We start from the raw sequence: 110,322 nt of genomic DNA on the forward strand, positions 1-110,322 counted from the left end.
AGGAACACGCCGCTGAGCCCGATCAGGCCGCCAACCGCCTCTGCCACGGGGCCGCTGAGCACCAGCATGCCCGCCAGGATTGCGATAATGACTACAGCCAGAAGGGTGACCACCAGCATGGTGCCGCGCAGCTTGACGAACGGCCGCCCCTCATCCACCTCGTAGACGCGGTTCATGGCACGGCCGAAAGCACCAACGTAACCGGAAGCGGACCACAGCGCGGTAGCGAGGCCAAGGATCAGGGTCAGTCCCGCTGCCGGAGCGTTCGCCAGCTCCGATACGGTTCCGCTGACAGTGTTGACCGTCTCTGCAGGGGCAAAACCGCGCACGATCTGGAGCAGGGCATCGGTGGTTTTTTGGGGGTCCCCGAAGATTCCGATCAGTGAAACGAGTGCGAGTATGGCCGGGAACAGCGAGAGCACCGCATAATACGTCAGCGAGGCAGCCAGGTCCGGACACTGGTCCTTGCTGAACTCACGCAGCGTCTTCTTGGCGATGTATTTCCAGTTCGGCTTATCCAGGTCCTTTGGGCTGTCCGGTTTCCGGGGGCTATTTGGATCCGGGGCCTGGGCTGCTTTAGCTGTGCTGCTCTCGGATGCGTCATGAGTGGCCATGGGGTGTCCTCTCGATAAGGGGCGAAAACTGAGAAGCCGGCTCCGCGCGGTGGCGGGGCCGGCCTCTCAGGTGGTGCTGGTGCCTTTTGGTGCCGCGTTTAGTGGCGGGTCAGGTGTTTTGGACGTTGGTTTTGGCGTCGGTGGCGCGGTCCTTGACGTCGGTGGCGGCGCCTTGGCCCTCGGCTTTGACGTTTTGGGCGGCGTCAGCGGCGGTGGCCTTGACGTTTTCCATGGCTTCCTGGGCTGGTTCCTTCAGGTCCTGGACCATGTCCTTGGCGGCGCCGGTGACCTGGGTGGCGAGGGGCTCGGCGGCGGTTTTGAGCTGCTGGGCGGCTTCGCGTTCCTTCTGGCTGGCCGGGATCAGGGACGAGATGAGCATTCCGGCGCCGAATGCGATCAGGCCGGCGGCCAGGGGGTTGCCCTGGGCCTGGGCTTTGACCTGTGCCGGTGCGTGCGACATCGCGGTGCCGGCGTCAGAGAGTCTGGCGGCGGCGGTGTCCTTGGCCCCGTGGAGGGAGTCGCCGGTGCTGTGCAGGGCGTCCCCGGTGTGGCCGGTGCCGGAGTGGACCTTGTCCTGGACGGTGGAGGTTGCTGAGTCTGCTGCTCCCATGATTTTCTCCTTAACCCCGGTGACAGCGCCTTTTACCTTGTCGGTTTGGCGGTGGACGACGTTGGAGGGGGTGACTTTGTCGGCGACCGCGTCCACGTTGGTGCCCAGGCGTGCGCGGGTTTCTTCAATGTCCTGGCGGATTGCGTCCGGGTTATCGCTCATCGGTTTACCTCACCTGGTTTTAGGGTTGGGGGAATTTCAGAAAGTGTTTCGGCGGTCTGCGGGACGCCTTTGATCTGTTTGAGCTCCTTGCGGCCGATCGAGGCCAGGACCGCGGCGATGATGCCCCAGATTACGGCGACGATCACGGCGGCCCAGCCCAGCGGCATCAGCGCGCCCAGGGCGAACATGAGTGCCAGGGACAGGAACAGCAGGACGAAGTGACCGGCGACGCCGGCTCCGGCGAGCATCCCGCCGCCTTTGCCGGCCTTGGTGGCGGACTGCTTGGCTTCGGCCTTGGCCAGTTCGAGTTCCTGGCGCATCAGGGTGGACAGGTCCCGGGTGACATCACCCAGCAACTCACCCAGCGACGCGTTGTCCGCCTTCACGTGGGCGGCACTCGGAGCAGGCTCCGGAATAGGACCACTCATCAGAGCCCGCCTGACTGACCGCCGGCGCGGCGGTCCCGAGCGAGGGGGTCGTCATCCAGCGGATCAGCGGCAAGCCGGGGGTCACCAAGGGGGTCCTCAGCTGTCCGGTTTCCGGACCAGGGCTCCTCTTCCACCAGTTGGGGGCTGTCCAGGGGGCTGGCCGGACGCGTAGCGTCCGGGTAGCTGGTGCCCGGGGCGCCGCCGTCGTAACCCGCTGTGGTGGTGGCCGGGCCGGGAAGCTGGACCGGGGGAGGCGGAACGGTTCCGCCTGCCGGGCTGTATCCCTCGCTGTACTGGTCACCATACGGGCTGCCTGTGTACTGGCCGCCAAGTCCGGCAGTGGCTGCATTGCCGGAGGTGGATGAGGTTCCGGTGGCACCTGCCGTGAGGCCGCGGGTAAGCCTGCCTGCGAGGATCCCGGCGCCTGCGGCGAGCAGGAGGAACGTGCCCGGCTTGTTGCGCGCGAACCTCTGGACTTCGCCGAGCAGGTCGCCTGGCTGCTTGTTCTCAAGCCAGGAAGCGACCGATTCGCTGCGCTGGGCAGCCTGACGGACCAGGTCGCTGGCAATTCCCTGCTGATCCGGGGCTTCGGCCATGCTCTGCAGCTGGCTCGACATGGTCCGGATGCCTTCGGCAGCCTTCTGCTGCTGGGTGCCGGCCTGGCTCGAGAACCCGGACTTCGCCTGGGACAGCAGGTCCTGGGCGCTGGACTTGGCCTCTGAAGCGACGTGGGCTGCTTCTTCCTTTGCCGTCTGGGCTACATTCTGCGCGGAGCCCTTCGCGGTGCGTGCTACATCTGCTGCTTCTTCCTTCGCTGCTTCCTTTCGGGATGACCCGGAGGTATCACCAATCGGGGCTTCTCCATATGGTGGAGTGGCGGCGGACGGGAAAGTGGTGGCGCTTCGCTCGCCCGGAATTCCTGTAGAGGCCGGCGGAGCCGTGTAAGCGGGATCCTCGGGCCATTGGTTCTCTGTCATCTTCGCTCTCTCTTTCCAAGAAGGCCGGTTGTTGATCAAGAACCAGCGATACTGGCCCTAAAATAATAAGCATGATTACTAATGAAAGGTAAGTACGCTTGCTAAGCGAGTTATAAACGGTTCCAAAAATGTCAGCCGGAATGGCCCTGCCGGCCCGGTCACATCGAAGTGGAAGTGGTGAGTAATTTGGAAATAGCTCCGTGGGTTTGGGTGCTGGTTGCCGTAGTTGTGGTGGTGCTGATCGTGCTGCTGCTGCTCGCAACAGGAAGGCGCCGGAAGGCAATACAGCAAAAGCGGGATGACGCGCACCGCGAGAAGGCGGCGGAGATTCGCCGCGAGGCCGAGAACAAGGAACTTGACGCCCGGGAGCGCGAAGCAAAGGCGGCACGCGCCAGGGCGGATGCAGAACAGGCGCAGGTTGAAGCGGCGCGGCTGAGCCAGCACGCAGACCAGCAGGCCACAGAGGCCGGCTCCATCCGCGATGACGTAAATGAACGGACGCGGAAAGCGGACGAGCTCGACCCGGATGTCAAAGGGGACCGTGACACCGCACACCGCGGCGCCACAAAGTCCGCCAACGCGGCCCGCGACGATGCTGACACTGCCCGCGGCGCGGGAGCCCGTGACGGCGCCCGCGATGACCGCCGCAACGACGGTGCCAATGGTCAGGGCGGCTCGCACGTGGACCGTGAAAATCCGCGTTCCGGCATCTAGGCCGCAGGCGGGGCGGCATCCAGTCCAAGGGCAGAACGGCACCTAGCTCTTGAGTCGGTTGCCGTGCCTCGGTTTGAGAACGGGGGAGGGATTGACTCCTTCCCCCGTTCCTATGCCGTCGAGCACGTCAAGAACTGCCGCTACTGATGAAGTCTTTGCTTCCCACCCCAGGACCCGACGGGCCCGGCCGGTGTCCATAACCGGGACTCCCGCAGCCATATCTACCCAGCCGGAGTCGGTGGGTATGAGCCGGAGCCGCCAGGCAAGGCCCACTGCCTTGTGAAGCAGGCCCATGGGAAGGGGAAGGATTCTTCGGGCCTGAACGATCCGCGCAAGTTCCTGGGGTGTGAGTACCGGCTCGGCTGCAACATTGAAGGCTCCGGTAGCCCGCTGGTCAACCACCCGCCAGTAGGCCTCAGCCACATCGTCCGCGTGGACTGCCTGGAAAATCAGGTTGTCCGGAGCGGGCAGCAGCGGAAGCCAGGGCCTTTTGGGCAGGAGCCGGGGAATCACAGGTCCCAGGAAATACCTGCCGATCTCGCTTCCGGCGTCGCGCTGGAAGATCAGCCCGGGCCGGAGCCTTGCGACGGCAATACCTGGTTCCGCTGCCGCAAACTCGTCCAGGAGCTTTTCCTGCGCCGCCTTGTGCCGGCTGTAATGCGAACCCGCCATGCCCTGCGCCGGCCAGGACTCATCCGTGCGCCGGTCCTTGGCGCCCTTGCTGTAGGCGCCGATCGATGACGCGCAGACGACCTGTTTAACGCCAGCCTTCCGCGCGGCTTTGAGGACATTGGCAGTTCCGGTGACGTTGGTCCGGTACAGCTGGTCAAGGTCCCGGTTCGGTTGGATTTGCCAGGCAAGGTGAACAACCGAGTCCACTCCTGCCAAGGCTGATTCCAGCTTTGGGCGGTCACGTTCCAACCCAACATCAAGCGTGTGCCACTCAACGCCGGCGTAGGGCGCGCGTGAGGTGTCGGGCAGGCGCCTGCTGATCCCCGTCAGTTGCAGGCTTCCAGGCTTCCGGGACAGCTGGCCCTGCAGGTTCCGCAGCAGTGCTGTTCCTGCGTTTCCGCTGGCTCCGATAACGGCGATGTGCATGACAAAGACTCCTTGGCAGGGGGCGTGAGTTCGTCTTACACGCCGAGCCTATAACCCGCGAAAGATTGTTTTATAAGCAGCCTTATGATTTCCTACTTCTAAGTCTTGCCGCAGGCTTCGGAACCAGACCGAGGGAACCAACGACAATGCCCGAATTTTTTGCCGCGCTTGCCGTGGACGTTACGCCTGTCCAGGAGCAGTGCCTGGAAACCCCGAACGACAACCGCTCCGCCGCCAAGGCCGGGCGGCTGCGGGAGACCTTCGAAAACGACCTCGTCCTAAGCTATTTGGACCTTGCCGAGGCCCTGGCCGCCCGCTTCGAGGCCCGGGGCCGGGAACGGGCAGACCTGAATCAGGTGGCCTATCTCGGCCTGGTCAAGGCCGCCCGCGGTTTCGACCAGACCAAGGGGGAGAGCTTCCCCGCTTATGCGGCTCCAACCATTGCGGGGGAGTTGAAGCGATACCTGCGTGACCGGACGTGGGTGGTCCGACCGCCCCGGCACATCCAGGACCTCCGCACCAGGATGTTCCGGGTGGAACCGGAGTTGGTGCAGACCCTGGGCAGGAATCCCTCCGTGGCCGAACTGGCCACGGAGCTGGGGACGGATCCCGCAGAGGTCCAGGAAGCCATCTCGGCGTCGAGCAGCATGCACCCGGACTCTTTGGACGCGGCAAACCCCCACAGCGACGCTCCCTCAATCGGCGACCTGCTCGCCTGCCCTGAGACACCCTTGGAGCGGCTGGAGGACCTTGCCTGCCTGCGGGAAGCGATGCAGGACCTGGACCCCGCGGACAGGGAGCTCCTCTACCGCCGCTATTTCTGTGAGGAGACCCAGGTCCAGTTGGGAAAGCGGTTGGGGATGTCGCAGATGCAGGTTTCGCGGCGGCTGGCCCGGGTACTCGTTGAACTCCAGCGCAGGCTCCTAAGCAGCAGCCAGGGTGACGGCGTCCGTGAGGAGCAGGAGCGCGCGACGGGGTCCACGGCGTCTGTCCGGCCAGCCCGCCGCGCGGCCCGCCCCGGAGTTGCCGGCAACATTTCTGCCCGCCGGAGCAGCTCGCGGACCAGGAGCAGCTAAGCGTGCAACGCTTGTCCGCCGGCGCAGGAGCAGGCTCCCGATGGGCCGGGGGCAGCATCAGCAGCCCTATCTTGCCTGTTCAACCGCCCGTTCCGTCAGCAGGTGAAAGGTGAGAAAAGCAGCAGCCCCTGTTTAGGAGCAGCAGCAGTGGGGAACAGTGAGGGTATGGGAAGCTCCGTAACCTCCAAGCTCCGCGCTGTCCTGTTCGACCGGGACGGGACCCTGGTGGTCGATGTGCCCTACAACGGGGACCCCGGCCTGGTCACACCAATGCCCGGCGCCAAGGCAGTCCTGGATGCACTCCGCGCCGACGGGATAGCAACCGGAGTCATCAGCAACCAGTCGGGCATTGCCCGCGGCTTTATCACCGCGGACAACGTGGCGGCCGTGAACTCCAGGGTCGAGGAACTGCTCGGCCCCTTTGACGTGTGGGAGGTGTGCCCGCATTCCGAGCAGGACCGCTGCGCCTGCCGCAAGCCTGAACCCGGTATGGTGCACAGTGCCTGCCGCAAACTTGGGATCCAGGAAGCGGAGGCGGCGCTCATCGGCGATATTGGCGCTGACGTCCGTGCCGCCGAAGCAGCCGGAGCAACCGGTGTCCTGGTGCCAACGCCCGTGACCCGAGCCGAGGAAGTGGCCGACGCCCAACTGGTGGCCCGGAACCTGGCCGAGGCCGTCTCACTGCTGTCGGAGCGGCCCTGATGGGCCGCGTCCTGGTGGCACGCCTGGACAGCATGGGCGACGTTCTCCTGGCCGGACCCGCCGTACGGGCGGTGGCCAACGGCCGGTTTACCAACGGAAGCCGGCCGAACCATGTAGTGATGCTCTGCGGAAGGCAGGGCGAGGCAGCGGCGGGTATGCTGCCCGGTGCCGCGGAGGTTTACAGCTGGGACAGCCCGTGGATCATGAATCCCGCGCCCAAGATGACCGGCCCGCACGCTGACAGGCTCATCGAATACGTACGGAACTCGAGGATCACCGAAGCCGTCATCCTCACCTCCTTCCACCAGTCGCCCCTGCCGCTGGCTCTGCTCCTCCGGCTGGCCGGCGTCGAACGAATCACCGGTGCCTCCACTGATTACGCGGGTTCCCTGCTGGACGTCCGGCTCAAACCGGGCGAAGACTTCCCGGAGGACCAGCCCGAGGCGGAACGGGCGCTGGGCATTGCGGAGGCAGGAGGATTCCGCCTTCCGCAGGGCGACGACGGAAAACTCCGCCTCACGTCCGTGCCCGATGTCCGCGATTTGGTGGGTGATGACCCCTACGTGGTGGTCCACCCCGGAGCGGCCGTCCCTGCCAGGGCCTGGCCGCCGCTGCACCATGCGGCAGCCGTCGAACTTCTCCAGGGCGCAGGCCACCGTGTTGTGGTGACCGGCGGTCCCGGGGAGACTTCGCTGACCGCCACCGTCGCGGGGCCATCTGCCCTCGACCTGGGCGGGCGCACAGACCTCCACACCCTGGCTGGGGTTATGGCGGGGGCGGATGCTGTGGTCACCGGCAATACCGGGCCCGCACACCTCGCGGCAGCCGTGGGCACCCCCGTAGCGTGCCTTTTTTCGCCCGTGGTCCCGGCCATCCGCTGGGCACCGTACGGGGTATCACTGGAGCTGCTCGGCGACCAGAACGCCGCCTGCCGGATGACCCGGGCCCGTGTCTGCCCTGTTCCCGGCCACCCCTGCCTTGACTCCGTTTCGCCGGAGGAGGTGGTGGCGGCCGTAGAACGCCTGATCGGCGGAGTCAGCTCCTTCAGCACCCACGTCAGCACCCGTAGAAAGGCCCGCAACAGATGAGAATCCTGCTCTGGCACGTCCACGGTTCCTGGACGGACGCCTTCGTCCGCGGCCGTCATGAGTACCTCCTGCCCATCCTGCCCGAAGGCGGTGGCTGGGGGCTTGGCCGTGCCGGGAGGGACTGGCCCCAGTCAGTGCGGGAGGTGGACCTGGCAACGCTGGAGGCTGACGCCGTTGACGCCGTCGTCCTTCAACGCCCTGAGGAAATTGACGAAATTGCCCGGCTGCTGGGCAGGCGGCCAGGCGTTGACCTGCCCGCCGTGTACCTCGAACACAACACCCCCAAGACCGACTTTCCTTTCGCCCGGCACCCGCTCGCGGACCAGGACCGCATCCCCCTGGTGCACGTCACCCATTTCAACAAGCTCGCCTGGGATAACGGTTCAGCCCGCAGCCTGGTGATCGAACACGGGATTCCGGACCCGGGCCAGCTCTACACGGGGGAACTGCCGGAGCTGGGGGTGGTGGTGAACGAGCCCATCCGCCGCGGCCGCGTTACCGGTACCGATTTGCTGCCCGCCTTCGCGTCAGTGGCGCCGCTGCAGGTCTTCGGCATGAAGACTGACGGCCTGGCCGCCGCCGCGGGGATTGACGAGGCCCGGTTGACGGTTCGCGGAGACTTGAAGACCAAAGAGCTGCATCGTGAGTTGGCCCGCTGCCGCGTCTATGTGCACCCCATGCGGTGGACCTCGTTGGGATTGTCCCTGCTGGAGGCCATGCACTTGGGGATGCCGGTGGTTGTGCTGGCGGCAACCGAAGCGCCGCGGGCGGTGCCGCCGGAAGCCGGCGCCGTCTCCGCTGACGTTGATGAGCTGCTCCGCTGCGCCCGGCAGCTGGTCGCAAATCCGGAGGAAGCCCGACGGCGGGGCGTCGCTGCCCGTCAGGCGGCGCTGGACCGCTACGGCCTGGGCAAGTTCCAGGACCGCTGGGATGAGCTCCTGGCGGACCTGGCCGGCCGGCCCCGGCGCCCCGGCAACGAACGTTCGGACGAGAAGATCCTTGTGCCGGCGGGAGAGAGGAAGACCCCATGAAGATCTCGATGATTTCCGAGCACGCCAGTCCGCTGGCGGCATTGGGCGGGGTGGATGCCGGCGGGCAGAACGTGCACGTTGCCGCGCTGTCCGAAGCCCTGGCGAAGCGGGGCCACCACGTGACTGTTTATACGCGCAGGGATGCAACGGAGCTTCCAGCCAGGGTCCGCGTGGGAAGCCGCCTGGAAGTGGTCCACGTTGACGCCGGCCCGGCGCGCCATGTTCCCAAGGACGAACTGCTGCCCTACATGGGAGAACTTGCCGACGGCGTTGCCAAGGACTGGAGCCAGCGGCCGCCGGACGTGGTGCATGGGCATTTCTGGATGTCCGGCCTGGCCGCCCTGGACGCCGCCCGGCGGCCGGACCAGGGCTACCGGGTGCCCGTCATCCAGACCTTCCACGCGCTGGGCACGGTCAAGCGGCGGCACCAGGGCTCAGAGGACACCAGCCCGCTGGAACGGCGCTGGCTGGAGCCCGGTGTGGGACGTTCCGCGGACCGGATCGTCGCCACCTGCTCCGACGAGGTCTTCGAACTCAAGGCCATGGGAATCAACACAGGCAAGATTTCCATTGCCCCGTGCGGTGTTGACCTCGGATTTTTCTCCCACGAGGGTCCCGTCGCTGCCAGGAAGCGCACCCACCGCATCCTCTCTGTGGGCCGCTTGGTGCCGCGCAAGGGTGTGGACCTGGTGATCCGGGCGCTCCCGTACCTGCGCGAGGCGGGCTTCGACGACGTCGAACTCCTGATTGTGGGCGGCGGCGGAGACTCCGGTGCGCTCCATGCCGACCCCGAGGTGCGCCGCCTGATGGACCTGGCAGCGGAACTGGGCCTTTCGGACCAGGTGACCCTGCAGGGCCAGGTGTCCCGCGGCGAAATGCCCGGAATTTTCCGCAGCGCCGATGCGGTGGTGTGCGCACCCTGGTACGAACCTTTCGGCATCGTCCCGCTGGAGGCCATGGCCTGCGGCGTTCCGGTGGTTGCTGCCGCAGTGGGCGGACTGCGGGACACGGTGGTTGACCACGGAACCGGCCTGCACGTGCCGCCGCGGGACCCGGAAGCCATCGCATCAGCGCTCGCCCTGCTGCTGGAGAACCCAGCGCTGCGCGCCGAGCTCGGCAGCGCAGGCAAGAAACGTGCCCGGACAAGGTATTCCTGGGACCGGGTGGCGGCCGAAACCGAAAAGGCTTACCAGCTGGCGGTGGCCGGGGCTGCCGCCGGCGTGGTCCCGATGGAAGGAGCGGCACTATGACTGCAGAACCGTCCCTGCGTGAGGCTGGCCTGCAAACTTTGTCAGCACGTGAGGCATTGCCCGCAGTGCTGCCGGATGCCGCCATTGTGAATCCGGAGAGTGTGGATGCGGTCCGCGTCCATCTGGACAACGTGGTACCGGCGCTCGACTCGCTGCGGAGCCAGTCCGGCCGGCTCGCGGCCTGGGGTGTGGAGCTGGCCCAGCGCCTGCTCCGCGGCCAGCGCCTTCTCGCCGCCGGAAACGGCGGTTCAGCCGCCGAAGCCCAGCACCTCACCGCGGAGCTCGTGGGGAGGTTCGACGGCGAGCGGGTTCCGTTTTCTGCCATTTCCCTGCACGCGGAGTCCTCAGCCGTGACGGCCATCGCCAATGATTACGGCTACGACGACGTCTTCGCGCGCCAGGTCCGGGCGCACGGCCGGTCCGGCGACGTGCTGATACTGCTGTCCACGAGCGGCAAGAGCCCCAACCTGCTGAGGGCAGCCGAGGTTGCGGCACGCCTGAACGTCACCACGTGGGCGCTTACCGGCGCCGGCCCCAACCCACTGGCCGACGCTTGCGACCAGGCCGTGATGATCGATGCCCTTAACGCTAACGCGCAGGAAGGCCACCTCATCGCACTGCACGCGATCTGCCGCGCCTTTGACCTGGAAGTTGCCGGCCATAGTTCCACCGATGCCTGGACCCTGCAGAGTCAGGGCCTGCAGCAGCGGGGTGGCCGGGCATGAGGATCGTAGTGGTGGGCGATGTGATGCTGGACGTGGACCTCTCCGGTGAAGCCACACGCCTGAGCCCCGACGCGCCGGTGCCCGTGGTGGATGTGTCCGGCATCAAGCGCCGTGCCGGGGGAGCCGGGCTGGTGGCCCGGATGCTCGCCGAGGACAGCTGGCCTGTCACGCTGGTCACGGTCCTGGGTGATGACGACGCCGGCCGGCAGCTTGAAGCGCACCTCGCCGCGGTGCGGCTCGTGGCAGGTCCAAGCGGCCATCCTTCGCCGGTGAAGACCCGCGTGCGGGCCGGATCACATCCGGTGGTCCGGTTCGATCAGGGCTGCGAAAAGGCCCCAGTCCCCGAGGTCAGTCCCGCCATGCTCCGCGAGGTGGAGAAGGCAGGCGTGATTATTGTTGCCGACTACGGCCGCGGACTGGCGGCCAACCATCAGCTGCGGGAGCTCCTCACCCGGCTTGCCGGCCACGTGCCCATCGTGTGGGACCCGCATCCTGCCGGGCCGGATCCGGTGCCCGGTGTCGCCGTCGTAACGCCCAACCTGGCTGAGGCACAGAAGGCGGTGCAGTCGCGGGGTGGAAGAGGTGCTGGCCCGCGGAATGACGGCTCGCCGCAGGACCGGGCGCAGGACCGTACGTGGGCGGCCGCAGGGGATTCCGCTGGGAAGCCTGCCCCTGGGAATGCTGCAGCCGGGGATCCTGCCGCCGAAGTTGGCAGTGTCCTGCTGGAGGAATGGGGCAGCCAGGCTGTCCTGGTCACCAAGGGCGAACAGGGCGCCATCCTGTGCCGGCGGGACCAGAGCCCCCGGACCATTCCGGCGCCGCGGGTGGAAGCCGGTGATCCCTGCGGAGCCGGTGACCGGCTCGCAGCCAGCCTCGCCGTCCACCTTCTGGCGGGCCGGGACCTTGTCAAAGCTGCGGAACTTGCGGTCCATGACGCTGCCGACTTCCTCGCCAGCGGCGGGGTGTCTGCCCTTCCTGACACGGACGGGGAACCTGCGCAGCCAAAGCCGCGCGTCAACGACCCTCTGTTGCTGGCCCGCGCAGTGAGGGAGAACGGCGGCAAGGTCGTGGCCACCGGCGGGTGTTTCGACCTGCTGCACGCCGGGCACGTCCGGTCCCTGGCAGCGGCCCGCGAGCTGGGCGACTGCCTGATCGTCTGCCTCAACTCGGACGACTCCGTGCGGCGGCTGAAGGGTCCGGAGCGTCCCATTATCGGCCAGCACGACAGGGCCGAACTGCTCCTCGCCATGGAATGCGTGGACGCCGTGATGGTTTTCGATGAAGACACCCCCGAGGCAGCCCTCGAACGCCTTCGCCCTGACATTTGGGTCAAAGGCGGCGACTACAAAGGCGCCAGCCTGCCGGAAGCCAGCCTCGTGGAGAGCTGGGGCGGGCGCTGCCTCACCGTTCCGTACCATCCTGCCCGCTCCACCACGGGCCTGGCCGATGCCCTCGCCAAGGTCAGCTGACCGGCCAGCGAGCTGACCCTGGTGAGCTGGCCAGCCAGTGACTGACCGCACTACCTAAAGTTTTTGTATTTCCCATTGAAAGGAACATCATGACTGCAGATTCAAATTCACCCGGCCGCGTGCTCGTGACCGGAGGTGCCTCCGGACTGGGGGCCGCCGTCGTCGATGCCGTCCTGAAAGCGGGCGGCACCCCGGTGGTGCTGGACCGCGACATCAGTAGCGTGTCTGCCGTGAAGGCGTTTGAAGTGGATGTCTCGGACCGGCAGGCCGTGGAGGCCGCCGTAAAGGAAGCCGCGGAATCCCTCGGTGGACTCGAAGCAGTGGTCACAGCCGCCGGGATCGACCGCTGCGGCAAGCTCGCCGACGTCGAGGCAACGGAGTGGGAAAAGGTCATTGGCGTGAATCTGATGGGCACCGTATCCGTTGTCCGTGCAGCCCTGCCGTACCTCAAGTCCTCCCACGGCAGGGTGGTGACCATCGCCTCAACGCTGGGCAAGCGCGCCGTGGCTGATGCCACCGCCTACTGCGCCTCCAAGTTCGGCGTGGTGGGCTTCAGCCACGCGCTGGCGGCTGAAACCGGCGGCGAAATCGGCGTGACCACCATTATTCCGGGCGGAATGAAGACCCGCTTCTTCGACGACCGCACGGAGCAGTACAAGCCGCAGGACGATTCCCGGCTCAACGACCCCGCCAACACGGCACAGGCCATCCTGTTCGCCTTGAACCAGCCCACCGGGTGCGAGGTCCGCGAGATGTTGATCTGCCACGAGGAAGAGGGCTCCTGGCCCTAAAACCGCAATTAACCAGGCCGGAACCGACGGGAGGAACTTCATGACCACCATTGCCACAGAAACCACTGCACGTCCGGAAGCCGCCGACAGCAGCGGCATTACCATCCGGAACCCCCGAACCGGTGATGTCCTTTGGACTGTGCCGGAGGCCGAACCCGAGGCGGTGGCCCAAGCAGTAGAGGTGGCACGGAGCGCTGCGGCGGATTGGGCTTCTACTGCCCCGGCCGAGCGGGGCGCGGCAGTCCGTGCCGCGGCCAAAGCGCTCGCTGCGGCGGCCGGGGAACTGGCGGAATTGAACGCCAGCGAAACCGGGCGTCCCGTGGAGGAATCGCTCGCCGGCATCGGCGCGGCGGTTTCCACGCTGGAACAGTACGCGGAGCTGGCGCCTATCCACCGCGGCCACAGCCTGCGCGGCAACCGTCTCGCGTCCGATTACACCGTGGCTGAACCGCGCGGCGTAGCTGTCCTGCTTACCCCGTGGAATGATCCGGTTGCGGTGGCATGCGGCCTGATCGGGGCCGCGCTGGCCACCGGCAACACCGTCGTGCACAAGCCAAGCGAGCGTTGCCCGCGGCTGGGCGAGGCGCTCGGCGAAGTCCTGGCACCTGCGTTTCCGCCCGGTGTGTTCCAGACGGTTTCAGGCGGCGCCGGCGTCGGGGCACTTCTCGCCCAGTCCGAGGTGGACGTTATTGCCCACGTGGGCTCCAGCGCAGCCGGCGCCCGGATCGCCAGGGCCGGGGCTCTGACGGGTGCACATGTCATCCGGGAAAACGGCGGAAACGATCCGCTGCTGGTGGACCGCGACGTTGACCCCTCATGGGCGGCCGAGCAGGCGGCGATCGGTGCCTTCAGCAACAGCGGCCAGATCTGCGTGGCAGTTGAGCGGATCTATGTCCACGAGGACATTGCGGCCGAGTTCTGCAAGGCCCTCGAGGCTGAAGCGGCGCTCCGCAACAACAACGGGACAATGGCCCCGCTCGTGGACCTCCGGATGCGGGACGAGGTCCACGCGCAGGTCAGCGATGCGTTGAGCCAGGGGGCCGATGCCGTGGAGGGCGGCGTCCTCCCGGACGGGCCGGGCTCCTTCTACCCCGCCACCGTGCTGCTGGAATGCACGGACCGGATGCAGGTGATGACGGAGGAAACCTTTGGGCCGGTCGCCCCCGTGCAGGTGGTGAAATCGTTCGACGACGGCCTCCGCCTTGCGTGCAGCGGCAGGTATGGCCTGGCCGCTACCGTCCTCAGCGGCAACATCGCCCACATCCAGCAGGCGGTCGCCGCCCTCCCGGTGGGAACCGTCAAGATCAACGCGGTGTTCGGCGGCGCGCCCGGCGGCGCTGCCCAGCCACGCGGCGAAAGCGGCGCGGGCTTCGGCTACGGCCCGGAGCTCCTGGACGAGTTCAGCCGGGTCAAAGTGGTGCACATTGCGGCGCCGCCGGCTGTAGCTGCTGATACGGCTGGCGGGGAATCTGCGGCTGAACACTCCGATGTTGCACGCTCCGATGTTGCACACCGGGACGAGTCATGAGCCTGTCACCCGGCAACCTGCCTGCCGACCTGCCAGACAGCATGGCAAAAGAGCCTGGCGACGTTGACCTTTCGAGCCAGCGGGCACTGTCCGAGTGGCTGCCAGGGCGGTTGGCGGCGGAAGAGCCGGCGATCCTCGTGATCGGCGACCTGATGCTGGACGGCTGGTGGAGCGGCAGCATTGAACGGCTCTGCCGCGAAGCCCCGGCACCGGTGGTGGACGTGCAGGCCCGCGAGTCCGTTCCGGGCGGGGCCGCCAATACTGCCATGAACCTGGCCGCCCTTGGGGCCCGGGTGTCCGTGGCGGGCATCATCGGAACCGACGACGCCGGCGCGGACCTGCGCGCGCAGCTTGTGGCTGCAGGCATCGACACCAGACACCTGCACAGCCACCCGGACATGGTGACCACCACCAAGATCCGGATCAGCAGCGGCGGGCAGGTCATGCTCCGCATTGACGACTCCGCCAAGACGGTGCCGGCCGAGGCGCTGGCGGCACTGGCTGCTTCGGTGCGGGCCGCCGTCGAACAGCAGGACGCGGTGCTGGTCTGCGATTACGCCAACGGGGTGTTGGCGGACCCGGTTCGTGCCAGCCTGGTGGACGCGCTCGCCGGCCCCGCATCCGGCGCTTCGGACCGGCCGCTGCTGGTGGTGGACTCCCACGACCCCCGGCCCTGGGCGCCGCTCCGCCCGGACCTGGTGACGCCGAACGCGCAGGAAGCCGCGCGGATGCTGGACCTGCGGCTTCCCGACGGCCAGGACAGGGTGGAAGCGGTGAGCAAGCATGCCGATGCGCTGCTGGAAGCCACGGGGGCAGGGGCCGTGGTGGTCACTTTGGACCGTGATGGCACCGTGCTGTTGAGGCCCGACGGCGTGACGCACCGTACGTGGGCCCGCCCGGCTGCGGAAAAGCAGGCTTCCGGTGCGGGCGACACGTTCGTGGCGGCGCTGACGCTGGCGCGCTCAGCCGGGCTGCCCTTGACGGCGAGCCTGGACCTGGCGCAGTCGGCCGCAGATGTGGTGGTGCACCAGCCGGGCACGTCGGTCTGCAGTACTGGCCAGCTGAGCCGGTACCTCAAGGCCTTTGCTGACACGGCCCTGGGTGCCGATGAACTGCAACGGCAACTGGAGCTGCACCGGGTCCAGGGCCAGCGCATCGTGCTGACCAACGGCTGCTTCGACGTCCTGCACAGCGGCCACACCCGCTACCTCAACCAGGCAAAACAGCTGGGGGACGTGCTGGTGGTGGCGCTGAACAGCGACGACTCCGTGCGAAAGCTCAAGGGCGCCGGCCGGCCCATCAACGGGGTGGCGGACCGCGCCGCCGTGGTAGCGGCGTTGAGCTGCGTGGACTACGTCACCGTCTTTGACACTCCCACCGCCGCCCCGCTGATCACGCAGCTCCGTCCCGAGGTCTATGCCAAGGGCGGGGACTACTCTCCGGAGATGCTCGCCGAAACGCCCGCCGTGGAAGAGTACGGCGGTCGGGTGGCCATTTTGGACTATGTAGCGGAACGGTCCACCACTGCCGTGGTGAAGCGTATCCGTGAGGGCGACGGAGCTGTGCCCACCAACTGAGTGCGGAGCAATCAGGGCTGCTGAAACCAATTAGGGTTGAAGCATGACTGAAGCGTGGCACGGGTAATGGCAAAACGCGGAAGGTCAGGTGGCCGGAACGGACTGCGCGCCGTGGCGGGAGTGGTGGACGTCCCGGCAGGAGCCCGCCTCAGCGGGCCTGTTGAAGGGGTCTATTACATCGACACCGGCGACTGCGAGCTGATCTCGGACCAGGATAACTCCACCGGCTGGCTCCTGAAGATCAACGGCGTCATGAGTTCCCACATCGACCTCGCAGACCCGCTGTTCCTGGACTTCGAGTACATGCGCTGGATGGCTGCGCTCATCGAGTCGCGCTGGCCGGTGCAGGGCGCTGCAGGCACCAAGCCCAAGCTGCGTGGCCTGCACCTGGGCGGCGGCGCCTGCTCCCTTGCCCGCTACTTCCACGCTGTGTATCCCGACGCCCGGCAGGTAGTGGTGGAGCTGGATGGCAAGCTGGCCGAGTACGTGCGCGGTTGGTTCGACCTGCCTAAGGCGCCGCTGCTGCGCCTGCGGGTAGGGGAGGCCCGCGAGGTCACCGAAGCGCTGACCGCCGAGACCCGGGACTTTATCGTCCGGGATGTATTCGCCGGTTCCCTGACCCCGCGCCCGCTGACCACCGCGGAGTTCAACCAGCACGTCAAGCGCGTCCTGGCGCCTGGCGGCCTGTATGTGGTGAACTCCGGCGACGCACCTGATTTGAAGAACGCCCGCGAGGACGCCGCCACCATTGCGGCCGCCTTCAAGCACACCATGATCATCGCCGACCCTGCCATGCTCAAGGGCCGCCGCTACGGAAACATGGTGATGGCCGGCAGCGATGCCCCTTTCGGCGACGACCCGAAGCTCGCCCGCCGGCTCCTGGGCGGCGCTGTCCCGGCGCACTTGTGGGAGGACGCCCAAGTGCGCGCCTTCGCGGCAGGATCACCCGTGCGCCACGACCCGCCTGCGGTGTAGCTCAATCACCTCGACCCCGGCCCAGCAGCCACTCCCGGTGCTCGGCCATCAGCTCCCGCAGCGCATACACTACCGCCGCCACCGCAGGCCGCCGCAGGGAGTCCGGCCGCAGCACCATCCAATACGGCAGCAGTTCGGCGATCTCGGACGGCAACAGGCGGACCAGATCGTTGTGCAGGTCGCCCATGAAGCAGGGCAGGAAACCGATGCCGGCTCCGGCCCGGGTTGCCTCCACGTGGACAAACACGTTGGTGGAGGTGAGGCCGTCGCGCATGGCGGGCACCAGCCTTCGTGGAGCGTCCAGGTCGTCCACCTGCAGCATCGAATCCACGAAGTAGACCAGCGGATGCTCGTTGAGTTCGGTCACCGTGGCGGGGGTCCCATGCTCCTCAAGGTAGGCGCGGGAGGCGTACATCCCCAGCATGTACTCGCCCAGCCGCACGGCCTCGGCCCGGTGCACCTGCGGTTCGCCCACTACCACCTCGATGTCCAGGCCCGAGCGCTGCTGCAGCGCCCGCCGGGTCATGGTCACCACCTCCACACAGAGCCCCGGGTGGTCCCGGCGCAGCCGCGCCACGGCGGGCGCGGCGATGTAGGCGCTGAACCCGTCGGTCGCCGTCATGCGGACGACGCCGGTAATCGGGTCGGGAGCCTGCCCGGCAGCTCCCAGCGTGCCCATCACAGCTTCCACCTGCTCACCGACCTGCACCGCCCGGGCTCCCAGTTCCGTCAGCTCCCACCCGCCGGTGGCGCGTGCCAGGACCCTTCCGCCGAGCGCCTTCTCCAAGGCGGCGATCCGGCGCGAGACCGTGGTGTGGTTGAGCCCCAAGGCCTGGGCCGCCGTCGTAAATCTTGCTGAACGGGAAACCGCAAGAAGTACCAGCAGGTCATCGGGGTTGGCTTTCATATCTGCAATTGTGCACACGTTTGGTGCTGCTTTGGTTATTGATAGTGCATGTCTGTGCAGTAATACTCGGTGAAGCCATGAGTGCTGACGATCACAGCACGTGTCATCGTGGACACCGAGGAGCTTGCTATGGAAAACACTTTGAACGGACGTAAGGCCCTGGTCACCGGCGGGGCCAGCGGCATCGGCGCAGCCTGCGTCCGTGAGCTGGCAGCACGGGGAGCGAAGGTGGTGGTGGCCGACGTCGACTCCGCCGGCGCCGCCGCGCTCGCCGACGAGGTGGGTGGCACGGCCTGGACCGTTGACCTGCTGGATGTGGACTCGCTTGCCACCCTGACCCTGGACTGCGACATCCTGGTGAACAACGCCGGGATCCAGCGCATCAGCCCCATCGAGGAGTTCGATCCGGTGGCGTTCCGCCGGATCATCGCCCTGATGCTGGAGGCGCCGTTCCTGCTGATCCGGGCTGCCTTGCCGCACATGTACACCAACGGGTTCGGCCGGATCATCAACCTGTCTTCGGTGCACGGGATCCGGGCCTCGCCGTTCAAAAGCGCCTATGTCTCGGCCAAGCACGGCCTGGAAGGGCTGAGCAAGGTCACGGCGCTCGAAGGCGGAGACCATGGTGTCACGTCCAACTGCATCAATCCGGGGTACGTGCGCACGCCCCTGGTGGAGAAGCAGCTCGCGGACCAGGCGCAGGTACACGGCATCCCTGAGTCCGAAGTCCTGGCCAAGGTGATGCTCACCGAGTCCGCCATCAAGCGGCTGGTGGAGCCGGAGGAAGTCGCGTCACTGGTCGCCTGGCTGGCCTCGGACCACGCCGGCATGGTGACCGGAGCCAGCTACACGATGGACGGCGGCTGGTCGGCCCGCTAGCTGCGCGCGCCAGTGTCCCTCAATAGCTGGACTGGCCGCATCAGCGGCTAGTCCAGTTTTTTGAGCTGCCGGTAGTCGTAGAAGAAGACTCCCTGGGCGGTATCCACGCCCGCGGATGTCCCTTGCAGGAATACCACCACGCCCTCGCGCCGGCCCTTGAACGGATCGTCGCCCACCACGGCATCGCCGATCCGGTATGGGGACTGCGGCGTGAAGATCCTTCGTGCCCGGCTCCACGCCCGTGCCGCGACCGAGGTCAGGCTGACAGGCCGGCCCATACTGGACAGGTCTTGGACAACGGCTCTCACCATGCGTACCAACTCCTTGCGTGCGGCGGTCTGCCGCTGCCTGGCGGTGCAGGTTGACCGGAACGCTCCCAGCGCGAGGGCGGCCCTCCAATTCCGGCTTGCACCTTACGCCAACGTTAGGCGCTATTCACATCAGTCACACCAGTAACAGGTACTCACATTTTTGGAGCGCCCATACTCGTTCGCGCCGGGTACTTGGATCGCCTGTCAGCCCGGTCTTGGTGGTCCGCTTTACCTTGCGCTTGGCACTTGGCCGTTGACGATGTCATCGGCGTTCTCGAACGCCCACTCCACCAGCGGGACCAGGAGGGCGCTCAGTTCATACCCGCGCTCCGTGAGGCTGTAGTCCACCCGTGGCGGAATGACGGGCTGGGCGGTCCGCGTGACCAGACCGTCGCGCTCAAGGGTCTTCAGGGTCTGGGCCAGCATCTTCTCGCTGATGCCTTCGGCCCGCCGTCGCAAGTCGCTCCATCGCTGCTCGCCCTCGGACAGGGCCAGCAGGATCAGCACGCCCCATTTGCTGGTGATGTGATCCAGGACCGTCCGGCTGGGGCACCCGGCCGGGAACACGCCGTCGGCAAGGGCAGCCGGAAGGGGTGCTGCGTGATCCGTCGTGCCCCGGGTACTTACTTTCATGTTAGTACCTTACCTGAAAGTGCGTACTCTCTTTTGGGAAGTAATCCGGAATACCTGTGGTTGTGCTCCCTGACAGCCACCGAACGGAAGGAAAATCATGAGCATCGTCATTACCGGAGCAACCGGCCAGCTGGGCCGCCACGTCGTCGAGGCCCTGCTGGAGCGCAAGGTTCCCACGGGGGACATCGTGGCCGCGGGCCGGTCCGTCGAAAAGGTCGCAGACCTGGCGGAGCGCGGCGTCCAGGTCAAGAGCATGGACTACACCGATGCGGCGTCTGTGGCGGAGGCTTTGAAGGGCGCCGCCAAGGTGCTCCTCATTTCCGGCAACGAGGTTGGCCAGCGGGTGGAGCAGCACCGGACCGTCATCGAGGCGGCGAAGGCAGAGGGTGTCGAGCTGGTCGCGTACACCAGCATCGCCAATGCGGACACCACCGGGATGAAGCTGGCGGCCGAGCACCAGGCCACGGAGGCCATCCTGCAGGAATCCGGCGTTCCTTTCGTCCTGCTGCGCAACGGCTGGTACCTGGAGAACTACACCGACCAGCTGCCCGGCACGCTCGCCCAGGGTGCCATCGCAGGCAGCGCCGGGGAGGGGCGGGTCAGCGCAGCGTCCCGCGCCGACTATGCCCACGCGGCGGCGGCAGTGCTGGTTTCGGACGGCCAGGCCGGCAGGATCTATGAGCTGGGCGGCGATGAACCGTTCACCATGGCTGAGCTTGCGGCCGAGGTCAGCGCCGCGGCCGGCAGGAACATCTCCTACCAGGACCTTCCTGCACAGGAATACGCCGGAATGCTGGCCGGCTTTGGGGTGCCGGGGGCGTTCGCGGACATCCTCGCCGATTCGGACCTGGGGATCGCCCGGGGCGACCTCCTGGTGAGCTCCGGTGACCTGCAGAAGCTGATCGGACGCCCGGCCACTTCACTGGCCGAAGCGGTCCGTTCGGCTGCTGCCGCCGTGTAGCACCTGCTTCCGGGCATCCGCCGTTTCCGGGTAACGGCTGCCCCCGCCTGGATCACAACCGTGCCTTAGCCCTCCGATACTTCCTCGCTCCTGCCGGCTTCTGCGACCCGGGCCGCGGTGACTGCCGGCAGCGGCGAGGTCTCGTCCACAAGGTGGGCTCGCCGTCGTCCGTCACCTTTGACCCACAGGCGGTAGGCCAGGACCAGGAGCGCCAGCCAGGCACCGCCAACGTAAAGCGCGATCCGAGTGTCTTCGAAGGCGCCCAGGACGGCGATGACCAGCGCCATAAAGGCAATGGTGAGGAGGGAAGCGGCAGGCCACCAGGGTGACGGGAATTCCGACGCCGGCAGGCCGGTACGGGCGATTTCCCGTTTCATTGCCACATGGGAGGCGAGGATCATCACCCACACCCAAACGGTTGCGAACGTGGCGATCGAGGCGATCAGGACGAAGACGTTTTCGGGAATCAGGGCGTTCAGGACCACGCCCACAAGGAGGATTCCGGCCATCATCACCACTGTCATCCAGGGGACGCCGTGCCGGGACACCCTGCCGAAGGCCGCGGGTGCGTGGCCTTGCCGGGAGAGCCCGAAGAGGATGCGGCCGGCGCCGAAAATGTCACTGTTGATGGCGGACAGTGCTGCCGTGATGACGACGGCGTTCAGGATGTGCGGTGCGGCGGGGATGCCCAACCCGCTGAAGATCTGCACGAAGGGGCTGCCGTTGCTGCCGATTTCGTCCCATGGAAAGAGGCTCATGAGCACTCCCAGCGTCAGGACATAGAAGAGCAGGACGCGCACAGGGACTGTGTTGACTGCCTTGGGGATGACCTTTTTCGGGTCCGCAGCCTCGCCGGCCGTGATGCCGAGGGTCTCGATCCCGCCGAAGGCGAACATCACCACCGCGAAAGATGCCAGCAAACCTTCAAAGCCGAACGGGAAGAAGCCGCCGTGGTCAACAAGGTTGCCGAGGCCGGGCGCAACAGTTGAGCCGCCCGCCTGGAAGCCGAACACAATGATTGCTGCGCCGCCGGCGATCATGGCGATGATGGCAACCACCTTGATCAGCGAGAACCAGAATTCCAGCTCGCCGAAGACTTTGACGCTGAGGAGGTTCAGTGCGGCCAGGAAGAAAATGATGGCGAGGATCCAGACCCAGCGCTCCACCTGCGGGAACCAGAAGCCCATGTAGATACTGAACGCCGTGACATCCGCGATCGCCACGATCGCCATTTCGAACACATACGTCCAGCCGGTGACGAAGCCGGCCAATGGGCCAAGGTAGCGGCTCGCGTACTGGCCGAAGGAGCCGGACACCGGGTGCCGAACGGCCATTTCGCCCAGGGCGCGCATCACCATAAACACCGCCGCGCCGCCGATGATGTACGCCAGCAGGACGGCCGGACCGGCTTTTTGGATGGCTGAGGCTGACCCGTAGAAGAGGCCGGTGCCAATCGCTGAGCCGAGGGCCATGAAACGGATGTGGCGTACGTTCAGTCCGCGGTTAAGGACGCTTCCGACGGCGGAACTTGGGGGCTGTTTCCCGGCCGGACTTTCGTTCCTGGTAGGGCTTGGTGCTGGTTGCATACAAATACCTTCTCGTCTTTGGGAGGGGAGCCGTTAACCAGCAGACCACCTTCGGAAGCGACGTGATGAGTCTCACCGGGTGTTGGTGTCTTTGATTCCAGACGGAGTGTGGGCTGATGCTTTTCGAAGCTCGGGCGCGGGGCTCGAGGCGCCGGGCACCGGCGGGTACCACCCTTGACTCGAGGCCGGCTTTTCCTTACGTTGAAGGGCCCCGCTGCTGAGTCCGTCTGATCACGCAGGCGGCACTGCTTAAGGACTATTCCAGTACCAGCAGCCCAAAGGAGATCGGTATGAAAGGGATCGTGCAGGACGCTTACGGGTCAGCAGACGTGCTCGAGCTGCGGGATATTCCCAAGCCGGTTCCCGGTAACGGCGAGGTCCTGATCCGGGTACGTGCGGCCGGCGTCGACCAGGGCGTGTGGCACTTGATGACCGGACTGCCGTATCTGGTCCGGCTTTTTGGTTACGGACTGAAGAACCCCAAAGTTCCTGTGCGGGGCCGGGAAGTGGCGGGCGTTGTGGAGGCTGTGGGCCGCGGAGTAACCCGTTTTGCTGCTGATGATGAGGTCTTTGGAACCTGCGACGGTTCCTTCGCGGAGTACGTCTGCGCCAAGGAGGACAAGGTGGCGCGCAAGCCTGCCAACCTCTCGTTCGAGGAGGCGGCCGCAGCACCTGTTTCCGCCGTCACCGCGCTTCAGGCTGTCCGGGACGCCGGCGGGATAACCGTGGGACAGAAGGTACTCATTATCGGCGCGGGCGGGGGAGTCGGCTCCTTTGCCGTTCAACTGGCAAAGGCCTATGGCGCAGAGGTCACGGGAGTCTGCAGTACCGGCAAGGCGGAGCTCGTGCGGTCCTTGGGTGCGGATGCAGTTATTGATTACACGAAGTCCGATATTGCGGGCAGCGGGGTGCTGTACGACGTCATCCTCGACACAGCCGGCAACCGGCCGCTGTCCGTCCTGCGGCGTGTGCTCGCGCCCAGGGGCACATTGGTCCTTATTGGAGGCGAAGGAGGCGGCAAGCTGACCGGTGGGTTTGAACGGTCTCTCGTTGCCCCGTTTGCTTCCCTGCTCTCCGGCCAGAAATTCAAGGGGCTTGTCGCTAAAGAAACGCACCTCGACCTCGAAGCCCTGACGGTTCTGTTCGAAACCGGCAGTTTGAAACCCGCCGTGGACAGGGTGTTCACGCTGGCTGAAGCACCGGCCGCCATCGCATACCTGCATGAGGGGCGGAGCCGTGGCAAGGTGGTGGTCCGGGTCTGACAGCGCTGCCGGGGTGGTTTGGCTGCCCGAGCTGTTTTGTGTGCGTGTTTGACTGCTGTGGTCGGGCCTGGCGTGTTTGGGGAGAAGGGGATCCAAAAAGACTTCAAAAATCCTTTCAAGGAGCCGTCGTAGGACCCCAAAATGTCAGACCCTCGCAAGAGGATAGGGACATGGAAATGAAGGCGGCGGTGGTGCAGGCGGAGGAAGCTGTTGATGCTTCGGTCGCTGCGTTTATGGCTGCGCTGGGTGGCGGTGAACCTGCCGTTTCAAATCCAGCTTGCGGGAGTTCTGCCGTTTCCGGTGCTGTTTCCGGTGCTGCTGGTGGGCTGGATGAGGATCCGTTGCAGTGGGTTGCTGATGCGGCGTTGGATGTCCTTGCCGGTGTGGCGCGGTCGGAAGCGAAGCTCGCTGCCGTGAAGGCACTGGCCGTGGCGGTCCTGGCCGAAGCCACGAAGGCGCTGAATCCTCCGGCCGGGTCGCCGCAGGAGGCCGGTGCGCAGGACCGGAGCCTGGTGGCCGAGGTCGGGTGTGCGCTGGCGATCGGTGACCGGGCCGCCGGTGCCTTGCTCGCGGAGGCCCATGCGCTGACCACGTCGCTGCCGCGGACGCTCGCGGCCCTGCGGTCGGGGACGATCTCGTGGGCGCACGCCCGGACCATGATCGAGCAGACCGCGTGTCTTGATCCCGCTGGTGCGGCGGCGCTGGAGGCGCACTTCCTGGACCCGGCGGCGCCGGGCCCCGCCCGCGGCTGCCCGGTCGGGGAGATGCCGGCCTACCGGTTCAAGGCCAAGGCCCGGGGCTGGCGGGAACGCCATCACCCGGAGAGCCTGGAGAAACGCCACGCGAAAAGTGTCGCGGACCGTCGGGTGGAGTACTGGCCGGACAGTGACGGGATGGCGTGGGTCGCCGCCCGCCTGCCAGCGGACCGGGCGTCGGCGATCCGGAACCGGCTCACCGCTCTTGCCAGGGGCATGCAGGGCCCGGACGAGCCCCGCACCCTGACCCAGCTGGTAGCCGATAGTTTCTCTTCAGGGCTTCTCGGCAGCGCTAACACTGCCAGCAGCGGCGACGGTGCAGGGGAGGGTGCAGGAACGGATCCCGGCCCATCTTCGTCGATCCGGGCGCAGGTGTTGGTCACCGTGCCGGTGTTCTCCCTGATGGGCCTGACCGACGAACCCGCGGTACTGGACGGGCACGGCCCGATCCCGGCCTCCATGGCGCGCAAACTCGTTGCCGACGACGCCGATTCGTTTTACCGGGTGCTGGTGGACCCGCGGGACGGGGCACCTCTGGAAATCGGCCGCTCCAGCTACCGGGTCAGCAAGGCGATGCGGAACTGGCTCAGGTTGCGGGACGGCAAATGCCCGTTCCCCGGCTGCAACAGCACCTCCCTCGACAACGAAGCGGACCACCTCCTCGCCTGGCATAACGGCGGCACCACCGGAATCAGCAATCTCGGCCAACCCTGCCGCAAACACCACAAGCTGCGGCACACCAGCGGCTGGAAACCCACCCCGGCCACCATGAACGAACCACCCGGCTGGATCTCACCCGCCGGCCGGCACTACAAAAGCGAACACCAGGACTGGGAACCACCCCACTGGCCGGAATCTTCCGCGGCAGCGAAGCTCGGCGTGCCGGACGACCTGTCGCAGATCTGGCCTCCGCCCGACGACTTGTCGCAGGCCTGGCCTCCGCCCGACGACTTGTCGCAGGCCTGGCCTCCGCCCGACGACTTGTCGCAGGCCTGGCCTCCGCCCGACGACTTGTCGCAGGCCTGGCCTCCTGCCGACGACTTGCCTGTCAACAACGCGTTTTGGCATGAGGAGTTGCCGGAAGACACCTTTGATGACTGGTTGCTGCCCGGCTACACGTTGCCCCAGGACCCCCTACCGGAAGAAATCTGGTGGAAGATGGCCTGCGAGACCAGCGCCGGAGTTTAGGTCTGGGCCCAGTCCTCCATGCTTATTCGTCGGATGCTCCCGTGGTACCTGAAGCACTTCGCGCCGCAGTCTCGATCGAGGCACGGTGTGCCGCCCACTCTTCCGGGCTGCGCGGAGTCAGGTTGGGATCTCCGGGGCGCTGTCCGGCGCTCCCGTCGATGAGTTCGCGCAAAATGTCCGCGTGGCCCAGGTGGTGGGCACGCTCAGCCACCATATGGACCAGAATCTGGTGCAGCGTGACCCGGCGCCGTTCCTCCGGCCACCATGGAACGCTGCCGGCAGCGTGAGCGGGCAGCGCTTCTATGGTTGCGTCGCTGTGGGCGGCGGCGAACTGGTGCAGTTCGATGATGTCCTCCCGGGACTCTTGGGCCGTCGCCCACATGTCTTCATCGGGGCTTGCGTCGTCATCCAGCCACGGGAGGCGCCGCCCGCTGGGGCGGTCGAAGACCACGCCGAAATAGTCCAACTCCACGCTCGCCACATGCTTCACCAGGCCCAACAAATTGGTGCCGGTGGGCGTGAGGGGCCGGCGAACGTCGTACTCACTTAGGCCTTCCAGCTTGCCCAGGAGGTTGTCCCGCCTGACGCGCAGATAGTGATGCAGTGTCTCTTTTTCGTCCATGACCGGGACTCTACCCACCGGCAAGTGGTTCGGGCCCCCAGCCAGGCGAACAAAGCTGCGAAGTGCGTGCATCCATTTGCCCATCGCAGCAGCTCGCCCTGCTGCCGGAGATGTCTCGTATTACAGACAGCAGGAGGATCATGGCTGCCCTAAGGGCGCTGGCAAGGGCGCATGCTTAAGTACGGGATCCCGGATAGCACCCGGACGTTCCGCGAAAAAAGAAGGAGGAACCGGTGTTAGCTACGGAAGCGAGGCCGCAGGCCGGCGGTGAACCAAAAAGCACCTCAAGGGTGGCGTCGAAGGTGCCCGCTGCCGAAAACACCCTGCGCATCCTTAAACTGCTGGCCTCCAGGCGGGGGCCGATGGCGGCGTCGCAGATCGCTTCTTCCCTGGGCCTGCCGCGGTCCAGTGTCTACCACCTGTTGGGCGTGATGGAGGCGAACGGTTTTGTGCTCCATCTTCATGAGGAGCAGCGGTACGGGCTCGGCATCAGCGCCTTCGAGCTCAGTTCGGCGTACTCCCGGCAGGAGCCGCTGTCCCGGCTCGGCCGCCCGCTCCTTGCCTCGCTCGTGGATGCACTCGGGGAGAGCGCGCATCTGGCGGTGCTGCACGGACGGGATGTGCTCTACATTGTGGAGGAGCGCGCCAAGAACCGCCCGTCCCTCGTGACCGACGTCGGCGTCCGGCTTCCCAGCCACCTGACCGCCAGCGGGCGGGCCATCCTGGCTGCTCTGCCCAAGTCGCAGGTGCGGGCGCTGTACCCCAACGCCGCTGCCTTCACTGCCCGGCATGAGGTGGAGGGCGCCATCATGAAGTACTCGGCGCTGTCCTCCCACCTCGACCAGGTGAGGCAACGCGGTTACGCCACCGAGCACGGGGAGGTCACTCCGGGCTTCGGCTCCATCGCCGCCGCCGTAACGGACCACACTGGATGGCCGACGGCGGCAGTCGCCGTGACGTTCCTCGAGGACAAATTGCCCGCTCAGGAATGGCCGGTGCTGGCCGGTCGCGTCCAGAAGGCGGCCGACGAGTTGTCGATCCGGCTCCACGGCCGCCCCGGCAAATAGATTCCGTTGCCCCCACCCTCATGGCTGCCAAGCAGTCATGGGGGCCAAAAGTGATAGGACAACGAGGGGTACCGGAAGCATCTGGAATACCGGACAGGTCCCTGCCGGAACCACTGTGAAGCCCGTCCGCAAAGGGCTTTAGTTGATACAGAACCTCCTCCACACCACGCACGATGAAAAGGAGCCATCATGGCACCCGCCGATTTCACCACCGGTGCCCGCCCGGTCAAAGCAGCCCGCGGCACCGAGCTCACCGCCAAGTCCTGGCAGACGGAAGCCCCGCTGCGCATGCTCATGAACAACCTGGACCCCGAGGTGGCTGAACGCCCCGACGACCTGGTGGTCTACGGGGGCACCGGCCGCGCCGTCCGCTCCTGGGCAGCGTTCGACGCCATCACGCGCACCCTGGAAACCATGGAAAAGGACGAAACCCTCCTGGTCCAGTCGGGAAAGCCGGTGGGTGTGTTCCGCACCAACGAATGGGCCCCCCGGGTGCTGCTGGCCAACTCCAACCTCGTGGGCGACTGGGCCACCTGGCCCGAATTCCGCAGGCTCGAGGCCGAGGGCCTGATGATGTACGGACAGATGACTGCCGGATCCTGGATCTACATCGGCACGCAAGGCATTCTGCAGGGAACTTTCGAGACCTTCGCCGCCATCGCCCGGAAGCTCACCGGCGACGAAAACGGGACCCTCGCTGGCACCCTTACCCTGACCGGCGGCTGCGGCGGCATGGGCGGCGCCCAGCCGCTGGCTGTCACCCTGAACGACGGCGCCTGCCTGATCGTCGATGTTGACGAAACCCGCCTGCGCCGCCGTGCCGGCAAGCGCTACCTCGACGAAGTGGAAACGGACCTCGACGCCGCCATCACCAAGGTGCTCAAGGCCAAGGAAGAGCGCCGCGGCTGGTCCGTGGGCTACGTGGGCAACGCCGCCGAGGTGTTCCCCGAAATCCTGCGCCGCCATCAGGCCGGGGAGCTCACGGTGGACATCGTCACCGACCAGACCTCCGCGCACGATCCGTTGTCCTACCTGCCCGAGGGCATCTCGGTGGAGGAGTGGCACCGCGAAGCCGCAGCAGACCCCGAAGGCTTCACCAGAAAGGCCCAGGCCTCGATGGCACGGCACGTCCAGGCAATGGTCGAATTCCAGGACGCCGGCGCCGAGGTCTTCGACTACGGCAACTCCATCCGGGACGAAGCCCGCAAAGGCGGCTACACCCGGGCGTTCGAGTTCCCCGGCTTCGTACCCGCCTACATCCGCCCGCTGTTCTGCGAGGGCCTCGGCCCCTTCCGCTGGGTCGCGCTGTCAGGTGACCCCGAAGACATCCGGGTCACCGATGAGGCCATCAAGGAACTCTTCCCCGAGAACAAGCACCTGCACCGCTGGATCGACGCCGCCCAGGAACGGGTGGAGTTCGAAGGCCTGCCCGCCAGGATCTGCTGGCTCGGCTACGGCGAACGCCACAAGGCCGGCCTGCTGTTCAACCAGCTCGTCAAGGACGGCAAAGTCAAGGCACCGATCGTCATCGGCCGCGACCACCTGGACTCCGGTTCTGTCGCTTCCCCATACCGGGAGACCGAGGCCATGGCCGACGGTTCCGATGCCATCGCCGACTGGCCCTTGCTGAACGCCCTGCTCAACACCGCCTCCGGCGCCACGTGGGTTTCCCTGCACCATGGCGGGGGCGTGGGCATCGGCCGGTCCATCCACGCCGGCCAGGTCTCAGTCGCCGACGGCACCGACCTTGCCGCCGAGAAGCTGGAGCGCCTCCTCACCAACGACCCCGGCATGGGCGTCATCCGTCACGCCGACGCCGGCTACGACCGCGCCCTCGACGTCGCCAACGAACGCGGCGTCCGCATCCCGATGAACGAAGGCAAGTAGAAATGACCATCACAACCCACGAACCGCTGACCGTCACCCTCGGGTCCTCCGGCGTGACGCCCGAGGATGTCGTCGCCGTCGCACGCCACAACGCCAAGGTGACTATTTCCCCGGAAGCGCTGGAAAGGGTTGCCAAGGTCCGTGCGCACATTGACGACCTGGCCTCCAGTGACGTGCCGGCCTACGGTATCTCCACCGGCTTCGGCGCCCTGGCCAACCGCCACATCCCCAACGATCTGCGCACCCAGCTGCAGAAGAGCCTGATCCGCAGCCACGCGGCCGGCATGGGTCCAGCCGTGGAACGTGAAGTGGTGCGCGGCATCATGTTCCTGCGCGCCAAGACCCTCGCCTCCGGCCGCACCGGTGTCCGCCCCGTGGTCCTGCAGACCATGGTGGACGTGCTCAACGCCGGCATCACGCCCCTGGTCCGCGAATTCGGTTCCCTGGGCTGCTCCGGCGACCTCGCACCGCTGTCCCACTGCGCCCTGGTCCTGATGGGCGAAGGCCAGGCGGAAGGCCCCGACGGCGAACTTTACGGCGTACCCGGCCGGCCCGCCGTCGCCGAACTCTTCGCCGTGCACGGCATCGAGCCCGTCACGCTCGCCGAAAAGGAGGGCCTGGCACTGGTTAATGGGACCGAGGGCATGCTGGGCATGCTCCTCATGGCCATCGCCGACCTTCGCCAGTTGCTGACGACGGCGGATATCACCGCCGCGATGAGCGTCGAGGCACTGCTGGGCACCGACCAGGTGTTCCTGCCGGAGCTTCATGCCGCGCTGCGCCCTCACCCGGGGCAGGCGGCAAGCGCTGACAACATGCTCCGGGTGCTGTCAGATTCCCCGATCGTGGCATCCCACAAGGTGGGGGACTCACGGGTGCAGGACGCGTACTCGCTCCGCTGTGCCCCGCAGGTTACGGGTGCCGTCCGGGACACACTGGACCACGCGGACCTGGTGGCCTCCCGGGAGCTCGCCGCGGCGATCGACAACCCGGTGGTCCTGCCCGATGGGCGGGTCAGCTCCAACGGGAACTTCCATGGCGCCCCGGTGGCGTACGTCCTGGACTTCCTGGCCATTGCCGTTGCGGACCTGAGCTCCATCGCGGAGCGGCGAACGGACAGGATGCTGGACCCGGCCCGTTCCCATGGCCTGCCTGCCTTCCTCGCAGCTGACCCGGGCGTGGACTCCGGCCTGATGATTGCCCAGTACACCCAGGCAGGGCTGGTGTCGGACAACAAGCGGTTGGCTGTTCCCGCCTCGGTGGACTCCATCCCCAGTTCGGCCATGCAGGAAGACCACGTCTCCATGGGCTGGCACGCCGCCCGGAAGCTGCGGAAGGCAGTGGAGAACCTGCGGCGGGTGCTGGCGATCGAGCTTGTGACGTCGGCCCGCGCCCTGGATATCCGCACGCAGCTCTCCGGTGGAGTGCTGACGCCCGGGCCGGCGGGCGCCGCCGTCGTCGCTGCCCTCCGGGGTGTGGTGGAGGGGCCGGGAACGGACCGCTTCCTTTCCCCGGAACTGGAAGCGGCGGACCACTTGGTCGCGGCAGGGGAGGTGCGCCGGGCCGCCGAATCTGCCATAGGTTCACTCGCCTGAGTACGAAGAATCTTCAGAACCGCAGCACTACGCGTCCACCTGGTGAAATTTCCGACGACACGGTCAACGGGTGGGCGTGGAGTGTAGTAGAACTGAAGGTGTAGTGGAAGTCACATCAACGAGGCTGTGGCGCGGAACATATACAAAGGGGTAGAAGTTCAAATGAAAGCACGCGGGGCAGTCCTATCGAGGCGCAATGCCCATTCCGCCGCGGTTTCCGACTGGAGGACTCTTCAGGCCGGGGAACGCGTCGAGATCATCAAGCAGGCGCATGTGGTAGCCACCGGGGAGGTGGAAGAAGTGTCGCAGAGCGGGAACGTTTTGTGGCTCGTGCCGGCTGGTCCGTCTGAAAAGGAGCTTTTTTTGAAGTCCGACGGCGTGCAGGTTCGCCGCGGCTGACACCTTCGCAACCGCCAAACAAAAGTCCCCGCCACTGCTTGACGCAGGAGCGGGGACTTTTGTTTGTGCGCGGAGAGGCATCCGTCGCAAACTGTTAGGCGGCGATGGCCTCGTAGGTCTCGCCGAACGGCACTGATTCATCCAGCGCAACGGTGTAGCGCCCCGGCCAAAGCCGGGTTACCAGGATGCCGCATGAAGCGTCCTTGGCGGCTACCTCGATCAGCTCAGCGACTGCCTCTTCCAGGCCGGCGTGCATTTCGCCTGCAGTGGAGAACTCCAGGTCGATGGTCCTGCTCAGCGGCTCTTCCGTGAAGTCGGAAGGAGCCGGAACGTGTTCCAGAGTGGCTGTAGACATGTCCTGAACTTTCTGTGTTTTGTCCCCCAGGGCCTACCTAGTCTACCGGCTGCCGTCGGAGATGTCAGATGACTGCTCTTTCGGTAAGCGTGAACAGCCCCTGGCAGTGACGGGACCGTACGATCCTGCCCCCGTGCCGCCGCATTCCAGCAAATACGACTGGGAGGTTGAGCTGGGCATCGTGATCGGCAGGGAAGCCAGCTACCTCCAGTCACTTGACGAGGCCGAGGACTGCATCGCGGGCTTCGTCACCGCCAACGACTTTTCCGAGCGGGAGTACCAGATCCCCGGGGCGGCCGGCCAGTGGACCAAGGGTAAGTCCCTGCCCGGTTCCACGCCCTTGGGGCCATGGCTTGTTCCGGCGGAAGCGGTCCAGGGCGGGAACCTGCCGCTGCGCAGCTGGGTGAACGGCGAGCCGCGCCAGGATTCCTCCACCGCCCAGCTCATCTTCGACGCCCCCACCCTGGTCCACCACTGCAGCCAGTACATGCGCCTGGAACCCGGGGACGTCATCCTTACCGGAACGCCCGAGGGCGTCGCGCTCAGCGGCCGCTTCCCCTACCTCCAGCCTGGCGATGTCGTGGAGGTGGAGGTAGAGGGGTTGGGCCGCCAGCGCCAGGAACTTTTCCGCGCCTAACTGGGGTACCGGAGGCGGCAACGCGAAAAATCCTCAGCTTGTCCGCAAATCCGAGCCTTGACGGGCAGGACCTGCGGACAAGCTGAGGACTCACGGGGAGGCGCGCTGCGGGAAGGCGCGGAGCCACGTCCCCCTAGCTGGCCTTGACGGCCAGGACCGGGCAGTCCGCCTCCAGAAGAATCCGCTGGGATACGCTGCCCATGATGAGCTTGCCCACCGGTGTACGGCGGCGCAGCCCGATCACGATCAGTTCGGCATTGTGCTCCTCTGCGGCGTCCAGGACCTCTGCGGCGGCATCATGGCCGCGGACCGGCTGCTTGATCACGTGCTGGATGCCTTGGGTGGCCAGCCGGTCCTCAATGCTCTGGATCTCCGGCTCCTGCGCGTAGCGGTTGTCAACCAGCGCGTCGCCTTTGGACGAGTTGATAACCAGCAGTGTGGTGTTGCTCTTCCTGGCTTCGGCGATGGCCTGGGTCAGGGCTGCTTCGCCCTCGGGGGTTGGGACGTATCCCACCACGATGGTCATGGTGTCTCCTTGTTGCGGCTAGGTTGTTTGTTCAATGGTGTGCTGCGCCGGGAAGTGGGATGTTTCAGCCGTCGCCTTCCCCGCCCGCGTCGCCGCCGTCGGCGGGTCCGTCGGCCCGGTGGCTGCCGTGGCTGACGCTTCCGCCAACCTCACGGGGCACGGTTGCTTCGGTGTTGGCCGGGACCATGGTGCTCTGGGACGGGCGGTTCCGCCGGACCAGCTTGAACAGCAGCGGCCACAGCAGGATAAGTCCCACAATGATGTAGATAACGACGGCGATCGGCTCGCTGAAGAGACCGGCCGGGTCGCCGGCGCTGAGCTGCAGGGTCTTGCGGAGCTGGCCTTCGATGCGCGGGCCCAGGATCACGCCGAGGATGAGCGGCAGCACGGGCAGCCCGAAGCGCCGCATCATGAATCCGAGTGCGCCGAGGACCAGCAGGATCACCAGGTCGAACGCCTGCAGGTTCACCGAGTAGGCGCCCAGCGTGGCGAAGAAGAGGATGCCCGCGTACAGGTACGGCCGGGGGAGCTGCAGGAGCTTGGCCCACAGGGGAGCAAGGGGCAGGTTGATCAGCAGGAGCAGCAGGTTTCCGATGAACAGGCTCGCGATCAGCGCCCACACCAGGGGGCCCTGGCTGGAAAACAGCTGCGGGCCGGGCTGGATGCCGTAGGAGGTGAACGCGGCCAGCATCACGGCGGCCGTAGCGTTGGTGGGCAGGCCCAGGGCCAGCATAGGCGTCAGGGTTCCGGCGGCAGCCGCGTTGTTGGCAGCTTCCGGACCGGCCACGCCCTCGATGGCACCCTTGCCGAACTCCTCAGGGTGCTTGGTCAGGCGCTTTTCGGTGACGTAGGACAGGAATGTGGGAATCTCCGCGCCGCCTGCGGGAAGCGCTCCGAAAGGAAAGCCGAAGGCGGTACCGCGCAGCCACGGCTTCCAGGAGCGGCCCCAGTCCTTCTTGCCCATCCACGGCCGGCCAACGGGAATGACGTGCAGCGGAGTGCGGCGCAGGTGGGCGGCAACCCAAAGGGCTTCACCCACGGCGAAGATGGCCACGGCCACCACCACGATGTCCAGGCCGTCCGCCAGCAGCGGCTGGCCGAACGTCAGGCGGCGCTGGCCGGTGACTGAGTCAATTCCCACCAGGCCGATGGCGAGGCCGAGGGCCAACGAGGCGAAGCCGCGCAGCCGGGACGAGCCCAGGACAGCGGTGACGGCCAGCAGGGCCAGGACCATGATCGCGAAGTAACTGGGGGCGCCGAGGCTGACGGCGAATTCGACGACGATCGGTGCGCAGACGGCCAGCAGGGCCGTGCCGATGGTGCCGGCCACGAACGAACCGATGGCCGCCGTCGCGAGCGCCTGCGCTGCACGGCCCGCCTTGGCCATCTTGTTGCCCTCTATCGCCGTCACCACCGACGATGATTCACCGGGTGTATTCAGCAGGATGGAGGTGGTGGAACCGCCGTACATGCCGCCGTAGTAGATGCCGGCGAACATGATGAAGGCGCTGGTGGGTTCCAGTGCGTAGGTCACCGGAAGCAGCAGGGCCACGGTCATGGCCGGGCCCAGGCCCGGGAGGACGCCGACGGCGGTGCCCAACAGCACGCCGATGACGGCATAGAGGAAGTTCATGGGGGTGAGGGCGGTGGCGAAACCGTCCATCAGTGAGGACCAGACGTCCATCAGAGGATTCCTTCCAGGAGTCCGGCGGGCAGTGCAATGCCGAGGCCGAGGTAGAAGCCGTAGAAGGTCAGCAGGGACAGGGCCACGGAGATGATTGCATCGCGGATGTAGTGGCGGCTGCCCAGGGCCAGGACGCTGCCCCAGAACAGGACAGTGCCGGAGATGACCCAGCCTGCCCAGTCAATCAGCAGGATGTTCAGGATGAAGGCACCCGCGAGGGGCAGGATGGTCTTCCAGTCGGCGGGGTGGGTAAGGTCGACGTCTTCGCCGCCTTCCGCCTCGCCCTGGCCGCCGCGGATGACGTTAACGGCCAGTAGGACCGCGCAGGCCACCAGCAGACCGGCCACGATGAACGGAACGGTCTTGGGACCCACCGGGTCCGATTGGGAGTACGGCGTTACCAGGCCGTTGGCGTCCAGGAAGACCAGGACGCCGGCCGCGCCGAGCAGGAGTGCGACTCCCAGCTCGGCGCGGCCTTTCAGGCCTGAGGTCAGGGGGCTCACGCCAACCCAAGCTTGGTCAGGACGTCCGCCACCCGCTTGTCCTGCTCGGTGAGGAACGAGGCGAACTCGTCACCGGTGGCGAAGGCGTCCGACCAGCTGTTGGTCTTCAGCGCTTCCTTCCAGCTTGCGCTTTCGTGCATTTTTTCCAGAGCCGCGATCAGGGATGCCTTGTCCTCGTCGCTGATGCCGGGAGGGGCCACGATGCCGCGCCAGTTGGTGAACACCAGATCGATGTTGGATTCCTTCAACGTGGGGGCGTCCACGCCCTCAAGGCGTGCTTCGCCGCTGGTGGCCAGCACGCGGACTTCGCCTGACTGGATCTGCTGCAGGTACTCGCCGGCGCCGGAGGCAGCAAAGCCAAGCTTGTTGCCGAGGATCGCGGGAAGCAGGTCGCCGCCGCCGTCGTAGGAAACGAAGTTGACCTTGGTGGCGTCGATGCCCACGGCGCCCGCAAGCTGCATGGGCAGGAGGTGGTCGGGGCCGCCGGGGGAGGAGCCGCCGCCCACGGAGATGGAGGCGGGGTCAGCCTTCCAGGCCTTCACCAGGTCGTCGATGGTCTTGTAGGGGGAGTCCTTGCTGACCATAATGGCGCCGGGTTCTTCAATGAGCTTGGCCAGCGGTGTGGTCTCGGTCAGCTTCGACTCGGACTTGTTGGTGTAGCTGGCTCCCACCACGCCCAGGCCCATGAGCATGGTGAGGTCGCCGTTGCCCTTCTCGTTGACCACGCGGGCCAGGCCCACCGTGCCGCCGGCGCCGGCGAGGTTGAAGACTTCGGTGTTGGTGGAGATCTTCTCGTCGTCGAGGACCTTCGCTGCCGCGCGGGCGGTGGTGTCATAGCCGCCGCCCGGGGTGTTGGGGACCATGATCTGCAGTCCGGTGATCGGTCCGGCTGCGGCGCCGGAGCTTTCCGAACCGGTGGAGCTCTTGCCGGTGGCACCGCAACCGGTGGCCATCAGGGCGATGCCGGCGGCGACGGCGGCGACTCGCAATGCGCGGATCTGGCGCATGGTGTTCCTCTTCTCAGTGATGCAATTCAGTACAGGATGATCAGCGAAACCTGATCCGTTCTTCGATGCTAGGCCCGGTGGTGATGGCCATCACTCTTGTGTACGCAGAGAAAGTTAAGTTCATTGCGTTCACGTTTCCGGCTCCCCACGTGGGCGCCGGGCAAGCCGCATCGGCCGTGCACTGGTGGGATATAGTTCCCGGTACCGCCGCAGCTACCGCGCCGCCATCAGAACTAAAGGAATCCACGCAGTGACTCGACGAAGAGGAATGTCCCTCGCCGGGCAGTACCTTGTGCTGCAGTTGCTGATTGTCCTGGCGGTGCTGGTGGCCGTGGTAGCCATCTCCCTGGCCCAGTCCGCCGCGGCCTTCGAACGGATTGAGGGCCGGCGCGCGCTGTCCGCCGCCGAAGCGCTGGGCAATAATCCGGCGGTACGGGAGCTGCTGCCGGACGCGGAACCACGGGTTGGCGCTGCCCTTCCCGCAGTGGCTGAATCGGTCCGGACCGTCTCGGGATCGTCACACGTGGCGCTCGCAAAGCTGGACCGGAGGGTGGTTGTCGCTTCCGATCCAAGCCTGGTGGGCAACCCCCTGGAACTGGGCGCCAGCAAGGTGATGGAAGGCCGGGCCTGGACCGGAGTGGTGGGTGGAAGCGGGACCCCTGTACTGTCCGCCCACGTGCCGGTCCTCGACGACGCCGGGAAAATGATCGGCATCGCCTCCGTCAGCCGCAATTACCCCTCCACCCTTGAGCGGCTGGGGGACGCCGTCCCCAACCTCCTGACCTATCTCGGCGTCGCGAGTGTCCTGGGCGTGGCGGGATCCCTGCTGCTGTCCCGGCGGGTCAAACGGCAGACCCTGGGCATGGAGCCCAGCGAAATCACTGGACTGGTGGAAAACCGGGAAGCAATGCTGCACGGCCTGAAGGAAGGCGTGGTGGCACTCGATCCGCATGAGCGGATCACCGTGGCCAATGACAGCGCCCGGACACTGCTCGGACTGCCGCCGGACTGTGTGGGAAAGAAACTTGCGTCCCTGCCGGTGGACCCGGCGCTGAAGGTGGTCCTGACCCGCGATCAGCCGGGCCCGGACCAGCTGGTGCTGGTGGGGGAGCGCCTGGTGGTGGCGAACCGCGTGCCCATCCGCTCGCGGGGCCGCAACATCGGCTCGGTCACCACCCTGAGGGACCGGACCGAGCTGTCTTCGCTGGAGCGTGAGCTGGGCGCCACCCGAACCGCCACCGACACGCTGCGGGCCCAGGCCCACGAGTTCGCCAACCAGCTGCACGTCATTTCCGGACTGATCCAGATTGGCGAATACGATTCCGTGGTGCAGTTTGTCAACGGTGCCACCGTGGACCGCACCAGACTCAACGATGAAGTGACCAGCCGCATCCAGGATCCCGCGCTCGCCGCACTGCTGATCGCCAAGTCCAGCCTCGCCACGGAACGCGGCGTGGCACTGCAGCTCGATCCCGAGTCTGCCCTGCGCCCGGTCGGCGATGACCTGTCACGTGACCTGACCACCGTGCTGGGTAACCTCGTGGATAACGCGTTCGACGCCGTCACCGGACTTCCGGCCGCCGCTGTCCGCGTGCTGGTGGAGGACAGTGCGGGCCACGTCACCGTCACGGTCCGGGACACCGGAGCGGGCGTTCCACCGGAGGCTTTGGACGATATTTTCCGGCAGGGGTTCTCCACCAAGGAAGCGGCACCGGCGGACGGCCGCGGCTTCGGCCTGGCTCTCTCGCGGGTGGTCTGCCGGCGCTCCGGCGGAGACCTCACGGTGGCCAACGACAACGGGGCAGTCTTCACCGCCCGATTCAAAAGAGGTGCAACGCAGTGATCAAGGTGCTGATCGTCGATGACGACTTCATGGTGGCCAAGGTCCACGCCGGATTTATCCAGCGCACGCCCGGGTTCATGGTGGTGGGGGTAGCCCATACCGGCGCCCAGGCCGTGCTGGAAACAGAACGGCTGCAGCCTGACCTGGTGCTGCTGGACATCCACCTGCCGGACATCAACGGCCTGGACCTGATGCACCGGCTGAGGGATGTCGCCCCGGAGCTGGACGTGCTGGTGATCAGCGCGGCCCGCGAGGTGGAAACGGTGCGCAAGGCCCTGCGCGGCGGGATTATCCACTACCTGATCAAGCCGTTTTCGCAGTCCGACCTGCAAGAACGCCTGGAGCACTACCGGAGCGCGTACCAGGGCCTGGATTCTGCCAAAGACGTGGCTGAGCAGTCGGACGTGAACCGGGTGTTCGGGCTGGACCGGACAGAGCGGCCGCTTCCGAAGGGCTGCAGCATCGAGACCCTGAAGCTCGTGGAAGCAGCCCTCAATGCCGCCGAAGGCGACCTGTCGGCGGCTGAGGTGGCCGAAGAGCTGGGAACGTCCCGGGTGAGCGCCCGCCGATACCTTGAATACCTGTATGACGAAGGGACACTGGAGGTCCGGCTCAAGTACGGTGTGGGGCGTCCGGAACGGCGCTACGTCCTCAAGGGCCAGTAACCACGGCCGGCGGTAGCGCTGCCGCCGGGAGTCGTCATCGGGAGTCGTCATCGGGCGGCGGCAGCGGGATCAGCGCAGCAGCGTGTCGATCAGGCGTGCGGCGACTCGCGCCGTCCTGCCGTCGATATCAAACCCGGGGTTCAGCTCTGAGATGTCCAGGTGCAGCAGCTTTCCGGACTGGGCCACCTGCCGGCACACCGCATTGATGACTGCCAACGGAACGCCGTACGCTGCCGGTGCGCTGACGCCGGGGGCCACCGCTGCCGGCAACACGTCAAGGTCGATCGTCAGGTACAGGACGTCAAGGTCGGCCAGGAACCCAGCCACGAAGTCATGGACACGCTCCGTGCCGCAGTCCTCGTCCAGCAGGTACTGGACCCCCAATTCCTGCGCGGTGTCGAAGAGGGCGCGTGTGTTGTTGGGCTCAGAAATTCCGACGACGGCGTAGCGGAAGTCACGGCCCGCGGCGGCTTCCGCCCGGGCCATCTGAAGGAATGGCGTGCCGGAGCTTGGTTCGGGCTCATCACGGAGGTCGAAGTGGGCGTCGAGGTTCAGTACGCCCAGCCGCCGGCCCTCTTGGACTGCAGCGCATCCGGCCACGCCCAGGTAGCTGGCATAGGCGGTTTCGTGGCCGCCGCCCAGCACTACGGGAAGGTGTCCGCCGTCGAGCATTGCCGTCACTGCCTGGCCGGTGCGCTCCTGGCCGGCCTCCAGACCGGTGCCGGAAACCACCATATCCCCGGCGTCGGCAACCGGGCGGTCCAGATGGAACGCCAGCGGCCCGAGGCCGGCGCGCAGTGCCGCCGGAGCGGCGGACGCTCCTGTCCGGCCCTTGTTCCGCCGCACGCCCTCGTCACTGCAAAAGCCGAGCAGGACCGCGGTCTTCATTCCGGCTGCTGTCGCAGCCCCTTCTTCATAGGGCGTCACCGCCTGCCACCAGCGGCGGTGCCCGGCGCCGTCGCCATCAAACCTGCCGGTCCAGGGCTTCGGCGGGACGTCGACGGCGTGAAGGTAGGCAGGCATGCAACAAGCTCACCGCATGCCCGCGGCGAAAACCAGCAACGCCGCCGTCGTGATGTCTGGAATCCAAGAATCCACCCCGTGGAAACTGAAGGGGCTATGGTGGAGCAATCCCTTCCGGGGACTGAAATGCCATCTTGCCGCGCCAGCAGGGCGCAACGATCCAGGCCGGAGAACAGCAACGTGTTTGAAGCCCCCAACATCCTGTTTGCGGCCGCAGGCCTTGCGGTGTTTATCGCCGCGGTGCTCCCCAAGCTGCTGCGCGACATGCCCTTTTCCATGCCAATGGTCTTCCTCGGGGCGGGAATGGGGGCGTTCGCCCTGATTCCCACCCTCCCGGACCCGGACCCGGTAGCGCACGGCGACTTCGTCCTGCACCTCGCGGAAGTCTGCGTGATTATCTCCCTCATGGGCGCGGGGCTTGCCCTGGACAGGCCCGTGGGGCGCAAACGGTGGTCCACCACGTGGCGGCTGCTGGGGATCGCCATGCCGCTGTGCATCATAGCCCTCACCCTGCTGGGCCTGTGGTTCCTCGGCCTTGGCCTTGGCGCGGCCCTGCTGGTGGCCTCCAGCCTCGCACCCACGGATCCCGTCCTGGCTTCCGAAGTGCAGGTGGGCGAGCCGGCAGACCACGACGAGGCCGCCAACAAGGAGGACGAGGTGCGGTTTGGTCTCACCTCCGAAGCCGGCCTCAACGACGGACTTGCCTTCCCGTTCGTCTACCTTGCCATCGCCATCAGCATCGCCGGGTCATCCCCGTCGGCGTGGTTCCCGGAGTGGTTCGGGGTGGACGTGCTGTGGCGGCTCGCCGTCGGGCTCCTCCTGGGTTTCCTCACCGGCAAGGTCCTGGCCAGGCTGTTCTTCTCTGCCCGCGCCGAAAGCCTGCGGCTCTCCATCCACTCTGAAGGCTTTGTTGCGCTCGCGGCTACGTTCCTGGCCTACGGCGTCACCGAAATGATCGAAGGCTACGGGTTCATCGCTGTGTTTGTCTGCGCTGTGACCATCCGGGCGGCTGAACGCACGCACGGCTACCACCGCGTGCTGCACTCCTATGTGGAGCAGTTGGAGCGGCTCCTGACAGTGGTGATCCTGGTCCTGCTGGGCGGTGCCATTGCCCGCGGGCTGCTTGAGGGCATCGGCTGGACGGAGGTGCTGGTGGCGCTGGCGTTCCTGCTGGTGGTCCGGCCACTGGCGGGGTGGCTGGGGCTGCTGGGCGGTAAAACCGGGCCCCGGGAGCGGATCGCACTCTCGTTCTTCGGGATCCGCGGGATCGGCTCGCTGTACTACCTCTCGTACGCGCTGGGCAAGGGCAAGTTCGCGGACCAGGCGGAGTGGCTGTGGGCCTTTGTGGGCCTGGTGGTGGCGCTGTCCATTGTGATCCATGGCGCCACCACCTCGCCGCTGATGAACCGGCTGGACAAGCTCCGCGAGAAGAAGGCCCGTGCGGTGTCCGGTGATGAAGGATTGGCCCCCAACACTCCCGTGTAGCGGCTGGCCCGGACTACATGCCGATGGCGGCCTCGATCGGGCCAATCGCGAAGAACAGCAGGAATGCGCCGGCCACTGCCCACATCAGCGGGTGGATCTCCCTGATCCGGCCCTGGACGGTGCGGATCAGCACGAAGGCGATGAACCCGGCGCCCAGGCCATTGGCGATGGAGTAGGTGAACGGCATCAGCGTGAAGGTCAGGAAGGCCGGAATCGCGATGCCCCAGTCCTGCCAGTCGATCTTGCCCACCTGGGATACCATCATGAACCCCACCACCACGAGCGCCGGGGCCACAGCCTCAAAGGGAACCAGGTTGATCAGCGGGGTGAAGAACATGGCCACCAAAAACAGCAGGCCGGTGACGATCGAGGCGATGCCGGTGCGGGCGCCTTCGCCGATGCCTGCGCCGGCCTCGACGTAGATCTGGTTGGAGGACACGGATGCACCGCCGCCCGCGATCGCGCCGAGCGCGTCCACCTGGAGGACCCTGTCGACGTCGGGAATGTTGCCGTGCTCATCCACTGTGCCGGCCTCGTTCGCCAGGCCCACCATCGTGCCCATGGCGTCGAAGAAGATGCTCAGCAGGATCACGAAGGCGAGCAGCGTAGCGGCCACAAAGCCCAGGTGTTCGAAGGCGCCAAACGGGTTGGCTTTACCGATCAGGGACAGATCGGGGGCAGCCCACTCGGAGAACGCAGGAGCCACCAGAGACCAGCCCTGCGGGTTGAAGGGTTTGCCTGGCTGCACGCTCGGGCCGATGTGCAGCGTCGTTTCCAGGATCACGGCAATGACAGTAGACGTGATGATGCCGATCAGGATGGCGCCCTTGACCTTGCGCACCACAAGGGCGATGGTCAGGATCAGGCCGAAAACGAACACGGCGGTTGGCCAGCCCAGGAGCTTGCCCTCAAAGCCGAGTCCAACCGGGACAGTGGTGCCGGCCACGTCCGGGATGCGGCGGACAAAGCCCGCGTTGACCAGGCCGATCAAGGCAATGAACAACCCGATGCCCACCACGATCGCCGTTTTGAGCCCCTCGGGAACGGCCTTGAACACGGCCGTCCGGAAGCCCGTGAGCACCAGGATCAGCATCGTGACACCGGACAGGACCACCAGGCCCATCATGTCCGGCCAGGTGAGGCCCGGGTTGGTGGCGACGGTGACGGCCACAAACGCGTTGACACCAAGTCCGGTGGCCAGCGCGAAGGGATGCTTGGCCCAGGCACCCATCAGGATGGTGAGGATGCCGGCAACAAAGGCCGTGACGGCGGCGACAGCCGGGAACCCCAACGTGTTGCCGCTCGAGTCGGGAACGGAAAGAATCAGGGGATTCAGCACCACGATGTAGCTCATGGCGAAGAAGGTGGCGAAGCCGCCGCGGACCTCGCGGGAAAGGTTGGAACCGCGCTCGGTGATCATGAAGTACCGGTCCAGGGCAGAGCCTTGCTTAAGCATTAGTCCTCCGGGGGTCTTTGGGGATACCTGAATCCTATGGGGGCTCCGGCAGGGTCACCGACAATTTCGCCTAGTCTGTTAGGAAGCCAACACAGAGGGAGCAGTCCAAGCATGCGTTCCATCCGCCGCCACTTACTGAGCTTTGTGCTCGGATCCTTCGTTTTTGCTGCCGCTGTCCTCGGCCTGGCCGGGCCCGCCGCCGCGCATGACGCAGCCGAATCCAGCACCCCTGCCCAGGGCGCTTCGGTAGCGGCGCCGCCGGAGCAGGTATCGGTGACCTTCAACAACAACCCGCTGGGCATCGGCTCGTCCTTCTCGGTCATGGATGCCTCGGGCGCGGAGTGGGCGGACGGGCCGGTGGACATTGTGGACAACGTGGCCAGCCAGAAACTCAAGGCGGGCGGCCCGGCCGGGCAATACACCGTTACCTGGCGGGTTGTCAGCGCGGACTCCCATCCCATCGAGGGGACCTTCACGTTCACGGCCTCGTCAGCAGCAGAAGGGGCTGCTCCGGCAGCGGGTCCGACGGCGGCTGCTACAGTTCCCGGAATGGGAACCGCTGAGCCTGGTGTGACAGCGGCGCCGGAGACCGTCGGCTCCGGGGAGCCGTTCCAATGGAGCATCGTTATTTTCGCCGCCGCCGCGGTGGGTTTGCTTGCCGCCCTCGCCATCATTGCCCGCCGCCGGCTCGCAGCCGGCGGAGACGACGAGAGCTGACGGCGCTAACAGGGCATGATTGCCAGGCTTCTGGTGTACGGGGGCGCCTCGGCCTCAGGGTTGACCTTTGCGGAGATCGCCTGGCCCACCGTTTTGGCCTGGCGGAGGACCTCCTTGGGCGACGGGGTGATCAGCTCTCCCACGCCCACCAGGTAGATGCCGATTGCCCGCATGGCGGCCACGAGGTTTCGGCCCACTGAGATGCCGAAGTCGTTGATCATTCGGCGCAACTGGCTGTGGGCGCACCGTGTCAGTACGATATGGTCGGCCACGAGGACGCCGGTTGGCGTTTGAACCTCCCACCGCGGGGCTGCCGTTCCAGTGGACGTGCCGTCCACCATGGTCAGTTGAACGGCCCGGGTGGTGTTGCGGACATCCACATGGTGGCTGGCTGCATAGTTGCGCAGGTGCCGAAGGATTTCGTTCCGTTCCCGGAGGGTTGCTGAGTCTGCAGCGTCGCAGCGCTGCAGCGAGGCTGTGTTGGCCGGCTGTGCGGCCCCCAGGATGTCCAGTCCGTCTACCACTATCGAGTCCACCCCGCGGCGGCACAGCTCGGCGGCCACGGCCAGGCCGGACAATCCGGTGCCAATAATCACAGTGGTGGTCTGCTCGGTCCCGGCATTCCCAGGCATGCTTGACACTACAGTTTCCTCCTTCGAAAGCTTCGGCGGTGCGGGCGTCCTCGCCCGCGCGCGTCCCGTTACCCCCAAAGTCCGGCCGCAGTGCGTGCGTTGCCGGGCAGCTCTGACAGGAAAAGGCAGTAGGCGTCCCGGACCAACAATGTCCTGAAGACTACAGAAGATTTGTGGCGCTGGATAGCCCAATCCCGAAAGATTCCCCTGCCGGTGAACACGCTTTCCAAGGCGCCGCCCCGAGCCTGTGGATAACTTCCGTTTCCTGCCCTGAACAGGCTTGCTAAGCAACGGCGGACGGAGAATAGTGAGAACTGGAAGCGGGCCTTCCTGAGCGGCGGCGGCTGCGATACGGGTGTGCGGGGAACGGGCTGCTTTCTGGCAGAATAGCCGCAACATCAGGCAGTATCGCGAGGAGGCGGCCCAATGGGCGCACAGGAGTTGCATCCGGACCCGGCGCGGGACAACGGTGGCTCTTCCGCCGCTCCCGACGGGATCGTTGTTGGCGTTGACGGCTCCGACCACGGCCAGTGCGCCTTGGTGTGGGCGGCCAGGGAGGCCCGGCGCCGCCGTCGTCCATTGCATATCGTCACCGCTTACTCGGTGCCGATCTTCGCTGCTTCCGGCCTCGACGGCGGATACGCCACGGTAGATGATTCAGTTATCCGCGAAGGCGCCGAGGCTGTAGTCAAGCAGGCCCTGGACAAGGTGTCCGCCTATGACATTGACGTAAGCGCTTCCGTGGAGAACGGGGACGCGTCCGGTGTGCTGCTGGACATGTCCCGGACAGCAGAGCTCCTGGTCTTCGGCACCCGCGGCCGGGGTGGCTTCGTCGGAAGGCTCCTCGGTTCCGTGAGCAGCGCACTGCCGGCGCATGCGAAGTGCCCTACAGTCACAGTGCCTCTGGTCTGCTCGGACCGGTTAGGCGAAACCACCGAGGACCGGCGTGTCAGGGCCGAACAGGCCAAGGCCGGGCACCAGCGCGTGGAGAACGTGGTGGTGGTGGGCGTGGACGGCTCGGAGCAGGCGCGGGTTGCCGTGCTCGAGGCCGCGGACCAGGCTGTACGGCTGGGTGCATTGCTCCGGGTGGTCTGCTCGGTTCCGCAGTACAGCGGCTCGCTGGCCTGGGTTCCTGCCCCGATGGACCGTAAGGCGCTGTTCGCGGACATCCAGGTGACCCTTGATGCAGGAATGGCCTGGCTGCGGAGCCACTACCCCAACCTGTCCGCAGAATCCGAACTGCTGGACGGCTCGCCGGTGGACGTGCTGGTGGAAGCCAGCCGGCACGTGGAGCTGGTGGTAGTGGGAACCCGCGGCCGCGGTGGTTTCGCCGGCATGCTCCTGGGATCCACGTCGGACGGCGTCCTTCATCACGCCAAGGGCCCGGTGATGGTGGTGCCGGACCGTGAGGATCGGCGACTGGCCGACCGGGCCCGCTTTGGGCCGATCCTCGGCGCAGCCTGACCAGATCCTGCCGGAGGGAGCGTCACGATGGCCGCCGACCCACCAGGAAAGGCCGGGCAGGTTTCCCGCCAACCGGACGGGAACACCGCCGCTGCTTTGATCCTTCGGCTCAGCCATGTCGACGGCAGCATGCTTCCGCTGGTGGGAGGCAAGGCCTCGAACCTTGGTGAGCTGATAGCGGCTGGACTGCCTGTGCCGGACGGGTTTTGCCTGACCACCGAGGCCTACAAGGAGGCAGTCAGGACGGTCCAGGACGGGGTACTTGCAGAGCTCGGAAGCCTCCAGGCCGCACTGCCGCCGGGGACCCCCGGCCAAGTTGATGAACTGGCCCGGGCGGCGGGCAGGGCACGCGGGGCCATTCGCGCCCTCCCGGTTCCGCCGCGTATTGTTGCCGCCGTGGAGCAGGCCTACGCAGCTCTGGGGACGGCCACTCCGGTGGCGGTAAGGTCCTCCGCCACGGCAGAGGACCTCCCATTTGCGAGCTTCGCGGGCCAGCAGGACACGTACCTGAACGTCATAGGCGTCGACGCCGTCCTCGAAGCCGTGCGTGATTGTTGGGCCTCCCTCTGGACGGACCGGGCAGTGGCTTACCGCGCAGCACTGGGGATTGCGCCGCACGAAGTAGCCCTCGCCGTCGTCATTCAGCGGATGGTTGATGCGGCATCGGCCGGGGTCATGTTCACGGCCAACCCGCTCACCGGCAGGCGCCGGGAAGCTGTCATCGATGCCTCGCCGGGACTCGGCGAAGCGGTGGTTTCCGGAGCCGTCAATCCGGACCACTTTGTGGTGGACGCAGAAACAGCCCGGGTCCTTGAGCGGAAGCTGGGCGACAAGCACGTCATGGTGCGGCCGCTTCCGGGCGGTGGGACCGAGACGCAGGACCTGCACGACAGGGCCGAGGCCGCCAGCATTACCGACGAACAGGCCGTCGACCTTGCGGCCCTCGGCGTGCAGGCCGAACGTCATTTCGGATCGCCGCAGGACACCGAATGGGCCATTGACACCGAAGGAGCCCTTTGGCTGACCCAGTCCCGGCCCATCACCACCCTGTACCCGATCCCGGAGAGCCGTTCTCCAGGCACGGGAAGCAGGGTCTTCCTGTGCTTCAGCCTGGCCCAGGGCCTTACGCGCCCCCTCACGCCCATGGGTTTGGCGTCACTGCGGCTCATCGCCTCCTCTGTAGCCAAGGCCGCCGGCTTCGCCGTTCCCGAGCCCCGGCACGGCCCTGCGCCGTATGCCGAGGCCGGCCAGCGGATTTACTTTGACCTCACCACGCCGGTTCGAAGCAGCGTTGGCCGCCGGATTCTGCCACGGGTCTTTGACGTGATGGAAGCCAGGTCCGCCATGGTACTGCGCCAGGTTTTTAGCGACCCCCGGTTTTCAGTAACCCGCAGGACGCCGCTCGGGCTGGTACGCCATGTCCTGCCGGCAGCGGTGCGGGCCCGTGCGCCGGAGTCGATACTCCGGGGGCTGTTCCGGCCCAAGGCGGCGCTGCGCCGCCTGGACCGCTTCACCCGTCAGTTGGCCGACGACCTGGAGTTGGGGCCGGGGGCAGGGCCGATTGAGCGGCTTGACCACGCCGAGCGCCTCCTGGGAGGCCGGCTTTTTGCTGTCGTCCCGGCCATTTTGCCCCTGCCCGCGCTGGGATTCGCGATGCTTTGGCTGGCGGGAAAGCTGCTGGGAGGCCCAGGCCGCTCGCAGGACCTGCAGAGAGTGCTCCGGGGCCTGCCGCATAATGTGACCACCGAGATGGACCTCGACCTGTGGCGCCTGGCATCAGCACTAAAGGATGACCGCGAATCGCGCACTGTCCTGGAGGCCCGGCAGCCGTCCGAGCTCGCAGCAGACTTCGACGCCGGGCGCCTGCCCCCTGTCCTGCACGCAGGCGTGGTGCGGTTCCTCGAACGTTACGGGCACCGGGCGGTGGCCGAAGTCGATGTGGGCATGCCCCGGTGGTCCGATGACCCCACGCACATCCTGGGTGTCCTGGCCAATTACCTGCGCCTCGCTGATCCCGCCATGGCGCCGGACGTGCAGTTCGGCCGGGCAAGTGCAGCGGCAGAGGCAGAGGTGGAACGGCTGACAGCTGAAGCACGCCTGCGCGGCAGGGTGCGCGCTCTGCTGGTGGGCGTCGCCCTGCGCCGCACCAGGCTGTTCGCCGGTTTGCGGGAGCTGCCCAAGTACCAGGTGGTCCTGGGCCTGGCCGAGGTGCGGACGCAGCTGGTCCAGGTAGGAGCGGCGCTGGCAGCGGAAGGGCAGCTGGAGAGCCCGGACGACATCTTCTTCCTCGACTTCGAGGAGGCCAGGCGTGCACTGGCCGGCCGGGGCGGCGCCAACGGAGCCCCCCAGCCGGGGAAGCTGCGCGAACTCGTCCTTGAACGGCGCGCCGCTTACGCCAGCGAACTTGGCAGGCGCCACATCCCCAGGGTCCTGCTCTCGGACGGCTCCGAGCCCGAGGTGACGTACGCCGCGAGTGCCGGCGTGGCCGACGGTGCGCTGTCCGGCAGCCCGGCGTCGGCGGGGACGGCCACGGCTCCTGCCCGGGTAATACTCGACCCCGTGGGTGCCCGCCTTGAACCAGGGGAGATCCTGGTGGCTCCGTCCACCGATCCCGGCTGGACTCCCTTATTTCTCACAGCCGGCGGCCTGGTGATGGAGATGGGCGGGCCCAACTCGCACGGTGCCGTGGTGGCGCGGGAGTACGGCATTCCGGCCGTGGTTGGGGTGCCGGAGGCCACCGCCCGGCTGGCCACCGGACAAAAAATAACGGTCGACGGCGGCGCCGGAACCGTAGTGCCCGCATAGGCCCCGGTGGGCCGAGGGGCAGGTGTAAAGCGGTCCCGAGGCGTACCCTTGGACTATGGGCTCCAGTGACGGAGACGGCCGGACTACGAACCGCCGGGGTATGAACAGACGGCGCAGCATTAACCGCGCCTGGGTGCGGTGGGTGCCCGCAGTGGCGGCACCTGCAGTGATCGCTGCAGGAGTGTTGGCAGGATCCATTCCGGCACGGGCCGGCGATCCGTTGCCTGACAAGACCCCCGCCGAAGTGATCGCTTTACTCGCCGGTTCCAGGACGCATACGTTTTCGGGGACTATCGAACAGTCTTCAGAGCTGGGGCTGCCGGAACTGCCGGCAACGGGTCCCACCTCCGGCCCGGCATCTGCCGGCGGCGCAGCCTCAGTCATGGAGTTCCTCACCGGTGAGCATACGGCGCGCGTATTTATGGACGGAAAGACCAAGACACGCATCCAGGTGGTGGACCGGCTCGCCGAGCGGGACATCATCCGCCGCGACAACGACGTCTGGTTCTACTCGTCGAAGGACAACTCTGCCGCCCACCTGACCCTGCCCGCCTACGCCACCGACCTGCCGCTCGCCCAGCCGCCGCCCCCCGGCCCGGGGAACACAGAGCCGCCCCTTGACCAGCCGCAGGCGGACGTGGCGGTACCGCCCACGCCGCAGGACCTCGCAGAGAAGTTCCTGGCCGCGGCTGACAGGTCAACTGCGGTGTCAGTGGGGCCGGACGTGGAATCTGCCGGGCGCCCTGCCTACAACCTCCTGCTTGAGCCACGCGCCGGGGGCACACTGGTGGGCAAGGTGGCTATCGCCGTCGACGCAGCCAGTGGCATGCCGCTCTCCGTGGAAGTGACAGCCCGCGGCGCAGCCCAGCCTGCCTTCAGGACCGGATTCACCAGCCTGTCCCTCGAGGCTCCTGACGGGGCGCTGTTCAACTTCGTCCCGCCGCCGGGCAGCACGGTGGAGGAGCTGCAGTTCCGCCATCCCGAACGCTGGCCGCACAGTTCAGGTTTCCCGGCCAACCCTGGCCCGCACGTCACCCCGGAAGACCGGGCAAAGAACATCAAGGACAAAATCAGCCCCTACCTGACCGGCACCGGCTGGGAGACGGTGGTGGAAGTCCCGGCGGAGGCAGGGGCCGCCGCAACCATGGATACCTTCCTGTCCCGGAATCCGCTGCTGTCCCAGGCTGCCCTCGCAGTTCCCGGCGGGCGGTTGCTCTCCACCACATTGTTCAACGTCCTGCTCACCGACGACGGCCGGATCTTCGCGGGCATGGTCCCGCCGGAGAGGCTGCAAGCCGCATCCACAGCTCCGTGACAGGGGCCGCAGGAGGGCCCGGCTCACGGCCGTACGGACTGACCATCGAGACGCAGGGGCTCACCAAGCGGTTTGGGCAGCAGGTGGCCGTGAATGGCCTCGACCTGGCGGTGCCTCCCGGCGCTGTTTTTGGTTTCCTGGGACCCAACGGTTCAGGAAAGACCACCACCATCCGGATGCTGCTTGGCCTCGCCGCCGCCTCCGCGGGGTCCGTTCGGCTGCTGGGGATGGACATGCCGGGCAAATTCCAGGATGTCCTCCCGCGGGTGGGGGCGCTCGTGGAGGGCCCGGCCTTCTATCCCTTTCTTTCCGGGACCGCGAACCTCCACCGCCTCGACGCCGCCACCCGGCATGCCCCGCCCGCCACCCGCAAAGCCCGCGTGAACCAGGCGCTGGAGCGGGTGGGGCTCGGCCATGCCGCGGGCAAGAGGGTGCACGCCTATTCGCTGGGTATGAAGCAACGGCTGGGCATCGCCAACGCGCTGCTGTCTCCCCGCGAACTGCTGGTGCTGGATGAGCCCACCAACGGGTTGGACCCCCAGGGAACACGGGAAGTGCGCAACCTCGTCCGCTCGCTCGCGGCCGACGGCACCACCGTTTTCGTTTCCAGCCATCTACTGGCCGACGTGGAACAGATCTGCACGCATGCAGCCATCATGAGCGCCGGCCGGCTCGTGGCCCAGGGCCCGCTTTCCGGGCTGCGCCGGACCGGAAGCGCCAGCATCCGCCTGGTGACGCCGGACGCCGGGGCCGCGATGTCGGTCCTGGCGCGCCTGGGGCTTTCGCCGGAGCCTGGACCTGCACAGCCGGACGGCGGGGTGGTGACGGCGGTGCTGACCGGGCCCGGCGCGCTTGTGGGGCAAGGTAGCGACGGTACCGGGGGAGGAGGTCCCGCACCGGTGAACGGCCCGGGAAACCCCGGCCCTGGAAACCCCGGCCCCGGAAACCCCGGCCCTGGTGCCGCTGCCCCTGAAGCTATCGTGGCCCACCTGGTGCGCGCTGGCATCCGGGTCCGTGGGTTCGCAGTGGAACGGGAAAGCCTCGAGGACCGGTTTGTTGCCTTGACGGGGGAGGGGTTTGACGTTGCCCAGTAGCGCGAGCCAGGAGACCAAAGGAACCGCAGAAGCAGAGCCTGCGGCGGCGCCGCGCGGATACGGGCTTTCCCTCCTGCGGTCCGAACTTCGCGTGCTGTTCGGGCGGCGGCGTACCTGGGCATTGCTGCTGGCGCTGGCGGCAATTCCTGTGCTGATCGCGGTGGCTGTGAGGATCTCGTCCCCAGTTCCGGCGGGCCGGGGTCCTGCTTTCCTTGACCGCATCACACAGAACGGGCTGTTCGTTGCATTCACGGCCATGCTGGTGTCTGTTCCGCTGTTTTTGCCGCTGACGGTGGGCGTGGTGGCAGGAGACTCCATCGCCGGCGAGGCCAATCTGGGTACGCTGCGGTACCTGCTGGTTGCTCCTACAGGCCGTGTTCGGCTGCTCTTAGTAAAGTACGCGGGTGCCTTGGCGTTCTGCCTTGCTGCGCCCATCACGGTTGCGCTGGCCGGTGCTGCCATCGGGGCGGCACTGTTTCCCGTGGGTCCTGTGACGTTGCTGTCCGGAGACGTGATCGAGCCGCCGGAGGCCGGGTTGCGCCTCCTCCTGATTGCTGCTTATTTGGCCGTTTCCCTCGCCGGGCTCTCCGCGATAGGACTCTTCCTGTCCACGCTCACGGTGGTTCCCGTGGGTGCCATGGCCGCGACGGTGGTGGTGTCAGTGGTGTCCCAGGTCCTTGACCAGCTGCCCCAGCTCGAGTGGCTGCACCCATGGCTGTTCAGCCATTACTGGCTGGGCTTTGGCGACCTGCTCCGCCAGCCGGTGCTGTGGGACTCGTTCGCCAGCAACGCCTTGCTGCAGGCGGGCTACATCGGGGTATTCGGCACGCTAGCCTACGGGCGGTTTGTCACCAAGGATGTGTTGAGCTGACCCAGGCCGGCTGGAGGCGGGGGTCAGTAACGCGCCGCGTATCCGTAAAGCTGCATGCCGGCCATCGCGCTGAGCGATGAGACTCCAATGCCCTCCTGCGGATTCAGCGCGTGCACCACTTGGCCGTTACCGAGGTAGATGGCCACATGGTAGAAGTTCGACGGCGATCCCCACACCAGCAGGTCGCCGCGCCGTGCTTGCGAGATTGGTACGTGGTTGGAAGCAGCAGCGTATTGCTGGGCTGCGGTGCGGGGAAGGTACTTTCCTGCGGCTGCGAACGCCGTTTGCACCAGGCCTGAGCAATCGAAACCGCGAGGGCCCGTGCCGCCCCACTGGTAGTAGTAGGGCGAACCGACCTTGCTGAGGGCCACCGAGATGGCGGCCTCGTAGGTTCCGCTCCCAGCCGAGGGTGCAGCAGGGGCCGGGGCAGGAGCAGGTGCGGGTGCCGGAGCAGGGGCGGGTGCCGGAGCAGGGGCGGGTGCCGGAGCTGGTGCCGGTGCGGGTGCCGGAGCTGCGGGAGCCGGGGCCGGGACGGGCCCGGGGGCGGGTGCCGGAGCTGCTGGGGCCGCCGCAGGAGCCGGTGCTGCAGGGGCAGGGGCAGGGGCCGGGACGGGCGCGGGGGCGGGTGCCGGAGCTGCAGCCGGGGCCGCCGCAGGAGCCGGTGCTGCAGGTGCTGCCTGGACAGGCTGGTTACCCGGGTCAGCCTGCTGCCCCTGGGCAGACAGCTCCGCAGCTGCCAGCGCCGCCGCCAGCCGGGCCTCCTCGCGTTGCCGGTCCAGGGCATCCACCCGTGCCGATTCCAGGGCAACGGTGGTGTCACGGAGCTGGGCCAGCTGGTCTACCAGGACCGTGCGCTGAGCCTTAGCGTCCGCCACAGCCTTGGCTTGGGCCGCGTTGGCATCCTCCGCTTGGGTCTTCCGGACTTCCGCTGTCCTTGCTGCGTCATCGGCGGCTTTTGTGGCATCCTCCGCCGCCGTGGTCAACGACCGGGAAGCCTGGGCTGCCGCATCCGCCGCTTCGAACGTCCGGCTGCGGCTGGCCGACAGGGCCTGCAGCGTGGCTGCCTGCTGGAGGGTTTCCCCGCTGCCGCTGACAAAGGTACCGAGGGTGGGGTTGAGCCCGCCGTGGCGGTAGAGGTCTCCGGCGAGTTGCCCGACCTGCTTCTTGGCTCGGTCCTGCTGTTCCAGCGCTGCAGTGGCCCTCACCGAAGCGGCAGCCGCCGCTGATGAACGCTGCTCCAGCTCCACCAGTGCCTCGCTGTAGGAGTTGTTGGCCTGCATCGCTACGGCAAAGGCGGCTTGCTGTGAGCTTGCCGCGGCCTCGAGGATCCGTTCGATGGTGGAGACCTGCTCCGCCGTGGCGGCCTCGCTTGCCTTGGCTGCCGCGATGTCCTCGGCGGACGGCACATCCGGAGCTGCAGGTACGGAAATGTGTGGCGCCAGCGGCGTTGGCACAGCTCCTGCCGGCATTGCCGGCGTTGCCAGCAGTACGACGGCGGCAAACACGGCCGCTTTACACCCGGATCGAATCAACACCATCTGCAGAAACCTCGAAGCCATAAGGCTGGGAGGTCCTGAAATGGCAGGGCGGCGCCCTGGATTGCTCCCCAGCAGTCCCGAGGCTACGTCAGGTTCTGCCCATTAGCAACAGGAGTCGCATCAATAACATTAGTCACAACAGCGTCATTTATAGGGGAGGCGCGGGCGTGTCCCCGCAGAAACGGCGCCTCCTGAGCAATCGGGCAGGCTAGGCGTGCTGGCGCGCCTCGTGTTCGGAGTGCGTGGCCGGTTCCAGCTGGAACGTGCAGTGGTCGGTATCGAAGTGCGAGCCGAGACAGGTCACCAGCTTGTCCAGCAGTTGGTCGGCTCCGCGGGCGGTCAGCACGCCGTCCTCCACCACCACGTGTGCTGAAAAGACCGGCACCCCGGACGTAATGGTCCAGATGTGGATGTCGTGCACATCCGAAACGCCCTCCACAGAGAGGATGTGTTCGCGGATCATCTGCACCTCCACACCCTTGGGGCTGGCCTCCAGCAGCACATCAACGACGTCGCGCAGGAGACTCCATGCCCGTGGCAGGATCAACAGGGCAATCACCACCGACGCGATGGTGTCGGCGGCGTGAAAGCCGGTAACCATGATGACCACGGCGGCGGCTATAACGGCGAACGAGCCCAACAGGTCGCCCAGGACCTCAAGGTAGGCGCCGCGGACGTTGAGGCTTTCCTGGTGCGCGCCGCGCAGAATCAGGAGCGACGCCAGATTCGCCGCAGCACCCAGGATGGCGGCAAACAGCATGATGTCCGTCTGTACCTCAGGCGCGGAACCAATCCGCCGGATCGCTTCGCTGAAAATGACCACGGAGATCACGATCAGGATTAAAGCATTGGCAAGGGCCGCGAGGACTTCGGCCCGCTGGTACCCATAGGTCCGCTGGTCGCTCGCGGGTTGGCCCGCAATCCAGGCGGCCAGCAACGCGATGGTCACCCCAGCAGCATCGGAAAGCATGTGGCCGGCGTCAGCAAGCAGCGACAGGGAACCCGAGAGGGCTGCACCCGCCACCTGCACCAGGACCACAACAAGTGTGATGACGAGAACGGCCACAAGCCGCTTGCGGTGGCGGCCCATCGCGGTAATGCCGTGCGTATGGCTGTGGTCGTGTCCCATGCCTACAAGGCTAGCCCCAGCCAAGCTCGTGCAGCCGGTCGTCATCAATCCCGAAGTGGTGGGCGATCTCATGGACTACCGTCACGGCCACTTCGTGGATGACGTCCTCGCGTGAGGAGCAGATTTCAAGGATGGGTTGGCGGAAGATCGTGATGCGGCCCGGCAGGGAACCTGCGTCCCACCATGAGTCTCTTTCAGTGAGCGGCACGCCCTCATAAAGCCCCAGCAGGACCGTGTCCGGGTCCTCGCCTAGCCGTGGCATGTAGTCATCCTCGATGAACACCGCCACGTTATCCATTGCGCCGGCCAGCTTGTCCGGGATGCTGTCCAGGGCATCCTGGACAGCGGCCTCGAATTCGTCGGGCGGCATGGTGAAGTGGGGGTGCCCGGTGAAACGAACGGGCTCGCTGGGACCCTCGGGAACGATGGGCAGGCCTGGCGGCAGGCTGGCTGGCATACCCCGACTCTAGCGAAGACCCTTTCGCTTGGCTCCTCGTCCCGGCCGTATCCGGCGCCGGGTCAATCCGACGCCCACCAGGCAGACCAGGCCGCCCACCAGGCCCAGTGTGGTGGGGATTTCGCCCAGCAGAAGCCACGAGATCAGGATGGTGGTGCCGGGCACCAGGTAGGTGGTGGCTGCGAGCTTGCCCGCCTCGATCAGCGAGAGCGCGTAAGCCCAGGTGGTGAAGGCAATGGCCGTGGGAAAGATCCCAAGGTAGACCAGGCCCATCGTTGCTTCAGGCGGTGCTGACTGAACTTCGGCGACCAGTTGGCCGGTAAACGGCAGGCAGCACAGTGCCCCCACCAGGATCCCGAACCAGGTGGCCTGTGCGGCGGGAAACTTGCGCAGCACCGGCTTCTGGATGATGACGCTGACTGCGGCGAGCACAGCGGCAAGGAGGCACAGCAGCACGCCCGCAACATCCGCCGTCGGGCTTTCCCCTGGCGTGGATGGCTGGCCTGAACCCACGGCGATCAGCGCAACCCCGGCGAAGGCAACCAGGCTCCCGATGATCAGCCAGCGAGGGAAGCCCTCCTTGAGGAAGATGCCGGCCATGATGGCCACGAGGATGGGATTGACGTTGATGAGCAGGGCGCTGGTGCCTGCATCCAGCACGTGCTCCGCCGCGTTCAACGCCACGTTGTACCCGCCGAACCACATCACCCCATAGGCAAGGATGGGCCACCACTCCCGTCCCCGGGGAAGGAGCCTGCTCTTCAGCAGTTGGGGAAGGACCAGCAAGGCCAGTACGACGGCGGCAATTGCCAGCCTGCCCAGCGTCAGGGAGCCGGGGGAGAAGTGGGGACCGATTGCCCGGATGCCCACAAACGCCGAAGCCCAAAGGATTACGGTGACTGCCATGGCGGCCACGCCGAGTGTTTTGATCCGGGACGCGGGGGCGGGTGGGGAAGCCGCCGTTGTGCTGACGGGGGTGCTTGATGCCATGGTGCCAATCTAGCCGGGGGCGTGGGGTCAAGGCTGGCGGAAATCGGCCACGTCTAGCCAAGTTCCTGCCAAAGATTCGCCAAAGTGCCCTGAATGATATCGAGTTGGCGGCTAGGATGCGGTTATGGTCTCAAAGCTCGAGCCTCCCCCGAATACCGCACGCAGGGTCCGGACAATCATGTGGATTGTCCTTGCAGCCGTAGTGGTGGCCGGCGCGGCCTGGTATGCCGTGCTGACCCTCGGTAAGTCCCAGCAGTCCGCGCCGCCGGCCCCGGGCGCTGAACAGCTTGTCCGGGCGGAAAGTCACCGTTTGACCAGTCCAGCGGTGGAAAAGGCGCAGCTGGTGGAATTCCTCGACTTCGAATGCCCGTCCTGCGGCTCCATCCATCCCGTCGTCGAGGAGTTCAAAGCCGAGTTCGGAGACAGGATCACGTTCGTCCACCGGCATTTCCCCCTGTCAGCTCACCCGAACTCGGGGCAGGCAGCGCTGGCAGCCGAGGCGGCCGGACAGCAGGGCCAGTACCAGCAAATGGCCAACAAACTGTTCGAGACGCAGTCGCAGTGGGCGGGAAACCAGCAGTCCCAGGCTCCGCTGTTCCGGACCTACGCCCAGCAGCTGGGGCTGGACCTTGTCCGCTTTGATGCCGTCGTCGCCGATCCAAAAACACAGGAGCGCATCCTGGCTGACATCGCGGACGGGAATGCCTTGGGTGTGGCCGGCACTCCCACCTTCTTCCTTAACGGGGAGAAACTCACACTGTCCACCAAGGCGGACTTCCGGCAGAAGCTCCTGGACGCGGTCAAGTAAGGCTAGTTCGCCCCGGACCACTCCAGCAGCCGCTCCACGGGCCACGTGGTGACGATACGGTCGGCGGGAACGCCGTTCCGGTCTGCGCGCTCGGCGCCGTACTGCAGGAAGTCCAGCTGCCCTGGTGCGTGCGCATCGCTGTCGATCGAGAAGAGGCAGCCGGCGTCCAAGGCCAGCTGGATCAGTGCATCCGGCGGGTCCTGCCGCTCCGGCCGCGAATTGATCTCCACCGCCACGTTGTGTTCCGCGCAGGCGGCGAACACCTCCTTGGCGTCGAATTCCGACGGCGGACGTGTCCCCCGTGATCCCTCCACCAGACGGCCCGTGCAGTGCCCCAGCACGTTGGTCTGCGGATCCTCGATGCCCTTGAGCATGCGCCTCGTCATGGTGTTGCGGTCTGCGCGGAGCTTGGAGTGGACGCTGGCCACCACAATGTCCAGGCGGTCCAGCAGTTCCGGATCCTGGTCCAGCTCGCCGGACTCCAGAATGTCCACTTCGATGCCGGTCAGCAGCCGCACCCTGTTGTCCTGCTGCCCGTCGGAGCTGGGATGCGTGCCCTCGTTGATAGCTGACACGACGTCCAGTTGCTGCAGGAGGCGTTCCGGTGAAAGCCCGTTCGCGATGGTGAGGTTGGGGGAGTGGTCCGTCAGCGCGAGGTAATCCCTGCCGAGGACCCCGGCAGCCGCCACCATCAGCTCAATAGGGGACCCGCCGTCGGACCATTCGCTGTGGCTGTGCAGGTCTCCCCGCAGCGCCTCCCGGATGGCGGTCCCGCCGAGAGCCAGGGGCTGGGCGCCCTTCTCCCGGAGGTCGGCGAGGTAGTCCGGGACCTGGCCCTCCACGGCATCGCGAATGACCTGGTAAGTCCGGTCGCCGATGCCCTTCATGGATTTCAGCCGGCCGTTTTTTACCCGGGCTGCCACTTCGTCTGGCGGCAGCGGAGCGATCACCCCGGCAGCTTTCCGGAAGGCCTGGACCTTGAAGGTGGCAGCGCGTCCGCGCTCCAGCCAGAAGGCAATCTCGTTGAGTGCTGCAACGGCATCCATCAGTCCATCTTCACCTGTTCTTGCCGCTCCGGGCGGGTGTTTTGGCCGATTTTGGATTATTCCCCAGTAGGCCCTATAGTTTTAGAGTCCAGTTCGGAGAAACGCAAAGAACAAAGACGGAAAGCATCGCTTTACGCCTTTTATTTTGTGCCGAACGGGTTCTGGCCCCCATCGTCTAGCGGCCTAGGACACCGCCCTTTCACGGCGGCGGCACGGGTTCGAATCCCGTTGGGGGTACGCAAGGAACTGGTCAAACAGACAAAAAATGTCTGGTAGGCTGGAAGCCTTGAAAAAAGCGGTAGAGATACTGCGAAGCAAGAAACGCAAGGCCCTGTAGCGCAGTTGGTTAGCGCGCCGCCCTGTCACGGCGGAGGTCGCGGGTTCAAGTCCCGTCAGGGTCGCTCTGATTGCTGGAAGAAATTCCGGCTCTCATGGTGACTAGTCACCTAGGCTCTGTAGCTCAGTTGGTAGAGCGTTCGACTGAAAATCGAAAGGTCACCGGATCGACGCCGGTCGGAGCCACCACTGGGAAGCATCAGTTCTTCGGAACTGGTGCTTTTCTTCTTTAACACGCGGCTTCCGCTGCCAGGCCTCTGGCTCGGCTTCGACGCGCCACGTCAACTTCGACGCGCATGTTCACCTGCGCTGCCTATATGCCGGTGTCACCGGCGGCCATGGGAGTCGATCAGGAATCTCCGCGTCATGACAACGGGACGCATGTGGATGATGTGCCCATAATCCCCCTCGGCCTGTTCGGATACTTTCCGGCCATTGCCCCGCGGTGACTGCGAGGGCCACTCCAAGCAGAACCGGCCTTCCTGTACAGGCAGAGACGTTCCGCCTGTACCAACGCCCCTGCCTGCTGCCGTTAAGTCACAGCCAGGGGATAGGGTTGGGATCAACAGAAGGGGGAGTGCCTGATGGAATACCAGAACCCACAACCCGGCCAGGGGATCCAGAGCCGTGCCGTCCCGGTTCCTGTGCCAGTGCCGGGTCATGGCCGCACAGTGATCTCTGAAACTGCAGTAGCCAAGGTGGCCGGAATTGCCGCCCGTGCCGTCCCCGGGGTCTACTCCCTCGGCTCCGGACCGTCACGTGCACTCGGCGCCATCCGCGACGCCGTGGGCAGCTCGGACCATGCCGCCGGCGTGCGTGCCGAGGTCGGTGAGACCCAGGTTGCAGTGGATATCAGCCTGGTGGCGAGCTACGGAACACCCCTGCACTCACTGGCCAACGAGGTCCGGGCGGCCGTTTACCGGGCGGTGGAGGAACTCGTGGGCCTGCAGGTGATCGAGGTGAACGTGGAGGTCACGGACGTCTATGTGCTGCCTCCGGTCAAGCCCACGGCCGGATCCGCCGAAAGGGAGGCGCTGCTGTGAACCTCACCGTAGCCGGCACCGCGATGGGTGCGTTCGTCGCCTTTATGTCCCTGCAGTTCGGTTTGTGGGGCTTTCTGATATCCCTGCTGTTTATGGCCATTGGGGCACTCCTGGGCCGGGCCGCGGAAGGGAAACTTGACCTTCGCGGCGTCCTGGACGCCATCATTGGCCGGCGTTCGTCCTCATGAATTCCACCGCCCCGGCCATCCGGGGCCAGGAGCTGAGCGGCCACAACCGCATCAGCACGCAGGCCCTGACGAGCCTCGCCAAAGCCGCGGCTGCCGAATTCCTGGGAGTGGATGCAGAGGATGTCCGGGCTGACTGGGCGGACGACGACGGCATGCTGGCGCTGTCCCTCGTCACACCCATCAGCATCCCCCCTTTGAATGCCGTGGTGCTGGACCCCGCGCAGGTGGAGGGCAGCGGGGGCTCCATCTGGGACCGCACTGTGAGGGCAAAGGCCCGCATCCTCGCCATGGTGACAGAGCTGAGCGGGGCACGGCTGAGCCGGGTGGACATCAGGATCAGCGGAGCGAGGATCAGCGAAGGGGGACGCGTGCAATGAGCCGGCAAATGGAAAGCCAGGGCCCGGATATGGGCCGGATCCTGCACCGGGAGACCCATTCCTCACGTGCAGTGGTGGCTATTGCTGCGGCGGCCCTTGTCATTGTGCTTGCTGCCTACGGGCTCCTCGAAGCTGCTGTCCATGCATTCGGACAGCCGGCCTGGCTGATTGAGCCGCAGGTGGCAGCTGAACGGCTGGTGGCCCTGCCCGCAGGAATTTCGCCGCTGCTGCTGGGCGCCATCGGAGCAGTGCTGGCCATGTTCGGCCTGGTTTTTTTCCTCAACGGAGTCCTGCCCGGGCGCCGGGCACGGCATCTTGTGGGCGGCGGCGCAAATGCCGGTGCCCCCGCCCTGGTGGTGGACGATGAAGTGATCGCTTCCTCGCTCGCACGCCGTGCCCGGCTTGCCGCGAACGTCACACCCGAACAGGTCATGGTGGTCGTCTCGCAACGGCAGGTAGTGGTGAATGTCCGGCCCACCTCAGGAGTTCCAGTGAACCAGGATGCCGTGCTCGCTGCCGTCCAAAGCGAGCTCGGCGGCATGGCACTGGATCCTTCACCTGAGGTGCAGGTCAACGTGGCGCCCTCGGGAGTGATCGGCGCGTGAACAGTACCCCCACCCTTCTCAACCGGATCCTGATTGCGGTCCTGGGCCTGATGCTGCTTGCTGTGGGCGTCCTGCTGATGTTGCTGGCCGCCGTCCCGGCCGTGGCTTCCTGGTGGCAGGCTTGGTCCCCCGGAGTATGGAACGGGGTCAACCAGGCCTTCAACGCCACCAGGTTCCCTGGCCGCACTGAAAGCTGGCTATGGATCCTGGTGGCGCTGGCCCTGCTGGTGCTGATCGGACTTATGGTGGCCTGGGTTGCCCAGCAGGGCAAGGGCCGGGCGAACCTGCTGGCCCTCGAATACGATCCCGGGGAGGTCCCGGGCGACGTCCGGATCGGCGGAGGAGTGGCGGAGCAGGCGCTGAAGCACGCCCTCGCGAACCGTCCCGATTTAGCGGGTGCCACCGTGACCACCTATGACGTCAAAGGCAGACCGGCCCTGAAAGTGCGCCTCCTGCCGCGCCAGGGCGTGGCTCCGCATCTGCTCGCAGACGAGGTGTACGCCCTGGTGGCGGCACTGGAGAGGGTGGTCGGGAAAAAGATTCCGGTGCTGATCCATATCGGGGCAGGGGCGCGGACGCGCTTCAGCAGGGCTGAGCGCGTCCGCTGACCGCCGGGCCTTTTAGCCCTTCGTGAGGTAGACGGTACAGTCAACGGGCACTTCACGCATGTCGGCCCACTCGGCTGCAGGCTCAGGGCCACTGGAGAGAACCACCGAATACCCATCCGGCACCGGGGCGGAGGCGAACCCAAGGTTGCCCAGCACCAGGACGTCCCCGTTATGGAAGGCCAGCACCCCGCTGTCCGGCGCGTGGAACTCAGTCCAGGCAACGGAGCCTGCGCCCAGCCGTCGGGCGGAGCGGAAGGCAAGGGCAGCCCGATAAAGCTCCAGGGTAGAGCCTCCCACTCCTTCCTGCTGGTCCGCTGCCAAAGGGCCGAAACTCTCCGGCTGGGGGAGCCAGGGCTGCGAAGCCCCGCCGTCCCGTGCCGCCGAAAAGCCGTAACCCGGCAGCTCCTTGGTCCACGGCAAGGGGACGCGGCAGCCGTCACGGCCGATCTCTGCCCCCCGCGTTCGGGAAAACGTTGGGTCCTGCCGCTCCTTGGCCGGAAGGGTGGTGTGCTCCGGAAGCCCCAGCTCCTCTCCCTGGTACAAGTAAGCGCTGCCCGGCAGGGCCAGTGAAATCAATGTCGCGGCCCTGGCACGGGCCAGCCCCAGGGCGGCGTCGGGCTGTTCATCGTCCGCGGCAAGTCCCTTCGGGAAGGTTGTGGGGTCCTTGAGGCCGAACCGCGTGGTGTGGCGGACGGTGTCGTGGTTGCTCAGCACCCACGTGCAGGGAGCCCCCACGGAGGCAGCCGCGGCGAGGGAAACCTCAATGGACTCGGCCATGCGCTCCGCATCCCAGCCTGCAAGCAGGAAGTCAAAATTGAAGGCCTGCTGCATTTCATCCGGTCGCGTGTAGCGGGCCAGCCGTTCCGCCGGCTCTACCCAGGCTTCGGCCACCATCATGCGGTCGCCGTCGTACTCGGCCAGCACACGGTGCCAGTCCCGGTAGACGTCGTGCACGCCCTCCTGGTCAAAGAACGGTGAGGGCGGATAAACCGGGGATACTGCGCGATGGGGCTCCTCAGCGTCGGTATGGGCTCCCGGTGCGTCACCCGGGCGGTGCGCCGCTGCCCCGGACACTTCCGTAGTGCCTTCAACCATTGCGGCAACGCCTTGCCAATCGGGCAGGCCGGGCTCTTTGACCAGGCCGTGGGCCACGTCTACACGGAAGCCATCCACCCCTCGGTCCAGCCAGAACCGGAGCACCGAGCGCATCTCCTCGTGCACCTCGGCATTTTCCCAGTTGAGGTCCGGCTGCTTGGTGTCGAAAAGGTGGAGGTACCACTCGCCGGGAGCTCCATCAGCCTCATTGATCCGGCTCCAGGCTGACCCGCCGAAGATCGATTTCCAGTTGTTCGGGGCGAGGTTTCCGTCGCCGGACCCGGGGACTTCGTCCTTGCCCGGCCTGAACATGTAGCGGTCCCGTTCTGGGGAGCCGGGCGATGAAGCGAGCGCCGCCTGGAACCACACGTGCTCGTCGGAGGTGTGGTTGGGTACCAGGTCAACGATGACTTTCAGCCCGCGCTGGTGAGCTTCCTGCAACATCGCGTCGAAATCATCGAGCGACCCGAAGAGCGGGTCCACCTGGCGGTAGTCGGCCACGTCATATCCCGCGTCAGCCTGCGGGGATTTGTAGAACGGCGAGAGCCAGATGGCGTGCACACCCAGCTGCTGGAGGTAGGGCAATCGGTCGGTCACGCCTCCAAGGTCACCCATCCCGTCGCCGTTGCCGTCAGCGAAGGACCGAGGATAGATCTGATAGACGACGGCGTCCGCCCACCATTCCTGGCGGGCTGGCTGATGAACGGGAACGTCCGGGTTGGACATTTGGTTCCTCTCAGATAACTTTTTGATGTAAACGCTTGCATTACCCGCAGCAACCTTACTAGTGTGAGCGTCACCACATCAACCTCACCCAGCAAGCGCATGGCCGACCTACTTGTCACTCAGCGAGGAGCTTCAAGCATATGAAAACCCCTAGATTCCTACTTCCGGCTGCCACTGCCGGCGTCCTTGCCCTCACATTGACCGCATGTGGCGGAGGAGGCGGCGGAGGGGCCACGGGCGGCGGCGGTGGCGGCGGAGACGCCGAAGCCAACCTCGACAGCCGAGGTCCCATTACTTACGTACAGGGCAAGGACAACAGCAACGTGGTACGTCCGCTGATTGAGAAGTGGAACGCGGCGCACCCCGATGAGAAGGTCACCTTCAAGGAACAGACTGACCAGGCGGACCAGCAGCACGACGACCTCGTCCAGAACTTCCAGGCCAAGAACGCTGACTACGACGTCGCAAGCGTTGACGTTGTCTGGACCGCGGAGTTCGCTGCCAAGGGCTGGCTCCAGCCCCTCAAGGACAAGATGGCCGTGGACACTGCGGGCATGCTGGAACCCACCGTTAAGGCCGGTTCCTACAAGGACACCCTGTATGCGGCTCCGGTTTCCTCAGATGGCGGCATCCTCTACTACCGCAAGGACCTGGTTCCCGAGGCACCCAAGACCTGGGACGAGATGATGCAGATGTGCTCTATCGCCAAGGAGAACAAAATTGGCTGCTACTCGGGGCAGTTCAAGCAGTATGAAGGACTTACCGTCAACGCTTCGGAAGCCATCAACTCAGCCGGCGGTTCCGTCCTGAACGACGAGGGCCAGCCGAATCTGAACACCGCGGAGGCCGAGGAAGGCCTGAACAACCTGGCGGAAGCGTTCAAGAACGGCAACATTCCCGCTGAGGCGATCACTTACCAGGAAGAGGAAAGCCGCCGTGCGTTCCAGGAAGGCAAGCTGCTGTTCCTCCGCAACTGGCCTTACGTTTACAACCTGGCCACCACTGAAGGTTCCTCTAAGGTCAAGGACGTGCTGGGTATGGCTGCCCTGCCGGGCAAGAACGGCCCTGGTGCTTCCTCCCTCGGCGGCCACAGCGCAGCCATCAGCGTCTACTCCGACCACAAGGCGACCGCCCTGGACTTCGTAAAGTTCCTTGTTGAGGAGGAGCAGCAGAAGTTCTTCGCAACGCAGGGGTCCCTGGCTCCGGTGTTCGGCGCTCTCTATGAGGACAAGGAACTGGTTGCCAAGCTGCCTTACCTGCCGGTCCTGAAGACGTCCATCGAGAATGCTGTTCCCCGCCCGGTGACCCCGTTCTACCCGGCTGTCACGCAGGCCATCCAGGAGAATGCCTACGCGGCGCTGAAGGGCGAGAAGCCGGCTAAGGACGCGCTGTCCGACATGCAAAAGTCCATCGAGACCGCCGGCGCAGGATCGTAACAAGCCATGGCTACCGAATTGGGCCCGACGCCGGTAAAAGAGCCGGCGTCGGGCGCCACCCCGGTCCATCACGGACCTAAGGGCGTAGGCGAAGATAACAAGATCCTGAGTCAGGGCAAGTGGGCCACGTGGCTTCTTGCCCCGACCATCATCGCGCTCGGCATTGTGATCGTTTATCCGATCATCAGTGCGATTGTCATGTCCTTTACCAAGGACGCTGGACTCGATCCGGTTACCGGCCTCTTCACGGAAGGCGGCCCGGCAGGCATCCAGAACTACGTGAACTGGTTGGGGCAGCAGTGTGCAGCGCAAGGCGGCGGTACCGTCGCCTGCCCGCCAGGTACCCTGGGCGGGCAGTTCTGGTCAGCGACCGGCACTACTTTCCTCTTTACTGTGGTCACCGTTGCCTTCGAAACCGTCCTCGGTTTCTGGATGGCCATGATTATGGCCCGCACGTTCAAGGGCCGTGGCCTGGTCCGCGCAGCGGTGCTCGTTCCGTGGGCCATCCCCACTGCCGTTACAGCCCAGCTGTGGCTCTTTATGTTCGATTTCAACGGCATCATCAACAAGCTGTTCAACGTTTCCATCCTCTGGACGGGCAGCGAATGGCCTGCGAAGTGGGCCGTGATCATCGCCGACACCTGGAAGACCACGCCCTTCATGGCGCTGCTCATCCTTGCCGGCCTGCAGATGATCCCTGCCGAGGTCTATGAGGCCGCAAAGGTGGACGGCGCCACGGCATGGCAGCGGTTCCGGATGATTACCCTGCCGCTGGTCAAGCCTGCGCTTATGGTGGCCATCCTGTTCCGCACCCTGGATGCACTGCGCATGTTCGACCTTCCGTACATCCTTACCGGCGGCGCCAATAACACCACCACGCTGTCCATCCTGGTAATTAACCAGATCAGGCAGGGCTTCAACTCAGCAGCCGCCTTGTCCACCATCACGTTCATCATCATTTTCCTGGTGGCGTTCATCTTTGTCCGCTTCCTGGGCGCGAACGTTGTGGAGCAAAGCGGAGCCACCGGCAAGGGGAAGAAATGACAACCACAACTGCCTCAACGTCATTGCGGGCGGAGCAGGACAAGGGACGTAAGGCTGCCCAGAACCGGGAGAAGTGGGCGAGCGTGCGCACGTACGTCAGCGCGGCCGTCATCCTGGTCTGGTGCCTGGCTCCCGCGTACTGGATGGTGGTGACGGCCTTCCGTGAGGTGGGCTTTACCTACGACACGACGCCCTGGCCTACCCATGTGACGCTGGACAACTTCATCACGGCCTTCGATACCTCCTTCGGCAACCGGTTTGGCCAGGCCCTGCTGAACAGTATTTTCATCGGCGTCACGGTCACGGTGATCTCGCTGGTGATCGGGGTGTTCGCGGCGTACGCCCTGGCACGCCTTAACTTCCGGTTCAAGTACCTGGTGCTGGGCTTCATCCTGGGGGCGTCCATGTTCCCGGGCGTTGCCCTCATTACCCCGCTGTTCCAGCTCTTCACCAACATCGGCTGGATGGGCACGTACCAGGCGCTCATCATCCCGAACATCTCGTTTGTGCTGCCCCTCACCGTTTACACGCTGACCTCTTTCTTCCGGGAAATGCCCTGGGAGCTGGAGGAGTCTGCGCGGGTTGATGGCTGCACGCAAGGTCAGGCTTTCCGGAAGGTAATCATGCCTTTGGCCGCTCCGGCGATCTTCACCACGGCCATCCTGGCGTTCATCTCCTCGTGGAATGAATTCCTGATCGCCAGCCAGCTGTCGAATGAGGCAACGAAACCAGTCACAGTTGCCATTGCCAGCTTCGCCGGCGCACAGCCCAACCAGATCCCTTACACGGCCATCATGGCCGCGGGCACCATCGTCACCATTCCTTTGGTGATCCTGGTCCTCGTGTTCCAGCGCAAAATCGTTGCCGGCCTCACGGCTGGTGCGGTCAAGTGACAGGCCCAGCTTCCCGCCCCCGCTCTGCCGGGGCGGGAAGCGACCGCCGTCGAATGAGGTCCGGTGAGGACTTTGACATCATCATCGGGTTCCTCGGCTTTTGGGCGCTGGTGCTGCTCGTCGTCACTGTCTGGATGGAAGTGACGGCCCAGCCGGCACTCGGTTGGGCGCTGGGTCTTCTGGCCACGCTGCTCGCACTCTACGGAATGGTGCGGCTGCGCCGGCGCCTTCCGGACCGGAGGTAGCGCACCCGGTGGTTCCTTCGTCGTCGGCGCCCGTCGTCGGGCACCCGGCGCGAGGGTAACACTGCGGGAAGCAAACACCGCCAAAGGAAATACGGCGCAAAGGAAATACCGCGCAAAGGTAACACTGCGATGCGGGCCGGCGCTCACAATACTATGGCCCAGGGCTATCGCGCGAAGCAGGGCGGATACCTGCAGGGAGTATATGAGGGGACACCGTGGCACGCACAAGTGAAAGGTCTCAACGGGGCGGCCACAGCGGTGTCAGCATCGAGGACGTTGCGGCCGCCGCGGGAGTTTCCACCGCCACGGTCTCGCGGGCGGTCCGGGGGCTGCCCCGGGTATCACCGGCAACGCGGCAGAAAATCCTCGAGGTCGCCGGGAACCTGGGCTACGTGGCCTCCAGCTCCGCTTCCGGGCTGGCAACGGGCCGAACCAAAACCATCGGGGTACTTGCCCCTTTTGTCAGCCGCTGGTTTTTCTCCAAGGCCATCGAAGGCGCGGACCGGGAACTGCACGCCCGAAACTACAATCTTTCGCTGTTTAACCTGGGCGGCCACGGCAGCAACCGTGAGCGGCTCTTCAGCAAGACCATGGTCTACAAGCAGATCGATGCCCTGCTGGTCCTGTGTATGGCGTTGTCCCACGACGAACTGGACCACCTGCAGAAAATCGACATCCCGCTGGTGGTGGTGGGCGGCCATGTTGAGGAGTGCGCCTACATCGGCATTGACGATTACGCCGCCGCCTCCACCGCCGTCCGGCACCTGATCGATCTCGGCCACCGGGACATCGCACTGCTTCACGGCGATGACGAAACAGACCTGAACTTCGATGTTCCCCGCGTCCGGATCCTTGCTTTCAAGGACGTTATGGCGGCGGCCGGGCTCCCCACCCGCCCCGAATGGGACGAATGGGGGGACTTTACGGTCAGCAGCGGGCAGGAGGCCTTGCGCCGCCTCTGGGCCAAGCCGGGCGGCAAACCGACAGCCATCTTCTGCGCATCGGACGAGATGGCCATGGGCGTTATCTTTGAGGCTTCGAGGCTCGGCGTCCTCGTGCCGGAGGAACTGTCCGTGGTGGGGATCGACAACCATGATTTTGCTGACGCCATGGGCTTGACCACAGTGGGGCAGCGGCCTGACGAACAGGCCGAACTTGCCACCAAGATGCTCCTGGACGAACTGGACGGTGATGCAGGAGCCGTGCAGTCCGCCGTCGCGCCCCATGAACTGATTGTCAGAAGGACGACGGCGCCGCCCCAGTCCTAGCGCGGCCTAAGTCCTGGTGCCCAGGAATTAAAGGACAGCGTCAGGAAGCGCGGGCCAGCTGCCGGATGGGAATCCAGCGCGAGGCCAGGCGGCGGTACGCTGCAGCGGCGCCGGTCATATCGCCCTCGGCCAGGCATTCGATGCCAAGCCTGATGTCCATGGGTGAATCATCGGGGTAAACCTTGTCCGCAACAGCCCCGTAGTCAAGCTCTACCATCGAGTTCACATGGAAGAGCTCAAGCCATTCGGTGAGCTGGGTCAGATCATCGAGCATGTCCAGGTCCGGTGCCGCCAGTGCCAGGTTGGCCACAGCGTAGCGGGCACGTTCGAGGGCGTCGGTGATGGGTGCCCATACCCGGACCGTGACGATTCTGCCGGCAGCCTCCACCACGTCCTTATGGTCTGAATCCATAAACAGGGAAAACCAGCTGAAGGGGATTCCCCAGGTGGACGCCCGGGTGTGCACGCGGACGGACCCATCACGGGCCTTCACCTGGTCAATCCGCTCCTGGTGCTTGTCCCGCTGCTCCTCCGGAATCAACAGTTCAGCCAGCGGGCCGTGGATTCCCTCCATCAGCGCGTTGGCCGCCAAACCGGCCCGCAATACTAATTGGCTGGGACAGTACAGCAGCTCTGGCTCCGCGTCTGCGCCGTCGTCGGACGTGCCCCCTCCGGAGGCCGGGGCAGTGGTGACCCGCACCAGATCAGTCCGCCCGGTGGGGAACGGGTCGCCACCGGAACGGGTAATGCGCCCCAGTGAAGCCAGCAGTTCCGCATTCTCGACGGCGGCACGTGAGGCGGTTTGCGCGCCGGCGGCCTGGATCGCTTTCCGCTGCTCTTCGGGAAAGGCGTGGAGCGGTTCGTAGACGCGCAGCGTCGAGGAGAACGGCAGGCCTGCCTGGCCCCGGTAGAGGTTGCCCGTCATCACGGTCTCCTTGTATGGGTCCAGGATGCTGTCATCAGTCTGCCAGTTCCACCAGTACGGGTGCATGGTCCGACGCACCCTTGCCCTTGCGTTCCTCGCGGTCGATGGCAGCGCCGGTCACGCGTGAAGCGAGGGCGGGGGAGCCCAGTACGAAGTCGATCCGCATGCCTTCCTTCTTGGGGAAGCGCAGCTGCGTGTAATCCCAGTAGGTGTACACGCCGGGGCCCGGCGTGTAGGGGCGGACCACGTCGGTGAAGCCGGCAGCCTCAAAGGCGTGGAACGCGGCGCGCTCCGGCGGGCTGACATGGGTGTACCTGTTGTTGACGAACAGGTCGATGTCCCACACATCGTCGTCAAACGGCGCGATGTTCCAGTCACCCATCAGCGCCACCTGGGCCTCCGGGTCCTGCGTGACAAGGTCCTGTGCATGCGTCTTGAGGCTTTCCAGCCACTTCAGCTTGTACGGCATGTGTTCGTCGTCCAGCGAGCGGCCGTTGGGGACGTAAAGGCTCCAGACCCGGACGCCCGCGCAGGTTGCAGCCATGGCCCGGGCTTCCTGGACGGGGTCCGTGCCCGCCTTGCCGAACGACGGCTGGTCAAGGAACGTCCGCTCAACATCTTCGAGCCCCACGCGGGACGCTATGGCCACGCCGTTCCACTGGTTCACGCCGAAGTGGGCCACCTCGTAGCCCATCCGCTCAAACAGTTCCCACGGGAAGTTTTCGTCCTTGCACTTGGTTTCCTGGATGGCCAGGACGTCACAGTCACTGCGCTGCAGCCAGGCCTCCACACGGTCGGCACGGGCACGAAGCGAATTCACATTCCAGGTAGCAATCTTCACAGCTCCTAACTTACCGTGGCCGCACCACAGCACGTAAAGCACCGGTGAAGCTCCGGACCAGCCTGGCCAGGCCCCGCCTGACGCGTCCGCGCGGCGTCCGGCGCACTCCCCGGCCCGGTGGAGTTTAGTAGGAAGTCCGAGTATATTCGCAACCAGGAATGACCTGGGTCACACACAAAGGAGCTTCCGGCCATGGTGCGCGAGCTTTCCCACTACGTCGGCGGCCACCATGCGGCCGGCAGTTCCGGCCGCTTCGGCGATGTCTTCGACCCCTGCACGGGGGCTGTTCAGGCCCGTGTGCCGTTGGCCGCGCGGGATGAGGTGACCAACGCGGTTGCTGCCGCCGCGAAGGCGCAGGAGGAGTGGGCGGCCATGAACGCCCAGCGCCGGGGCCGGATCCTGCTCCGGTTCGTGGATTTGGTCAACCAGGACATGGACGGACTGGCGCGGCTGCTGTCCTCCGAACACGGAAAGACCCTCGCCGACGCCAGCGGAGACATCCAGCGCGGACTGGAAGTAGTGGAGTTCGCCGCAGGGGCGCCGCACCTGCTCAAGGGGGAATTCTCCACAGAAGCCGGACCCGGGATAGACATCCACTCGCTGCGCCAGCCGCTCGGCGTCGTAGCCGGCATTACGCCCTTCAACTTTCCCGCCATGATTCCGCTCTGGAAGTCCGGCCCGGCCTTGGCGGCAGGAAACGCGTTCATTTTGAAGCCCTCGGAGAGGGACCCCTCCGTACCGCTCCGCCTGGCCGAGTTGTACTCCGAAGCGGGCGTTCCGGACGGCGTGTTCAACGTGGTCAACGGCGACAAGGAAGCGGTGGACGCACTCCTCGAGGATCCCCGGGTCAAAGCCATCGGGTTTGTGGGCTCCACTCCTGTTGCCCACTACATCTACGCCACTGCCGCGGCCCTCGGCAAACGGGCGCAGTGCTTTGGTGGTGCCAAGAACCACATGGTGGTGATGCCGGACGCAGACCTGGACCAGGCCGCGGACGCCCTCATCGGTGCCGGATACGGCTCCGCGGGGGAGCGCTGCATGGCTGTTTCGGTGGCCGTTCCGGTGGGGCAGGAAACAGCTGATCGGTTGGTAGCCAAACTCCAGGACCGTGTGAAGGGCCTGAAAGTGGGCCACAGCCTGGACCATGACTCGGATTTCGGACCCGTGGTGACCGCCTCCGCCAAGGAGCGCATCGAGGGGCTCATCCAGGCGGGAGTGGACGAGGGCGCCAACCTGCTGGCCGACGGCCGCGGCATTAAGGTTGAAGGCTACGAACGCGGTTTCTGGGTGGGACCAACCCTCTTTGACCACGTGACCCCGGACATGGGCATCTATCGGCAAGAGATCTTCGGTCCCGTCCTCAGCGTGGTGCGGGCGGCCGACTACGATGAGGCGCTTGAGTTGTGCAGCAGGAATGAGTTTGGCAACGGCGTGGCCATCTTCACCCGCGACGGCGATGCAGCCCGTGATTTCGCCAGCCGCGTTGATGTGGGCATGGTGGGCATCAACGTCCCCATCCCGGTGCCCATCGCCTACTACACGTTCGGCGGCTGGAAGTCTTCCGGGTTCGGCGACCTGAACCAGCACGGCGCGGACGCCTTCCGTTTCTATACCAAGACCAAGACGGTCACCACGCGGTGGCCCTCAGGAATACGGCACGGAGCCAGCTTCGTGATGCCGGAAGGAAGTTGATGACGGAGAGCCTGAAGACCGGTGCGGACAACCATGCCGAGGTGCTGTTTGAACGCCGCGGCCGGTTGGGGGTCATCACCCTCAACAGGCCCCGGGCCGTCAACGCACTGACCGTCGGAATGGTGGGCGCGCTTCTGGAGCAGCTCACCGCGTGGGCGGACGACGACGGCGTTGCCACGGTCCTGGTGCGGGGCGCAGGCGAACGGGGACTGTGCGCCGGCGGCGACATAGTTGCCATCTACGAGGACATGCTCGCGGGCGGCGGGAAGACGGCGGACTTTTGGCGAACGGAGTACCGGCTAAATTCCATGATTGCCCGCTACCCGAAGCCCTACGTCGCCTTAATGGACGGGTTGGTCCTGGGCGGGGGCGTGGGGATCTCCGCCCACGGCTCCGTCCGGGTGGTGACGGAGCGCACCCGCATGGGCATGCCGGAGACCACCATCGGTTTTGCGCCCGACGTCGGCGGGACCCTTCTGTTGTCCCGCGGACCGGGGGAGGCGGGAACCCACGCAGCGCTGACAGGTGCACACCTGAGCGGGGCGGATGCACTGCATCTCGGCCTCGCTGACCACTACGTTCCGTCAGGCAGGCTTGAGGACCTTCTGGTGGCGCTGGAAACCGAAGCCGCGGAAGCCGCCGTCGGGCGCTGCACGGTAGGCCCGCAGGCGTCCGCGCTTGCGCGGCAGCGGGAGTGGATTGACAGCTGCTACTCCTGCAACGACGCCGAGGAGATTGTCCGCCGGCTCCGTTCTTACCGCAGCGGAAACGACGGCCGAGATGCCGCGGAGGCTGCCCGGGCTGCTGACACCATCGCGGCGAAGTCCCCCACGTCCGTGAAGGTCACGCTGGCCTCCCTCCGCCGGGTGACAGGCCTCACCTTGGATCAAGCCCTCGCGCAGGAGTACCGGGTGGGGCTGCGGTTCCTGGCAGCGCCGGATTTCCGGGAGGGCATCCGGGCGCAGGTGGTGGACAAGGACCGCAGGCCCCGCTGGAATCCGCCCACCCTGGCGGGGGTGCTGCCGGAGCAGGTGGAGCGCTTCTTTGAACCGCTGGGCAGCAAGGAACTGGATTTGGAGCTAAAGGAGACGGATCATGCCTGAAAACCACACCGTTGCCTTCCTGGGCCTTGGCCATATGGGCGGGCCCATGGCGGTAAACCTGGTGAAGGCGGGGTTTACGGTAGCCGGCTTCGACGTGGTGCCTGCAGCTCTGGAGGCTGCGCGCACCCAGGGTGTTCCAGGCGCAGCCAGCGCAGTTGAAGCAGCATCCGGGGCGGACGTGGTCCTCACCATGTTCCCTAGCGGCCGGCACGTGCTCGACGCCTACCGGGGAACGGACGGCGGGCCGGGACTGCTGGCGGCCGCGGCCCCCGGAACCATGTTCCTGGACTGTTCCACCATCAATGTGGAGGAGGCCCGGGAAGCGGCCAGGCTGGCCATCGACGCAGGGCACCGCTCGGTGGATGCTCCGGTGTCCGGCGGCGTGGTGGGCGCCGAAGCCGGGACCCTCACGTTTATGGTGGGCGGCGCTGCGCAGGACTTCGAGGCGGTTCGGCCGCTGCTGGAGGTGATGGGCAAACGGGTGGTCCACTGCGGCGCGCACGGGGCTGGCCAGTCCGCGAAGATCTGCAACAACTTGATCCTGGGCGCATCCATGATCGCGGTCAGCGAGGCCTTTGTGCTCGGAGAGAAGCTGGGGCTGAGCCACCAAGCGCTGTTCGATGTGGCGTCGGCGGCGTCCGGGCAATGCTGGGCGCTCACCACCAACTGCCCGGTGCCAGGCCCTGTCCCCACCAGCCCGGCCAACCGCGACTACCAGCCCGGGTTCGCCGGAGCATTGATGGCGAAGGACCTCAAACTCGCCGTCAACGCGCTTCATAGCACGGGAGTGGCTGCCCGGGTTGGACCGCTGGCTGCGGAAATTTACGATACGTTTGCCGCGGAAGGCGGCGCCGGCAGGGACTTTTCCGGCATCATTACGGATATTCGTGACAAGTCCGGCCGCCAGGACAAGTCCGGCCGCCAGGACAAGCCGGGGAACGCGGCGCCATCGGGGAACCAGGCCGCCGGCGTTCAGCACGAGGCACCACAGCAGGAACCACATCACGCAGCGCAGGACGACGGGAGCCCGGAATGACGGAATACACGAACATCCTCGTGGAGCAACGGGGCCGGGTGGGGCTGGTGACGTTGAATCGGCCGCAGGCGCTGAACGCCCTGAATAAAGCCACCATGGAGGAGCTCGTGTCCGCCGTGCGCGGCATGGATGCTGATCCGGGGGTGGGGGCAGTGGTCATCACCGGCTCGGGCAAGGCTTTCGCCGCAGGGGCTGACATCAAGGAGATGGCGGCCCAGGATTACATGGACATGTACGCAGCAGACTGGTTCCGCGGCTGGGAGGACTTCACCAGGCTGCGCATACCCACGATTGCGGCGGTGTCGGGGTTCGCCTTGGGCGGGGGCTGTGAACTGGCGATGATGTGTGACCTCATCATCGCCGGGGACAACGCGAAGTTCGGGCAGCCGGAGATCAACCTGGGCGTTCTGCCGGGCATGGGAGGATCGCAGCGGCTCACCCGCGCCGTAGGCAAGGCCAAGGCGATGGACCTGATCCTCACCGGCAGGTTCATCGGCGCAGAGGAAGCTGACCGCTGCGGCCTGGTGTCCCGGGTAGTGCCCGCCGAGGATGTTGTGGACGAGGCTATTAAGGCCGCCGAAGTGATCGCGGCAAAGTCAAAGCCCGTGGCCATGGTGGCGAAAGAGGCCGTAAACGCCGCCTTTGAAACCGGGCTTGCCCAGGGGGTCCTCTTCGAACGCAGGCTGTTTCACTCCCTGTTCGCCACCGAGGACCAGAAGGAAGGGATGGCGGCGTTTGCGGAAAAACGCCAGCCCGAGTTCGGGCATCGCTGAGGAAAAGCGGCTCCGGACAGGCGCCCCGCTTCCTCTGCTCCACGGTGGTTGTTGATGCACGTCCGGGCCCGGCCGGGCGTGGGTGATCCTGGTCCCAGCCTCTTCGCAGGTGCGTAAGGTAGACAGGGTAAGACCTACTTTTAAGGCGGACGGGGAGTTGTATGTGGGGAACGGCGGCCGACGCAGGGGGCTCAACAGATAACCTCACCGGACTGGTGGGGCTAGCCGCGCAGGGCATCGAGCAGTTGGGCGAATGGGGAGTGGGGCTCTTCACCCTTGCCGAAACGGTGGTGCCACCCATTCCCAGCGAGGTGATCCTGCCGCTAGCCGGTTATCTTGCCCGGCAGGGGACCTTGAACCTGGTTCTGGTTTTTATCACCAGCACCCTGGGAGCCTACCTGGGTGCAGTTTTCCTGTACTGGCTCGGTGCCAAGCTTGGATTTGAACGCTCCATCCGTGGCTTGTCCCGGCTGCCGTTGGTGGACCGGGAGGACTTTGAGCACGCGGCGGGCTGGTTCCGCCGCCATGGCCGGTCGTCCATCTTCTTTGGCAGGTTGCTTCCAGGCGTGCGGAGCCTGATTTCCCTTCCTGCCGGGGCATCCGCCATGCCGTTCGGCATGTTCAGTATCTATACCCTGGCAGGCAGCGGGCTGTGGAACGGAGCGCTCCTGGGACTTGGCTACCTGCTGGGCACCCAATACCGCGTTATCGAGGAGTATTCGCGGTTCCTGAATTACGCCGTGTATGCCGCCCTGGGACTCACTGTGGTGCTGCTCGTCGTCAGGCGCGTCAAGCGTACCAAGGCAACAACACGCTGATCCTGCAGTGAGGAAGTCACTTCAGGAATGCCTGCCCAGAAGCCCGGTCAGGAATCGAGGAAATCGCCCGCATTCCGCCGGAAGTCCCGCAGGATCCGGATCAGCTGATCCACATCGTCCGGCTCAAACCCCGGGTCCCTGAAAACCCTGGTGTTCAGGGCCGCCGTCGAACGTTTCACGAGGGTACGGCCCTCGGCGGTGAGCTCAATTAGTGTGGTGCGCCCGTCGGTGGGATGCGGGGAGCGGCGCACCAGCCCCGCGGCCTGGAGCCGGTCCACCGCGTTGGTGATGGATGTGGGGTGGACCTGGAGCAGGGTGCTCGCCTTCTTCATAGGAAGGGATCCGTTCCTGGCGAAGCTCAGCAGCGCGAGCAGCTCATAGCGGGCGAACGTCAGGCCAAATGGTTTGAGGATGAGTTCGATCCTGGCGAGGAGGATCTGCTGGGTCCGCATGATGGCCGTGATGGCTGCCATCGGCGCAGCGACATCCGCCCAGCCGTGCTCCTCCCAGTGACGGCGGGCATCAGCGATGGGATCACGGGAGAGCGGAGTACCCACAACCAGCCTTTCGCGAGGTGATGCAGCTCACTTATGTGGTGGACCTGTGCAATATACTAGGACATCCAATGGTTCAGCAGAGTGGTTTGGCAGCGAGGGGGTTTTACGCCGATGCAGCCATCAGCACCTGACGTCGGAGCTCCGCCCTTTCCGGACGCTGACCTGATGTACATCGTTGACCTCCTGCCGCCGGCTGAACGTGACAGGTACTTCAGCATCCGCCGGTTCCTTCAGTCCTCCATCCGGCGGCCCTCTATTGAGTACTGGAACCGCGAGGAGTTTCCCTTTGGCCTGCTGGCAGACATGGGAAAGCATGGCCTCGGCGCCCTTCAGCTGGACGGCAGTTCCACCCTCTTCAAAGGCCTCATGTACGTAGAGCTTGCCCGGGCGGATGTCTCCCTGTCTGCGCTGGCCGGAATCCACAATGAGCTGATTCTCGGCATGATCAGCCAGCTGGGGTCGGAGGAGCAAAAGGCCCGGTGGCTGCCGGGCCTTAAGACCTTCCGCCACCTCGGGGCCTTCGCTCTGACGGAGCCGGACCATGGCTCTGACATCGCCGGCGGCCTGGGTACTTCGGCCAGGCGGGAGGGCGGCGAGTGGGTCCTCAGCGGAGCCAAGCGGTGGATCGGGGCCGGTACCATCGCCGATTTCGCGCTCGTGTGGGCCCGTGACGAGGCGGACGGGGAAATCAAGGGTTTCATCGTGGAGACAGACAGGCCCGGCTACACGGCCAAGAAAATCTCCAACAAGATCGGCCTGCGGATCATGCAGAACGCAGACATCGTGCTGGCGGACGTGCGGATCCCCGCAGCCAACCTGCTGCCCGGAGCAACGAGCTTTTCCCGGGCCAACGAGCTGCTCCGGGATTCCCGTGCCTGGGTTGGCTGGCAAGGTGCCGGGATCCAGCTCGCCGCCTTCGACGTCGCCCGTGCTTACGCCCTGGACAGGCGGCAGTTCGGCAAGGAGCTGGCCCGGTTCCAGCTGGTCCAGCAACAGTTGGCGGACATCCTGGGCAACGCTTCGGCCTCGTTGGCGCTGATGGCGCACCTGGCCCGTATTCAGGAGGCGGGGAAGCTGGAGATGGCGCAGGCGGCCATGGCCAAAGCAACCACCACACGTTTGGCACGCGCTTCTGTGGCGATGGGCCGTTCACTGCTGGGCGGCAATGGCATCAGCAGCGACTATGAAATGGGCAAGCTATTCGGTGACGCGGAGATCCTGTACACCTACGAGGGCACCTACGAGATCAACTCGCTCATCGTGGGCAGGGCCGTCACCGGGAAATCCGCTTTCCTCTGAAAGTTCCGCTTTCTTCACCCCGGCCTGCGCCAGACCGTTGTTCCACCGGCCCAGCGTAGGTAGCATCGAACACTAAGCCTACTTAGTGTTTATCTCGGATCTTCGTTCAAAAGGGGAGGCGGAATGCGCGTTAGGGATTCAGTTGTGGTGATCACCGGTGCGTCCAGCGGGATCGGGAGGGCCACGGCCCTGCGCTTCGCCAACAAAGGGGCCCGGCTGGTCCTGGCAGCCCGCGGAGCGGAATCCCTGGAAGCCGCCGCTGCGGAATGCAGGAAACGCGGCGCCAAGGCCCTCGCCGTCCCCACCGACGTAACGGACGCGGGCAAGATGGAGGAACTGGCATCCCGTGCCGTCGAGGAGTTCGGGCGCCTGGATGTCTGGGTCAACAACGCAGCGGTCGGCGTATTCGGCCTGCTGACCGAGATTCCGCCGAAGGACTTCCAGCGGGTACTGGACGTCAACATCACCGGCTACGTCAATGGCGCGCGTGCGGCGCTGACCCGCCAGGCAGCCCAAGGCTCAGGCATCCTGATCAATGTTTCGTCCATCGTGGCGGAAACCCCTCTGCCCTACTCCGCCGCCTATTCCATCTCCAAAGCCGCGGTACGCGCCCTCAGCATCAGCCTGCGCTCGGAACTGGCCCGCGAGGGCGTAACCGGGGTGAACGTGTGCACCGTCCTCCCCGCCACCATTGATACCCCGTTCTACCAGAATGCCGCCAACTTCACCGGCCGCCGCCCCATGGCGATGCCTCCCGTCTACACGCCGCAGCGGGTGGCGAAGGCCGTGGTGAAGCTCGCAGCCCATCCACGCCGGGAAACCGTCGCGGGAGGACTTGGCGGCCGCCTCCTGGTCCTGCAGCACAAGTTCACGCCGGGCACAGTGGAAGCTGCCGCTGCCCGCCAAGTGGACACCCGCCAGCTTTCCCGGCGGCAGCCCGCCCCCGTGACTTCCGGAAACCTGCACGAGGCGTCGCAGTCCGTAGGAAAGGCCTCCACTACGGGCGGTTGGCACGGCCGGCGGCGGACCGCCCGGCGGGCAGTGGCGGGTGCAGCGGCCCTGGCCGGTGCCGTGGTGGTCCTGCGGAAGCGGCTGGGCTGATTGCCGGGTACTTCCCTGGCCTCCCTTCGCGGGGGCCCGCCGTCGTTCTCCCGGCCCGCTGCTAAAGGTTCCTTTCGGCGTAGACATGCAGCGCGTCCCGCACGAAGCCCGCTCCTGTGTCGCCGCCGTAGTTGGCGGCGAACCGTGAATCGGCAACGTACATCTCCGCCAGCCCCATCACATAACCCCTGACGTCACCGCCGCTCTCCGAAGCGGGAGTTCCGGGGATGGCGGTCAACCAGTCGACGTGGCGCCGGGCGAGGTCCTGCGCTTCGGGGCTGTCCGCGGCTATTCCTGATCCCGAAGCGGCGGTCCAGTCACTGCCAAGCCTTTCGGCGCGGGCCCTCCACGCTCGTTTCTGGTCGCTTCCCATGCCACGCCACCAGGCGTCGCTTTTGGCGTAGGCCTCCTGGCCCCAGCGTTCCTCCACCTCGTCCTTGTACTGGGTGTGGTCGAAGCCGTCAAACATTTTCTCTGCCATGAGTTCGCCTCCTCCGTGAATTGTTGCGATTGTTTGCTGAACGGACAGAACCTGCCGGGCCAGCCGCTCCTGCTCCTGCCGCAGCCAGTCCAGGTGGCGGCTCAGTGCTTTGACGGCGTCTGTCTCGTGGTGGAAGACCTCAGCGATGGCCGGGAGCCCCAGCCCGAGTCCCCGGAGAAGGAGGATCCGTTGCAGCTGCAGGAGGGCGGCACCGTTGTAGTAGCGGTAGCCGTTGCTCCCAACGCGGCTGGGTTTCAGCAGCCCGATGTCGTCGTAGTGGCGCAGGGTCCGGCTTGTTGTGCCTGCGATCCCGGCAACATCCTGGATGGACCAGTCCGCTTCGCTTGCTTCCATGCTCCGAGCGTAAAGGTTGACGCAGCGTCAGGGTCAAGCAGGCGTTCCGGGGTGTCGGTTACGCAGCGGGCGGTTGCGGGGCGAGCGGGTACGGGCCTGGGCGACGAGGCGTGTGAAAGCGAAGATGAAGGCTGCTTCGATAAGGATCATCAGCGCCACAAGCAGCCACTGTTCCTCGGCGACAAAAACAACGCAGCCTGCCACCGCCAGCACGGTCCCGAGCACCAGAGTGTAGACGGCAAATCCGACGGCGACGCGCGCGCTGCGGACTCCGGTCCGGAAACCGAAACCTTGGGGTTCCCCACCGGGTTGGCCGGCAACGCGGTCGGGCCCGGCAGGCGGAAGCCTGTCGAACTCCTCCCACGGGTCTTTTTCGGCGTCGTTGCCCGGGACGCTGTCCGGGTGCTGTCCGGTCATAATCCAATTATCCCAGCACCAGGCTGGGAAGGGAGTGGGAACGGGGATACCAACGGGGAGCGGGGATGGGGGGACTGGAAGGGGAGGCCCCTTGAGCGCGGGGTGCAGGGAGCACAGAGACAGCGGCCCCTCCAACGGATGTTGGTGGGGCCGCTGTGTCGTGGCGGGTTCCTCCTGCAGGAGCGGGAGGAAAGCCGAAGCCTTAGAGCGGGCGGATGTTTTCCGCCTGCGGGCCCTTGGGACCCTGGGTCACATCGAATTCAACCTTCTGGTTCTCATCGAGTGAGCGGTATCCGCTGCTGGCGATTGCGGAGTAGTGGGCGAAAACGTCAGCGGACCCGTCATCGGGGGCAATGAAGCCAAAACCCTTTTCGGCGTTGAACCATTTAACTGTGCCTGTTGCCATGGCTGCATTCCTTCGTGTGACTCTGATTCTCTCCCCGGGCCATCGGCCCGAAGTGCGCGGAGAACGTCCCCCGCAGTCCCCAACGTACGGGGCGGACGCCATCCTTGCAAGGGTAACGGCAATAAAGTGTTGTCAGCGCATGCCCTCACGGCGGATTGCGGTAGCAATGGCAGCGGCCCTGGTGTCCACTCCGAGCTTGGCATAGATGTGGGCCAGATGGGTCTTGACCGTGGCCTCAGAGATGAAGAGCCGCTGCCCGAGCTCCCGGTTGCTGAGGCCTTGCGTGAGGAGGCTGAGCAGTTCGGCTTCGCGCGGGGTGAGGATCTCGTCAGGGTTCCGCAGCTGTTGGAAGAGCCGGGACGCGACCGGCGCACTCATCACGCTCTTGCCTTGAACCGCCCCGCGGATGGCCGCGAAGATCTCGTCAGGTGCGGCGTCCTTCAGGAGGTAGCCCATGGCGCCGGCGTCCACGGCCCGCACAATGTCCGCATCCGAGTCGTAAGTGGTGAAAACCAGGATGGCCTGGCTGGGGTTGCGCTCGCGGATAAGCCGTATGGCCTCGATCCCGTCCATGCCCGTGCCCATGGCGAGGTCCATAACCACTACCGCGACGGCGTCGTCTTCCAGGCGTTGCAGGGCTTCCTCCCCGGAAGCGGCTTCGGCGACGACGGCGATGTCAGGCTGGGTGCCCAGCAGGGCCCGCAGCCCGCTTCTGACCACGAGGTGGTCATCCACCAGCAGTACCGTGATGACGCTCATGCGGACTCTTCCGGCCCTGCGGGCTCTGGAGCTTTTTCCGTCACGGGCAGCTGGGCTGCCACGATTGTTCCTTCGCCGGGTGCGCTTTCCACCGAGAAAACGCCGCCCAGTTGCTCCACCCGCTGCCGCATGGCCCGTAGTCCGTACCCTCCGGCGTCCGACGGCGGTGCTGCCGCCGCTGGATCAAAGCCGGCGCCGTCGTCGTGTATGTCCAGGGTGACGGCGTCGGGAAGGTAGCCGAGGGTCAGCGTGGCGGTGGCGGCGCACGCATGGAGCTTGATGTTGGACGCTGCGCTTTGGACTACGCGCAGGAGGGCGTGGCGGAGATCCGGCGGCACGGGCCGCGGTTCACCGGTGACAAGGAGCCTGGCCTCCGGAACGTACTGCCGTGCAGCGAGGAGCAGGGCATCAGGCAAGGGGGACGCGTCCAATCCGGGGGAGGCAAGTTCATGGACCAGGCTGCGGGTTTCGGACAGATTGCCCCGCAGCAGAGCGGTGGCCTGGCTGAGTCCGGCTTGGGCTGACGGGCTCGGCCACGCCCTGCCCGCCGCTTCCAGCAGGAGCAGGCTGCTGGCGAGCCCCTGGGTCACGGTGTCATGGATTTCCCGGGAAACCCGTTCCCGTTCGGCGATGGTTCCCGCCCGGCGCTCACTGGCGGCGAGCTGGCCTTGGGCGAGGGAGACTTCCGCGTGCAGGCGGCGCTGTTCCTCGGCGTCGTTCTGGATCCTGTCGTAGATCAAGGTCAGCATCAGACCCACGGCGAGCGGGCCGAGGAGCATGGCAAGGTCGGTGCCGCTGCTTAACCGGAACAGCCCTGCAGCGGTAGCAGCCGCGGTGGCTCCTGCCGTGGCATAGGCGGCTGCGCCGCTCAGTGCACTGCGGCAGAGGAAGAACAGCGCGAACGAGCACCAGGCAAAGCTCGGAGCCGCAATGACCAGTACCGCCCACACGGCAACCAGAGTGAACACCCACGGCGCGCCCGGCTTCCCCCGCGATGCAAGGACGGCGACGGCGAAGTACAGCAGGCAGGCCGCTGCAGCAAGGCCAAGGACCAGGAGATTGTCCTCGGGGCTGTGCCGCATCACGTAGCGGACCACGGACGCCACCAGCAGGACCGCAAAACCCAGATGCACTGCTGCGTCAATAGTGCCGAAGCGGGCGCCGGCGGTGTTCCTGGACGCAGCAGATGCATTTTTGCCCGTCCCGGCCGGACCGGTCCCGCCGGCAGCGGTCGAGTCAGGGGCGGATGCGGCGTTGGCTCGGGTAGGCATGGGAATTCCGGTTCCGGTGGGGAATGCTACCTACCAATGCTATTGCCCCCTCCCTGGTCCGTCTCTCAGCCTTTTGGCTGATACGGCTGGCTTTTCGTAGCAGGACGGTACCGCCAAAGGCCCGATGCCAGGAACCCGTCAGTCCCGGAAGGATGGAACCGTACGCCGCTCCTGACGGTCGTTTGGGGCTCCGAGCAAAGGAAACAACATGAAAAAGTCCAAGAAAGTTCTGGCCGCCGCAGCCGCCGGTGCGCTTACCCTCACCGCCGGTGTAACGGCTGCCGCGAATGCCGGATCCGCTCCAACCGCCGTTCCTGCGGCTGACGTCCAGCCCGTTCCGGAGAATGTGGTGCAGCAGAACCGCATCTCGGTGGGCGCCTCAGCCAAGGCAGTGCAGGCGGCGCTGGCCAAGTGCCAGGCCGACAAGCTGCCGTTCGTGACGGTGGCGCTGGTGGACCGCTTCGGGACGGTGCAGGCGCTCCTGCGTGGTGACAATGCGGCCGAACACACCATTGAGGCAGCACAGCAGAAGGCCTACACTGCAGCCGCCTTCGGCACCCCCACCAGCGGGCTGGCCAAGCGGATCAACGGAAATGGCCCCAGCATTGCCGACCTTCCCGGCACCCTCTTCCTTGCCGGCGGCGTTCCGCTGAAGGTCAACGGGGTTTCGGTGGCGGGCATCGGCGTCGGCGGCGCGCCCGATGGCGCACTTGATGAGGCCTGTGCTGCAGCCGGTGCAGAAGCCATCGCCGGTGCCGCGAAGTAGCCTAAGCGCATGAGGTGGTTCGAGGCTCTGGTTCTGGTCCTCTGCTTGTCCGTGTCGATGACAGCGTGCCAGGCGGGCCCGGGGGAGCCACAGCCGGCGTCCCCTTCGGCGTCGGTCCTGGCCAGCGCCGACACCCAGCCGTCGGCCGCGGATCCCGCCTCACCCGCACCTTCCTCCGAGCCGCCTGCACCAGCGACTACGCCTCCTGCACTCTCCGCAGAGGCGCAGGCGCAGCTCGATCAGGAGCTGATAGCCGCCGCCAAGCACAACAATGTTCCGTTGGTCAACGAACTGATTGCGCGCGGGGGCAACGTGAACGCCAAGGACGCCATCCAGGATTCGGCCTTCCTCTATGCGGGCGCCGAAGGATTCAATGAGGTGCTTCGCCTGACTTTGGCTGCAGGGGCAGACGTCGCGAGCACCAACCGATACGGCGGAACAGCCCTGATCCCGGCCAGCGAACACGGCCACGTGGAGACGGTGCAGATCCTGATCAACGCAGGCGTGCCCGTCAACCACGTCAACAACCTTGGCTGGACTGCCCTGCAGGAAGCGATCCTGCTGAACAACGGCGGGGCCAGGCAGCAGGAAGTGGTGCGCCTGCTCCTGGCAGCGGGCGCCGATCCGGACATTCGGGATCGGGAGGGGCGGACGGCGTTGCAGAACGCCGAACGGCTGGGCTTCGCGGAAATCGCCAGCCTGCTCCACGGCCGCGGCCAGCCTTCTCCCGGACCGAGCCGCTGAGTTTCCCCACCTTTAGCTGACGAGCATGGCGACGCGCCGCAGTTTGGATGCGACGCGCCGCCGTCGTGCCCTAAAGGTGGGGAAACCCGGCGGGACTACACAGCCTCAAGGACGCTGACGTAGTTGGCGATGCCCACGCCGCCCATGTTTTGGACGGCGGCGCGGCGGGCGCTGGGAAGCTGCATGCCGCCTGCGGTTCCGGTCAGCTGCATGGCTGCGATGACGTGCTGGGATACGCCCGTTGCTCCCACAGGGTGGCCCTTGGCCTTGAGGCCGCCGGAGACGTTGACGGGCAGTTTGCCGTCCTTGTACACCCAGCCCTCCTCGATGGCACGGGCGCCCTGGCCGGGATCGGTCAGGCCCATCGCCTCGTACATGAGCAGTTCGGCGATGGTGAAGCAGTCGTGGACCTCCGCGAAGTCCAGGCCTTCCAGTCCGACGCCGGCCATCTCCAGTGCGCGCTGCCAGGACACCCGGGTGGCGTTAAAGGCAACCGGGTCCCGGCGGGATGCGGGGAAGAAATCATTGGCGTGGCCGAAACCGGCAAGCCGCACCGGCGCAGTGGAACCAGCCGTTGGGGAGGTGGACAGGACAACGGCGGCAGCGCCGTCGGATACGGGGGAGCAGTCGGTGCGGCGCAGCGGATCGGCCACCATGGGATTCTTGTCCGAGATGGTGCGGCAGAACTCCTCGCCGAGGTCCTTGCGCAGCTGGGCGTACGGGTTGTGGACGCCGTTGCGGTGGTTCTTCGCCGCGATGCTGCCCAGGACGTCACCCAGGTTCCCGTCGGCGTAACGCTTCCCGTAGTGCTTGGCGACCTCGGCGAAGAGCCCGGTGAAACCGGTGGTGGAAGCCTTGCCGGCCATGTCGTAGTCGGCGCCCAGCAGGCTTGCTCCTACAACGTCCGCGCCGGCGTGGGTCATCTTTTCCGCGCCGATCACCAGCACCGTTTTCGCCGTGCCCGCCAGCAGGGACTTCGTCCCCTGCTGGAATGCGGCCGAGCCGGAGGCGCACGCATTTTCCACACGGGTGGCGGGAACGTTCGCCAGGTCGGGCGAGACCTGCAGCACCAGCGACGACGGGAACGCCAGCGGCATCATCCCGGAGTTGAACTGTCCGAGGTAGATTTCGTCAACCTGGCCGGGCTCGATGCCCGCATTGGCCATGGCGTCGGTGGCAACCTGGACGATCAGGGACTCCAGGGTCTCCTCCGTCAGCTTGCCAAAACGGCTGTGGCCCCAGCCGGTCAGCAGGACATCCTTGCCGAACTGTTCCTGCAGGCTCATGCCGGGGCTCCTTCCAGGGCGGCCGCCGCCGATTCCTGCTCGTCCAGGGCGACGGTGAACCCGGCCTCCGTTTTCCCGCGGATTTCCTCGACGGTGACCCCTGGGGCCATGCGGGTAAGCGTGAGCTGCCGCGCGCCGTCTGTTCCCTGTTCGTTCCGGACCAGGTCAAAAACAGCGAGGTCGCTGATGATGCGGTCCACCACCGCAAGGCCCGTCAGGGGCAGCGTGCATTCCCGCACGATCTTGGCGCTGCCGTCCTTGGCGTTGTGCTCGGTGAGGACCACCACCCGCGGGGTCCCGGCCACGAGGTCCATGGCGCCGCCCATTCCCTTGACCATCTTGCCGGGGATGGTCCAGTTGGCGAGGTCGCCGCTTCCGGAGACCTGCATGGCTCCGAGGATGGCCACTTTGACGTGCCCGCCCCGGATCATGCCGAAGGACATGGCGGAGTCGAAGATGCTTCCGCCGGGCAGCACCGTGACAGTTTGTTTGCCGGCGTTGATGAGGTCGGCGTCCTCCTCACCCTCGTACGGGAAGGGCCCCATCCCCAGGAGTCCGTTTTCACTTTGCAGCACAACGCGGACGCCATCGGGCAGGTTGTTGGCTACCAGCGTGGGGATCCCGATGCCGAGGTTGACGTAGTCGCCGTCGTTCAGTTCTTCGGCCGCAATCGCAGCCATCTCATCCCTGGTCCAGGCCATGGAATTCTCCTTGGGTTTGTGGTGGTTAGGCCGGTACGGTTTCGGCATCGCGGGAGGCGGCCGGCCGGACGGTGCGCTGCTCGATGTCCTTGACCCGGTCCTTCGCCTGGACCAGGCGCTGGACAAACACTCCCGGCGTGACGATGTGGTTCGGATCCAGCCGGCCCGGTTCCACAATCACCTCGGCTTCTGCGATGGTCAGCAATCCGGCTGTGGCAACGACAGGGTTGAAGTTCCGGGCGGTGTAGCGGTAGATCAGGTTGCCGTCCGTGTCAGCGGTATGCGCGTGGACCAGCGCGACGTCGGCCCGGATGGCGCGCTCGCGGACGTACGTTTCGCCGTCGAATACCTCGTGCGGCTTGCCTTCCGCAACCAGGGTGCCCACACCGGTCTTTGTGTAGAACGCCGGAATGCCGGCACCGCCGGCGCGGAGCCGCTCAGCAAGCGTGCCCTGCGGGGTGAACTCCACCTCCAGCTTGCCGGCGAGGTACTGCTCGGCGAAGAGCTTGTTCTCCCCGACATAGCTGGCAATCACCTTGCGGACCTGGCCCGCCTCGATCAGGATGCCCAGGCCCTTGCCGTCCACACCCATGTTGTTCGAGACCACCGTGAGGTCCTTTACGCCCGAATCGCGGACCGCCTCGATCAGGTCCGCAGGTATGCCGCTGAGACCGAATCCGCCGACGGCAAGTGTGATGCCGTCCTGCAGTAGGCCCTCAAGGGCGACGGCGGGTGATGGCTGAAGTTTGGACATGGCGCCTCCTCATTGAGAATCCCGCAGTGGTGGTCCATTTTGTGGACGCGGGGTCTGTCAATGGACACTACGGGCGGCGCGAAAGGGCTGTCAAGCCTGAAAGTTTGGGCGCAATCACGCTGTTTTACAGTGTGGACAGTAACATTGCCAGTGTCCATAATGTGGAGGCGCGAGGAGGAAAATGTCCAATCTGCCAGTACAGGGTGCCCAGGTGGTCAGCCGCATCGCCCGGCTGCTGCGGCTGGTGGGACGCAGTCCGGAGGGCATGCCGTTGTCCGCCTTGGTGAGGGAGTCAGGCCTCACCCGGCCCACCGTCCACCGGCTGCTCTCATCCCTGGCGTCTGAAGGATTGCTGGATCACGACGCCGGCAGCGGCAACTGGGTACTGGGCCCGGAAATGCTCCTGATGGGGTCAGTGGCCGCTGCGCGGTTTCCGCTTGAGGACATTGCCCGGCCCAGCCTCCACAGGCTCGCCGAGGCCACCGGCGAAAGTGCGTTCTTTTCCATCCGCCGAGGTTCCGAGACGGTGTGCCTGCTGCGCGAGGAGGGAAGCTTTCCGGTCCGGTCCTTTGTGCTGCACGAAGGCGTCCGCTTCCCGCTGGGTGTTGCCTCTGCGGGGACCGCGATCATGGCTTTCCTGCCCGAGGCCGAGCAGGAAGGGCTGCTGCGCGGCTGGACGGAGCACGCAGGTACTTTCGCCGCAGTGCACACGGAAGAGCTGGTCCGGGCCAACCTCGCCCGGACCAGGCAAGTTGGCTACTCGGTGAATCCGGGGCTGGTACTGGAGGGCAGTTGGGGGATGGGCGCCGCGGTGTTCGACGCATCAGGCAAACCCGCTTGGGCGCTTTCCCTGACCGGGATCGAGCCACGCTTCAAGCCTGAGCGGCAGGAAGAGCTGGGCAACCTCCTGATGGCCGAGGCGCACCGCATCACCCAGCAGTTGGGTGGGGACGGGAAAGGCGGGCGGCCCCGCTGAGTTTCCCCGGGCGAAACTACAGCCCTGCGCGCGGCTCTTCCGGGCCCTGGTGCTTCCACCAGGCATCAAAGATGGTGACGGGGACGGTGCGCTTGTGCCGGGTGCGCAGGAACTTCTCTTCGATCAGCTCGGCCACGGACCCGGGAACATCCCGGCCCTCCAGGTAATCATCAATCTGGTCGTAGCTCAGGCCCAGCTCATCCTCGTCAGTGCGGCCCGGCTTGTCGTCCAGCAGGTCCGCGGTAGGCACCTTTTCCCAGACGCGGGCAGGCGCGCCGAGCTCGGCCAGCAGGGCACGGTTCTGCCGTTTGTTCAAGCCAAACAACGGAAGGACATCAGCGCCGCCGTCACCATACTTGGTGAAGAAGCCGGTGACGGACTCCGCGCCGTGGTCCGTGCCGAGGACCAGGTAGTTGTGTTCTCCAGCCAGGGCATACTGGGCGATCATGCGGGTGCGTGCCTTGGTGTTGCCCTTGTGGAAATCGGAGATTTCCGAGCCCACCGTCTTCTCGAACTCATCCTCGAACCCATCCACGGCGGCGGATATGTTGAATGTCCACTCAGTCTTGGGCTGGATGAAGTCCAGGGCGGCCCGGGCGTCCTCCTCGTCGTGCTGTACGCCGTAAGGCAGCCGGACGGCCACGAAGTTTGCGTCCACACCCTCGGCCTCAAGTTCTTCGACGGCCAACTGGGCCAGCCTTCCGGCCAGGGACGAATCCAGGCCGCCTGAAATGCCCAGGACAAACCCCTTGGTGCGGGTGGCTTTTAGATAGTCCTTAAGGAATGTGACGCGCTTTCGCACCTCCCCGGCGGGGTCGATCCGGGGCTGGACGCCCATTTCTTCAATGATCCTGGCCTGGAGTTCGCGCATGTTGTCCAGCCTAGCCAGCGGTGTCACTAAGCCTCAAGCATCCACACCGGCCCGCCCCCACTAAACTGGAGTCCATGACTTCCCCCAGTGACACTGCAGTAGACACTGCTGCCGCCCGCGCCCGCCTGCTGGAACTGATCAAGGAACTCGCCGTGGTCCGCGGCAAGGTGATCCTGTCCAGCGGAGCGGAAGCCGATTACTACATCGATCTCCGCCGTATTACCCTGCACCACGAGGCCTCCAAGCTCGTGGGCCAGGTCATGCTCGCCCTGGCGGACGACGCCGGGATCGACTTCGAGTGCGCAGGCGGACTCACCATGGGAGCCGACCCCGTGGGTACCGCTGTGATGCACGCTGCCGTGGACGCCGGCCGGACCGTTGACGCGTTTGTAGTCCGCAAGGCCCAGAAGTCCTACGGCATGGGCCGCCAGGTGGAGGGCCCCTCCGTGGAGGGCCGCAAGGTCCTGGTTCTCGAGGACACTTCCACTACCGGCGGTTCCGCGCTGGCCGCGGTCGAGGGAGTTCGGAAGGCCGGCGGTAACGTAGTGGCCGTCGCCGTCATTGTGGACCGCAGCACCGGGGCCAAGGAAAAGATCGAAGCGGAGACGGGCGTTCCCTACCTGTTCGCGTTCGGCAAGGATGAGCTCGGGCTTTCCTAGCATTCCTGCCAAAGGCAGCCGGGGCAGGTGCATCCCCGGCTGCCTTTTCCGTCCAGGACTTTGTTGGCTGGGGACACGGGGCTGCCCTATTATGTGGTATTCCCTCGAGTACCCATACGGAGAACGTGCACCATGCTGCCCCCTCAAGAACCCTTGAGCACCACTGACCAGGTCCAGAACCTTATTTTGGAAAGTGCCGACTTCGAGGGCTTCCTGAACGAACTGGCGCGGTTCTCTGCCCGCCAGGTGGCCGGCGATGGCGAGGACGCCCTGTGCGGAATCACCTTGCTCCGGGACCGGAAGGCCGCCACGATTGGCTGGAGCAGCGACTCAGCCCGCGAAGTGGACGAAATCCAGTATTCCTTGTCGCGGGGCCCTTGCCTCACTGCCGCCGAAGAGGACCGCGAAGTCCACGTCCCTGACCTGTTCGAGGAAGACCGCTGGGGACCCGATTACGCGTCCGCGGTGGCATCGCACGGGCTGCGGTCAGTACTCTCGCTGCCCTTCAACCTGCAGGGCGATGCCAAGGCCGCATTGAACCTCTACTCCGACGTTCCGAACAAGTTCGACGAACGTGCCACGGCAAAGGCGCGGGGCTACACAAGGGAGATTTCGCAGGCGCTGCGGCTTGCGGTGCGGTTCTCACTTCACACCGACAGTGCAGCAAATCTCCGCGCAACGCTGCAATCCAGGACCATCATCGACATCGCCATTGGCATTGTGATGGCACAGAACAGGTGCAGCCAGGAGGCCGCGGTCAGCATCCTCACCGAGGCCTCCAGCAACAGCAACACCAAGCTGCGGGATATTGCCAAATCCTTGGTGGACTCCGTGGGGGGTGTGGGCACGCGGACGCATTACCAGGAACCCGGGCAGCGCCAGGCGGGCCAAACAGCCTGACAGACGGCTTGTGCCCTCCCGTGCTGGAGGTTATTCTTACCAAGGTTGAGCCGTCGGCCATAGACACCCTCTTTTGGAGTACCTATGGACCGCGCACTGGATGCCCTCGTTAACTTCGATGTCCCCGCGGACATTGTCCGCATTGACGTCCGGGGGAGCCTGAACCAGGACTCCCGCCCCGGGCTTGTCCAGATCATCCGCCGGATCAGGCGGATGGGGATCCGTTCCCACATCTGCGTTGAGCTTTCGCGTGCCGTCATGGTTGAGTCCGCGGCCCTCGCAGGCCTTCGCATTGACCTCAATGCCATCGACACCGGCAGCCTGCCGGGAATCCATGGCGCCGGGGTATCCCTTGACCTCTCGCCCGCCGGTGGCGAATGGGCTGCGGCGCCCGGGCAACCGCTGACGATCCTTGACGGCTTTTCCGCCGGCGGCGTTGCGGACATGGACGCCCCTGGCTACCCGGCCGCTTTTTCTGGCGAAGCAGGGATTCCTTTGCTGGACCTCACGGGCTTTGAGGTGCTGTGCGGCCGGGCGCTGCAGGATTACTCGGATGAGGAACTGTTGCTGGCCAGTGACACCCTCTTTACCCTTTTGGACAACCCGGCGGCTTTCCCTGGGTCAGACCTGCTGGGCCGGTATGACGACATCGGCCAAGAGATGCTGCGCCGCCAGCAGGAGGCTTCTGCACCGTTCCCGGCCGTGGAAGGACAGGCCGCCAGCTGATCCTGCGTCACTGAAAGGTTACCGGCGGCTCCTTGCGGCGGTGTCTTCCGGTGTGCCTACGGTAGGGGTGTGCCATATGAGGGGGAAGTAAATCCGCAGGACCGGCGCGGGGCTTCTGAAGCCCGGCTGCTGCAGGATGCCGCTGCCCTCAAACAGTTTTCGCGCCGCGGATTCCTGGCAGGAGCAGGCGTGTCCGGCCTGCTTGCCGCGGACATGCTGCTCACACGCCAGGTGCAGTCCGCCCGCCAGGTAAACCGGATCATTCCTGTTGCGGACGACTTCGCTGATGCTTACTACCCGGACGCCAGCTGGTTCCTGTTTCCCGGCTATAAAACCAGCTGGGAGGAGGGGCAGTGGATCCTGAACACCCTCCGGGGCTCGCTCAACAAACGTGCCCGGCTCGCCGCCGTCGGCTATTCCAACCTGGGCCTGGACATCGACGGGCTGGTCATTGCCGTGATCGAGCACGTCCGGGCCCAGAAGCTCACCAAGCTGTTCTTCTACGGACACAGTTTTGGCGGAATGGTGGCCACCCAGGTGGCCGCCCGACTGCTGGAAATACATGGTGTGGAAGTGGAACTTGTCGTGCTGGACTCCAGCCCGTACAGCAAGCACGACGTCCTGGACCAGAGCTGGTTCGACGGCGTGGTGTTCCTCTATGAGCGGGGTTTCCGGTTCCCGTCCTCCCTCCGCGGCGGGTACGAACTGGGGGAGCGCGTCATTCATAAGGACGAACGGAGCTGGCGGCAGATCCTTGACCAGACGCTCGAGCAGCTGTCGCCGATCGCGCCGTCCAGCCTGCTCGTCCAGTCGGAGTCCGCCTACATCTACCACTTTGACGGCACCCGGTTCGCGGACAAGATAGGCGGCGCCAAAATGGCCTACATCGGCAACCCCCGGGACCGCACGGTCCGCTACCAGACGGCGGTGGAGGCATGGGCGGTAGCGTTCAAGGCAAACATGGTCTCCAGCGGGCTTCAAACCGAAGGCGCCGCCCCTGCCCACGCCAGCCCGGGCTGGAACCCGAACATCTACCGGCCCATCCTGGACGGACTTTTGGAGGAGAACTTCCCATTGCCCCGGGGCGGATCCCGGGTGACTGTCTTCTAGCCGGGCCTAGATCTGGTTCTTGAGGTCCGCCACGGAGTTAAGGACCTGGTTGGGTCGGAAGGGATATGAACCGATCTCTTCGCGCTGGGTGATGCCGCTCAGGACCAGTACTGTGTGCAACCCGGCTTCCATGCCGGCGATGATGTCCGTGTCCATCCGGTCCCCGATCATGGCGGTGGTTTCGGAGTGCGCGTCGATCTGGTTCATGGCGGAGCGGAACATCATTGGGTTGGGCTTGCCCACGATGTAGGGCTCCCGGTCCGTGGCTTTGGTGATCAGCGCTGCTATGGCACCGGTGGCCGGCAGGGGGCCGTCCTTTGATGGCCCGGTGGCGTCAGGGTTCGTGGCGATGAAGCGTGCCCCGGCCAGGATGAGGCGGATGGCCGTGGTGATGGCCTCGAAGGAATATGTGCGTGTCTCGCCCAGCACCACAAAGTCGGGGTCCTGGTCGGTGAGGATGAAGCCTGCCTCGTGCAGCGCCGTCGTCAGTCCTGCCTCGCCGATGGTGTACGCGCGGTTGCCCGATCCGGAACCCTCCACCTGGTTCTTGAGGAACTGGGCGGTGGCCAGGGCGGAGGTCCAGATGTTCTCCTCGGGAACCTCCAGGCCGGAGGCCCGCAACCGGGCCGCAAGGTCACGCGGCGTGAAGATGGAGTTGTTGGTGAGCACCAGGAAACGCTTGGACGTGTCCACCCAGCGCTGGATGAGCTCGGCGGCACCGGGCACCGCCTGGTTCTCGTGGACCAGGACGCCGTCCATGTCCGTCAGCCAGCATTCAATGTCCTGGCTGCTGCGGTGAACCGCCGGGTTTCCCTTGACCTTGTCCGCTTCTGCCATGCCTACCTCCGCCGGTGATGAAAGCCCGAAAGGTCCAGTCTAGTGTTGAGGGGTGAATCAAACGCCCGGTATAACGTCCGAACCCCAACCTGAGCCGGAGCAGCCTGGGGAGGCACCTGGCGGGGAGGTTCAGGGCGAAAAGCCGGAAGTCGGCGTCGGGCCCTGGGAAGGCGAGCTGCCCGAAGGCGACCACTGGGACCCGGACCTCCTGGCTGACGGCGACCGGCGCAATGTGCTGGACAAGTACCGCTACTGGAAGCATGACGCGATTGTGGCGGAGCTGGACTCGCGCCGCCACAACTTCCACGTGGCCATCGAGAACTGGCAGCATGACCTCAACATCGGCACGGTGGTGCGCACCGCTAATGCGTTCCTCGCCAAGGAGGTGCACATCATCGGGCGACGGCGGTGGAACCGGCGGGGCGCCATGGTCACCGACCGCTACCAGCACGTCCGCCACCACCCCACCGTGGAGGACTTCGTGGAGTGGGCGCAGGGGGCGGGGCTGGCCATCATCGGGATCGACATCTTTCCGGACTCGGTGCCGCTGGAGACTTATGAACTGCCCAAGGACTGCGTGCTGGTGTTCGGCCAGGAAGGTCCGGGGCTGACGCCCGAAGTCCACGAGGCGGCGCTGGCCACGCTGTCCATCGAGCAGTTCGGCTCCACCAGGTCCATCAACGCGGCCTCGGCAGCGGCCATCGCCATGCACGCCTGGGTGCGCCGGCACGTGTTCAACCAGCACGTGTAGCCCGGTTTCCTCCCGCGAGATGGCACTTAACGGCAGTCCCGGAGGCCGGGAATGCCGTTAACTGTTATCTCGCGGGGACTCTTGGTGCCAAAGCTGTGGATAACTCCTTCCGGCCAGCTTTCCCGCGCAAAAATGAGGGATGCGCAGGGCCATCCTTCCAGACCATCTGACTGCCGGCTCCTTCTCGTTGAGGGCCTCTGACAAGGCTGGGGTCACCCGGACGCGCACTGCAGCTAAGGACCTCGTGACTGTTTCGCGGGGAATCCGGGTGCCGGTCCATTCCGGCGCATCGGGGGCTGCTGCCCTGCGGGCCTACACCGACCTTGACGACTCGTCCATCCTGACGTCCGTCTCGGCCGCGCGGGTCTGGGGTGCGCCGCTTGCCGGCGTCCTGAACGGGGACTGGCGAATTCACCTGGCGCGGCGCCGGGGGTTCAGCTTCCCGCGGCGCGCCAATGTAGTGGGACACCTGCTGACCTTCCTCCCGGACGAGGTGGTGGAGTACGACGGCGTCCGGCTTACGTCACCCGCACGGACCTGGCTTGACCTGGCCTCAGCGCTGCCCGTGGAGGACCTGGTAGCGGCAGGCGACTACCTTGTTTGCTCGCACGGGACGGAGTTTCCGCATCCCAGGGATGCACTCTGCAGTATTGCTGAACTGCGCGAAATCGCCAGGCGGCACCCGGGGATGCGCGGGGTGAGGGCTGCACGGGAGGCGGTTGAATTCGTCCGTGTGGGTGCCGACTCCGCCCCGGAGACTCACATGCGGCTGGCCCTCGTCGACGGCGGCCTGCCGGAACCGGTGCTGAACCACGTGCTGTTCGACTACCGGGGAGTCCCCTTCCTGTGGCCGGATGCCGCCTACCCGGGGTGGAGGATCGCGCTCCAATACGACGGCGGCCATCATGCAGGCGGGGAGCAATACCTGAAGGACATCGAGAGGCAGGACCGCACAGCCATGCACGGCTGGCTCGAGGTCCGCATCGGCAGGCATCATCTTGAAGGTGAGCGCCCCGCCGTCGTCCGCCGGGTCCGGCAGGCTCTGCAGAGCCGCGGTTGGACGCGAGATGACAGATAAGGGTAGTTGCCGGGCGGCGCACTGCCCTGAAATGCCATCTCGCGCCAGTGTTACCGTCCGGTGACCCGAAACACTCGGCACGTCCGGAAATGGCTAGGATGGTGCTAGCCGTAAGCGGTACTCCAGGGTTACCAGCCCACAGACGAACCTCAGCATAGGAGTCAGCATGCCCATTGCAACCCCAGAGATCTACTCCGAGATGATCGACCGCGCAAAGGCGGGCGGCTTCGCATTCCCGGCAGTGAACGTCACGTCCTCCCAGACGCTGAACGCTGCCCTGCGCGGCTTCGCCGACGCCGAGTCCGACGGCATCATCCAGGTTTCCACCGGCGGCGCGGCCTACTGGTCCGGTGCCTCCACCAAGGACATGGTGGCCGGTTCCCTGGGCTTCGCCGCGTTCGCCCGCGAAGTGGCCAAGAACTACGGTGTCAACATCGCCCTGCACACGGACCACTGCCCCAAGGACAAGCTGGACGGTTTCGTGCTGCCCCTGCTCGCAGCTTCCGAGGCTGAGGTCAAGGCCGGGCGCAACCCTCTGTTCAACTCCCACATGTGGGACGGTTCGGCAGAGACCCTGGACGAGAACCTGCGCATCGCCCGCGAACTGCTGGAGCGCACCGCTGCCGCGAAGATGATCCTCGAAGTTGAAATCGGCACGGTCGGCGGCGAGGAAGACGGCGTCGAGAACGAGATCAACGAGAAGCTTTACACCACGGTCGAGGACGCGCTGGCCACCATCGAAGCGCTGGGATCCGGCGAAAACGGCCGCTACATCACCGCCCTGACCTTCGGCAACGTCCACGGCGTCTACAAGCCCGGCGGCGTGAAGCTGCGCCCGGAGATCCTCAAGGACATCCAGGCCCAGGTGGGCGCGAAGATCGGCAAGGACAACCCGTTTGACCTCGTGTTCCACGGCGGCTCCGGCTCCTCCGACCAGGAAATCGCGGACGCCGTCTCCTACGGCACCATCAAGATGAACATCGACACCGACACCCAGTACGCCTACACGCGTCCGGTGGCGGACCACATGTTCAAGAACTACAACGGGGTCCTGAAGGTGGACGGCGAGGTAGGCAACAAGAAGACCTACGATCCCCGCGTTTGGGGCGCTTCGGCCGAAGCCGGACTGGCCGCCCGCGTTGTCGAGGCCACCAAGCAGCTCGGTTCCGCCGGAAAGACCTTCTAGGAATGTCCGACGAGTTCCGTAGGAACCTGATGGGACCCGAGCCCACGCTCCTGCCTGCCGAGACCGAGGTCTACCAGCAGCTTGAAGCCGGCCACGAAGCACTGGATCTCGTAGCCAAGCACCCCACTTCCTCGCTGCTGTGGGCTGTGCTGGCGGAAGAGGCCTGGGCCGAGGGGCGGACCATCGACTCCTACGCCTACTCGCGGGTGGGCTACCACCGGGGGCTGGACTCGCTGCGCCGCAACGGTTGGCGCGGCGTGGGGCCTATCCCGTGGGAGCATGAGCCCAACCGCGGCTTCCTGCGGGCGCTGTACTCCCTCGGCCGCGCATCTGCCGCGATCGGCGAGGCGGAGGAGCCGGAACGGATTGAGAAGTTCCTGAACGATTCCGACCCGGCGGCGAAAGCAGCCATCGAAGCGAAGTAGCAAGCGGACGACGACGGCCGGTTACCTTTTCAACAAGGTGACCGGCCGTCGTCGTAAGCAGTGAGCCTCGTGGCATGGGCCCACGTCCGCAGGGGTTCCCTGGCCGAGCTTGCGAGGTTAGGGGGCAGATGGGGATTTCTGCAGCCCCGTGCGCGCCATCGCATCGGCGTAGGCCACGCGCATGGCCTCGAGGTACTCCTCCTGGCGGGCAGGCGAACCGGCGAACGCGCGGCCGCTGAGGGAGCGCACCTTGTAAGTCTTCAGGCCGCGGCGCCAGAGCAGCGGCACTTCGGTCTTGAGCAGCAGGTTGGCCAGGCGGTTGGCTTCGGTGCCGTGTGCCACGATGACCGAGGCGCGCGGAACCAGTGCCAGGAACTTCAGCAGCGGCTTGAGGCCGGCGGAGATTTGGTCCGGGGTGAACTTCCCGTTCGGCTCTCCGGCGATGTGCCAGGGGTGGACGTTCCACGGCATCACGAACTCCGGACGCAGCCCCAGTTTCCATTGGATGCCGAGCATCCGGGTGGCGGCGTCGTGGTCCCCGGCGGTGATGAAACCGGACGGGTCGGCCTCGCCGATGTTTGAGTACAGGCTGATGATGCGGCACTCGTCGACGTCGTGCATGGGGTCCACGTAGGGCACCACCGTGCCGGGCTTGGCCTCCTGCAGGGAATCGCACAGTTCGTTCACGGCTGCAACATTGGGTTCGTAGCGGCGGCTCAGAAGCTGCTCATGGAAGGATTCGGGTGCCAGGGCTGTCATGTAGTGCTGGATCTCCTGCGGGGATTGGTCTCGCTGCCACCTCGGAAAATGGGCGCACAATGGCCGCACACATCCGCGATGGTTGAAATGGGGTGGACCGATTCCTGGTCGGCCTTCACCAGTTTAGCAAGCCCCGCAAAACGAAACGCCGGTCCCGCGCACCCGATTTAAGCGGGACACGGAACCGGCGGGTTCGGCGTTAAGTGATTTCTGGCTACCAGAGCCGCTTGGTGGCCCGGCGTGCGCCTTCGCCCAGTGATTCCAGCTTGGCGAACGCGATCTGCGGGTGGACCCTGCCGCCGAGGCCGCAGTCAGTGGAGGCGATGACATTCTCGCGGCCCACTACATCTGCGAACCGGACAATCCGGTCGGCTACCAGGTCCGGATGCTCCACCACGTTGGTGGCGTGGGAAACGATGCCCGGGATGATGACCTTGCCCTCGGGCAGCTTCGTGTCCTCCCAGACCCGCCACTCGTGTTCGTGGCGGACATTGGCGGCTTCGAAGGAGTAACCGCCGGCGTTGATTTGGAGCATGGTTTCCACCAGGTCCGCAAGGGGAAGGTCTGTGGTGTGCGGACCATGCCAGGAGCCCCAGCAGAGGTGGAAGCGGACCTGCTCCTCAGGAAGGCCCCGGAGGGCGTAGTTGAGGGCCTCCACGCGGATCTGCGTGAATTTTAGGTAGTCCGCCACGCTCGGCTCGGGGCTGATCTGGTCCCAGTTCTCCGCGATGGAGGGATCGTCGATCTGCAGGATCAGGCCGGCGTCGATGATGGCTTTGTACTCTTCGCGGAGTGCATCGGCACAGGCGTAGATGTACTCCTCCTCCGTTGCGTAGTACTCGTTGGTGATGCGTGAGGCGCTGCCGGGGGAGAGCGCCGCAACAAAGCCTTCCTTGAGTCCAGTGGCAGCCAGGCCGGCCTTCAGGTTGGCGATGTCGGAGGCAACCGCCTCCTGGCCGGTGTAGACGAGCGGTCCCGTGACCTTGGGGAACGGCCTGGGACCGCCCGTGAAGATGCCGCTGGTGGGATCGTTGTAGGCCTCGGAAAAGATGGTGCGGTCGCGGCGGTGGATGAAGCCCGTCAGCTGGACGTTGCCCGGGGTGGATTCCTTCGGTTCGACGGCCCACTTGGCGTCGTTGTCCAGCTCCAGCCCGCCCATGCGCGCGAAGGAGTAGGACCACCAGGCGCCGTAGTCCACGGAGGCGCTCATGGCGTGCCCGTACTCGCCGTCGTTCGGGATATCAACGCCCAGGTTTTGCTGGCGCTCCACCAGGTCCACCACGGAAGCGGTGAGGAGTTCGTTGTAGCCCTCGACGTCGGCCGGGTTCTCCTCGCGCGCGGCGTTGGCGGCGATCAGTTCAGGGGTGCGGGGCAACGAACCTGCGTGGGTGACGCGGATGTGGTCTGTGTTCAAGGTCATGCTGGAATTTCCTTTCCATCGGTCCTGGCAGTAGCACCTTCGCAGGCAGGACGTACCTGCACTTGGGGGTTGCTGCGGCGTCAACGATCCAGGTCTCTCGGCCGCTCCGGATGGTTCTCTCTCACTCAAATCCAGATGGCTCCCGGGAGCAAATTCGCTTCAGTTTGTGTCGGAACGGGTAGGGCGCCGGACCCATGCTTCCGGAACGTAATAACTGTATGCGCATTCCTGTTATATCCATTGACAGCTCTCGTTCAGATTGGTTGGCTTCTGTCACAGCCCGTGATGGGGGACATGGCGGGCTGGCCACACCTAATGCACTCGAAAGAGGTACCGCACCGTGAGAAAAACCCTGGCAACCTTCAGGACCCTGGCAGTTACGGGAGCCCTGGCTCTGTCAGTTGTAGCAGCGCCGGCCCCGGCCATCGCTGTGGGCGAAGGCCCCAACTATGACGGCAACGGACAGATCACCACATCGAAGCTGGTTTCCTATGACCAGATGGTCTCTTTCCTCAAAGACCAGGATGCCCGCCAGTCCGCCATGGAGCTGGAGGTCATTGGGCAGACCGTGAAAGGCCGGGACATCCACCTGGTCAAGTACATCTCGGATCCAGCCAAGCCCACCATCCTCTACCTGACGCAGCAGCACGGCAACGAACAGCTCACCACTGAAGGCGCGCTGGAATTCGTCAAGCACCTGGGCACCGGAAAGTCCGGGGATGTCCTCGATGGCGTGAACATCCTCATTGTGCCGATGCTCAACGCAGACGGTGCCATGGGGGACGTGAACTTCCCGCTGGACGACTACCTGGCCAAGGGCGACCGCAACATGACGCGGTACAACGCCGAAGAGGTGGACCTTAACCGCGACCATGTAGCAAAGATCCAGCCCGAAACCCAGGCGCTCCACTACAACGTGATGCGCAAGTACAAGATCGACTACATGATCGACCTGCACCACCAGGGCACCCGCAGCCAGCGCGATGGCGAACTCGTGTCCGGGTCCATCCTGTACCCCACCACCCCGAACGCAGATCCGGCTGTTGTGGAGAAGTCCAAGCAGCTGGGCGCCGTCGTTTTCGAAAACGTCGACTCCACCGGCTGGGGCCACCTCGGCAAGTACGTGGGCGGCAGCGCCGAAACCATCAGCCGCAACGGCATCGCCGTGGAGTACGGCATCTCAACGTTGCTGTTTGAGATGCGCGGCATGTCCGACCACTACCTGGACGGCTACGCCCTGGGGCTCCGGAGCAATGGCTACCTGATCAAGCAGACGGTCACCACGCTGACCGCCACCGCCGCGGCCATCGCGGACGGATCAATTGCCGACGCCGACACCTCCTTCTGGGACAGCCTGGCCACCCAGACCTCCCGCCCGGGCGAGGAAGCCGACGACGAATAGCATCACCGCTGACAGTCCGCCGCGGTCCTTCACTCCTGCAGGGGTCCTTTACTTTGCAAGAAGGACCGCGGCGACCCAACGAGTGGACAAAGTCACTGATCGGCTAAACTTGGGTGGTAAGAGCCCCGGAACTCTTGCGTCGCTGTGCTGCCGCGCAGACCAGCGAAGGCCGGTCCATTCGGGGCATTCTCATGAACGGCGCTGCGCCAGCCCTGCCACTTGTGGCGGGACCGGGCAGCCCGAACGAATGGGGGAGGATCCCATGCCAGCAATTGTGATCGTAGGAGCCCAATGGGGCGACGAAGGAAAAGGCAAGGCGACCGACCTGCTGGGCGGCCGTGTTGACTACGTCGTCAAACCCAACGGCGGCAACAACGCCGGGCACACCGTCGTCGTGGGCGGTGAAAAATACGAACTCAAGCTGCTGCCGGCAGGTATCCTCAGCCCCAACGCGGTACCCATTATCGGCAACGGCTGCGTGGTCAACCTCGAGGCACTCTTCCAGGAAATCGAAGGCCTTCAGGCACGCGGTGCCGACACCTCCAAGCTTCGCGTCTCCGCGAACGCACACCTTGTCGCTCCCTACCACCAGGTGCTGGACAAGGTGACGGAGCGCTTCCTCGGCAGCCGCGCCATCGGAACCACGGGGCGCGGCATCGGCCCTGCGTACATGGATAAAGTGGCCCGTCTGGGCATCCGCGTCCAGGACGTTTTCGACGAGTCAATCCTCCGCCAGAAGGTGGAAGGTTCGCTGCGGCAGAAGAACGAACTCCTGGTCAAGATCTACAACCGGCGTGGCGTGGTGGTGGACGAGATCGTGGAGTACTTCCTGTCCTTCGCCGAACGGCTCCGCCCCCTGGTCATCGACAGCACACTGGTGCTGAACACGGCCCTCGACGAAGGCAAGGTCGTCCTGATGGAAGGCGGCCAGGCAACGTTCCTGGACGTGGACCACGGGACCTACCCGTTCGTCACCTCCTCCAACCCCACCGCCGGCGGCGCCTCGGTTGGATCAGGTATCGGACCCACCCGCATCTCCCGCTCCATCGGCATTATCAAGGCTTACACCACACGTGTTGGTGCCGGTCCGTTCCCCACGGAGCTGTTCGACGAGATGGGCGTGTACCTGCAGAAGACCGGCGGTGAATTCGGCGTCAACACCGGCCGGCCGCGCCGCTGCGGCTGGTACGACGCCGTCCTGGCCCGTCACGCCTCGCGCGTCAACGGCTTCACGGACTACTTCGTCACCAAGCTGGACGTGCTCACCGGCATCGAGCAGATTCCCGTGTGCGTCGCCTACGACGTGGATGGCGTGCGCCACGACGAGATGCCCATGACGCAGACCGAGTTCCACCACGCGGTGCCGATTTTTGAGTACTTCGAGGGCTGGACCGAGGACATTACCGGTGCGCGCACCCTCGCGGACCTGCCGGAGAACGCGCGCAACTACGTGCTGGCCCTGGAAAAGCTTTCCGGCACGCGCTTCTCCGCTATTGGTGTTGGCCCGGACCGGGACCAGACCATCGTGGTGAACGATCTCATCAACGACTGACGCTTCAGGGAATTACGACGGCGGCGGGCCACCTTGCGAAGGTGGCCCGCTGCTTGCGTTTGTCCTGGGCGTAACAGCAATTTACACAGGGTTAACGCCTTGGGTCTTGCGGGGCTGCAAGCAAAACCGGGAGACTCTTTGATATACCGGTGACCCGATCACCAATCGTTCGACCAGACCCGCGGGAAAGGGCAGCAGTGATGCGCCTACCGGCCGGTGGCAACGGCGCCCCCGGACAGGACCCGCAGAACGGAAGGATTTGTTATGGCCGGAAAGTTCGAAGCATTCGTTGACCCGGATTCGTTTTTCAGGTTCCGCCTCCTTGCCCCGGACGGCGCCGTAATGGCCGTCTCCGGTCCCTTCGAAAGTAAGTCCGCCCTGGCCGCCGGGATTTCCGCGGTACGCGAATGCGCAGGCACGGGACTGGTTACCGATCTTTGCCCAGCCGGCGCTGCTGCGCCACAGGCGCCTGCTGCGTCTCCGACTCCGTCTCCGTCGGCGGCGGCCTCCCCGGCTGACTGTGAAAACCCGCGCATTCCGGCCGGGCACACGTTCGTTCTGGCAAAAGGACCCCACCGGCAGGGAAGCAAGCTCCGCTGGACCTCGGCAATTGCCCGCTGAAGGTCGCCCCAAAGTTTTTCAAGTTTTTTCCTGCAAGGCGTAACCCTTGATAAGCCTGCAGCGATTACCCCTATGTAGCGCCGGTCTGGAACTTGTCCCCCATCACGTTCCAGGCCGGCACTTTCTCTTTCCGGTGCCAGAGCAGCTGACCTGGCCAGCGGCAGCGCACGCGTGGCGGGCACGGGCACCGGTTACTGAGCGGTAAAGTGATGCAGGGAAAAGGCGTTCCGGGCATGGACACCAGCCTTCCCTAAAACAGCAACCTCTCTGACTGAAAGCGCTACGTCCGTGACCGATGCACTGACAGGCGGGACCCTGCAGGATCAAGCCGCCGGGGCGTCCGTCTTTAGCGTTGTTTACCGGACTTATGCATCACAGGTCCTGGGCTATCTCACCGCCCGGGGAGTCGAGGATCCGGAGGCGGTCATGCAGGAAGTGTTCCTCTCCGTCCTGCCACGGCTCGACACTATCCACGGAGGTGCCGCAGGACTCCGTACGTTTATCTTCTCCGTCGCCCACGCGCGGATGGTTGACGACCATCGACGCCAAGGCCGTACGCCCGTCAAGCTGCCTTTTGAGCCCGAGTTGGACCAACGGGAAGACTCCTCTGCCGAGGCGGAAGCCCTCCAACGCATTTCACCACGCGAGGTCCTGAACCTGCTGGACGGGTTGCCACAGGACCAGCGCGAGGTTCTGGTCCTTCGCCTCGTGGCGGGACACACCGTCGATCAGACAGCTGAAGTCATGGGCAAGACCGCCGGCGCTGTAAAGCAGCTGCAGCGGCGTGCGTTGACCAAGCTCCGGGAACTTTCGGCGGTAAAGGAGTACCTGAAGCCATGACGCAACCAGTCAACCACCTACCCGACGCAGCGGAGGAAATGCTCCTCGACGCCGGATACGGGCAGGACGCCGAGCTTCGCGCCGTCCTCCTTGCGCTGGGGGCCTTTGCCTCGCTGCCTGCTCCGGAACCCTCAGGGGCGCTGGCCGCCATGATGGCAGGACCAACAGACGAGTTCGCGCGCAAGCGTTCGTACCGCCGTCACCGCATTACAGTGGTGGGCCTTGCCATCAGTGCGGGCATGGGACTCGGGGTATCCGGCGTGGCGGCCAGCTCTGCCGGTCACGGGGAGCAGGGCAGCCACTCGGTGCAGCAACTGCTAGCAGACTGGGCGCCGTCCTGGAGCATCCTGCCTGTTCCTCCAGCCAGCGCTGCGCCACCAGCCAGCGAAATCGCTGGCCAACCCCTCGCCCCGGAAACCGTATCGCATGCCACCACCGAACCCGTATTGGATACCGGCCCCCATCCCGTCCCGGCAGGTGCACCCAAGTCCCGTACCTTGCCCGACACCCGTACCGTGCAGGGGCATCCCGCTGCGGGTAATTCGGCAGGACCGGAACGAACAACGGCCGACGGCGGAGCTGCCGCCGCGAAGGTCGCCGGTCCCGGCGTAACGGTGCAGCCGCGGGAAACCGGGCAAAAGGCCGCCAACAGCCCTGGCGATCCCGTCAAAACCCTGAAGGAGGCCAACCCGGAGAAGGCAGGGCCGGAGCACGAAAAAACGCAGAGTGGCGACGAAGGGACCGGCACTCGAGGCGCCGGAATCCGGGATGTGCTGGTGAGCACCGTGCCCGCCCTGCGGGACCAGGGCGGAAAAGCCGCGGGGGCCGGCCCTCAGGCCGACCCCCGCTCCACCTGGCTGACAAAGTTCAGCCGATAGGTCCCTCCTGGACTCAGGCCAGGACTTGCCGCTTGGACGAAATTACGCCGGTGTCAAAGCCCGCCAGATGGAGTCCGCCATGGAACCGGGCGTGCTCGATCTTGACGCAGCGGTCCATCACCACGTTAAGACCAGCCGCTTCGGCCTCGGCAGCCACTTCCTCGTGCCACGATCCCAGCTGCAGCCACAAGGTTTTGGCGCCGGCCGCGATGGCCTCGGCCAGGACGCCCGGCAGGTCGTCGTGCTTGCGGAAGACGTCCACAATGTCAGGGGTTTCGGGCAGGTCGGCCAGGGATGCATAGGTGGGTTGGCCCAGTATCTCCTTCACCACGGGATTGACGAAGTACACCCTGTACCGCGTGGACGACTGCAGGTAGGTCGCGACAAAGTAGCTGGCCCGGGACGGCTTGTCCGAGGCGCCCACGATGGCAATGGACTTGGCTGCGCGCAGCAGGTTCAGGCGCTCCGGTGCGGAGGGGCCATCCCAAGTACGGGTTTCGATACTCATGCGCGTGCTCCAATCGTGCAGGCGTCTGCCGCTTCTTCGTCCAGGACTTCGGCGTCAACCGTCGTGGTTTTCTGCGCTTCAGTAAGCGCCTGGTCGAGGTCCCACAGGATGTCCTCGATGTCCTCGAGGCCCACGGAAATCCGGACCAGGTCCTCCGGCACGCCGGCGGATTCCAGCTGGGCAGGGCTGAGCTGCTGGTGGGTGGTGGAACCGGGATGGATCACCAAGGTACGGGAATCGCCCACGTTGGCCAGGTGCGAGGCCAGCTGCAGGGACTCGATGAACTTCTGGCCGGCAGCACGGCCGCCTTTCACACCGAAGGAAAAGACGGAACCAGGACCAAGGGGCAGGTACTTCTGCGCCCGCTCGAAGTGCGGGTGGGATGGCAGGCCGGAGTAGTTCACGTAGGCAACCCGGGGGTCCGCATCCAGCCATTCGGCCACGGCCTGGGCATTCCGGAGATGCTCATCGAGGCGCTGCGGCAGGGTCTCCACGCCCTGCAGCAGCTGGAAGGCGGACTGCGGGCTCAGGGCGGGTCCGATGTCACGAAGCTGCTCGCAGCGGAGCTTGGTCAGGAAGCCGTACTCGCCGAAGTTGCCCCACCACGAAACGTTGCCGTAGGACGCCACAGGCTCGGTCATGGTGGGGAACTTGCCGTTGCCCCAGTCGAACCGTCCGCTCTCAACAATCACCCCGCCAAGGGTGGTGCCGTGTCCGCCCAGGAACTTGGTGGCGGAGTGGATGACGATGTCCGCCCCGTGTTCGATCGGCCGCACGAGGTACGGCGTGCTCAAGGTGGCGTCCACCACCAGGGGGATGCCGGCGTCGCGCGCCACCTTGGCCAAAGCCGCCAGGTCCTGGACCTCCGACGACGGGTTGGCCACCACCTCCACGAAGATGGCCTTGGTGTTCTCCCGGACGGCCGCGGCGTAGTCGGCAGGGTCCGTCCCGGGAACGAACGTGGTGTCCACGCCGAACCGGCGAAGGGTCACGTCCAGCTGGGTGACGGTGCCGCCGTAAAGCTGGGACGCCGCCACGATGTGGTCTCCGGCCTGGGTCAGCGCGGCAAAGGTGATGAACTCCGCGGCCATGCCCGACGACGTGGCCACGGCGCCGATGCCGCCTTCGAGGGAGGCGATGCGCTCCTCAAAGGCCGCCACCGTGGGGTTGCCGATGCGTGAGTAGATGTTGCCGTACTTCTGCAGGGCGAACAGGTTGGCCGCGTCCTGGGTGTCCTTGAACACGAAGGATGTGGTCTGGTAGATGGGCACGGCCCGGGCGCCGTGCTCGGCATCGGGAGTGCCGCCGGCGTGGAGGGCGCGGGTGCGGAAACCGAAGGTGCGGTCAGCCATTACGCAGCCACCTGCTCTGCAACGGGGGTGTTGGACAAGTCCAATTCGGTGCCGTTTTTACGGGCCAAATCTGCTTCGAGTTCGCGGACGATGGGCAGGATCTCCTGGCCGAACGCCGCCACCTCCTCCTGGAAGTGCAGGTAGCAGGTGAGGAACAGGTTCACGCCGAGCTTCTTGTACTCCACGATCCGCTCGGCGATCTGCTCAGGCGTGCCGATCAGCTGGGTCTTGAAGCCGTCGTTGTACTGGATCAGGTCCTCGAAGGAGGAGTCCGCCCACATGCCCTTGCCGTCCTTGGTGGACGCGCCGGCTTCCTGGACCGCGTCCCGGAAACCCTGGACGGCAGGCTTGTGTGCCTTCGCCACGATCTCGCGGAGCGTGTCACGGGCTTCCTTTTCGGAATCGCGGGCGATGACGAAGCCGTTCAGGCCGAAGCGGGGCGCCCGAAGGGCACCTTCGGTGCCGCGGCGGGTTTCACCGGCCGCCGCCACCACGCCCGCAATGTTCTCCTTGAAGCCCTCGAGGTCCTTGCCGTTGGAGAAGTACCAGTCCGCCACACGGCCTGCGGTTGCCTGGGCAGCAGTGGAGTTGCCGCCGAAGAAGATTTCCGGGTGGGCGCGCCCCGGGACGTCCACGGGGGCGGGGTTCAGGGTGAAGTCGGTGATGTTGTAGTACTTGCCGGACTGGCTGTACTCCTTCTCCGTCCACAGGCCGCGTAGCACCCTGATGAACTCTTCGGTGCGGACGTAGCGCTCGTCGTGCTCCAGCCATTCCAGGCCGAAGTTGGTGAACTCGTTCTTCAGCCAGCCGGAGACGATGTTGACGGCGGCGCGGCCGTTGGAGATGTGGTCTGCGGTGATGATGTACTTGGCCAGCACGCCGGGGTGCCACATGCCCGGATGGACGGCGGCGATGACCTTGAGCCGCTCGGTGGCGGCGAGCAGCGCCAGGCTGAAGGACGTCGCCTCGTGCTGCTTGTCGGCGCCGTAGGATGCGGCATAGCGTGTCTGGGTCAGGGCGTATTCAAAGCCGGACTCTTCGGCGATCCTGGCCAGCTTTTTGTTGTAGTCGAAGTCCCAGCCGGTGCGCTGCTCAATGGTGGAAACCACGAGGCCGCCGGAGACATTGGGTACCCAGTACGCGAACTTCAGCGGTTCGGAGAGCCGGGCGACGTTGCTGATCTCAGTCATTGGTGTCTTCCTTACTTTGTGGCGTGTTCCCGCTTGCGCAGGACGTCCTGGATTCCGGCGATGGCCGGTTCGTTCTGGAGTGAAGTGGTGTCGCCCAGTGCGGTTCCCTCAAACAGTTGGGTCAGCAGGCGGCGCATGATTTTGCCGCTGCGCGTCTTCGGGACATCAGGAACCACGACGACGTCGCGCGGCTTGGCGATGGGGCCGATCTCCTTGGCGACGTGGTTGCGGAGTTCCTGGGTGGTTGGCCGGCCTGCCGCAGCGCCGCCTTTTAGCACTACAAAGGCGACGACCGCGTGGCCGGTCTTGGGATCGGCCACCGGACAGACGCCGGCCTCCACCACGTCCGGGTGGGACACCAGGGCGGATTCGATCTCAATGGTCGAGAGCAGGTGGCCTGAGACGTTGAGGGTGTCGTCCACCCGCCCAAGGATCCAGATGTCGCCGTCGTCGTCATACTTGGCGCCGTCACCGGCAAGGAACCAGCCCTGCTCCGCGTACTGGCTCCAGTAGGAATCGAAGTAGCGGCGGGGGTTGCCCCAGACGGTGCGGGCAATGGCGGGCCCGGGGGAGTCCACCACGATGAAGCCCTGCACGTTGGGTGCGGTGCGGTTCCCGGCCTTATCCACCACACGGGTACTCACGCCCGGGAGCGGCCGTGCGGCGCAGCCGGGCTTGAACTCGGTGTCCGTGGGTGCGGGGGACATGATGGTGGCCCCGGTTTCGGACTGCCACCACGTGTCAACCATGGGGGCCGTGCCGTTGCCGAGGTTGTCGCGCAGCCAGCGCCAGGCCTCCGGGTTCACGGCCTCGCCCACGGTGCCCAGCAGGCGGAGGGAGGAGAAATCGTAGCTGTCCGGTACGCCGTCCGGGAACCAGCCCATGAGCGAGCGGACCAAGGTGGGCGCGGTGTAGTACTGCGTCACGCCGTAGCGCTGAATGATCTCGAAATGCCGCCCGGGGTGCGGGGTGTTGGGCGTGCCCTCGAAGATCACCTGGGTAACGCCATTGGACAGCGGCCCGTAGATCTCGTAGGTGTGTGCCGTGACCCAGGCGAGGTCGGCGGTGCACCAGTGCACATCCTGGTCCCGCAGGGCTGGGTCCGGGTTGGAGAACAGGTGCTCGAAACTCCAGGACGCCTGGGCCAGGTAGCCGCCGGAAGTGTGCACCAGGCCCTTGGGCTTACCCGTGGTGCCCGAGGTGTACATGATGAACAGGGGAGTCTCGGCGTCGAACGCCTCCGGCTCATGGACATCGGAGGCAGGTTCGACGACGTCATGCCACCACACGTCGCGGCCTTCGGTCATAGGGACCATGCCGAGCTCGTCGGGGGCGGTTGTGCGGTTGATGACCAGCACGTGCTCCACGGCGTTGTCACCGGCGACGGCAGCATCGGCGTTGTCCTTCACGGGGACCGCAACACCGCGGCGGAACTGGCCGTCCGTAGTGACCAGCAGCTTGGCGCCGGTGTCCTCCACCCGGAACCGCAGCGCCTCGGCCGAGAAGCCGCCGAACACGAGGGAGTGGATGGCGCCGATCCGGGCCACGGCCAGGGTGATGATCACGGTCTCGGGGATCACGGGCAGGTAGATGACCACGCGGTCGCCCTTGGTGACGCCCAGGGACAGGAGCGCGTTTGCGGCCTTTGACACCTCCCGCTGGAGCCCGGCGTAGGTGATGGTCCGCCGGTCTCCGGGTTCACCCTCGAAGTGCAGTGCCACTTTGTCACCGCGGCCGGCCCGTACATGCCGGTCCACACAGTTGTAGGCAACGTTGATTTTGCCGCCCTCGAACCAGCTGATCCGCGGCCCGGCACCCGCTTCCGGATCTGCGGGGATCCACCGGTGGGCGGTGTGCCAAGGGCTGGCCCAATCGAGGCGCAGTGCCTGCCGCTCCCAGAACGCAACGTTGTCCGCGTGCACTCCTGCGTTGAGGTCGAACGTTTCGCTGGTGCTCAGGCCCATCGTTTCACCGCCCACTTTTCTGCCAGGCCCAACAGGGCATCTGTAAGTTTTCCGATCACGGCGAGCATCACGATGGCCAGGAACAGCCGGTCGGTGCGCCCGTTGTTCTGTGAGTCGATCAGCAGGAAGCCAAGTCCCATGGACGAGGCGATCAGCTCAGCTGCCACCAGGAACAGCCACGCCTGCGCCAGCGCCAGCCGCAGTCCGGAAAAGACGGCCGGAACGACGGCGGGAAGCTGCACAGTGGTCAGCAGCCTGACGCCGTTGAGGCCGAAGGCGCGGGCCGCCTCCACCAGGTTCCGGTCCACGTGGCGCAGCGCCAGGGAAACCGTAGTGAACACCGGGAAGAACGCGCCGATGATGATGAGCGTCACCTTGGAGTCTTCACCGATCTTCAGCCACAGGATCAGCAGCGGCACCCAGGCCAGGGACGGCACGGCGCGCAGGGCGCCGATGGTGGGGGCCAGCAGGGCATCGGCGAGTTTGGAAAGTCCTACCGTGGCGCCGAGAAACAGGCCGAGTGCCGCGCCGATCAGGAAACCAATCAGGACGCGCTGGGTGGAAATCGCGATGTGGGTGCCCAGCTCGCCGCGTTCCAACAACTCCCCGGCAGCCTCCAGCACCATGGCCGGCGGGGGCAGTTGGACCACGGTGAACAGGCCATTGGATGAAGCCAGCTGCCAGGCACCCAGCAGGATTGCCGGAATGATCAGGCCAAGGGGCAGACGCGCCCAGTTCCTGGAGCGGACTCCGGCGGGAGACCATCCACGTGCCGGAGCGGGTGCCGGAACGGCGCCCGCCTGGGCGGCGTCTGCCGTTGTTGCGGAAGCGGCTGCAGCACGCTCATCCGCAACACTGTTGCCAGTGAGTAAGGGGTTCTCCAGATGGTTCATCAGGAATCCTTGATGGCTGACGGATCAGCCTTTTTCACCAGCGAGTCGTCGAGAAGGGAGCTCACGGCGTCGTCAATCTGCTGCTGGGTCTTGACGTCGCCGGTTTCCACGAAGGTGGGCCCGATCTTCTCCAATACTTTGCGCTGTGCCGCGCCGGGGGCGGGGTCCACGTCCAGGTTGCTGCGTTCCAGGACCACCGTTTTGGCCACGGCCAGGTCCAGGCCGGCCACGTCGGCAAGGATCTGCGCAGTCTTGTCCGGATTGGCTGCCGCCCAGGCGCGGGCCTTTTCATAAGCATTCACCACAGCCTGGGCCAGTTCCGGCTTGTCCTTGAGGAAGGACTCCGTGGCGTTGAGGAAGCCGTAGGTGTTGAAGTCCAGGTTCCGGTAGAAAAGCCTGGAGCCCTTCTGCTCAGCCCCGGCCATGATCGGGTCCAAGCCGGACCAGGCCTGGACGGATCCGTTCTCGAGCGCAGTGCGGCCATCGGCGTGCTGCAGGTTCTGCACCGTCACGTCCCCCGGCTTCAACCCGGCCTCTTCCAATGCCTGCAGCAGGAAGAAGTAGGGGTCCGTGCCTTTGGTTGCGGCAACAGACGTGCCCTTGAGGTCCGCCACCGAGGTGATGTCCGAGCCTGCGGGTGCTACCAAGGCCGCCCATTCGGGCTGGGAGTAGATGTCGATGGTCTTGATGGGCGAACCGTTGGCCCGAGCCAGCAGGGCGGCCGAACCGGCGGTGGACCCTACGTCGATGGCCCCGGAGCGGAGGGCCTCGTTGGCCTTGTTCGAGCCTGCCGACTGGATCCAGTTGACCGTGACGCCCTGGTCCTTGAGGCTGGCCTCCAGCCACCCCTGGTTCTTGATGACGAGGCTGAGGGGGTTGTAGGTGGCGAAATCTATGTTCAGCGTGCCGCCGGTACTGCCATTGTTGCTGCCTGTGTTGCTGCCTGCGGCCCCTGCCGCACTGCCGGATGAGCCTTCGCCGGCGACGCATCCGGTCAGGGCCAGGGCGGCGGAAGCGGCAACGGCGGCTGCGCCGAGGAGCGAACGGCGGGTGATGGGGCGTGAGTACGGCATGGTTTTCCTTTTACGGACGGGGGCGGGGGATATCAGGGGGAGCCTCGCGGCTGGACTGTAAGGCACTGCGCCCCGGCTGCGGGGTTGCTCTGTTTGCTTACAGCCAGGCCGTGAAACCGGAGGCTGACTGGTTCAGGGGAGGTGTTGGGGTGCGGGGAAGGCGGACGGTCAGTGCCCGTCCACGCCCAAGGTCTTCAACAGCGAACCGCGCAGCTGTGCGAGTTCGGCGGACGCGCGGTCCCGGGGCCTGCTGCCGGGCACCTCGACCGTACGGACGATGGTTGCGCCCGGGCCGGCGCCGTCGGTACCCAGGACGATGATCCGGTCCGCGAGCTGGAGGGCTTCGTCGACGTCGTGGGTTACCAGCAGGACAGTGGTGGGCTCCACCCGGTGGATGTCCAGGAGCAGGTCCTGCATCCTGATGCGGGTGAGTGCATCCAGGGCGCCGAACGGCTCATCGAGGAGCAGGACGCCGGGGTTGCGTGCCAGGGCCCGCGCCAGCGACGCACGCTGTGCCATGCCGCCGGACACCTCACGGGGACGGTGCTTGGCGAAGGCCTCCAGTCCTACAAGTTCCAGCAGGCGGGCGACCTTGGCCTTGCCTTCCCTGGCGCTGCTTCCAGTGGGGAGGCCGATGGCCACGTTGGCCTGAAGGGTGTGCCACGGCAGCAGCCGCGGCTCCTGGAAGGCGAAGGCACACCGGGGATCGATGCCCTGCACGGGAGCCTCTTCGATTACCACCGAGCCGGCGCTCGGAGCGTCCAGGCCGGCTGCAGCGCGCAGCAGCGTGGACTTGCCGCAGCCGGACGGGCCCAGGATGGCCAGTACTTCCCCGGCGGCAACGTCGAAGGTGACGTCGCGCAGCACGGTGTGTGCCGCGGCGCCGGCTCCGAAGGTGCGGCGCAGGCCGCGAAAAGCCAGCGGCAGGGCTGGCGTGGGGCTTGATTCAGTCGCGGCTGGCCGCGACGAGAGGATTGCAGTCATAGGATCACTCCATCGGTCCTGGCAGTAGCACCCTACGGAGCAGCCGTCGCCGGAGTGGTCAGTTCCGGGTACCCATGGCTGGGTCCTTGCTGTCACCGGGGCCGTGGGAGTCCGCCGGCGACCAGGGTTGCTGCGGCTTCATCGATCCAGGTCTCTAGGCCGCTCGGGATGGTCACCTACCACTAGACCCGATGCGAATCCTTTGCTCCAAACCGAGGTACTCCGCGCGTAATGTTCGTTCATGCCGGTTAGGGCGCACGCTCATCAGTCTTTTCTTCGGCTCTCAGGTATCGAGGCGAGCGGCGTAAGCTAAGACCCATGGGCCACACGAACGATCCTGCAGTCATCGAGCGCCTCATGCGAACCAAGGGGCGGTGGGCGATCGTGGGGCTGACCACCAATGAGTGGCGTGCAGCGTACGATACGTCATTGTTTATCCGGGACCGGCTGGGAATGGAGATCATCCCGGTCAACCTGCCCGGCGATCCTGTGCACGGGGAAA

Annotated in this window: 110 protein-coding genes, 3 tRNA genes, 1 pseudogene and 1 riboswitch (2 of these 115 only partly in view); of the genes and pseudogenes, 68 read left to right on the plus strand and 46 right to left on the minus strand. The window is 65.7% G+C overall.

Annotated features, from left to right (window positions below; translation table 11 throughout):
• The 4 genes from M1E07_RS03445 to M1E07_RS03460 form a co-directional block, all read right to left on the minus strand.
• Positions 1-614, minus strand: the 5' portion of a protein-coding gene (locus M1E07_RS03445) for a YihY/virulence factor BrkB family protein (RefSeq protein ID WP_461188899.1). It extends 583 nt beyond the left edge of the window; the window shows 614 of its 1,197 coding nt (coding positions 1-614); it begins with the start codon at positions 612-614; its stop codon lies off the left edge, out of view.
• A gap of 109 nt (positions 615-723) precedes the next feature.
• Positions 724-1,386: a DUF3618 domain-containing protein gene (locus M1E07_RS03450; protein ID WP_461188900.1), complete on the minus strand. Its 663-nt coding sequence runs from the start codon at positions 1,384-1,386 to the stop codon at positions 724-726.
• Positions 1,383-1,814 (minus strand): phage holin family protein, encoded by a 432-nt coding sequence (locus M1E07_RS03455; RefSeq protein WP_461188901.1) that lies wholly within the window; start codon positions 1,812-1,814, stop codon positions 1,383-1,385. The genes M1E07_RS03450 and M1E07_RS03455 overlap by 4 nt, the downstream gene beginning before the upstream one ends.
• Positions 1,814-2,791: a hypothetical protein gene (locus tag M1E07_RS03460; RefSeq protein ID WP_461188902.1), complete on the minus strand. Its 978-nt coding sequence runs from the start codon at positions 2,789-2,791 to the stop codon at positions 1,814-1,816. The genes M1E07_RS03455 and M1E07_RS03460 overlap by 1 nt, the downstream gene beginning before the upstream one ends.
• A 177-nt stretch (positions 2,792-2,968) precedes the next feature.
• On the opposite strand from M1E07_RS03460, the gene M1E07_RS03465 reads away from it, so the two are divergent.
• Entirely contained in the window at positions 2,969-3,505 is a 537-nt protein-coding gene (locus M1E07_RS03465) for a hypothetical protein (protein WP_461188903.1), read from the plus strand.
• Positions 3,506-3,547: 42 nt separating this feature from the next.
• On the opposite strand, the gene M1E07_RS03470 is transcribed toward M1E07_RS03465, so the two are convergent.
• Positions 3,548-4,603 (minus strand): NAD-dependent epimerase/dehydratase family protein, encoded by a 1,056-nt coding sequence (locus M1E07_RS03470; RefSeq protein ID WP_461188904.1) that lies wholly within the window; start codon positions 4,601-4,603, stop codon positions 3,548-3,550.
• Positions 4,604-4,749: 146 nt separating this feature from the next.
• On the opposite strand from M1E07_RS03470, the gene M1E07_RS03475 reads away from it, so the two are divergent.
• The 11 genes from M1E07_RS03475 (at position 4,750) to M1E07_RS03525 (ending at position 16,815) form a co-directional block, all read left to right on the plus strand.
• Complete coding sequence (locus tag M1E07_RS03475; protein ID WP_461188905.1) at positions 4,750-5,679, plus strand: sigma-70 family RNA polymerase sigma factor; 930 nt, start codon at positions 4,750-4,752, stop codon at positions 5,677-5,679.
• 165 nt (positions 5,680-5,844) lie between these two features.
• On the plus strand, positions 5,845-6,381 hold the full coding sequence (locus M1E07_RS03480; protein ID WP_461188906.1) for a D-glycero-alpha-D-manno-heptose-1,7-bisphosphate 7-phosphatase: 537 nt from the start codon (positions 5,845-5,847) through the stop codon (positions 6,379-6,381).
• A complete protein-coding gene (locus M1E07_RS03485; protein WP_461188907.1) occupies positions 6,381-7,469 on the plus strand; it encodes a glycosyltransferase family 9 protein in 1,089 nt (362 codons plus the stop codon). Before M1E07_RS03480 ends, M1E07_RS03485 begins: the two co-directional genes overlap by 1 nt.
• Positions 7,466-8,500: a glycosyltransferase gene (locus M1E07_RS03490; RefSeq protein ID WP_461188908.1), complete on the plus strand. Its 1,035-nt coding sequence runs from the start codon at positions 7,466-7,468 to the stop codon at positions 8,498-8,500. The genes M1E07_RS03485 and M1E07_RS03490 overlap by 4 nt, the downstream gene beginning before the upstream one ends.
• Positions 8,497-9,750 (plus strand): glycosyltransferase, encoded by a 1,254-nt coding sequence (locus M1E07_RS03495; RefSeq protein WP_461188909.1) that lies wholly within the window; start codon positions 8,497-8,499, stop codon positions 9,748-9,750. Before M1E07_RS03490 ends, M1E07_RS03495 begins: the two co-directional genes overlap by 4 nt.
• Positions 9,747-10,475 (plus strand): D-sedoheptulose-7-phosphate isomerase, encoded by a 729-nt coding sequence (locus M1E07_RS03500; protein WP_461188910.1) that lies wholly within the window; start codon positions 9,747-9,749, stop codon positions 10,473-10,475. Before M1E07_RS03495 ends, M1E07_RS03500 begins: the two co-directional genes overlap by 4 nt.
• Positions 10,472-11,944, plus strand: a complete 1,473-nt coding sequence (locus M1E07_RS03505) for a PfkB family carbohydrate kinase (protein WP_461188911.1) — start codon at positions 10,472-10,474, stop codon at positions 11,942-11,944. The genes M1E07_RS03500 and M1E07_RS03505 overlap by 4 nt, the downstream gene beginning before the upstream one ends.
• Positions 11,945-12,033: 89 nt before the next feature.
• The gene (locus M1E07_RS03510; RefSeq protein WP_461188912.1) at positions 12,034-12,735 is read left to right on the plus strand and encodes an SDR family oxidoreductase; all 702 of its coding nucleotides are present in this window, start codon (positions 12,034-12,036) and stop codon (positions 12,733-12,735) included.
• Between the two features lie 40 nt (positions 12,736-12,775).
• Positions 12,776-14,263, plus strand: coding sequence for an aldehyde dehydrogenase family protein (locus M1E07_RS03515; protein WP_461188913.1), 1,488 nt, complete (start codon positions 12,776-12,778; stop codon positions 14,261-14,263).
• Between the two features lie 41 nt (positions 14,264-14,304).
• Entirely contained in the window at positions 14,305-15,840 is a 1,536-nt protein-coding gene (gene rfaE2, locus M1E07_RS03520; protein ID WP_461190477.1) for a D-glycero-beta-D-manno-heptose 1-phosphate adenylyltransferase, read from the plus strand.
• Between the two features lie 66 nt (positions 15,841-15,906).
• Positions 15,907-16,815 carry a spermidine synthase gene (locus tag M1E07_RS03525; protein ID WP_461188914.1) on the plus strand — a complete coding sequence of 303 codons (909 nt, stop codon included), beginning with the start codon at positions 15,907-15,909 and terminating at the stop codon, positions 16,813-16,815.
• A gap of 1 nt (position 16,816) precedes the next feature.
• Here M1E07_RS03525 and M1E07_RS03530 read toward each other — a convergent pair whose 3' ends face one another.
• Positions 16,817-17,722 (minus strand): LysR family transcriptional regulator, encoded by a 906-nt coding sequence (locus M1E07_RS03530; RefSeq protein ID WP_461188915.1) that lies wholly within the window; start codon positions 17,720-17,722, stop codon positions 16,817-16,819.
• Between the two features lie 129 nt (positions 17,723-17,851).
• Here M1E07_RS03530 and M1E07_RS03535 point away from each other — a divergent pair, with 129 nt between their 5' ends.
• A complete protein-coding gene (locus M1E07_RS03535; RefSeq protein WP_461188916.1) occupies positions 17,852-18,601 on the plus strand; it encodes a 3-hydroxybutyrate dehydrogenase in 750 nt (249 codons plus the stop codon).
• Positions 18,602-18,648: 47 nt separating this feature from the next.
• Here the strand turns inward: M1E07_RS03535 and M1E07_RS03540 are convergent, their stop codons facing one another.
• Together M1E07_RS03540 and M1E07_RS03545 are read right to left on the minus strand one after the other, a co-directional pair.
• Positions 18,649-18,912: a hypothetical protein gene (locus tag M1E07_RS03540; RefSeq protein ID WP_461188917.1), complete on the minus strand. Its 264-nt coding sequence runs from the start codon at positions 18,910-18,912 to the stop codon at positions 18,649-18,651.
• A 228-nt stretch (positions 18,913-19,140) separates the two neighbouring features.
• Positions 19,141-19,545, minus strand: coding sequence for a winged helix-turn-helix transcriptional regulator (locus M1E07_RS03545; RefSeq protein WP_461188918.1), 405 nt, complete (start codon positions 19,543-19,545; stop codon positions 19,141-19,143).
• A gap of 97 nt (positions 19,546-19,642) precedes the next feature.
• Between M1E07_RS03545 and M1E07_RS03550 the strand changes: the two genes are divergently transcribed.
• Positions 19,643-20,506 (plus strand): SDR family oxidoreductase, encoded by an 864-nt coding sequence (locus tag M1E07_RS03550; protein WP_461188919.1) that lies wholly within the window; start codon positions 19,643-19,645, stop codon positions 20,504-20,506.
• A gap of 65 nt (positions 20,507-20,571) precedes the next feature.
• Here M1E07_RS03550 and M1E07_RS03555 read toward each other — a convergent pair whose 3' ends face one another.
• Positions 20,572-22,092, minus strand: a complete 1,521-nt coding sequence (locus M1E07_RS03555; protein ID WP_461188920.1) for an amino acid permease — start codon at positions 22,090-22,092, stop codon at positions 20,572-20,574.
• Positions 22,093-22,382: 290 nt separating this feature from the next.
• Between M1E07_RS03555 and M1E07_RS03560 the strand changes: the two genes are divergently transcribed.
• Positions 22,383-23,354 carry an NAD(P)-dependent alcohol dehydrogenase gene (locus tag M1E07_RS03560; protein WP_461188921.1) on the plus strand — a complete coding sequence of 324 codons (972 nt, stop codon included), beginning with the start codon at positions 22,383-22,385 and terminating at the stop codon, positions 23,352-23,354.
• Between the two features lie 170 nt (positions 23,355-23,524).
• Positions 23,525-25,297, plus strand: a complete 1,773-nt coding sequence (locus tag M1E07_RS03565) for an HNH endonuclease signature motif containing protein (protein ID WP_461188922.1) — start codon at positions 23,525-23,527, stop codon at positions 25,295-25,297.
• A 22-nt stretch (positions 25,298-25,319) separates the two neighbouring features.
• Here M1E07_RS03565 and M1E07_RS03570 read toward each other — a convergent pair whose 3' ends face one another.
• Complete coding sequence (locus M1E07_RS03570; protein WP_461188923.1) at positions 25,320-25,919, minus strand: DinB family protein; 600 nt, start codon at positions 25,917-25,919, stop codon at positions 25,320-25,322.
• Positions 25,920-26,152: 233 nt separating this feature from the next.
• Between M1E07_RS03570 and M1E07_RS03575 the strand changes: the two genes are divergently transcribed.
• The 4 genes from M1E07_RS03575 (at position 26,153) to M1E07_RS03590 (ending at position 30,867) form a co-directional block, all read left to right on the plus strand.
• The gene (locus M1E07_RS03575; protein WP_461188924.1) at positions 26,153-26,986 is read left to right on the plus strand and encodes an IclR family transcriptional regulator; all 834 of its coding nucleotides are present in this window, start codon (positions 26,153-26,155) and stop codon (positions 26,984-26,986) included.
• A 189-nt stretch (positions 26,987-27,175) separates the two neighbouring features.
• Positions 27,176-28,873, plus strand: a complete 1,698-nt coding sequence (locus M1E07_RS03580) for a urocanate hydratase (RefSeq protein ID WP_461188925.1) — start codon at positions 27,176-27,178, stop codon at positions 28,871-28,873.
• A 2-nt stretch (positions 28,874-28,875) separates the two neighbouring features.
• Positions 28,876-30,468, plus strand: coding sequence for a histidine ammonia-lyase (gene hutH, locus M1E07_RS03585; RefSeq protein ID WP_461188926.1), 1,593 nt, complete (start codon positions 28,876-28,878; stop codon positions 30,466-30,468).
• Positions 30,469-30,630: 162 nt separating this feature from the next.
• Complete coding sequence (locus M1E07_RS03590; protein ID WP_461188927.1) at positions 30,631-30,867, plus strand: hypothetical protein; 237 nt, start codon at positions 30,631-30,633, stop codon at positions 30,865-30,867.
• Between the two features lie 94 nt (positions 30,868-30,961).
• Here the strand turns inward: M1E07_RS03590 and M1E07_RS03595 are convergent, their stop codons facing one another.
• Positions 30,962-31,222, minus strand: coding sequence for a hypothetical protein (locus tag M1E07_RS03595; protein WP_461188928.1), 261 nt, complete (start codon positions 31,220-31,222; stop codon positions 30,962-30,964).
• A gap of 106 nt (positions 31,223-31,328) precedes the next feature.
• Between M1E07_RS03595 and M1E07_RS03600 the strand changes: the two are divergent.
• Positions 31,329-31,859, plus strand: a pseudogene (locus M1E07_RS03600) (fumarylacetoacetate hydrolase family protein); the annotation flags it as partial.
• Positions 31,860-31,992: 133 nt separating this feature from the next.
• On the opposite strand, the gene M1E07_RS03605 reads toward M1E07_RS03600, so the two are convergent.
• The 4 genes from M1E07_RS03605 to M1E07_RS03620 form a co-directional block, all read right to left on the minus strand.
• Entirely contained in the window at positions 31,993-32,385 is a 393-nt protein-coding gene (locus tag M1E07_RS03605) for a universal stress protein (protein WP_461188929.1), read from the minus strand.
• Positions 32,386-32,449: 64 nt separating this feature from the next.
• On the minus strand, positions 32,450-34,069 hold the full coding sequence (locus tag M1E07_RS03610; RefSeq protein ID WP_461188930.1) for a tripartite tricarboxylate transporter permease: 1,620 nt from the start codon (positions 34,067-34,069) through the stop codon (positions 32,450-32,452).
• Positions 34,069-34,572 (minus strand): tripartite tricarboxylate transporter TctB family protein, encoded by a 504-nt coding sequence (locus tag M1E07_RS03615; RefSeq protein WP_461188931.1) that lies wholly within the window; start codon positions 34,570-34,572, stop codon positions 34,069-34,071. Before M1E07_RS03615 ends, M1E07_RS03610 begins: the two co-directional genes overlap by 1 nt.
• Entirely contained in the window at positions 34,569-35,579 is a 1,011-nt protein-coding gene (locus M1E07_RS03620; protein WP_461188932.1) for a Bug family tripartite tricarboxylate transporter substrate binding protein, read from the minus strand. The genes M1E07_RS03615 and M1E07_RS03620 overlap by 4 nt, the downstream gene beginning before the upstream one ends.
• Positions 35,580-35,847: 268 nt before the next feature.
• Between M1E07_RS03620 and M1E07_RS03625 the strand changes: the two genes are divergently transcribed.
• Together M1E07_RS03625 and M1E07_RS03630 are read left to right on the plus strand one after the other, a co-directional pair.
• On the plus strand, positions 35,848-37,422 hold the full coding sequence (locus M1E07_RS03625) for a sensor histidine kinase (protein WP_461190478.1): 1,575 nt from the start codon (positions 35,848-35,850) through the stop codon (positions 37,420-37,422).
• Positions 37,419-38,087: a response regulator gene (locus M1E07_RS03630; RefSeq protein ID WP_461188933.1), complete on the plus strand. Its 669-nt coding sequence runs from the start codon at positions 37,419-37,421 to the stop codon at positions 38,085-38,087. The genes M1E07_RS03625 and M1E07_RS03630 overlap by 4 nt, the downstream gene beginning before the upstream one ends.
• 69 nt (positions 38,088-38,156) lie before the next feature.
• Here the strand turns inward: M1E07_RS03630 and hutG are convergent, their stop codons facing one another.
• Positions 38,157-39,110: a formimidoylglutamase gene (gene hutG, locus M1E07_RS03635; protein WP_461188934.1), complete on the minus strand. Its 954-nt coding sequence runs from the start codon at positions 39,108-39,110 to the stop codon at positions 38,157-38,159.
• A gap of 180 nt (positions 39,111-39,290) precedes the next feature.
• Here hutG and M1E07_RS03640 point away from each other — a divergent pair, with 180 nt between their 5' ends.
• A complete protein-coding gene (locus M1E07_RS03640) occupies positions 39,291-40,595 on the plus strand; it encodes a cation:proton antiporter (protein ID WP_461188935.1) in 1,305 nt (434 codons plus the stop codon).
• A 13-nt stretch (positions 40,596-40,608) separates the two neighbouring features.
• Here M1E07_RS03640 and M1E07_RS03645 read toward each other — a convergent pair whose 3' ends face one another.
• Positions 40,609-42,051, minus strand: coding sequence for an NCS2 family permease (locus tag M1E07_RS03645; RefSeq protein ID WP_461188936.1), 1,443 nt, complete (start codon positions 42,049-42,051; stop codon positions 40,609-40,611).
• A gap of 111 nt (positions 42,052-42,162) precedes the next feature.
• Between M1E07_RS03645 and M1E07_RS03650 the strand changes: the two genes are divergently transcribed.
• Positions 42,163-42,768 (plus strand): copper resistance CopC family protein, encoded by a 606-nt coding sequence (locus M1E07_RS03650; RefSeq protein ID WP_461188937.1) that lies wholly within the window; start codon positions 42,163-42,165, stop codon positions 42,766-42,768.
• A 5-nt stretch (positions 42,769-42,773) separates the two neighbouring features.
• Here M1E07_RS03650 and M1E07_RS03655 read toward each other — a convergent pair whose 3' ends face one another.
• Positions 42,774-43,400 (minus strand): NAD(P)-binding protein, encoded by a 627-nt coding sequence (locus M1E07_RS03655; RefSeq protein WP_461190479.1) that lies wholly within the window; start codon positions 43,398-43,400, stop codon positions 42,774-42,776.
• 426 nt (positions 43,401-43,826) lie between these two features.
• On the opposite strand from M1E07_RS03655, the gene M1E07_RS03660 reads away from it, so the two are divergent.
• The 5 genes from M1E07_RS03660 to M1E07_RS03680 all read left to right on the plus strand — a co-directional run bounded on the left by M1E07_RS03660 (position 43,827) and on the right by M1E07_RS03680 (position 50,949).
• Positions 43,827-44,864, plus strand: a complete 1,038-nt coding sequence (locus M1E07_RS03660; RefSeq protein ID WP_461188938.1) for a universal stress protein — start codon at positions 43,827-43,829, stop codon at positions 44,862-44,864.
• Positions 44,865-44,891: 27 nt separating this feature from the next.
• Complete coding sequence (locus tag M1E07_RS03665; RefSeq protein ID WP_461188939.1) at positions 44,892-47,669, plus strand: PEP/pyruvate-binding domain-containing protein; 2,778 nt, start codon at positions 44,892-44,894, stop codon at positions 47,667-47,669.
• A 100-nt stretch (positions 47,670-47,769) separates the two neighbouring features.
• Positions 47,770-48,984 (plus strand): hypothetical protein, encoded by a 1,215-nt coding sequence (locus M1E07_RS03670; protein ID WP_461190480.1) that lies wholly within the window; start codon positions 47,770-47,772, stop codon positions 48,982-48,984.
• Complete coding sequence (locus tag M1E07_RS03675) at positions 48,981-50,078, plus strand: ABC transporter ATP-binding protein (protein ID WP_461188940.1); 1,098 nt, start codon at positions 48,981-48,983, stop codon at positions 50,076-50,078. The genes M1E07_RS03670 and M1E07_RS03675 overlap by 4 nt, the downstream gene beginning before the upstream one ends.
• A gap of 73 nt (positions 50,079-50,151) precedes the next feature.
• Complete coding sequence (locus M1E07_RS03680) at positions 50,152-50,949, plus strand: ABC transporter permease (RefSeq protein WP_461190481.1); 798 nt, start codon at positions 50,152-50,154, stop codon at positions 50,947-50,949.
• A 23-nt stretch (positions 50,950-50,972) separates the two neighbouring features.
• Here M1E07_RS03680 and M1E07_RS03685 read toward each other — a convergent pair whose 3' ends face one another.
• The 4 genes from M1E07_RS03685 to M1E07_RS03700 all read right to left on the minus strand — a co-directional run bounded on the left by M1E07_RS03685 (position 50,973) and on the right by M1E07_RS03700 (position 55,063).
• Positions 50,973-52,487: a C40 family peptidase gene (locus tag M1E07_RS03685; protein WP_461188941.1), complete on the minus strand. Its 1,515-nt coding sequence runs from the start codon at positions 52,485-52,487 to the stop codon at positions 50,973-50,975.
• 208 nt (positions 52,488-52,695) lie between these two features.
• The gene (locus M1E07_RS03690) at positions 52,696-53,616 is read right to left on the minus strand and encodes a cation diffusion facilitator family transporter (protein ID WP_461188942.1); all 921 of its coding nucleotides are present in this window, start codon (positions 53,614-53,616) and stop codon (positions 52,696-52,698) included.
• Positions 53,617-53,626: 10 nt separating this feature from the next.
• On the minus strand, positions 53,627-54,073 hold the full coding sequence (locus tag M1E07_RS03695; RefSeq protein ID WP_461188943.1) for a metallopeptidase family protein: 447 nt from the start codon (positions 54,071-54,073) through the stop codon (positions 53,627-53,629).
• 9 nt (positions 54,074-54,082) lie between these two features.
• Positions 54,083-55,063 carry a DMT family transporter gene (locus M1E07_RS03700; protein WP_461188944.1) on the minus strand — a complete coding sequence of 327 codons (981 nt, stop codon included), beginning with the start codon at positions 55,061-55,063 and terminating at the stop codon, positions 54,083-54,085.
• Positions 55,064-55,187: 124 nt separating this feature from the next.
• Here M1E07_RS03700 and M1E07_RS03705 point away from each other — a divergent pair, with 124 nt between their 5' ends.
• Positions 55,188-55,871 carry a DsbA family protein gene (locus M1E07_RS03705; protein WP_461188945.1) on the plus strand — a complete coding sequence of 228 codons (684 nt, stop codon included), beginning with the start codon at positions 55,188-55,190 and terminating at the stop codon, positions 55,869-55,871.
• Between the two features lie 2 nt (positions 55,872-55,873).
• Here the strand turns inward: M1E07_RS03705 and M1E07_RS03710 are convergent, their stop codons facing one another.
• Positions 55,874-56,917 (minus strand): PHP domain-containing protein, encoded by a 1,044-nt coding sequence (locus M1E07_RS03710; RefSeq protein ID WP_461188946.1) that lies wholly within the window; start codon positions 56,915-56,917, stop codon positions 55,874-55,876.
• Positions 56,918-57,081: 164 nt separating this feature from the next.
• Between M1E07_RS03710 and M1E07_RS03715 the strand changes: the two genes are divergently transcribed.
• The 8 genes from M1E07_RS03715 (at position 57,082) to M1E07_RS03750 (ending at position 60,074) form a co-directional block, all read left to right on the plus strand.
• Positions 57,082-57,154, plus strand: a tRNA-Glu gene (locus M1E07_RS03715).
• A 90-nt stretch (positions 57,155-57,244) separates the two neighbouring features.
• Positions 57,245-57,318, plus strand: a tRNA-Asp gene (locus M1E07_RS03720).
• Positions 57,319-57,366: 48 nt separating this feature from the next.
• Positions 57,367-57,442 (plus strand) — tRNA-Phe (locus tag M1E07_RS03725).
• Positions 57,443-57,837: 395 nt separating this feature from the next.
• On the plus strand, positions 57,838-58,296 hold the full coding sequence (locus tag M1E07_RS03730; RefSeq protein WP_461188947.1) for an Asp23/Gls24 family envelope stress response protein: 459 nt from the start codon (positions 57,838-57,840) through the stop codon (positions 58,294-58,296).
• Positions 58,293-58,484 carry a hypothetical protein gene (locus M1E07_RS03735; RefSeq protein WP_159823958.1) on the plus strand — a complete coding sequence of 64 codons (192 nt, stop codon included), beginning with the start codon at positions 58,293-58,295 and terminating at the stop codon, positions 58,482-58,484. Before M1E07_RS03730 ends, M1E07_RS03735 begins: the two co-directional genes overlap by 4 nt.
• On the plus strand, positions 58,481-58,861 hold the full coding sequence (locus tag M1E07_RS03740) for a hypothetical protein (protein WP_461188948.1): 381 nt from the start codon (positions 58,481-58,483) through the stop codon (positions 58,859-58,861). The genes M1E07_RS03735 and M1E07_RS03740 overlap by 4 nt, the downstream gene beginning before the upstream one ends.
• Positions 58,862-58,869: 8 nt before the next feature.
• Complete coding sequence (locus M1E07_RS03745; RefSeq protein WP_461188949.1) at positions 58,870-59,466, plus strand: hypothetical protein; 597 nt, start codon at positions 58,870-58,872, stop codon at positions 59,464-59,466.
• Positions 59,463-60,074 carry a hypothetical protein gene (locus M1E07_RS03750; protein ID WP_461188950.1) on the plus strand — a complete coding sequence of 204 codons (612 nt, stop codon included), beginning with the start codon at positions 59,463-59,465 and terminating at the stop codon, positions 60,072-60,074. Before M1E07_RS03745 ends, M1E07_RS03750 begins: the two co-directional genes overlap by 4 nt.
• 12 nt (positions 60,075-60,086) lie before the next feature.
• Here the strand turns inward: M1E07_RS03750 and M1E07_RS03755 are convergent, their stop codons facing one another.
• Positions 60,087-61,895 (minus strand): glycoside hydrolase family 13 protein, encoded by a 1,809-nt coding sequence (locus M1E07_RS03755; RefSeq protein ID WP_461188951.1) that lies wholly within the window; start codon positions 61,893-61,895, stop codon positions 60,087-60,089.
• Positions 61,896-62,035: 140 nt separating this feature from the next.
• On the opposite strand from M1E07_RS03755, the gene M1E07_RS03760 reads away from it, so the two are divergent.
• The 5 genes from M1E07_RS03760 (at position 62,036) to M1E07_RS03780 (ending at position 66,781) form a co-directional block, all read left to right on the plus strand.
• Positions 62,036-63,331 carry an ABC transporter substrate-binding protein gene (locus M1E07_RS03760; RefSeq protein WP_461188952.1) on the plus strand — a complete coding sequence of 432 codons (1,296 nt, stop codon included), beginning with the start codon at positions 62,036-62,038 and terminating at the stop codon, positions 63,329-63,331.
• Between the two features lie 6 nt (positions 63,332-63,337).
• Positions 63,338-64,375: a carbohydrate ABC transporter permease gene (locus M1E07_RS03765; protein WP_461188953.1), complete on the plus strand. Its 1,038-nt coding sequence runs from the start codon at positions 63,338-63,340 to the stop codon at positions 64,373-64,375.
• A complete protein-coding gene (locus M1E07_RS03770) occupies positions 64,372-65,268 on the plus strand; it encodes a carbohydrate ABC transporter permease (protein ID WP_461188954.1) in 897 nt (298 codons plus the stop codon). Before M1E07_RS03765 ends, M1E07_RS03770 begins: the two co-directional genes overlap by 4 nt.
• A complete protein-coding gene (locus tag M1E07_RS03775; protein WP_461188955.1) occupies positions 65,265-65,513 on the plus strand; it encodes a hypothetical protein in 249 nt (82 codons plus the stop codon). Before M1E07_RS03770 ends, M1E07_RS03775 begins: the two co-directional genes overlap by 4 nt.
• A gap of 215 nt (positions 65,514-65,728) precedes the next feature.
• Entirely contained in the window at positions 65,729-66,781 is a 1,053-nt protein-coding gene (locus M1E07_RS03780) for a LacI family DNA-binding transcriptional regulator (protein WP_461188956.1), read from the plus strand.
• A 40-nt stretch (positions 66,782-66,821) separates the two neighbouring features.
• Here M1E07_RS03780 and M1E07_RS03785 read toward each other — a convergent pair whose 3' ends face one another.
• Both M1E07_RS03785 and M1E07_RS03790 read right to left on the minus strand, forming a co-directional pair.
• Positions 66,822-67,706 carry a hypothetical protein gene (locus tag M1E07_RS03785; protein WP_461188957.1) on the minus strand — a complete coding sequence of 295 codons (885 nt, stop codon included), beginning with the start codon at positions 67,704-67,706 and terminating at the stop codon, positions 66,822-66,824.
• Between the two features lie 34 nt (positions 67,707-67,740).
• A complete protein-coding gene (locus M1E07_RS03790) occupies positions 67,741-68,547 on the minus strand; it encodes an exodeoxyribonuclease III (protein ID WP_461188958.1) in 807 nt (268 codons plus the stop codon).
• A 192-nt stretch (positions 68,548-68,739) separates the two neighbouring features.
• Here M1E07_RS03790 and M1E07_RS03795 point away from each other — a divergent pair, with 192 nt between their 5' ends.
• The 5 genes from M1E07_RS03795 (at position 68,740) to M1E07_RS03815 (ending at position 73,969) form a co-directional block, all read left to right on the plus strand.
• Positions 68,740-70,239 (plus strand): CoA-acylating methylmalonate-semialdehyde dehydrogenase, encoded by a 1,500-nt coding sequence (locus tag M1E07_RS03795; protein WP_461188959.1) that lies wholly within the window; start codon positions 68,740-68,742, stop codon positions 70,237-70,239.
• Positions 70,239-71,342 carry an enoyl-CoA hydratase/isomerase family protein gene (locus tag M1E07_RS03800; RefSeq protein WP_461188960.1) on the plus strand — a complete coding sequence of 368 codons (1,104 nt, stop codon included), beginning with the start codon at positions 70,239-70,241 and terminating at the stop codon, positions 71,340-71,342. Before M1E07_RS03795 ends, M1E07_RS03800 begins: the two co-directional genes overlap by 1 nt.
• Positions 71,335-72,378 (plus strand): 3-hydroxyisobutyrate dehydrogenase, encoded by a 1,044-nt coding sequence (mmsB, locus tag M1E07_RS03805; protein ID WP_461188961.1) that lies wholly within the window; start codon positions 71,335-71,337, stop codon positions 72,376-72,378. The genes M1E07_RS03800 and mmsB overlap by 8 nt, the downstream gene beginning before the upstream one ends.
• A complete protein-coding gene (locus tag M1E07_RS03810; RefSeq protein WP_461188962.1) occupies positions 72,375-73,151 on the plus strand; it encodes an enoyl-CoA hydratase in 777 nt (258 codons plus the stop codon). Before mmsB ends, M1E07_RS03810 begins: the two co-directional genes overlap by 4 nt.
• A gap of 161 nt (positions 73,152-73,312) precedes the next feature.
• The gene (locus M1E07_RS03815) at positions 73,313-73,969 is read left to right on the plus strand and encodes a DedA family protein (RefSeq protein ID WP_461188963.1); all 657 of its coding nucleotides are present in this window, start codon (positions 73,313-73,315) and stop codon (positions 73,967-73,969) included.
• 47 nt (positions 73,970-74,016) lie between these two features.
• Here M1E07_RS03815 and M1E07_RS03820 read toward each other — a convergent pair whose 3' ends face one another.
• Positions 74,017-74,526, minus strand: a complete 510-nt coding sequence (locus M1E07_RS03820; protein ID WP_461188964.1) for a MarR family winged helix-turn-helix transcriptional regulator — start codon at positions 74,524-74,526, stop codon at positions 74,017-74,019.
• Between the two features lie 111 nt (positions 74,527-74,637).
• Between M1E07_RS03820 and M1E07_RS03825 the strand changes: the two genes are divergently transcribed.
• A complete protein-coding gene (locus M1E07_RS03825; RefSeq protein WP_461188965.1) occupies positions 74,638-75,825 on the plus strand; it encodes an acyl-CoA dehydrogenase family protein in 1,188 nt (395 codons plus the stop codon).
• Positions 75,826-75,948: 123 nt separating this feature from the next.
• The gene (locus M1E07_RS03830; RefSeq protein WP_461188966.1) at positions 75,949-76,926 is read left to right on the plus strand and encodes an SDR family oxidoreductase; all 978 of its coding nucleotides are present in this window, start codon (positions 75,949-75,951) and stop codon (positions 76,924-76,926) included.
• Positions 76,927-76,987: 61 nt separating this feature from the next.
• Here the strand turns inward: M1E07_RS03830 and M1E07_RS03835 are convergent, their stop codons facing one another.
• The 5 genes from M1E07_RS03835 to M1E07_RS03855 all read right to left on the minus strand — a co-directional run bounded on the left by M1E07_RS03835 (position 76,988) and on the right by M1E07_RS03855 (position 80,614).
• A complete protein-coding gene (locus M1E07_RS03835) occupies positions 76,988-77,761 on the minus strand; it encodes a MerR family transcriptional regulator (RefSeq protein WP_461188967.1) in 774 nt (257 codons plus the stop codon).
• Positions 77,762-77,794: 33 nt separating this feature from the next.
• Positions 77,795-78,178, minus strand: coding sequence for a hypothetical protein (locus M1E07_RS03840; RefSeq protein WP_461188968.1), 384 nt, complete (start codon positions 78,176-78,178; stop codon positions 77,795-77,797).
• A gap of 202 nt (positions 78,179-78,380) precedes the next feature.
• Positions 78,381-78,584, minus strand: a complete 204-nt coding sequence (locus M1E07_RS03845; protein WP_013599688.1) for a cold-shock protein — start codon at positions 78,582-78,584, stop codon at positions 78,381-78,383.
• 132 nt (positions 78,585-78,716) lie between these two features.
• Positions 78,717-79,343, minus strand: a complete 627-nt coding sequence (locus tag M1E07_RS03850; protein WP_461188969.1) for a response regulator — start codon at positions 79,341-79,343, stop codon at positions 78,717-78,719.
• Positions 79,340-80,614, minus strand: coding sequence for a sensor histidine kinase (locus M1E07_RS03855; RefSeq protein ID WP_461188970.1), 1,275 nt, complete (start codon positions 80,612-80,614; stop codon positions 79,340-79,342). The genes M1E07_RS03850 and M1E07_RS03855 overlap by 4 nt, the downstream gene beginning before the upstream one ends.
• 208 nt (positions 80,615-80,822) lie before the next feature.
• On the opposite strand from M1E07_RS03855, the gene M1E07_RS03860 reads away from it, so the two are divergent.
• Both M1E07_RS03860 and M1E07_RS03865 read left to right on the plus strand, forming a co-directional pair.
• The gene (locus M1E07_RS03860; RefSeq protein WP_461188971.1) at positions 80,823-81,380 is read left to right on the plus strand and encodes a GlcG/HbpS family heme-binding protein; all 558 of its coding nucleotides are present in this window, start codon (positions 80,823-80,825) and stop codon (positions 81,378-81,380) included.
• Between the two features lie 9 nt (positions 81,381-81,389).
• The gene (locus M1E07_RS03865) at positions 81,390-82,124 is read left to right on the plus strand and encodes an ankyrin repeat domain-containing protein (RefSeq protein WP_461188972.1); all 735 of its coding nucleotides are present in this window, start codon (positions 81,390-81,392) and stop codon (positions 82,122-82,124) included.
• Positions 82,125-82,219: 95 nt separating this feature from the next.
• On the opposite strand, the gene M1E07_RS03870 is transcribed toward M1E07_RS03865, so the two are convergent.
• The 3 genes from M1E07_RS03870 to M1E07_RS03880 are packed head-to-tail and all read right to left on the minus strand — an operon-like array spanning position 82,220 to position 84,865.
• Positions 82,220-83,410 (minus strand): acetyl-CoA acetyltransferase, encoded by a 1,191-nt coding sequence (locus tag M1E07_RS03870; RefSeq protein ID WP_461188973.1) that lies wholly within the window; start codon positions 83,408-83,410, stop codon positions 82,220-82,222.
• Positions 83,407-84,111 carry a 3-oxoacid CoA-transferase subunit B gene (locus M1E07_RS03875; RefSeq protein ID WP_461188974.1) on the minus strand — a complete coding sequence of 235 codons (705 nt, stop codon included), beginning with the start codon at positions 84,109-84,111 and terminating at the stop codon, positions 83,407-83,409. The genes M1E07_RS03870 and M1E07_RS03875 overlap by 4 nt, the downstream gene beginning before the upstream one ends.
• Before the next feature lie 25 nt (positions 84,112-84,136).
• Positions 84,137-84,865 carry a CoA transferase subunit A gene (locus tag M1E07_RS03880; RefSeq protein ID WP_461188975.1) on the minus strand — a complete coding sequence of 243 codons (729 nt, stop codon included), beginning with the start codon at positions 84,863-84,865 and terminating at the stop codon, positions 84,137-84,139.
• A 181-nt stretch (positions 84,866-85,046) separates the two neighbouring features.
• On the opposite strand from M1E07_RS03880, the gene M1E07_RS03885 reads away from it, so the two are divergent.
• The gene (locus tag M1E07_RS03885) at positions 85,047-85,841 is read left to right on the plus strand and encodes an IclR family transcriptional regulator (protein ID WP_461188976.1); all 795 of its coding nucleotides are present in this window, start codon (positions 85,047-85,049) and stop codon (positions 85,839-85,841) included.
• Positions 85,842-85,857: 16 nt separating this feature from the next.
• On the opposite strand, the gene nadE is transcribed toward M1E07_RS03885, so the two are convergent.
• The gene (gene nadE / locus M1E07_RS03890) at positions 85,858-86,712 is read right to left on the minus strand and encodes an ammonia-dependent NAD(+) synthetase (RefSeq protein WP_461188977.1); all 855 of its coding nucleotides are present in this window, start codon (positions 86,710-86,712) and stop codon (positions 85,858-85,860) included.
• A gap of 74 nt (positions 86,713-86,786) precedes the next feature.
• Between nadE and pyrE the strand changes: the two genes are divergently transcribed.
• From pyrE to M1E07_RS03910, 4 genes are all read left to right on the plus strand, one after another.
• Positions 86,787-87,371, plus strand: a complete 585-nt coding sequence (pyrE, locus tag M1E07_RS03895; protein WP_461188978.1) for an orotate phosphoribosyltransferase — start codon at positions 86,787-86,789, stop codon at positions 87,369-87,371.
• Between the two features lie 132 nt (positions 87,372-87,503).
• Positions 87,504-88,271, plus strand: a complete 768-nt coding sequence (locus M1E07_RS03900; RefSeq protein ID WP_461188979.1) for a GAF and ANTAR domain-containing protein — start codon at positions 87,504-87,506, stop codon at positions 88,269-88,271.
• Between the two features lie 84 nt (positions 88,272-88,355).
• A complete protein-coding gene (locus M1E07_RS03905; RefSeq protein ID WP_461188980.1) occupies positions 88,356-88,997 on the plus strand; it encodes a hypothetical protein in 642 nt (213 codons plus the stop codon).
• Positions 88,998-89,066: 69 nt separating this feature from the next.
• On the plus strand, positions 89,067-90,107 hold the full coding sequence (locus M1E07_RS03910; RefSeq protein ID WP_461188981.1) for an alpha/beta fold hydrolase: 1,041 nt from the start codon (positions 89,067-89,069) through the stop codon (positions 90,105-90,107).
• Between the two features lie 6 nt (positions 90,108-90,113).
• On the opposite strand, the gene M1E07_RS03915 is transcribed toward M1E07_RS03910, so the two are convergent.
• Positions 90,114-90,944, minus strand: coding sequence for an HAD-IIA family hydrolase (locus tag M1E07_RS03915; RefSeq protein ID WP_461188982.1), 831 nt, complete (start codon positions 90,942-90,944; stop codon positions 90,114-90,116).
• A gap of 52 nt (positions 90,945-90,996) precedes the next feature.
• Here M1E07_RS03915 and M1E07_RS03920 point away from each other — a divergent pair, with 52 nt between their 5' ends.
• From M1E07_RS03920 to M1E07_RS03935, 4 genes are all read left to right on the plus strand, one after another.
• Positions 90,997-91,695 (plus strand): TrmH family RNA methyltransferase, encoded by a 699-nt coding sequence (locus M1E07_RS03920; RefSeq protein WP_461188983.1) that lies wholly within the window; start codon positions 90,997-90,999, stop codon positions 91,693-91,695.
• Between the two features lie 139 nt (positions 91,696-91,834).
• Positions 91,835-92,773: a hypothetical protein gene (locus M1E07_RS03925; protein ID WP_461188984.1), complete on the plus strand. Its 939-nt coding sequence runs from the start codon at positions 91,835-91,837 to the stop codon at positions 92,771-92,773.
• Positions 92,774-92,939: 166 nt separating this feature from the next.
• Positions 92,940-93,959 carry a class II fructose-bisphosphate aldolase gene (fbaA, locus tag M1E07_RS03930; protein ID WP_461188985.1) on the plus strand — a complete coding sequence of 340 codons (1,020 nt, stop codon included), beginning with the start codon at positions 92,940-92,942 and terminating at the stop codon, positions 93,957-93,959.
• A 2-nt stretch (positions 93,960-93,961) separates the two neighbouring features.
• Positions 93,962-94,384, plus strand: a complete 423-nt coding sequence (locus M1E07_RS03935; protein ID WP_461188986.1) for a DUF3151 domain-containing protein — start codon at positions 93,962-93,964, stop codon at positions 94,382-94,384.
• A gap of 117 nt (positions 94,385-94,501) precedes the next feature.
• On the opposite strand, the gene M1E07_RS03940 is transcribed toward M1E07_RS03935, so the two are convergent.
• Entirely contained in the window at positions 94,502-95,143 is a 642-nt protein-coding gene (locus M1E07_RS03940; RefSeq protein WP_461188987.1) for a uracil-DNA glycosylase family protein, read from the minus strand.
• A 214-nt stretch (positions 95,144-95,357) separates the two neighbouring features.
• Positions 95,358-96,563: a cobalamin-independent methionine synthase II family protein gene (locus M1E07_RS03945; protein WP_461188988.1), complete on the minus strand. Its 1,206-nt coding sequence runs from the start codon at positions 96,561-96,563 to the stop codon at positions 95,358-95,360.
• A gap of 12 nt (positions 96,564-96,575) precedes the next feature.
• Positions 96,576-96,680: riboswitch (SAM riboswitch) on the minus strand.
• 223 nt (positions 96,681-96,903) lie between these two features.
• Between M1E07_RS03945 and M1E07_RS03950 the strand changes: the two genes are divergently transcribed.
• From M1E07_RS03950 to M1E07_RS03970, 5 genes are all read left to right on the plus strand, one after another.
• Positions 96,904-97,965, plus strand: a complete 1,062-nt coding sequence (locus tag M1E07_RS03950) for a M14 family zinc carboxypeptidase (protein WP_461188989.1) — start codon at positions 96,904-96,906, stop codon at positions 97,963-97,965.
• Positions 97,966-98,227: 262 nt separating this feature from the next.
• Positions 98,228-99,517 carry an adenylosuccinate synthase gene (locus tag M1E07_RS03955; RefSeq protein ID WP_461188990.1) on the plus strand — a complete coding sequence of 430 codons (1,290 nt, stop codon included), beginning with the start codon at positions 98,228-98,230 and terminating at the stop codon, positions 99,515-99,517.
• 264 nt (positions 99,518-99,781) lie between these two features.
• Positions 99,782-100,138: a YegP family protein gene (locus M1E07_RS03960; RefSeq protein WP_461188991.1), complete on the plus strand. Its 357-nt coding sequence runs from the start codon at positions 99,782-99,784 to the stop codon at positions 100,136-100,138.
• A 288-nt stretch (positions 100,139-100,426) separates the two neighbouring features.
• Entirely contained in the window at positions 100,427-100,978 is a 552-nt protein-coding gene (locus tag M1E07_RS03965; RefSeq protein ID WP_461188992.1) for an RNA polymerase sigma factor, read from the plus strand.
• The gene (locus M1E07_RS03970; protein ID WP_461188993.1) at positions 100,975-101,856 is read left to right on the plus strand and encodes a hypothetical protein; all 882 of its coding nucleotides are present in this window, start codon (positions 100,975-100,977) and stop codon (positions 101,854-101,856) included. The genes M1E07_RS03965 and M1E07_RS03970 overlap by 4 nt, the downstream gene beginning before the upstream one ends.
• Positions 101,857-101,869: 13 nt before the next feature.
• On the opposite strand, the gene M1E07_RS03975 is transcribed toward M1E07_RS03970, so the two are convergent.
• From M1E07_RS03975 to M1E07_RS04005, 7 genes are all read right to left on the minus strand, one after another.
• Positions 101,870-102,364 (minus strand): CoA-binding protein, encoded by a 495-nt coding sequence (locus tag M1E07_RS03975; protein WP_461188994.1) that lies wholly within the window; start codon positions 102,362-102,364, stop codon positions 101,870-101,872.
• On the minus strand, positions 102,361-103,716 hold the full coding sequence (locus tag M1E07_RS03980) for an O-acetylhomoserine aminocarboxypropyltransferase/cysteine synthase family protein (protein WP_461188995.1): 1,356 nt from the start codon (positions 103,714-103,716) through the stop codon (positions 102,361-102,363). The genes M1E07_RS03975 and M1E07_RS03980 overlap by 4 nt, the downstream gene beginning before the upstream one ends.
• Entirely contained in the window at positions 103,716-104,906 is a 1,191-nt protein-coding gene (gene sfnG, locus M1E07_RS03985) for a dimethylsulfone monooxygenase SfnG (RefSeq protein WP_461188996.1), read from the minus strand. The genes M1E07_RS03980 and sfnG overlap by 1 nt, the downstream gene beginning before the upstream one ends.
• A gap of 11 nt (positions 104,907-104,917) precedes the next feature.
• Positions 104,918-106,870, minus strand: coding sequence for an acetate--CoA ligase (acs, locus tag M1E07_RS03990; RefSeq protein ID WP_461190319.1), 1,953 nt, complete (start codon positions 106,868-106,870; stop codon positions 104,918-104,920).
• Positions 106,861-107,763, minus strand: a complete 903-nt coding sequence (locus M1E07_RS03995; RefSeq protein ID WP_461188997.1) for an ABC transporter permease — start codon at positions 107,761-107,763, stop codon at positions 106,861-106,863. Before M1E07_RS03995 ends, acs begins: the two co-directional genes overlap by 10 nt.
• Complete coding sequence (locus M1E07_RS04000; RefSeq protein ID WP_461188998.1) at positions 107,763-108,836, minus strand: aliphatic sulfonate ABC transporter substrate-binding protein; 1,074 nt, start codon at positions 108,834-108,836, stop codon at positions 107,763-107,765. The genes M1E07_RS03995 and M1E07_RS04000 overlap by 1 nt, the downstream gene beginning before the upstream one ends.
• Before the next feature lie 168 nt (positions 108,837-109,004).
• On the minus strand, positions 109,005-109,820 hold the full coding sequence (locus tag M1E07_RS04005) for an ABC transporter ATP-binding protein (protein WP_461188999.1): 816 nt from the start codon (positions 109,818-109,820) through the stop codon (positions 109,005-109,007).
• Between the two features lie 318 nt (positions 109,821-110,138).
• On the opposite strand from M1E07_RS04005, the gene M1E07_RS04010 reads away from it, so the two are divergent.
• Positions 110,139-110,322 carry the 5' portion of a CoA-binding protein gene (locus M1E07_RS04010; RefSeq protein WP_461189000.1) on the plus strand. 242 nt of this gene lie beyond the right edge of the window, so only the first 184 of its 426 coding nucleotides appear in the window; it begins with the start codon at positions 110,139-110,141; its stop codon lies off the right edge, out of view.

The sequence above is a fragment of the Arthrobacter sp. Z4-13 genome (assembly GCF_054792705.1).

Coding starts and splice junctions, on each gene's coding strand:
- M1E07_RS03450 (WP_461188900.1), bottom strand. CDS start 1,386: ATGAGCGATAACCCGGACGCAATCCGCCAGGACATTGAAGAAACCCGC.
- M1E07_RS03490 (WP_461188908.1), top strand. CDS start 7,466: ATGAGAATCCTGCTCTGGCACGTCCACGGTTCCTGGACGGACGCCTTC.
- M1E07_RS03545 (WP_461188918.1), bottom strand. CDS start 19,545: ATGAAAGTAAGTACCCGGGGCACGACGGATCACGCAGCACCCCTTCCG.
- pyrE (WP_461188978.1), top strand. CDS start 86,787: ATGACTTCCCCCAGTGACACTGCAGTAGACACTGCTGCCGCCCGCGCC.
- M1E07_RS03850 (WP_461188969.1), bottom strand. CDS start 79,343: ATGAGCGTCATCACGGTACTGCTGGTGGATGACCACCTCGTGGTCAGA.
- M1E07_RS03610 (WP_461188930.1), bottom strand. CDS start 34,069: ATGGACGTCTGGTCCTCACTGATGGACGGTTTCGCCACCGCCCTCACC.
- M1E07_RS03645 (WP_461188936.1), bottom strand. CDS start 42,051: ATGCTTAAGCAAGGCTCTGCCCTGGACCGGTACTTCATGATCACCGAG.
- M1E07_RS03760 (WP_461188952.1), top strand. CDS start 62,036: ATGAAAACCCCTAGATTCCTACTTCCGGCTGCCACTGCCGGCGTCCTT.
- M1E07_RS03765 (WP_461188953.1), top strand. CDS start 63,338: ATGGCTACCGAATTGGGCCCGACGCCGGTAAAAGAGCCGGCGTCGGGC.
- M1E07_RS03700 (WP_461188944.1), bottom strand. CDS start 55,063: ATGGCATCAAGCACCCCCGTCAGCACAACGGCGGCTTCCCCACCCGCC.
- M1E07_RS03580 (WP_461188925.1), top strand. CDS start 27,176: ATGGCACCCGCCGATTTCACCACCGGTGCCCGCCCGGTCAAAGCAGCC.
- M1E07_RS03770 (WP_461188954.1), top strand. CDS start 64,372: ATGACAACCACAACTGCCTCAACGTCATTGCGGGCGGAGCAGGACAAG.
- M1E07_RS04005 (WP_461188999.1), bottom strand. CDS start 109,820: ATGACTGCAATCCTCTCGTCGCGGCCAGCCGCGACTGAATCAAGCCCC.
- M1E07_RS03955 (WP_461188990.1), top strand. CDS start 98,228: ATGCCAGCAATTGTGATCGTAGGAGCCCAATGGGGCGACGAAGGAAAA.
- rfaE2 (WP_461190477.1), top strand. CDS start 14,305: ATGGCAAAAGAGCCTGGCGACGTTGACCTTTCGAGCCAGCGGGCACTG.
- M1E07_RS03550 (WP_461188919.1), top strand. CDS start 19,643: ATGAGCATCGTCATTACCGGAGCAACCGGCCAGCTGGGCCGCCACGTC.
- M1E07_RS03835 (WP_461188967.1), bottom strand. CDS start 77,761: ATGGAAGCAAGCGAAGCGGACTGGTCCATCCAGGATGTTGCCGGGATC.
- M1E07_RS03870 (WP_461188973.1), bottom strand. CDS start 83,410: ATGAGCCTGCAGGAACAGTTCGGCAAGGATGTCCTGCTGACCGGCTGG.
- nadE (WP_461188977.1), bottom strand. CDS start 86,712: ATGCGCGAACTCCAGGCCAGGATCATTGAAGAAATGGGCGTCCAGCCC.
- M1E07_RS03900 (WP_461188979.1), top strand. CDS start 87,504: ATGCTGCCCCCTCAAGAACCCTTGAGCACCACTGACCAGGTCCAGAAC.
- M1E07_RS03685 (WP_461188941.1), bottom strand. CDS start 52,487: ATGGTGTTGATTCGATCCGGGTGTAAAGCGGCCGTGTTTGCCGCCGTC.
- M1E07_RS04000 (WP_461188998.1), bottom strand. CDS start 108,836: ATGCCGTACTCACGCCCCATCACCCGCCGTTCGCTCCTCGGCGCAGCC.
- M1E07_RS03590 (WP_461188927.1), top strand. CDS start 30,631: ATGAAAGCACGCGGGGCAGTCCTATCGAGGCGCAATGCCCATTCCGCC.
- M1E07_RS03455 (WP_461188901.1), bottom strand. CDS start 1,814: ATGAGTGGTCCTATTCCGGAGCCTGCTCCGAGTGCCGCCCACGTGAAG.
- M1E07_RS03825 (WP_461188965.1), top strand. CDS start 74,638: ATGCAGCCATCAGCACCTGACGTCGGAGCTCCGCCCTTTCCGGACGCT.
- M1E07_RS03935 (WP_461188986.1), top strand. CDS start 93,962: ATGTCCGACGAGTTCCGTAGGAACCTGATGGGACCCGAGCCCACGCTC.
- M1E07_RS03665 (WP_461188939.1), top strand. CDS start 44,892: ATGGCCGCCGACCCACCAGGAAAGGCCGGGCAGGTTTCCCGCCAACCG.
- M1E07_RS03500 (WP_461188910.1), top strand. CDS start 9,747: ATGACTGCAGAACCGTCCCTGCGTGAGGCTGGCCTGCAAACTTTGTCA.
- M1E07_RS03875 (WP_461188974.1), bottom strand. CDS start 84,111: ATGGCCTGGACCAGGGATGAGATGGCTGCGATTGCGGCCGAAGAACTG.
- M1E07_RS03565 (WP_461188922.1), top strand. CDS start 23,525: ATGGAAATGAAGGCGGCGGTGGTGCAGGCGGAGGAAGCTGTTGATGCT.
- M1E07_RS03705 (WP_461188945.1), top strand. CDS start 55,188: ATGGTCTCAAAGCTCGAGCCTCCCCCGAATACCGCACGCAGGGTCCGG.
- M1E07_RS03515 (WP_461188913.1), top strand. CDS start 12,776: ATGACCACCATTGCCACAGAAACCACTGCACGTCCGGAAGCCGCCGAC.
- M1E07_RS03815 (WP_461188963.1), top strand. CDS start 73,313: ATGTGGGGAACGGCGGCCGACGCAGGGGGCTCAACAGATAACCTCACC.
- fbaA (WP_461188985.1), top strand. CDS start 92,940: ATGCCCATTGCAACCCCAGAGATCTACTCCGAGATGATCGACCGCGCA.
- hutG (WP_461188934.1), bottom strand. CDS start 39,110: ATGCCTGCCTACCTTCACGCCGTCGACGTCCCGCCGAAGCCCTGGACC.
- M1E07_RS03540 (WP_461188917.1), bottom strand. CDS start 18,912: ATGGTGAGAGCCGTTGTCCAAGACCTGTCCAGTATGGGCCGGCCTGTC.
- M1E07_RS03970 (WP_461188993.1), top strand. CDS start 100,975: ATGACGCAACCAGTCAACCACCTACCCGACGCAGCGGAGGAAATGCTC.
- M1E07_RS03845 (WP_013599688.1), bottom strand. CDS start 78,584: ATGGCAACAGGCACAGTTAAATGGTTCAACGCCGAAAAGGGTTTTGGC.
- M1E07_RS03570 (WP_461188923.1), bottom strand. CDS start 25,919: ATGGACGAAAAAGAGACACTGCATCACTATCTGCGCGTCAGGCGGGAC.
- M1E07_RS03470 (WP_461188904.1), bottom strand. CDS start 4,603: ATGCACATCGCCGTTATCGGAGCCAGCGGAAACGCAGGAACAGCACTG.
- M1E07_RS03620 (WP_461188932.1), bottom strand. CDS start 35,579: ATGCGCCAGATCCGCGCATTGCGAGTCGCCGCCGTCGCCGCCGGCATC.
- M1E07_RS03915 (WP_461188982.1), bottom strand. CDS start 90,944: ATGGCAGAAGCGGACAAGGTCAAGGGAAACCCGGCGGTTCACCGCAGC.
- M1E07_RS03530 (WP_461188915.1), bottom strand. CDS start 17,722: ATGAAAGCCAACCCCGATGACCTGCTGGTACTTCTTGCGGTTTCCCGT.
- M1E07_RS03650 (WP_461188937.1), top strand. CDS start 42,163: ATGCGTTCCATCCGCCGCCACTTACTGAGCTTTGTGCTCGGATCCTTC.
- M1E07_RS03605 (WP_461188929.1), bottom strand. CDS start 32,385: ATGACCATCGTGGTGGGATACGTCCCAACCCCCGAGGGCGAAGCAGCC.
- M1E07_RS03670 (WP_461190480.1), top strand. CDS start 47,770: ATGAACAGACGGCGCAGCATTAACCGCGCCTGGGTGCGGTGGGTGCCC.
- M1E07_RS03810 (WP_461188962.1), top strand. CDS start 72,375: ATGACGGAATACACGAACATCCTCGTGGAGCAACGGGGCCGGGTGGGG.
- M1E07_RS03710 (WP_461188946.1), bottom strand. CDS start 56,917: ATGGATGCCGTTGCAGCACTCAACGAGATTGCCTTCTGGCTGGAGCGC.
- M1E07_RS03795 (WP_461188959.1), top strand. CDS start 68,740: ATGGTGCGCGAGCTTTCCCACTACGTCGGCGGCCACCATGCGGCCGGC.
- M1E07_RS03960 (WP_461188991.1), top strand. CDS start 99,782: ATGGCCGGAAAGTTCGAAGCATTCGTTGACCCGGATTCGTTTTTCAGG.
- M1E07_RS03535 (WP_461188916.1), top strand. CDS start 17,852: ATGGAAAACACTTTGAACGGACGTAAGGCCCTGGTCACCGGCGGGGCC.
- M1E07_RS03865 (WP_461188972.1), top strand. CDS start 81,390: ATGAGGTGGTTCGAGGCTCTGGTTCTGGTCCTCTGCTTGTCCGTGTCG.
- M1E07_RS03555 (WP_461188920.1), bottom strand. CDS start 22,092: ATGCAACCAGCACCAAGCCCTACCAGGAACGAAAGTCCGGCCGGGAAA.
- acs (WP_461190319.1), bottom strand. CDS start 106,870: ATGGGCCTGAGCACCAGCGAAACGTTCGACCTCAACGCAGGAGTGCAC.
- M1E07_RS03830 (WP_461188966.1), top strand. CDS start 75,949: ATGCGCGTTAGGGATTCAGTTGTGGTGATCACCGGTGCGTCCAGCGGG.
- M1E07_RS03975 (WP_461188994.1), bottom strand. CDS start 102,364: ATGAGTATCGAAACCCGTACTTGGGATGGCCCCTCCGCACCGGAGCGC.
- M1E07_RS03860 (WP_461188971.1), top strand. CDS start 80,823: ATGAAAAAGTCCAAGAAAGTTCTGGCCGCCGCAGCCGCCGGTGCGCTT.
- M1E07_RS03840 (WP_461188968.1), bottom strand. CDS start 78,178: ATGACCGGACAGCACCCGGACAGCGTCCCGGGCAACGACGCCGAAAAA.
- M1E07_RS03945 (WP_461188988.1), bottom strand. CDS start 96,563: ATGACCTTGAACACAGACCACATCCGCGTCACCCACGCAGGTTCGTTG.
- M1E07_RS03655 (WP_461190479.1), bottom strand. CDS start 43,400: ATGCCTGGGAATGCCGGGACCGAGCAGACCACCACTGTGATTATTGGC.
- M1E07_RS03475 (WP_461188905.1), top strand. CDS start 4,750: ATGCCCGAATTTTTTGCCGCGCTTGCCGTGGACGTTACGCCTGTCCAG.
- mmsB (WP_461188961.1), top strand. CDS start 71,335: ATGCCTGAAAACCACACCGTTGCCTTCCTGGGCCTTGGCCATATGGGC.
- M1E07_RS03785 (WP_461188957.1), bottom strand. CDS start 67,706: ATGACGGGCAACCTCTACCGGGGCCAGGCAGGCCTGCCGTTCTCCTCG.
- M1E07_RS03885 (WP_461188976.1), top strand. CDS start 85,047: ATGTCCAATCTGCCAGTACAGGGTGCCCAGGTGGTCAGCCGCATCGCC.
- M1E07_RS03460 (WP_461188902.1), bottom strand. CDS start 2,791: ATGACAGAGAACCAATGGCCCGAGGATCCCGCTTACACGGCTCCGCCG.
- M1E07_RS03595 (WP_461188928.1), bottom strand. CDS start 31,222: ATGTCTACAGCCACTCTGGAACACGTTCCGGCTCCTTCCGACTTCACG.
- M1E07_RS03690 (WP_461188942.1), bottom strand. CDS start 53,616: ATGGGACACGACCACAGCCATACGCACGGCATTACCGCGATGGGCCGC.
- M1E07_RS03480 (WP_461188906.1), top strand. CDS start 5,845: ATGGGAAGCTCCGTAACCTCCAAGCTCCGCGCTGTCCTGTTCGACCGG.
- M1E07_RS03730 (WP_461188947.1), top strand. CDS start 57,838: ATGGAATACCAGAACCCACAACCCGGCCAGGGGATCCAGAGCCGTGCC.
- M1E07_RS03695 (WP_461188943.1), bottom strand. CDS start 54,073: ATGCCAGCCAGCCTGCCGCCAGGCCTGCCCATCGTTCCCGAGGGTCCC.
- hutH (WP_461188926.1), top strand. CDS start 28,876: ATGACCATCACAACCCACGAACCGCTGACCGTCACCCTCGGGTCCTCC.
- M1E07_RS03485 (WP_461188907.1), top strand. CDS start 6,381: ATGGGCCGCGTCCTGGTGGCACGCCTGGACAGCATGGGCGACGTTCTC.
- M1E07_RS03625 (WP_461190478.1), top strand. CDS start 35,848: ATGTCCCTCGCCGGGCAGTACCTTGTGCTGCAGTTGCTGATTGTCCTG.
- M1E07_RS03660 (WP_461188938.1), top strand. CDS start 43,827: ATGGGCGCACAGGAGTTGCATCCGGACCCGGCGCGGGACAACGGTGGC.
- M1E07_RS03905 (WP_461188980.1), top strand. CDS start 88,356: ATGGACCGCGCACTGGATGCCCTCGTTAACTTCGATGTCCCCGCGGAC.
- M1E07_RS03740 (WP_461188948.1), top strand. CDS start 58,481: ATGAATTCCACCGCCCCGGCCATCCGGGGCCAGGAGCTGAGCGGCCAC.
- M1E07_RS03745 (WP_461188949.1), top strand. CDS start 58,870: ATGGAAAGCCAGGGCCCGGATATGGGCCGGATCCTGCACCGGGAGACC.
- M1E07_RS03510 (WP_461188912.1), top strand. CDS start 12,034: ATGACTGCAGATTCAAATTCACCCGGCCGCGTGCTCGTGACCGGAGGT.
- M1E07_RS03925 (WP_461188984.1), top strand. CDS start 91,835: ATGCGCAGGGCCATCCTTCCAGACCATCTGACTGCCGGCTCCTTCTCG.
- sfnG (WP_461188996.1), bottom strand. CDS start 104,906: ATGACTGAGATCAGCAACGTCGCCCGGCTCTCCGAACCGCTGAAGTTC.
- M1E07_RS03855 (WP_461188970.1), bottom strand. CDS start 80,614: ATGCCTACCCGAGCCAACGCCGCATCCGCCCCTGACTCGACCGCTGCC.
- M1E07_RS03560 (WP_461188921.1), top strand. CDS start 22,383: ATGAAAGGGATCGTGCAGGACGCTTACGGGTCAGCAGACGTGCTCGAG.
- M1E07_RS03940 (WP_461188987.1), bottom strand. CDS start 95,143: ATGACAGCCCTGGCACCCGAATCCTTCCATGAGCAGCTTCTGAGCCGC.
- M1E07_RS03880 (WP_461188975.1), bottom strand. CDS start 84,865: ATGTCCAAACTTCAGCCATCACCCGCCGTCGCCCTTGAGGGCCTACTG.
- M1E07_RS03980 (WP_461188995.1), bottom strand. CDS start 103,716: ATGGCTGACCGCACCTTCGGTTTCCGCACCCGCGCCCTCCACGCCGGC.
- M1E07_RS03505 (WP_461188911.1), top strand. CDS start 10,472: ATGAGGATCGTAGTGGTGGGCGATGTGATGCTGGACGTGGACCTCTCC.
- M1E07_RS03995 (WP_461188997.1), bottom strand. CDS start 107,763: ATGAACCATCTGGAGAACCCCTTACTCACTGGCAACAGTGTTGCGGAT.
- M1E07_RS03495 (WP_461188909.1), top strand. CDS start 8,497: ATGAAGATCTCGATGATTTCCGAGCACGCCAGTCCGCTGGCGGCATTG.
- M1E07_RS03800 (WP_461188960.1), top strand. CDS start 70,239: ATGACGGAGAGCCTGAAGACCGGTGCGGACAACCATGCCGAGGTGCTG.
- M1E07_RS03525 (WP_461188914.1), top strand. CDS start 15,907: ATGGCAAAACGCGGAAGGTCAGGTGGCCGGAACGGACTGCGCGCCGTG.
- M1E07_RS03755 (WP_461188951.1), bottom strand. CDS start 61,895: ATGTCCAACCCGGACGTTCCCGTTCATCAGCCAGCCCGCCAGGAATGG.